The 109,812-nt window shown below is 59.6% G+C and carries 115 protein-coding genes (2 of these 115 cut by a window edge); 49 read left to right on the top strand and 66 right to left on the bottom strand.

Annotated features, from left to right (window positions below):
- Nucleotides 1–371: the 3' portion of a (R)-1-hydroxy-2-trimethylaminoethylphosphonate oxygenase gene (tmpB, locus tag AC2FJ6_RS10250; protein WP_170772794.1), read on the top strand. Its footprint begins 220 nt before the window's first position; only the last 371 of its 591 coding nucleotides appear in the window; its start codon lies beyond the left edge, outside the window; the stop codon is at nt 369–371.
- On the top strand, nt 368–1,036 hold the full coding sequence (locus tag AC2FJ6_RS10255; protein WP_170772796.1) for an ureidoglycolate lyase: 669 nt from the start codon (nt 368–370) through the stop codon (nt 1,034–1,036). Before tmpB ends, AC2FJ6_RS10255 begins: the two co-directional genes overlap by 4 nt.
- On the opposite strand, the gene AC2FJ6_RS10260 is transcribed toward AC2FJ6_RS10255, so the two are convergent.
- Both AC2FJ6_RS10260 and dapB read right to left on the bottom strand, forming a co-directional pair.
- Complete coding sequence (locus AC2FJ6_RS10260) at nt 1,023–1,706, bottom strand: DUF2306 domain-containing protein (protein WP_170772798.1); 684 nt, start codon at nt 1,704–1,706, stop codon at nt 1,023–1,025. The two genes, AC2FJ6_RS10255 and AC2FJ6_RS10260, sit on opposite strands and share 14 nt — an antisense overlap.
- Before the next feature lie 38 nt (nt 1,707–1,744).
- Nucleotides 1,745–2,554, bottom strand: a complete 810-nt coding sequence (gene dapB, locus AC2FJ6_RS10265; protein WP_170772800.1) for a 4-hydroxy-tetrahydrodipicolinate reductase — start codon at nt 2,552–2,554, stop codon at nt 1,745–1,747.
- 90 nt (nt 2,555–2,644) lie between these two features.
- Between dapB and rbfA the strand changes: the two genes are divergently transcribed.
- From rbfA to rpsO, 6 genes are all read left to right on the top strand, one after another.
- Nucleotides 2,645–3,040: a 30S ribosome-binding factor RbfA gene (gene rbfA, locus AC2FJ6_RS10270; RefSeq protein WP_170401134.1), complete on the top strand. Its 396-nt coding sequence runs from the start codon at nt 2,645–2,647 to the stop codon at nt 3,038–3,040.
- Nucleotides 3,037–3,780, top strand: coding sequence for a phosphodiester glycosidase family protein (locus AC2FJ6_RS10275; RefSeq protein ID WP_170772802.1), 744 nt, complete (start codon nt 3,037–3,039; stop codon nt 3,778–3,780). The genes rbfA and AC2FJ6_RS10275 overlap by 4 nt, the downstream gene beginning before the upstream one ends.
- Before the next feature lie 54 nt (nt 3,781–3,834).
- Nucleotides 3,835–4,740, top strand: coding sequence for a tRNA pseudouridine(55) synthase TruB (gene truB, locus AC2FJ6_RS10280; RefSeq protein WP_170772804.1), 906 nt, complete (start codon nt 3,835–3,837; stop codon nt 4,738–4,740).
- Between the two features lie 20 nt (nt 4,741–4,760).
- A complete protein-coding gene (locus tag AC2FJ6_RS10285) occupies nt 4,761–5,264 on the top strand; it encodes a DUF1643 domain-containing protein (protein ID WP_170772806.1) in 504 nt (167 codons plus the stop codon).
- 95 nt (nt 5,265–5,359) lie between these two features.
- Nucleotides 5,360–6,358, top strand: a complete 999-nt coding sequence (locus AC2FJ6_RS10290; RefSeq protein ID WP_170772808.1) for a calcium-binding protein — start codon at nt 5,360–5,362, stop codon at nt 6,356–6,358.
- Nucleotides 6,359–6,504: 146 nt separating this feature from the next.
- Nucleotides 6,505–6,774 carry a 30S ribosomal protein S15 gene (gene rpsO / locus AC2FJ6_RS10295; protein WP_008757925.1) on the top strand — a complete coding sequence of 90 codons (270 nt, stop codon included), beginning with the start codon at nt 6,505–6,507 and terminating at the stop codon, nt 6,772–6,774.
- 84 nt (nt 6,775–6,858) lie between these two features.
- Here the strand turns inward: rpsO and AC2FJ6_RS10300 are convergent, their stop codons facing one another.
- Entirely contained in the window at nt 6,859–7,236 is a 378-nt protein-coding gene (locus AC2FJ6_RS10300) for a winged helix-turn-helix transcriptional regulator (RefSeq protein ID WP_170772810.1), read from the bottom strand.
- 180 nt (nt 7,237–7,416) lie between these two features.
- Between AC2FJ6_RS10300 and AC2FJ6_RS10305 the strand changes: the two genes are divergently transcribed.
- Nucleotides 7,417–8,187 carry a nuclear transport factor 2 family protein gene (locus AC2FJ6_RS10305; RefSeq protein ID WP_480858119.1) on the top strand — a complete coding sequence of 257 codons (771 nt, stop codon included), beginning with the start codon at nt 7,417–7,419 and terminating at the stop codon, nt 8,185–8,187.
- A 69-nt stretch (nt 8,188–8,256) separates the two neighbouring features.
- On the opposite strand, the gene AC2FJ6_RS10310 is transcribed toward AC2FJ6_RS10305, so the two are convergent.
- Nucleotides 8,257–9,969, bottom strand: coding sequence for an adenylate/guanylate cyclase domain-containing protein (locus AC2FJ6_RS10310; protein WP_480503431.1), 1,713 nt, complete (start codon nt 9,967–9,969; stop codon nt 8,257–8,259).
- 346 nt (nt 9,970–10,315) lie between these two features.
- Here AC2FJ6_RS10310 and pnp point away from each other — a divergent pair, with 346 nt between their 5' ends.
- Nucleotides 10,316–12,463 carry a polyribonucleotide nucleotidyltransferase gene (gene pnp, locus AC2FJ6_RS10315; protein ID WP_170772816.1) on the top strand — a complete coding sequence of 716 codons (2,148 nt, stop codon included), beginning with the start codon at nt 10,316–10,318 and terminating at the stop codon, nt 12,461–12,463.
- 61 nt (nt 12,464–12,524) lie between these two features.
- Here the strand turns inward: pnp and AC2FJ6_RS10320 are convergent, their stop codons facing one another.
- Together AC2FJ6_RS10320 and AC2FJ6_RS10325 are read right to left on the bottom strand one after the other, a co-directional pair.
- The gene (locus tag AC2FJ6_RS10320; RefSeq protein WP_170772818.1) at nt 12,525–13,046 is read right to left on the bottom strand and encodes a GNAT family N-acetyltransferase; all 522 of its coding nucleotides are present in this window, start codon (nt 13,044–13,046) and stop codon (nt 12,525–12,527) included.
- Nucleotides 13,047–13,103: 57 nt separating this feature from the next.
- Entirely contained in the window at nt 13,104–13,739 is a 636-nt protein-coding gene (locus tag AC2FJ6_RS10325; RefSeq protein WP_170772820.1) for a DUF1326 domain-containing protein, read from the bottom strand.
- Nucleotides 13,740–13,982: 243 nt separating this feature from the next.
- On the opposite strand from AC2FJ6_RS10325, the gene AC2FJ6_RS10330 reads away from it, so the two are divergent.
- The 3 genes from AC2FJ6_RS10330 to AC2FJ6_RS10340 all read left to right on the top strand — a co-directional run bounded on the left by AC2FJ6_RS10330 (nt 13,983) and on the right by AC2FJ6_RS10340 (nt 16,082).
- A complete protein-coding gene (locus tag AC2FJ6_RS10330; protein ID WP_170785137.1) occupies nt 13,983–14,468 on the top strand; it encodes a PACE efflux transporter in 486 nt (161 codons plus the stop codon).
- Nucleotides 14,469–14,600: 132 nt separating this feature from the next.
- Nucleotides 14,601–15,290 carry an outer membrane protein gene (locus AC2FJ6_RS10335; RefSeq protein WP_170772824.1) on the top strand — a complete coding sequence of 230 codons (690 nt, stop codon included), beginning with the start codon at nt 14,601–14,603 and terminating at the stop codon, nt 15,288–15,290.
- A 69-nt stretch (nt 15,291–15,359) separates the two neighbouring features.
- Complete coding sequence (locus AC2FJ6_RS10340; protein ID WP_170772827.1) at nt 15,360–16,082, top strand: glycosyltransferase family 25 protein; 723 nt, start codon at nt 15,360–15,362, stop codon at nt 16,080–16,082.
- Between the two features lie 38 nt (nt 16,083–16,120).
- Here the strand turns inward: AC2FJ6_RS10340 and AC2FJ6_RS10345 are convergent, their stop codons facing one another.
- Both AC2FJ6_RS10345 and AC2FJ6_RS10350 read right to left on the bottom strand, forming a co-directional pair.
- Nucleotides 16,121–16,771 (bottom strand): peroxiredoxin, encoded by a 651-nt coding sequence (locus tag AC2FJ6_RS10345; RefSeq protein WP_170355987.1) that lies wholly within the window; start codon nt 16,769–16,771, stop codon nt 16,121–16,123.
- A gap of 163 nt (nt 16,772–16,934) precedes the next feature.
- Nucleotides 16,935–17,777, bottom strand: coding sequence for a bifunctional helix-turn-helix domain-containing protein/methylated-DNA--[protein]-cysteine S-methyltransferase (locus tag AC2FJ6_RS10350; protein ID WP_170772828.1), 843 nt, complete (start codon nt 17,775–17,777; stop codon nt 16,935–16,937).
- A gap of 116 nt (nt 17,778–17,893) precedes the next feature.
- Between AC2FJ6_RS10350 and nth the strand changes: the two genes are divergently transcribed.
- Complete coding sequence (nth, locus tag AC2FJ6_RS10355; RefSeq protein WP_170772829.1) at nt 17,894–18,538, top strand: endonuclease III; 645 nt, start codon at nt 17,894–17,896, stop codon at nt 18,536–18,538.
- Complete coding sequence (locus tag AC2FJ6_RS10360; protein WP_480550149.1) at nt 18,535–19,524, top strand: adenosine kinase; 990 nt, start codon at nt 18,535–18,537, stop codon at nt 19,522–19,524. Before nth ends, AC2FJ6_RS10360 begins: the two co-directional genes overlap by 4 nt.
- A gap of 48 nt (nt 19,525–19,572) precedes the next feature.
- Here the strand turns inward: AC2FJ6_RS10360 and AC2FJ6_RS10365 are convergent, their stop codons facing one another.
- Nucleotides 19,573–20,412: a DUF547 domain-containing protein gene (locus tag AC2FJ6_RS10365; protein WP_496668924.1), complete on the bottom strand. Its 840-nt coding sequence runs from the start codon at nt 20,410–20,412 to the stop codon at nt 19,573–19,575.
- Nucleotides 20,409–21,782, bottom strand: coding sequence for a radical SAM protein (locus AC2FJ6_RS10370; protein WP_496668926.1), 1,374 nt, complete (start codon nt 21,780–21,782; stop codon nt 20,409–20,411). Before AC2FJ6_RS10370 ends, AC2FJ6_RS10365 begins: the two co-directional genes overlap by 4 nt.
- Nucleotides 21,783–21,928: 146 nt before the next feature.
- Between AC2FJ6_RS10370 and AC2FJ6_RS10375 the strand changes: the two genes are divergently transcribed.
- A complete protein-coding gene (locus AC2FJ6_RS10375) occupies nt 21,929–22,591 on the top strand; it encodes an NYN domain-containing protein (RefSeq protein ID WP_170772837.1) in 663 nt (220 codons plus the stop codon).
- 2 nt (nt 22,592–22,593) lie between these two features.
- Here the strand turns inward: AC2FJ6_RS10375 and AC2FJ6_RS10380 are convergent, their stop codons facing one another.
- Nucleotides 22,594–23,079, bottom strand: coding sequence for an RNA pyrophosphohydrolase (locus tag AC2FJ6_RS10380; RefSeq protein WP_170772839.1), 486 nt, complete (start codon nt 23,077–23,079; stop codon nt 22,594–22,596).
- Nucleotides 23,080–23,217: 138 nt separating this feature from the next.
- On the opposite strand from AC2FJ6_RS10380, the gene AC2FJ6_RS10385 reads away from it, so the two are divergent.
- On the top strand, nt 23,218–25,245 hold the full coding sequence (locus tag AC2FJ6_RS10385) for an NADPH-dependent 2,4-dienoyl-CoA reductase (RefSeq protein WP_170772841.1): 2,028 nt from the start codon (nt 23,218–23,220) through the stop codon (nt 25,243–25,245).
- Nucleotides 25,246–25,528: 283 nt separating this feature from the next.
- The gene (locus AC2FJ6_RS10390) at nt 25,529–26,434 is read left to right on the top strand and encodes a LysR family transcriptional regulator (protein ID WP_170772843.1); all 906 of its coding nucleotides are present in this window, start codon (nt 25,529–25,531) and stop codon (nt 26,432–26,434) included.
- 52 nt (nt 26,435–26,486) lie between these two features.
- Here AC2FJ6_RS10390 and AC2FJ6_RS10395 read toward each other — a convergent pair whose 3' ends face one another.
- Nucleotides 26,487–27,404 carry a hydrogen peroxide-inducible genes activator gene (locus AC2FJ6_RS10395; RefSeq protein WP_170772845.1) on the bottom strand — a complete coding sequence of 306 codons (918 nt, stop codon included), beginning with the start codon at nt 27,402–27,404 and terminating at the stop codon, nt 26,487–26,489.
- Nucleotides 27,405–27,502: 98 nt separating this feature from the next.
- On the opposite strand from AC2FJ6_RS10395, the gene AC2FJ6_RS10400 reads away from it, so the two are divergent.
- The gene (locus tag AC2FJ6_RS10400) at nt 27,503–28,465 is read left to right on the top strand and encodes a sodium-dependent bicarbonate transport family permease (protein WP_496668928.1); all 963 of its coding nucleotides are present in this window, start codon (nt 27,503–27,505) and stop codon (nt 28,463–28,465) included.
- Between the two features lie 5 nt (nt 28,466–28,470).
- On the opposite strand, the gene AC2FJ6_RS10405 is transcribed toward AC2FJ6_RS10400, so the two are convergent.
- The 4 genes from AC2FJ6_RS10405 to AC2FJ6_RS10420 are packed head-to-tail and all read right to left on the bottom strand — an operon-like array spanning nt 28,471 to nt 31,384.
- Complete coding sequence (locus tag AC2FJ6_RS10405; protein WP_170772849.1) at nt 28,471–29,373, bottom strand: OmpA family protein; 903 nt, start codon at nt 29,371–29,373, stop codon at nt 28,471–28,473.
- The gene (locus AC2FJ6_RS10410) at nt 29,370–29,942 is read right to left on the bottom strand and encodes a peroxidase-related enzyme (protein ID WP_170772851.1); all 573 of its coding nucleotides are present in this window, start codon (nt 29,940–29,942) and stop codon (nt 29,370–29,372) included. Before AC2FJ6_RS10410 ends, AC2FJ6_RS10405 begins: the two co-directional genes overlap by 4 nt.
- Before the next feature lie 15 nt (nt 29,943–29,957).
- Entirely contained in the window at nt 29,958–30,665 is a 708-nt protein-coding gene (locus AC2FJ6_RS10415; protein ID WP_496668930.1) for a GNAT family N-acetyltransferase, read from the bottom strand.
- Nucleotides 30,662–31,384, bottom strand: a complete 723-nt coding sequence (locus tag AC2FJ6_RS10420) for a competence/damage-inducible protein A (protein WP_170772855.1) — start codon at nt 31,382–31,384, stop codon at nt 30,662–30,664. Before AC2FJ6_RS10420 ends, AC2FJ6_RS10415 begins: the two co-directional genes overlap by 4 nt.
- Before the next feature lie 51 nt (nt 31,385–31,435).
- Between AC2FJ6_RS10420 and sfsA the strand changes: the two genes are divergently transcribed.
- Nucleotides 31,436–32,146: a DNA/RNA nuclease SfsA gene (gene sfsA / locus AC2FJ6_RS10425; protein ID WP_170772857.1), complete on the top strand. Its 711-nt coding sequence runs from the start codon at nt 31,436–31,438 to the stop codon at nt 32,144–32,146.
- On the opposite strand, the gene AC2FJ6_RS10430 is transcribed toward sfsA, so the two are convergent.
- Nucleotides 32,143–32,505, bottom strand: coding sequence for a hypothetical protein (locus tag AC2FJ6_RS10430; RefSeq protein ID WP_170772859.1), 363 nt, complete (start codon nt 32,503–32,505; stop codon nt 32,143–32,145). The two genes, sfsA and AC2FJ6_RS10430, sit on opposite strands and share 4 nt — an antisense overlap.
- Before the next feature lie 247 nt (nt 32,506–32,752).
- On the opposite strand from AC2FJ6_RS10430, the gene map reads away from it, so the two are divergent.
- Entirely contained in the window at nt 32,753–33,565 is an 813-nt protein-coding gene (gene map / locus AC2FJ6_RS10435; RefSeq protein ID WP_170772862.1) for a type I methionyl aminopeptidase, read from the top strand.
- On the opposite strand, the gene AC2FJ6_RS10440 is transcribed toward map, so the two are convergent.
- From AC2FJ6_RS10440 to AC2FJ6_RS10455, 4 genes are read right to left on the bottom strand one after another with little or no spacing between them, the layout of a single operon-like run.
- Nucleotides 33,553–33,738, bottom strand: a complete 186-nt coding sequence (locus tag AC2FJ6_RS10440; protein WP_170772864.1) for a hypothetical protein — start codon at nt 33,736–33,738, stop codon at nt 33,553–33,555. The genes map and AC2FJ6_RS10440 overlap by 13 nt on opposite strands.
- A gap of 25 nt (nt 33,739–33,763) precedes the next feature.
- On the bottom strand, nt 33,764–34,399 hold the full coding sequence (locus AC2FJ6_RS10445) for an HAD family hydrolase (RefSeq protein ID WP_170772866.1): 636 nt from the start codon (nt 34,397–34,399) through the stop codon (nt 33,764–33,766).
- The gene (gene rsmD, locus AC2FJ6_RS10450) at nt 34,392–34,952 is read right to left on the bottom strand and encodes a 16S rRNA (guanine(966)-N(2))-methyltransferase RsmD (RefSeq protein WP_496668932.1); all 561 of its coding nucleotides are present in this window, start codon (nt 34,950–34,952) and stop codon (nt 34,392–34,394) included. Before rsmD ends, AC2FJ6_RS10445 begins: the two co-directional genes overlap by 8 nt.
- Nucleotides 34,949–36,160, bottom strand: a complete 1,212-nt coding sequence (locus AC2FJ6_RS10455) for an NAD(P)/FAD-dependent oxidoreductase (RefSeq protein ID WP_480876100.1) — start codon at nt 36,158–36,160, stop codon at nt 34,949–34,951. The genes rsmD and AC2FJ6_RS10455 overlap by 4 nt, the downstream gene beginning before the upstream one ends.
- Before the next feature lie 99 nt (nt 36,161–36,259).
- On the opposite strand from AC2FJ6_RS10455, the gene AC2FJ6_RS10460 reads away from it, so the two are divergent.
- The 4 genes from AC2FJ6_RS10460 (at nt 36,260) to AC2FJ6_RS10475 (ending at nt 37,789) form a co-directional block, all read left to right on the top strand.
- The gene (locus tag AC2FJ6_RS10460; RefSeq protein WP_170755218.1) at nt 36,260–36,745 is read left to right on the top strand and encodes a peroxiredoxin; all 486 of its coding nucleotides are present in this window, start codon (nt 36,260–36,262) and stop codon (nt 36,743–36,745) included.
- Between the two features lie 100 nt (nt 36,746–36,845).
- The gene (locus AC2FJ6_RS10465) at nt 36,846–37,091 is read left to right on the top strand and encodes a glycine zipper 2TM domain-containing protein (protein ID WP_496668934.1); all 246 of its coding nucleotides are present in this window, start codon (nt 36,846–36,848) and stop codon (nt 37,089–37,091) included.
- Between the two features lie 10 nt (nt 37,092–37,101).
- Complete coding sequence (locus AC2FJ6_RS10470) at nt 37,102–37,449, top strand: EF-hand domain-containing protein (protein ID WP_170772871.1); 348 nt, start codon at nt 37,102–37,104, stop codon at nt 37,447–37,449.
- A 28-nt stretch (nt 37,450–37,477) separates the two neighbouring features.
- On the top strand, nt 37,478–37,789 hold the full coding sequence (locus AC2FJ6_RS10475) for a hypothetical protein (RefSeq protein ID WP_170772872.1): 312 nt from the start codon (nt 37,478–37,480) through the stop codon (nt 37,787–37,789).
- Here AC2FJ6_RS10475 and AC2FJ6_RS10480 read toward each other — a convergent pair.
- From AC2FJ6_RS10480 to AC2FJ6_RS10495, 4 genes are read right to left on the bottom strand one after another with little or no spacing between them, the layout of a single operon-like run.
- Complete coding sequence (locus AC2FJ6_RS10480) at nt 37,786–38,079, bottom strand: 4a-hydroxytetrahydrobiopterin dehydratase (protein ID WP_170785182.1); 294 nt, start codon at nt 38,077–38,079, stop codon at nt 37,786–37,788. The two genes, AC2FJ6_RS10475 and AC2FJ6_RS10480, sit on opposite strands and share 4 nt — an antisense overlap.
- Nucleotides 38,076–39,263: a GNAT family N-acetyltransferase gene (locus AC2FJ6_RS10485; RefSeq protein WP_496668936.1), complete on the bottom strand. Its 1,188-nt coding sequence runs from the start codon at nt 39,261–39,263 to the stop codon at nt 38,076–38,078. Before AC2FJ6_RS10485 ends, AC2FJ6_RS10480 begins: the two co-directional genes overlap by 4 nt.
- 45 nt (nt 39,264–39,308) lie before the next feature.
- A complete protein-coding gene (locus AC2FJ6_RS10490) occupies nt 39,309–40,076 on the bottom strand; it encodes a glycerophosphodiester phosphodiesterase family protein (RefSeq protein WP_170772875.1) in 768 nt (255 codons plus the stop codon).
- Nucleotides 40,073–40,528: a RidA family protein gene (locus AC2FJ6_RS10495; RefSeq protein WP_170772876.1), complete on the bottom strand. Its 456-nt coding sequence runs from the start codon at nt 40,526–40,528 to the stop codon at nt 40,073–40,075. The genes AC2FJ6_RS10490 and AC2FJ6_RS10495 overlap by 4 nt, the downstream gene beginning before the upstream one ends.
- Nucleotides 40,529–40,828: 300 nt before the next feature.
- Between AC2FJ6_RS10495 and AC2FJ6_RS10500 the strand changes: the two genes are divergently transcribed.
- Together AC2FJ6_RS10500 and AC2FJ6_RS10505 are read left to right on the top strand one after the other, a co-directional pair.
- A complete protein-coding gene (locus AC2FJ6_RS10500; protein ID WP_237215815.1) occupies nt 40,829–41,641 on the top strand; it encodes an MlaA family lipoprotein in 813 nt (270 codons plus the stop codon).
- Entirely contained in the window at nt 41,631–42,233 is a 603-nt protein-coding gene (locus AC2FJ6_RS10505) for an MlaC/ttg2D family ABC transporter substrate-binding protein (RefSeq protein ID WP_170772878.1), read from the top strand. Before AC2FJ6_RS10500 ends, AC2FJ6_RS10505 begins: the two co-directional genes overlap by 11 nt.
- A 58-nt stretch (nt 42,234–42,291) precedes the next feature.
- On the opposite strand, the gene AC2FJ6_RS10510 is transcribed toward AC2FJ6_RS10505, so the two are convergent.
- Genes AC2FJ6_RS10510 through AC2FJ6_RS10525 form a run of 4 tightly spaced genes read right to left on the bottom strand, consistent with a single transcriptional unit; the run spans nt 42,292 to nt 46,468 of the window.
- Entirely contained in the window at nt 42,292–43,389 is a 1,098-nt protein-coding gene (locus AC2FJ6_RS10510; RefSeq protein WP_170772880.1) for an ABC transporter ATP-binding protein, read from the bottom strand.
- A gap of 5 nt (nt 43,390–43,394) precedes the next feature.
- Complete coding sequence (locus AC2FJ6_RS10515) at nt 43,395–44,300, bottom strand: carbohydrate ABC transporter permease (protein WP_170772882.1); 906 nt, start codon at nt 44,298–44,300, stop codon at nt 43,395–43,397.
- Nucleotides 44,293–45,165, bottom strand: coding sequence for a carbohydrate ABC transporter permease (locus tag AC2FJ6_RS10520; RefSeq protein ID WP_170387762.1), 873 nt, complete (start codon nt 45,163–45,165; stop codon nt 44,293–44,295). Before AC2FJ6_RS10520 ends, AC2FJ6_RS10515 begins: the two co-directional genes overlap by 8 nt.
- Before the next feature lie 58 nt (nt 45,166–45,223).
- Complete coding sequence (locus tag AC2FJ6_RS10525) at nt 45,224–46,468, bottom strand: ABC transporter substrate-binding protein (protein ID WP_170355923.1); 1,245 nt, start codon at nt 46,466–46,468, stop codon at nt 45,224–45,226.
- A gap of 220 nt (nt 46,469–46,688) precedes the next feature.
- Between AC2FJ6_RS10525 and AC2FJ6_RS10530 the strand changes: the two genes are divergently transcribed.
- Nucleotides 46,689–47,423 (top strand): response regulator transcription factor, encoded by a 735-nt coding sequence (locus AC2FJ6_RS10530; RefSeq protein ID WP_170772884.1) that lies wholly within the window; start codon nt 46,689–46,691, stop codon nt 47,421–47,423.
- Entirely contained in the window at nt 47,420–48,862 is a 1,443-nt protein-coding gene (locus AC2FJ6_RS10535; protein ID WP_170772886.1) for a sensor histidine kinase, read from the top strand. Before AC2FJ6_RS10530 ends, AC2FJ6_RS10535 begins: the two co-directional genes overlap by 4 nt.
- Before the next feature lie 4 nt (nt 48,863–48,866).
- On the opposite strand, the gene fliP is transcribed toward AC2FJ6_RS10535, so the two are convergent.
- The 4 genes from fliP to fliF are packed head-to-tail and all read right to left on the bottom strand — an operon-like array spanning nt 48,867 to nt 52,060.
- The gene (gene fliP / locus AC2FJ6_RS10540) at nt 48,867–49,595 is read right to left on the bottom strand and encodes a flagellar type III secretion system pore protein FliP (protein WP_170772888.1); all 729 of its coding nucleotides are present in this window, start codon (nt 49,593–49,595) and stop codon (nt 48,867–48,869) included.
- Nucleotides 49,595–49,882: a FliM/FliN family flagellar motor switch protein gene (locus tag AC2FJ6_RS10545; RefSeq protein ID WP_170772890.1), complete on the bottom strand. Its 288-nt coding sequence runs from the start codon at nt 49,880–49,882 to the stop codon at nt 49,595–49,597. The genes fliP and AC2FJ6_RS10545 overlap by 1 nt, the downstream gene beginning before the upstream one ends.
- Complete coding sequence (locus tag AC2FJ6_RS10550; RefSeq protein WP_170772892.1) at nt 49,875–50,471, bottom strand: FliH/SctL family protein; 597 nt, start codon at nt 50,469–50,471, stop codon at nt 49,875–49,877. Before AC2FJ6_RS10550 ends, AC2FJ6_RS10545 begins: the two co-directional genes overlap by 8 nt.
- The gene (fliF, locus tag AC2FJ6_RS10555; RefSeq protein ID WP_496668938.1) at nt 50,471–52,060 is read right to left on the bottom strand and encodes a flagellar basal-body MS-ring/collar protein FliF; all 1,590 of its coding nucleotides are present in this window, start codon (nt 52,058–52,060) and stop codon (nt 50,471–50,473) included. The genes AC2FJ6_RS10550 and fliF overlap by 1 nt, the downstream gene beginning before the upstream one ends.
- Before the next feature lie 119 nt (nt 52,061–52,179).
- Between fliF and AC2FJ6_RS10560 the strand changes: the two genes are divergently transcribed.
- Genes AC2FJ6_RS10560 through AC2FJ6_RS10580 form a run of 5 tightly spaced genes read left to right on the top strand, consistent with a single transcriptional unit; the run spans nt 52,180 to nt 56,786 of the window.
- A complete protein-coding gene (locus tag AC2FJ6_RS10560; RefSeq protein ID WP_237217408.1) occupies nt 52,180–52,677 on the top strand; it encodes a flagellar basal body-associated FliL family protein in 498 nt (165 codons plus the stop codon).
- Between the two features lie 9 nt (nt 52,678–52,686).
- Nucleotides 52,687–53,166, top strand: a complete 480-nt coding sequence (locus tag AC2FJ6_RS10565; protein WP_170772897.1) for a hypothetical protein — start codon at nt 52,687–52,689, stop codon at nt 53,164–53,166.
- Complete coding sequence (locus AC2FJ6_RS10570) at nt 53,163–53,735, top strand: MotE family protein (protein ID WP_170772898.1); 573 nt, start codon at nt 53,163–53,165, stop codon at nt 53,733–53,735. The genes AC2FJ6_RS10565 and AC2FJ6_RS10570 overlap by 4 nt, the downstream gene beginning before the upstream one ends.
- A 46-nt stretch (nt 53,736–53,781) precedes the next feature.
- Entirely contained in the window at nt 53,782–54,651 is an 870-nt protein-coding gene (gene motA, locus AC2FJ6_RS10575) for a flagellar motor stator protein MotA (protein ID WP_170772900.1), read from the top strand.
- Nucleotides 54,648–56,786 (top strand): tetratricopeptide repeat protein, encoded by a 2,139-nt coding sequence (locus tag AC2FJ6_RS10580; RefSeq protein ID WP_496668940.1) that lies wholly within the window; start codon nt 54,648–54,650, stop codon nt 56,784–56,786. Before motA ends, AC2FJ6_RS10580 begins: the two co-directional genes overlap by 4 nt.
- A gap of 36 nt (nt 56,787–56,822) precedes the next feature.
- On the opposite strand, the gene AC2FJ6_RS10585 is transcribed toward AC2FJ6_RS10580, so the two are convergent.
- Together AC2FJ6_RS10585 and AC2FJ6_RS10590 are read right to left on the bottom strand one after the other, a co-directional pair.
- On the bottom strand, nt 56,823–58,172 hold the full coding sequence (locus tag AC2FJ6_RS10585) for an MmgE/PrpD family protein (protein WP_170772903.1): 1,350 nt from the start codon (nt 58,170–58,172) through the stop codon (nt 56,823–56,825).
- Nucleotides 58,169–60,613: a GcvT family protein gene (locus AC2FJ6_RS10590; RefSeq protein WP_496668942.1), complete on the bottom strand. Its 2,445-nt coding sequence runs from the start codon at nt 60,611–60,613 to the stop codon at nt 58,169–58,171. Before AC2FJ6_RS10590 ends, AC2FJ6_RS10585 begins: the two co-directional genes overlap by 4 nt.
- A 371-nt stretch (nt 60,614–60,984) precedes the next feature.
- Between AC2FJ6_RS10590 and AC2FJ6_RS10595 the strand changes: the two genes are divergently transcribed.
- Nucleotides 60,985–61,314: a hypothetical protein gene (locus AC2FJ6_RS10595; RefSeq protein ID WP_170772907.1), complete on the top strand. Its 330-nt coding sequence runs from the start codon at nt 60,985–60,987 to the stop codon at nt 61,312–61,314.
- Between the two features lie 3 nt (nt 61,315–61,317).
- Here AC2FJ6_RS10595 and AC2FJ6_RS10600 read toward each other — a convergent pair whose 3' ends face one another.
- Both AC2FJ6_RS10600 and trhO read right to left on the bottom strand, forming a co-directional pair.
- Nucleotides 61,318–61,818, bottom strand: a complete 501-nt coding sequence (locus AC2FJ6_RS10600; protein ID WP_170772909.1) for a potassium channel family protein — start codon at nt 61,816–61,818, stop codon at nt 61,318–61,320.
- A gap of 63 nt (nt 61,819–61,881) precedes the next feature.
- Entirely contained in the window at nt 61,882–62,787 is a 906-nt protein-coding gene (gene trhO / locus AC2FJ6_RS10605) for an oxygen-dependent tRNA uridine(34) hydroxylase TrhO (RefSeq protein WP_170772911.1), read from the bottom strand.
- A 93-nt stretch (nt 62,788–62,880) separates the two neighbouring features.
- Between trhO and pncA the strand changes: the two genes are divergently transcribed.
- Nucleotides 62,881–63,474, top strand: a complete 594-nt coding sequence (pncA, locus tag AC2FJ6_RS10610) for a bifunctional nicotinamidase/pyrazinamidase (protein ID WP_170772913.1) — start codon at nt 62,881–62,883, stop codon at nt 63,472–63,474.
- On the opposite strand, the gene AC2FJ6_RS10615 is transcribed toward pncA, so the two are convergent.
- Nucleotides 63,471–64,004, bottom strand: coding sequence for a hypothetical protein (locus tag AC2FJ6_RS10615; RefSeq protein WP_170772915.1), 534 nt, complete (start codon nt 64,002–64,004; stop codon nt 63,471–63,473). The genes pncA and AC2FJ6_RS10615 overlap by 4 nt on opposite strands.
- 164 nt (nt 64,005–64,168) lie before the next feature.
- Here AC2FJ6_RS10615 and pncB point away from each other — a divergent pair, with 164 nt between their 5' ends.
- A complete protein-coding gene (gene pncB, locus AC2FJ6_RS10620) occupies nt 64,169–65,461 on the top strand; it encodes a nicotinate phosphoribosyltransferase (protein ID WP_170772917.1) in 1,293 nt (430 codons plus the stop codon).
- Between the two features lie 3 nt (nt 65,462–65,464).
- On the opposite strand, the gene AC2FJ6_RS10625 is transcribed toward pncB, so the two are convergent.
- Genes AC2FJ6_RS10625 through AC2FJ6_RS10650 form a run of 6 tightly spaced genes read right to left on the bottom strand, consistent with a single transcriptional unit; the run spans nt 65,465 to nt 72,952 of the window.
- The gene (locus AC2FJ6_RS10625; protein WP_170772919.1) at nt 65,465–66,916 is read right to left on the bottom strand and encodes an aldehyde dehydrogenase family protein; all 1,452 of its coding nucleotides are present in this window, start codon (nt 66,914–66,916) and stop codon (nt 65,465–65,467) included.
- A gap of 23 nt (nt 66,917–66,939) precedes the next feature.
- On the bottom strand, nt 66,940–68,547 hold the full coding sequence (locus tag AC2FJ6_RS10630) for an ABC transporter ATP-binding protein (protein WP_496668944.1): 1,608 nt from the start codon (nt 68,545–68,547) through the stop codon (nt 66,940–66,942).
- On the bottom strand, nt 68,544–69,359 hold the full coding sequence (locus AC2FJ6_RS10635; RefSeq protein WP_496668946.1) for an ABC transporter permease: 816 nt from the start codon (nt 69,357–69,359) through the stop codon (nt 68,544–68,546). The genes AC2FJ6_RS10630 and AC2FJ6_RS10635 overlap by 4 nt, the downstream gene beginning before the upstream one ends.
- Nucleotides 69,356–70,303 carry an ABC transporter permease gene (locus AC2FJ6_RS10640; RefSeq protein ID WP_496668948.1) on the bottom strand — a complete coding sequence of 316 codons (948 nt, stop codon included), beginning with the start codon at nt 70,301–70,303 and terminating at the stop codon, nt 69,356–69,358. The genes AC2FJ6_RS10635 and AC2FJ6_RS10640 overlap by 4 nt, the downstream gene beginning before the upstream one ends.
- A 40-nt stretch (nt 70,304–70,343) precedes the next feature.
- Nucleotides 70,344–71,450 carry a ligand-gated ion channel gene (locus tag AC2FJ6_RS10645; RefSeq protein WP_496668950.1) on the bottom strand — a complete coding sequence of 369 codons (1,107 nt, stop codon included), beginning with the start codon at nt 71,448–71,450 and terminating at the stop codon, nt 70,344–70,346.
- Nucleotides 71,451–71,464: 14 nt separating this feature from the next.
- Entirely contained in the window at nt 71,465–72,952 is a 1,488-nt protein-coding gene (locus tag AC2FJ6_RS10650; RefSeq protein ID WP_496668952.1) for an ABC transporter substrate-binding protein, read from the bottom strand.
- A gap of 171 nt (nt 72,953–73,123) precedes the next feature.
- On the opposite strand from AC2FJ6_RS10650, the gene panB reads away from it, so the two are divergent.
- The 3 genes from panB to glpK all read left to right on the top strand — a co-directional run bounded on the left by panB (nt 73,124) and on the right by glpK (nt 76,351).
- Nucleotides 73,124–73,963, top strand: coding sequence for a 3-methyl-2-oxobutanoate hydroxymethyltransferase (gene panB, locus AC2FJ6_RS10655; RefSeq protein WP_170772932.1), 840 nt, complete (start codon nt 73,124–73,126; stop codon nt 73,961–73,963).
- On the top strand, nt 73,960–74,802 hold the full coding sequence (gene panC, locus AC2FJ6_RS10660) for a pantoate--beta-alanine ligase (protein ID WP_496668954.1): 843 nt from the start codon (nt 73,960–73,962) through the stop codon (nt 74,800–74,802). Before panB ends, panC begins: the two co-directional genes overlap by 4 nt.
- Nucleotides 74,803–74,872: 70 nt before the next feature.
- Nucleotides 74,873–76,351 carry a glycerol kinase GlpK gene (glpK, locus tag AC2FJ6_RS10665; RefSeq protein WP_170772936.1) on the top strand — a complete coding sequence of 493 codons (1,479 nt, stop codon included), beginning with the start codon at nt 74,873–74,875 and terminating at the stop codon, nt 76,349–76,351.
- Nucleotides 76,352–76,364: 13 nt separating this feature from the next.
- On the opposite strand, the gene smpB is transcribed toward glpK, so the two are convergent.
- The 10 genes from smpB to AC2FJ6_RS10715 form a co-directional block, all read right to left on the bottom strand.
- Entirely contained in the window at nt 76,365–76,847 is a 483-nt protein-coding gene (gene smpB / locus AC2FJ6_RS10670) for an SsrA-binding protein SmpB (protein WP_170755184.1), read from the bottom strand.
- A gap of 41 nt (nt 76,848–76,888) precedes the next feature.
- Nucleotides 76,889–77,431 (bottom strand): isopentenyl-diphosphate Delta-isomerase, encoded by a 543-nt coding sequence (gene idi / locus AC2FJ6_RS10675; RefSeq protein WP_170355873.1) that lies wholly within the window; start codon nt 77,429–77,431, stop codon nt 76,889–76,891.
- 152 nt (nt 77,432–77,583) lie between these two features.
- Nucleotides 77,584–77,997 (bottom strand): c-type cytochrome, encoded by a 414-nt coding sequence (locus AC2FJ6_RS10680; protein WP_170772938.1) that lies wholly within the window; start codon nt 77,995–77,997, stop codon nt 77,584–77,586.
- 113 nt (nt 77,998–78,110) lie between these two features.
- Entirely contained in the window at nt 78,111–79,130 is a 1,020-nt protein-coding gene (locus tag AC2FJ6_RS10685; RefSeq protein ID WP_170772940.1) for a P1 family peptidase, read from the bottom strand.
- Nucleotides 79,131–79,211: 81 nt separating this feature from the next.
- Nucleotides 79,212–79,958, bottom strand: a complete 747-nt coding sequence (locus AC2FJ6_RS10690; RefSeq protein ID WP_496668957.1) for an SDR family oxidoreductase — start codon at nt 79,956–79,958, stop codon at nt 79,212–79,214.
- Between the two features lie 55 nt (nt 79,959–80,013).
- Complete coding sequence (arfB, locus tag AC2FJ6_RS10695; protein ID WP_170772944.1) at nt 80,014–80,433, bottom strand: alternative ribosome rescue aminoacyl-tRNA hydrolase ArfB; 420 nt, start codon at nt 80,431–80,433, stop codon at nt 80,014–80,016.
- Between the two features lie 263 nt (nt 80,434–80,696).
- Entirely contained in the window at nt 80,697–81,341 is a 645-nt protein-coding gene (locus AC2FJ6_RS10700; protein ID WP_496668960.1) for a queuosine precursor transporter, read from the bottom strand.
- 91 nt (nt 81,342–81,432) lie between these two features.
- Nucleotides 81,433–82,317: an esterase-like activity of phytase family protein gene (locus AC2FJ6_RS10705; protein WP_170772948.1), complete on the bottom strand. Its 885-nt coding sequence runs from the start codon at nt 82,315–82,317 to the stop codon at nt 81,433–81,435.
- Complete coding sequence (mepA, locus tag AC2FJ6_RS10710; protein ID WP_170772950.1) at nt 82,290–83,153, bottom strand: penicillin-insensitive murein endopeptidase; 864 nt, start codon at nt 83,151–83,153, stop codon at nt 82,290–82,292. Before mepA ends, AC2FJ6_RS10705 begins: the two co-directional genes overlap by 28 nt.
- Nucleotides 83,150–84,517, bottom strand: coding sequence for an MFS transporter (locus AC2FJ6_RS10715; protein WP_170772952.1), 1,368 nt, complete (start codon nt 84,515–84,517; stop codon nt 83,150–83,152). Before AC2FJ6_RS10715 ends, mepA begins: the two co-directional genes overlap by 4 nt.
- 131 nt (nt 84,518–84,648) lie before the next feature.
- Here AC2FJ6_RS10715 and AC2FJ6_RS10720 point away from each other — a divergent pair, with 131 nt between their 5' ends.
- From AC2FJ6_RS10720 to yaaA, 3 genes are all read left to right on the top strand, one after another.
- Nucleotides 84,649–84,936, top strand: coding sequence for a YggT family protein (locus tag AC2FJ6_RS10720; RefSeq protein ID WP_170772954.1), 288 nt, complete (start codon nt 84,649–84,651; stop codon nt 84,934–84,936).
- Between the two features lie 78 nt (nt 84,937–85,014).
- Nucleotides 85,015–87,054, top strand: coding sequence for a DNA helicase RecQ (gene recQ / locus AC2FJ6_RS10725; RefSeq protein WP_496668962.1), 2,040 nt, complete (start codon nt 85,015–85,017; stop codon nt 87,052–87,054).
- A 32-nt stretch (nt 87,055–87,086) separates the two neighbouring features.
- Nucleotides 87,087–87,857, top strand: a complete 771-nt coding sequence (yaaA, locus tag AC2FJ6_RS10730; RefSeq protein WP_480876158.1) for a peroxide stress protein YaaA — start codon at nt 87,087–87,089, stop codon at nt 87,855–87,857.
- On the opposite strand, the gene AC2FJ6_RS10735 is transcribed toward yaaA, so the two are convergent.
- On the bottom strand, nt 87,848–88,306 hold the full coding sequence (locus tag AC2FJ6_RS10735; RefSeq protein WP_496668965.1) for a VOC family protein: 459 nt from the start codon (nt 88,304–88,306) through the stop codon (nt 87,848–87,850). The genes yaaA and AC2FJ6_RS10735 overlap by 10 nt on opposite strands.
- 9 nt (nt 88,307–88,315) lie before the next feature.
- Entirely contained in the window at nt 88,316–90,520 is a 2,205-nt protein-coding gene (locus tag AC2FJ6_RS10740; RefSeq protein WP_496668967.1) for a response regulator, read from the bottom strand.
- Between the two features lie 117 nt (nt 90,521–90,637).
- Here AC2FJ6_RS10740 and AC2FJ6_RS10745 point away from each other — a divergent pair, with 117 nt between their 5' ends.
- A complete protein-coding gene (locus AC2FJ6_RS10745) occupies nt 90,638–91,489 on the top strand; it encodes a 2-keto-4-pentenoate hydratase (RefSeq protein ID WP_496668970.1) in 852 nt (283 codons plus the stop codon).
- On the opposite strand, the gene AC2FJ6_RS10750 is transcribed toward AC2FJ6_RS10745, so the two are convergent.
- Genes AC2FJ6_RS10750 through AC2FJ6_RS10765 form a run of 4 tightly spaced genes read right to left on the bottom strand, consistent with a single transcriptional unit; the run spans nt 91,490 to nt 98,167 of the window.
- The gene (locus AC2FJ6_RS10750; protein WP_170772963.1) at nt 91,490–93,532 is read right to left on the bottom strand and encodes a DUF7408 domain-containing protein; all 2,043 of its coding nucleotides are present in this window, start codon (nt 93,530–93,532) and stop codon (nt 91,490–91,492) included.
- On the bottom strand, nt 93,529–96,291 hold the full coding sequence (locus tag AC2FJ6_RS10755) for a DUF4159 domain-containing protein (protein WP_170772964.1): 2,763 nt from the start codon (nt 96,289–96,291) through the stop codon (nt 93,529–93,531). The genes AC2FJ6_RS10750 and AC2FJ6_RS10755 overlap by 4 nt, the downstream gene beginning before the upstream one ends.
- On the bottom strand, nt 96,288–97,163 hold the full coding sequence (locus AC2FJ6_RS10760; RefSeq protein WP_170772965.1) for a DUF58 domain-containing protein: 876 nt from the start codon (nt 97,161–97,163) through the stop codon (nt 96,288–96,290). Before AC2FJ6_RS10760 ends, AC2FJ6_RS10755 begins: the two co-directional genes overlap by 4 nt.
- Entirely contained in the window at nt 97,160–98,167 is a 1,008-nt protein-coding gene (locus AC2FJ6_RS10765; RefSeq protein WP_496668972.1) for an AAA family ATPase, read from the bottom strand. Before AC2FJ6_RS10765 ends, AC2FJ6_RS10760 begins: the two co-directional genes overlap by 4 nt.
- A gap of 64 nt (nt 98,168–98,231) precedes the next feature.
- Between AC2FJ6_RS10765 and AC2FJ6_RS10770 the strand changes: the two genes are divergently transcribed.
- A complete protein-coding gene (locus AC2FJ6_RS10770) occupies nt 98,232–98,810 on the top strand; it encodes a DUF1285 domain-containing protein (RefSeq protein WP_170772967.1) in 579 nt (192 codons plus the stop codon).
- On the opposite strand, the gene AC2FJ6_RS10775 is transcribed toward AC2FJ6_RS10770, so the two are convergent.
- Entirely contained in the window at nt 98,807–99,748 is a 942-nt protein-coding gene (locus AC2FJ6_RS10775; protein WP_496668974.1) for a DMT family transporter, read from the bottom strand. The two genes, AC2FJ6_RS10770 and AC2FJ6_RS10775, sit on opposite strands and share 4 nt — an antisense overlap.
- 172 nt (nt 99,749–99,920) lie before the next feature.
- Between AC2FJ6_RS10775 and AC2FJ6_RS10780 the strand changes: the two genes are divergently transcribed.
- A complete protein-coding gene (locus tag AC2FJ6_RS10780; protein ID WP_170772969.1) occupies nt 99,921–100,676 on the top strand; it encodes a hydroxypyruvate isomerase family protein in 756 nt (251 codons plus the stop codon).
- A gap of 60 nt (nt 100,677–100,736) precedes the next feature.
- Nucleotides 100,737–100,967: a DUF2798 domain-containing protein gene (locus tag AC2FJ6_RS10785; protein ID WP_170772971.1), complete on the top strand. Its 231-nt coding sequence runs from the start codon at nt 100,737–100,739 to the stop codon at nt 100,965–100,967.
- Nucleotides 100,968–101,010: 43 nt separating this feature from the next.
- On the opposite strand, the gene polA is transcribed toward AC2FJ6_RS10785, so the two are convergent.
- The 4 genes from polA to AC2FJ6_RS10805 all read right to left on the bottom strand — a co-directional run bounded on the left by polA (nt 101,011) and on the right by AC2FJ6_RS10805 (nt 105,412).
- Nucleotides 101,011–103,806, bottom strand: coding sequence for a DNA polymerase I (gene polA, locus AC2FJ6_RS10790; protein ID WP_480876177.1), 2,796 nt, complete (start codon nt 103,804–103,806; stop codon nt 101,011–101,013).
- Nucleotides 103,807–103,876: 70 nt separating this feature from the next.
- Nucleotides 103,877–104,347, bottom strand: a complete 471-nt coding sequence (yidI, locus tag AC2FJ6_RS10795) for an inner membrane protein YidI (protein ID WP_170772976.1) — start codon at nt 104,345–104,347, stop codon at nt 103,877–103,879.
- Nucleotides 104,348–104,485: 138 nt separating this feature from the next.
- Nucleotides 104,486–105,148, bottom strand: a complete 663-nt coding sequence (locus tag AC2FJ6_RS10800; protein WP_170772978.1) for a YrbL family protein — start codon at nt 105,146–105,148, stop codon at nt 104,486–104,488.
- A gap of 90 nt (nt 105,149–105,238) precedes the next feature.
- Nucleotides 105,239–105,412: a zinc-finger domain-containing protein gene (locus AC2FJ6_RS10805; RefSeq protein ID WP_170772979.1), complete on the bottom strand. Its 174-nt coding sequence runs from the start codon at nt 105,410–105,412 to the stop codon at nt 105,239–105,241.
- Between the two features lie 87 nt (nt 105,413–105,499).
- On the opposite strand from AC2FJ6_RS10805, the gene AC2FJ6_RS10810 reads away from it, so the two are divergent.
- The gene (locus AC2FJ6_RS10810) at nt 105,500–106,492 is read left to right on the top strand and encodes an ABC transporter ATP-binding protein (protein WP_496668992.1); all 993 of its coding nucleotides are present in this window, start codon (nt 105,500–105,502) and stop codon (nt 106,490–106,492) included.
- Here the strand turns inward: AC2FJ6_RS10810 and AC2FJ6_RS10815 are convergent.
- Nucleotides 106,489–106,953, bottom strand: a complete 465-nt coding sequence (locus AC2FJ6_RS10815; RefSeq protein WP_170772981.1) for a DUF1203 domain-containing protein — start codon at nt 106,951–106,953, stop codon at nt 106,489–106,491. The two genes, AC2FJ6_RS10810 and AC2FJ6_RS10815, sit on opposite strands and share 4 nt — an antisense overlap.
- A 110-nt stretch (nt 106,954–107,063) precedes the next feature.
- Here AC2FJ6_RS10815 and AC2FJ6_RS10820 point away from each other — a divergent pair, with 110 nt between their 5' ends.
- On the top strand, nt 107,064–109,812 hold the 5' portion of the coding sequence (locus AC2FJ6_RS10820; RefSeq protein ID WP_170772983.1) for an error-prone DNA polymerase. Its footprint extends 170 nt past the window's final position; the window shows 2,749 of its 2,919 coding nt (coding positions 1–2,749); its start codon is at nt 107,064–107,066; its stop codon lies off the right edge, out of view.

A 109,812-nucleotide genomic window follows, 5' to 3' on the forward strand; every position in this document is an offset into this window, starting at 1 on the left:
CCTATCACCCCGACGACACCGAAGACCGCCACCACGAGGATGCAGGTGCCGAAGTGCTGGAGCAGTTCTTCCCGTCCGTCATCACCGATTGCTGCCGGTATCACGTGGCGGCCAAGCGCTATCTCTGCGCCACCAAGCCCGAGTATTTCAACCGGCTGTCCACCGCCTCGGTCCACACATTGGAGTTGCAGGGCGGCCCGATGAACCCCGAAGAGGTGGCCGCGTTCGAGGCCAACCCGAACCTGAAAGAGATCATTCAGGTCCGCTATCTGGACGAGGCTGGCAAACGCGCGGGCATGGAAACCCCCGATTTCGCCCATTTCGCCCCGATGGTGCAGCGCATGGTCGATAAGCATATGGAGGCCGCATGACCGCGCCTGAGTACATCTTTGAAGCCAGCACCAAGCCGTCCCTGCCGTGGCACGAGGTGCCCCTGATCCGAGCCACCGATGCATCCGTCAAAGGCTACGGTTGTCTGGTCGATGACCCTCAAGGGTTCGAGATCGAGATCACCTGCTGGCCGCAGCAAGGCTGGCGGCCCATCGACGAGGGCACCGGTGACGAAGGCGGCTGGGTTGAAGGCACGTTCAAATGCGACTGGCAAGGCGACGTGCTCTATGGCGAGAACGAGGCGGTCAAAGGCCACTATGTTCTGGGCTGGTCCGCCGATCCGCAGCAGGCGCAAAAGGCACGCCAAACCGCGCCTCGTGATCAGGTCCTGCTGTGGCACATGAACTATCACCCGGATGGCGGTCAGATGTTCTGGCCCCTGGACAACAAGCCCTTCATCGTTCCTGCTGCCCTGCCCGGCGACAACCTGACGCCCGAGAAGGTCGTGGCCTTCTGGTGTGACGGCTCACGCGGGCTCTATATTCATCCCGGCATCTGGCACGAGGGAATTTTCCCGGTCGAAGACAGCCAGCGGTTTCTTGACCGTCAGGGCGCAGTTCATGCGCGCGTCAGCGCCGATATCGGGAAAGAGTTCGGCGTCTACCTGTCTTGCCCGTTGCGCGCGGACAAGATTAAGGACGTGTAGGCAAAGCCCCAGTATGCGCCCGTTGCTTGCGGGTGATCCATAGCTGAACGGCCATCAGATATGGCACGTAGAACGCAAAGTTTTGCACAAGGTCAAACGGGCCCGAGAAATCGGGCTCGGACCCCAGCCCACCGGTCAACAGATACCAGATCGTGTAGTGCACCCGATAAAGCCACGATCCCAGCGCCAGCCAGAACAGGCGCAGGCCCCAAGCCCAATGACCGGCACGGTCTTTGTTCAACGCCATACGCGCCACCATCAGCGCTGCCGTGAACAGGCAAAGCCCATAAAGGAAAAAGGCCGCCGACATGACCGACCCACCGATCGTGCCACGTAGGGGGATATAGGTCATTCCGGCCAAACCCGTGAACAACGCCAATGCGACCAGCACTCTGCCCAGCTGACGATGAAAGCCGGTGAACGTGCGCCGCACCCCTTTCAGCAGCTGCAAAGGAACAAGCGCGACCAAAACAGTTCCGGCGCAAATATGCAGCACCATCGCCAAATTGCCGACGGGCTGCCCATCTGCAAACAAATAGCTTTGCTGCGCAGCGGCTGCGGACAATCCGATACCGATCATACCTACGCCGTGTACAACGAAAGGCAGCAGAGTCAGATAGAACCCAATCAGCAACAGGCCCAAAAGTGCTCGAGATCTTACGGTCTGCATAAGCTGACCATAGGGCCGTCGGTCAGCACGTCCATAGCTCAGAGCCCCAGCACATCCACCATATCATACTGACCGGGGGCTTTGCCTTGCCCCCACAGCGCCGCTTTCAGCGCGCCGCGGGCGAAGATGACGCGGTCGGTGGCCAAATGGCGCAGCACGATACGTTCGCCCGGAGCTGCGAATAAAACATCGTGTTCGCCCACGATGTCTCCGCCGCGAATGGCGTGGAAACCGATATCGCCGCGTTTGCGCGCGCCCGTGATGCCGTCGCGGGCGCGATCGGACACGTCCGCCAGATTGACCCCGCGCCCTTCGGCTGCGGCCTCACCCAGCATCAAGGCAGTGCCCGAGGGCGCATCGACCTTGTGGTGGTGATGACCTTCGATCACTTCGATATCGAAATCCTCATCCAGCGCGGCGGCAACTTTCTTGGTCAGCTGCACAAGCAGATTGACGCCGAGGCTCATATTGCCCGCCCGCACGATCACTGCATGGCGCGCGGCAGGTTCCAGCGCGGCAATCTGCTCATCCGTCATACCGGTGGTGCCAATCACATGTACACAGCGCGCTTGTGCGGCCAGCGCGGCAAATTCCAGCGTCGCCTCGGGCGCGGTGAAGTCTATCACCGCCTGCGCCTGCGCGAACGCTTCCAGTGGGTCATCTGTGACAGTGACGCCCAACGCGGGGCCGCCCATCGCCGTGCCCACATCCTGACCGATCCAGTCATGGTCCGCGCGTTCAACAACGCCGACCAGACGCGCCTGATCACTCTCAGACACGGTCTTGATCAGCATCTGCCCCATACGGCCCGAAGCTCCTGTGATGACGATCCCCGGAATATGGGTCATGGCTTGCTTCCCTCATTGCAATCGGCTCAAAGCCTCCTACCCGGTTCGCGCCCGCTTGGCAAAGGTGGGATTTGGGCTTAGATCGAAGACATGGCAAAGAACAAATTCCACGATGGCCCCGGCCCGTCCCAACGGCAACTGCGTGTCGGCGAACTGATCCGCCGCACCCTGTCCGAGGTTCTGGCGCGCGGAGATGTCCACGACCCCGACCTGAACCGTATGTCAATCACCGTAGGTGAGGTGCGCACCTCGCCCGATCTGAAGATCGCCACCGCCTATGTGCTGCCCTTGGGTGGCAAGGGGCAGGAGGACGTGATCGACCTGTTGGCCCGCAACAAGGGCGAGCTGCGCCGCGTGATCGGCAAGAAGCTGAACCTGAAATTCTCGCCCGATCTGCGGTTCCGTCTGGATGACACGTTTGACCGTCTGGACGACACCCGCCGCATGTTCGAACAGGACGCGGTGCGCCGCGATCTGGACGAGTGATCCGCACGCTGGTCACATTGGGCACGTTCCTGTGGGCCGCGCAGGCTGGCGCGGTGAGCTGTGAAAAAGTCACCCACGACGCCAAGCGATACACTGTTTGCGAGGTGGACGCGGCCAATGAAGAGCTGCGTCTGTTTCTGAACGACGACAATGGCGATCTGCTGGGGCATTTCTCCTCGGTGAACGAGGCGCTGGCCCCCGGCGGTGAACGTCTGGCCTTTGCGATGAATGCGGGCATGTATCATGACGACCGCTCGCCCGTGGGTCACTATGTCGAGGACGGCCAAGAGCAGATGCGCGTCATCTCCAACCCCGGCCCCGGCAATTTCGGCCTTCTACCCAATGGGGTGTTCTGCATCCGCGAGGGCCGCGCCGATGTGTTCGAGACGCTTGACTATGTGGATCAGGCCCCCGAGTGCCGCTTTGCCACCCAATCCGGCCCCATGCTGGTGATCGACGGAGAGCTGCATCCGCGTTTTCTGCCCGACTCGACCTCTCTGTTCGTGCGCAACGGGGTGGGCACTAGTGCTGATGGCACCCGCGCGGTGTTTGCGATCTCGGACGATTACGTCACCTTCCACGAATTCGGCAGCCTGTTTCGGGACGTGCTGAAAACCCCCAACGCACTGTTCTTCGACGGGAATATTTCACGCATGTATGACCGGGCCGGGGGCCGCTCAGATATCGGCTTTTCACTGGGGCCCATCGTGGGTGTGGTCGAAATCGCACCTGTAAATTGACAGCGCCCATGTGATCCGCTACCCCGCGCGCCTCAGCATGAATCAAGGTGTAATATGGGACGCAAACGCAAGGGCCGCGACATTTCCGGTTGGCTGGTGGTGGACAAGCCTGCGGGCATGACCTCGACCGCCGTGGTCAACAAGGTGCGGTGGGCGATGGATGCGAAAAAGGCGGGCCACGCGGGTACGCTGGACCCCGAGGCGACCGGCGTTCTGGCCGTGGCGCTGGGTGAGGCGACCAAGACCGTTCCCTACATCACCGACGCCTTGAAAGCCTACACCTTCACCGTGCGTCTGGGTCAGGCCACCAATACCGACGATGCCGAGGGGGAGGTGATCGCCTCCAGCGATGCGCGCCCTTCGGATGACGACATCAAACAGGCGCTAACCCCGTTTCTGGGGGACATCATGCAGGTGCCGCCCAAGTTTTCAGCCGTGAAGATCGACGGACAGCGCGCCTATAAACTGGCCCGCGATGGCGAGGATGTGGAGCTGTCCGCCCGGCCACTATGGGTTGAGGAGCTGATCCTTGTCGACCGCCTGGATGACGATCATGTGGTGCTGGAAATGACCTGCGGAAAAGGTGGCTATGTGCGCTCCATCGCCCGCGATCTGGGTGCGGCGCTGGGATGTCACGGCCACGTCAAAGAACTACGCCGCATCTGGTCCGGTCCGTTCGAGGTCGAAGATGGACTGTCCGTCGACCAGATCGACGAAATGGCAAAGACCGAGGCTCTGGATGACTACCTCCACCCGCTGGAGACCGGCCTCGCCGACCTGCCCGAGTTGAAATGTACCCCCGAGGGCGCCACCCGTCTGCGCAATGGCAATCCGGGCATGGTGCTGGCCAGCGACGTGGAATATGGCGACGAGGCTTGGGCCTCACTTGATGGCAAAGCTGTGGCCGTGGGCATCTATAAATCCGGCGAATTGCATCCCAGCCGGGTGTTCGTCGCCTGAACGCCGTGCTAGGCGGGGGCATGATCACCCGAACGCACACCAAGGGCGATGCGCCCTCGACCGCCGTCTACTCCGATTGCGAGAAGTATCGCTATAGCCTGACCCGCATGTGGGATGCGGGCGGGCGCAAGGCGCTGTTTGTGATGCTCAACCCTTCGACCGCGACCGAGGTGCAGAACGATCCCACCGTCGAACGCTGTGAACGGCGGGCGCGGGCGCTGGGGTTTGGCGCGTTTCAAGTGACGAACATCTTTGCCTGGCGCGACACCGACCCCCGCAAGATGCGCGCCGCCACCGATCCGGTGGGCCCTGCGAATGACGCGGCCATTCTCGACGGTGTCGAATGGGCCGATCAGGTCATCGCCGCATGGGGCACGCATGGAGAACATCTGAACCGCGGCCCGGCGGTCGAGACCCTGCTGCGCGGCACCGGGCATCCTCTGTTCCATCTGGGACTTACCAAGGCGGGCCACCCGAAACACCCGCTCTACATCGCCTATACCCAGCAACCCGAGCTATGGTGACAAAGGGTTAACCACAACCCCAAGCAGTCTTTGACCAACCACCTGAACGCATGGGATAAATCATCCTCGGGGCAATGCGTTCGCGGAGGGGTTCCATGTTCATGATCGGGTTTCTCAGCATCGCAGCACTGGGTGGCGCGGCCTATGCGATCAGCGACATTTTTGAACCCGAGGACGAGCCCGAAGAAGACGAAGTCATTGAAGATGACGCCGAAGAGATCTCGGAAGGCAATCTGCTTGAGATTGACGATGTGCCAGACGCACCGTCAACCGGAACTGTCATTTTCGAACACGAAGGCAATCTGATCCTTGCTGGTACTGAAGAGCAGGACATTCTGACCGGTCAAGATGGCGACGACCAGATCAACGGCTATGCCGGGGATGACACCGTGATTGGCGGCGCGGGCGATGATACCCTGCATGGCGGGGACGGGGACGACACGGTCGTGGGTGGGTTGGACGATGACATTCTGCATGGCGAGGATGGCGATGACCTTCTGACCGGAGAGGACGGGGATGACACGCTCTACGGTTATTTCGGCGTGGATAGTTTGGAGGGCGGCGTCGGGGACGACGATCTTTATGGCGGTCAGGACGACGACAGGCTGAGCGGGGGTGACGGGGATGACGCACTGCATGGCGGCTATGGCAACGACACGCTGAACGGCGGCGCGGGTGAGGATGCGCTGTTCGGGGACGACGGCGACGATGTTCTAATCGGACAAGACGCCGAAGGCGAGGATGAGGTCGATTTCCTTAACGGTGGCGAAGGGGATGACACCATTCTGGCCGACGGGGGCGACATTGTGACTGGCGGCAATGGCACGGATGAAATCATCGTTACCCCGGAAGAAGGCGACGACCCGGTCACAGTGATGGATTTCCAGCCCGGTCAAGACAAGCTGCTGATCTCGTGGACCGGCGAGGAAGACCCCGACATTCAGGTTGAACCCGATGCCGAAGATGACAACCTGACAAATGTCGTGATCAACGGGCAGACCGCCGTGCAACTGCTGGCAGCCGAAGGATTGACCGCCGAGGATATCCAACTGATTGGCGAGGGCGCGCTGGCGCAATTGAACGCGCTGGGCTGATCGGGCAGAATCCCTTTGCTATCCACCGAAAATCCGCTTATACGCGCGCATCCGCATCGGAATCGGTGCGGTTTTCTCCATGGGCCTGTGCTGGACGACATCCCGGCCTGCGCCATTAACCTTAACCTTTTTACAAGGAGACCCCGATGTCGATTACTGCCGCTGAAAAAGCACGCGTCATGAAAGAATTCGCAACCAAGGACGGCGACACCGGTTCGCCTGAAGTCCAGGTTGCCATCCTGACCTCGCGCATCACCACCCTGACCGAGCACTTCAAGACCCACAAAAAAGACAACCACGGTCGCCGCGGTCTGCTGAAAATGGTCGCCCAGCGCCGTAAACTGCTGGACTACCTGAAGGGCAAGGAAGAAGCACGCTATCAGGACCTGATCAAAAAGCTGGGCATCCGCCGCTAAGCGCTTTTTCGTCCAATTCGAAACGCCCGCCAATTTGGTGGGCGTTTTTTTTGTTCGGGACGATCTATCGAAGCTATTGTGCTGTCAGTCCGAAGCGGCTCGATCATATTCCATGCGCGCGGTCTTAACCTGATCCATCTGTTCGTGCGACCAGTAGACGAGCGGCCTGAGCAGTTCCAATAAGCTGCGGCCCTGAGGTGTCAGTGCATAAGACACAGCGACAGGCGGACCGGGATCGACAGTACGCGTTAAATATCCATCCCGCTGTAGCCCCCGCAGATTTTCGGTCAGCACCCTTTGCGTAACGTCACCGATACATCGCTTGAGCTCTCCGAACCGCTTCGGCTCATCTTCCAGCGCCAGAATGATGATCATCCGCCACTTGCCTGTGACGTTGGACAAAACGGATCGGATCGAACAGTTCGACGCTTCGGCTTTATTGCTAACGCCAATGGGAAGCATGACACCCTCAAGTTCATTATGAATACCAGAAACGACTACAATACCTCATAGCACAAATGCAACATACTGTTTTTTCGCCAGTATCCTAAAAGTAACCCGGTGACTTTAAGGTGCGTAATTGCCCTTTGGTGCGTTTTTGATACCTACTATCAACGCAACACGAATCATCAGGAATTCACCATGACCCCCAAAGATCTTGTCCTCGCACTTTTTTCTGCCGCTTTCCTGGACCATGACCCCGAAGCTGCGCGTCAGATGGTAAGCACCGACTATGTTCAGCACAATCCGCAGGTACCGACCGGGGCCGAAGGACTGATGGGCCTGATCTCGTTGGTCGGTCAGGCTGGTATGACCGCGACCACCCATCGCGTGATCACCGAAGGTGATCTGGTCGTACTGCACAACACCTATGACAATGCCGACGCGTTCGGCGCGTCCTCGCTCGCTGCGTTTGACATCTTTCGCGTAGAAGACGGGAAAGTGGTTGAACATTGGGACAACTTGCAACCTATCCCCGAAACCACCGCGTCAGGGCGCGGCATGACGGATGGTGCGGTTGAGATCACCGATCTCGACAAGACCCAAGAAAACAAAGCCTTGGTTCTGGGTTTTGTACGCGACGTGTTGGGCGGGGCAGCACCAGAGAATGTCTCGAAATACATGGACCCCGAAGTTTACATGCAACACAACCCGTCAATCGAAGACGGCCTGTCGGGATTGATGGCCGCGATCGAAGCATTTGCTGCACAGGGAATGATAATTACCAAGTTTGAGCCTCAATTCGCCGTGGCCGAGGGCAATTTCGTCTTTGTCGCGACCGATGCTGTCATGGGCGGCGAACCCTGGGCCTTCTTCGATCTGTGGCGCGTGGAAGATGGCAAGATCGTAGAGCACTGGGACGTCGTCTCACCTATCCCGTCCGAAATGGCACATGGGAACGGCAAGTTCTGAGTAAGCTTGACCGCCCCTGAAGCGCCATGAGAAAGCGCCCGTCAAACCCGCGGGCGTTTTCCGCTTTCTTCAATCAGGAAGACCAGCATTCCGCCACCCGGCGCGCCAATTTTCCGAAGCATTTGTCATCGAAAACACAGGCAGTTTGGCTTGTTCGGTAGACGCGGTGATATCGGGCCGAAGCGCATTAAGGTCATTGACCGCAGACTTCGCCGCGGCTGTATCCGGCAGTTGCCCCAACGCGGCAATCAGCATCAAGTGGCTCATGACAAAACCGGACCGAACGGCCAGAGCCTCACGCGCGGCTGCGGCGGCTTCTTCGTACCGGGCAAGCTGGAACAAAGCGCTGCATCGGGCAATATGCGCGGCGTGTCGCATCGGGTCCTTGGGGCTGAGTTCAACGGATTGCGTCGCATGATCCAGTGCCTCGTCCGGTCGATTTAGCATGCACAGGTTGATCGAAGCCAGCATATGAACACTCGCGGCATTCGGATTCTCGGCCAGCGCCTGTTTGAAAGCAGACCGTGCGCGCGGTAAATCCCGCGCCAGCATCGAGATCGAGTGCGCCGCATAGGCCATTGCGATTCCGTCAGCCCGGTCGCTCATCAACACGCGTTCGGCGGCAGCTACGGCGGCCTTGGGGCCTTTGCCCACAGGTTCCAGACCCTGCACAAGGCGCTGGATGTGCAGCCATGCCAACAACCCGGCTGCGGCTGCGTAGTCAGCGTCGCGCTCCAGTGCCAGAGTGGTAAGCCGGATCGCTTCGCGATTGTCTTCATCGGTCAGCAAATGGAAATGCGACAGAGCCTGTAAATACAGCTCATACGCCTCCAGACTTTCGGTTGGCTTGGCGCGCGAGCGGGTGGTTTCAGCGTGACGCAGTGACGGCTCGATTGCTGTCACCACCTCTTGCGTGACCTTGTCCTGAAGATCGAAAATATCGTCCAACACACCATCAAACCGATCTGCCCAAAGGTGGCTGCCGTTTTCCGCGTCAATCAACTGCCCGGTAATCCGAACACGTTGGCCCGCCCGACGGACCGACCCTTCCAGCACATAGCGAACGCCCAGGCTACGCCCGACCTCGCGGATATCAGTGCTTTTTCCTTTGAAAATAAAAGATGAATTGCGCGCCACTACCATCAGCCACCGAAACCGCGACAGCTCGGTGATGATGTCCTCGGTCATGCCGTCGGCAAAAAACTCCTGCTCGGGGTCGCCGGACATATTGTCAAAGGGCAGCACGGCGATCCCGGGGCGCGTGTCGGCCGAGGTCGACAGATTGGCCGACGTCCCCTTGGGCCAGCACCAGACACCGATGCGGCGCGTGATGTTTTTCAACTCGGTCTGCTCGCCCCCGTCGAACTGGGCCGCATCACCCCGGTCCAGGCTGTTGTGCGACGTGTCCGAGATCAGGATCTGGTCGGGTTCAGCCAATGCCTCAAGCCGCGCGGCGATGTTGATCCCATCACCGAAGATATCGTCGCCATCCGAGATCACCTCGCCCGTGTGGATACCGATACGCAGCCGAATGGTGTCTGCCTTCGGTGCAGATTGGACCGCAATCGCGCAATCGGCGGCGTCAGATGTCGAGGGGAATTCGGCAATCCACCCGTCCCCCATGCTTTTGATCAGGCGCCCCTTATGCGCCTCAAGCAAGGACTTGAGCGTGTCTTCACGAAACGACCTGAGCGCGGCCAACGTGCCCTGCCGGTCCTGATCCATCAGCGCCGAGTATCCAACGACATCTGCCGCCAGCACCGTCGTAAGTCGTCTTTTCATTGACAGCCCCCCAACAAAGGCAACTTACCGCGCGGGAGACCGTCTGTCAGGTTATTTGCGCAGGACATCCGCGAAGTTTGTCCGTAGCCTTGGCACATTTCGCTTTCGTTCCAACCTGATTTCACGCGCGCGGTGTCAACTCCCAGTTTGACAAGCATGCAACTAAAGGTCGGTGCTTCGGTTTCGCTTCCCTTCCCCCTCAAACTCATGTATGCGCGCGGGTATCTGAGACGTTGTGCCCGGACCCTGGCACTCGAATGGAAGATAAATGGGGTCGGCGGCAATGGGGCCGCCATGCAAACCGGAGACCCGCAGGGGCGGGAGTGCTCCGTTCTAGGATACGCATATGTTTGATGTAACAAAGAAATCGATTCAGTGGGGCGAAGAGACGCTGACACTGGAAACCGGCAAGGTTGCCCGTCAGGCGGACGGCACCGTGATTGCCACGCTGGGCGAAACCAGCGTCATGGCCAACGTGACCTTTGCCAAAAGCCAAAAGCCCGGTCAGGACTTTTTCCCGCTGACCGTCCACTATCAAGAGAAATACTATGCTGCCGGTAAAGTTCCGGGTGGCTTTTTCAAGCGCGAGGCGCGCCCGACCGAAAAAGAGACGCTGACCGCGCGTCTGATCGACCGTCCGATCCGCCCGCTGTTCGTCGATGGCTTCAAAAACGAAGTTCTGGTGATGTGCACCGTGCTGAGCCACGATCTGGTCAACGATCCCGACATCGTTGCAATGATTGCTGCGTCGGCTGCTCTGACTATTTCCGGCGCGCCGTTCATGGGTCCGATCGCCGGTGCCCGCGTTGGTTTCGTGGATGGCGAATACGTCCTGAACCCGACCGTAGACGACATGCAGGACCTGCGCCTGAACCCTGAACAGCGTCTGGATCTGGTTGTCGCCGGCACCAAAGATGCCGTGATGATGGTGGAATCGGAAGCTTACGAGCTGTCAGAGGCCGAAATGCTGGGCGCCGTGACCTTCGCGCATGAACAAATTCAGCCGGTTATCGACCTGATCATCAGCTTGGCCGAAGAAGCTGCGAAAGAGCCGTTTGAATTCGCCGCCCCCGACTATGCGGACCTCTACGCTGCTGTGGCCGCAGCCGGTGAAGAGCAGATGCGCGCCGCCTTCGCGATCACCGACAAGCAAGAGCGCACCACCGCCGTTGCCGCGGCCCGCGAAGTAATCAAAGAAGCGTTGACCGAAGAACAGCTAGAAGACGGCAACCTCGGTTCCGCGATGAAAAAGCTGGAAGCCGGCATCCTGCGAGGCGACGTCGTCAAAGGCGGCAAGCGGATCGACGGCCGTTCGACCACCGACATCCGTTCGATCGTTGCTGAAACCTCGATGCTGCCGCGTACGCACGGTTCCGCCCTTTTCACCCGTGGTGAAACGCAGGCGCTGGCCGTGACCACCCTGGGCACCGGTGATGACGAGCAGTTCATCGACGCGCTGCACGGCAACTTCAAATCGAACTTCCTGCTGCACTACAACTTCCCCCCCTATTCGGTTGGTGAAGTTGGCCGCGTGGGTGGCCCCGGACGTCGTGAGATCGGCCACGGCAAGCTGGCATGGCGCGCCCTGCAGGCGGTTCTGCCTGCCGCGACCGACTTCCCCTACACGATCCGTATCGTGTCCGAGATCACCGAATCCAACGGATCGTCCTCGATGGCGTCGGTCTGCGGCGGCTCGCTGTCGATGATGGATGCGGGCGTTCCGCTGAAAGCACCGGTTGCCGGTGTGGCCATGGGTCTGATCCTGGAAGATGACGGCAACTATGCCATCCTGTCCGACATTTTGGGTGACGAAGACCACCTGGGCGACATGGACTTCAAGGTTGCGGGTACCGAAAACGGCATCACCTCGCTGCAGATGGACATCAAGGTTGCGGGCATCACGCCCGAGATCATGGAGAAAGCCCTGGCCCAGGCCAAGGACGGCCGGATGCACATCCTGGGCGAGATGGGCAAAGCCCTGTCCGAGACCAACGAATTCTCGGTCCACGCCCCGCGCATCGAGACCATGAACATCCCAACCGACAAGATCCGCGAAGTGATCGGCTCGGGCGGTAAGGTCATCCGCGAAATCGTCGAGGTTTCGGGTGCCAAGGTCGACATCAACGACGACGGCGTGATCAAGATTGCCTCGCCCGATGGGGAGTCGATCAAGAAAGCTTACGAGATGATCCACTCGATCGTCGCAGAGCCCGAAGAAGGTCAGATCTACACTGGTAAAGTGGTCAAGATCGTCGATTTCGGTGCCTTCGTGAACTTCTTTGGCAAGCGCGACGGTCTGGTGCACGTCTCGCAGATCGAAAACCGCCGCCTGAACCATCCCTCGGATGTTCTGAAGGAAGGTCAGGAAGTAAAGGTCAAACTGCTGGGCTTTGATGATCGCGGCAAGGTTCGCCTGTCGATGAAAGTGGTCGATCAGGAAACCGGCGAAGAGATCGTTCCCGAAAAGAAAGAAAAGAAAGAAGACGCCGAATAATCAGCGCCTCTTTTCGAATTACCAAAGACCCCGGTTCTGGCCGGGGTCTTTTTTTGTGACCCTACAAGTCCTTGGCAAAGTAATGCAGATGCGGTCGCAACATCGGTTGGTCCTTGTAGGTTGTTGTCTCGATCGGTGTGTCCAGTTCCACAAACCCAAGCTTCGGATACAGGCTGCGCATCTCAACATTCGGGGTCAACGTATCGGCCACCAGCCGTTTCAAACCCATCTGTCTTGCGGCATTCTCTCGCGCCACGATCAACGCGCGCCCGGTTCCGGTGCCACGGGCACTTTCGGTGACAAAGACGCGCTTTAACTCACCGGTCTCTTGATCCAGACGCTTCAGCATCCCGCACCCCACAATCGCGGACTGCCCATCCCGCGCCACGACCAGGCAACCATTGGGTGGCAGGTAATCCTCGGGGCGCGCCCAGAATTCGGCTAAGGCGCTTTCCGGGGCGGATGGATCAATCTCGAACCCCATGGCGCCCATGCGTTCGACAATCAGGTCGTAATATTGCGACAGGATGCCATTCAGCTGATCCTTGGGCGGCAACGCGGCGCAGTTTTCAATTTCAATCATCGGGTCACACCTCGCGGATCAGTTGACCCTGCTGCGGGTGTGACCACAAGCCATTGTTCAATGCGCAACACCGGACGGCCCATGTTTCATCACGTGCCACTGGCCATAGCTGTCGTTCAGATCAAGCTTGATCGCTGCATCCGCCTTGGTCGAAGCGCTACCGATCTCGGCCAGTGTGAATTCGATCCCGCCGGGAATGTCGATCCGAACGCGATGCTCGCCGCCGCCGTGCGGGGCCTGAATTGGACGCCCCGTGGATTGTAGCACATCGCCCACGGTGACCTTGGCCTTGCGCCCTTCGATGTCGATATCGAAATCAATCGGCAGATACAGTGTCTCGTGAACGGTCTTGCACATGGCACGGAAGACGAACCAATGGGTGGCCATCTCATCCGTTTCCTCACCGTGAAACACCTTTTCCAACGCATCGCGCTGCGCGTCCGAGGCGCTGGGATCAATAATCACCTGCATCTCGCCGCCGCCTTCAAAGATCGGGCCGGGCCACGCGTAGATCAGGGCCGCTTTGGTGCCTGCCAGATCAGTGTCGCCGAAATGCCCCTTGGAGACCTCCAGCACTTCGAAACCCCTGCAATTGCCATTGGTGGGTAATTCTTCGAACTGACAGGGGCAGGCGTAGCCGCAGTTGCAATTCCCGAAGGCTTCGCCCTCAACGTACCAATCTGTGAATGCCATCGTAACTCTCCTGATGTGAAAGCCCGATACCTGTCATCACCCGCCCCGATCGCGGCACCATAGCATATTTACGCCAAATCCCGAACCGCTGCGGAAAATCGAATGAGAAAGACGCGCGAATGTGTCGAACTTCACAGTCAGAAGGCTTTCGGCATGACAATTTGCGCCAGGGTCGAAAGACCCGCGACCGAGCATGCAGGGCCGACGTCGCACAACCAATAAGTGTGTGCGAAGGAATGGGCCATGACATTAAGATCGTTCAAAGAACGAGTCATCCAAACATGTAGTTTCGAGGTGGTGGGGATCGCGTTCGTCTCGCCGGTTTATGCATATATCGCGGGGGCGTCGATGGCGCATGGGTTTGCGCTGATTTCCCTGCTGTCCATCGTCATTTTGATCTGGTCGCCCATTTTCAACACGTTGTTCGACTGGATAGAACGGCACCGAACCCGCCGCCTGGCAAGCGCCCGCCCACACCGGTTGCGGATCGTCCACGCGGTGCTGCATGAGGTCACCGCGATTATTATTACATGCCCGTTGCTGATGTATTTTGGCGGCCATTCCCTGCAGGCCGCACTGGCTTTCAATCTTGGGCTGACGATCACCTATTCGATCTACACCTATGTTTTTCATATCATTTATGACCGGTTACGCCCCGTAAGACCTGTCTCTGCGGTCGAGGGCACACCGCAATGCGATCCCGGCGCGGCGGTCTGCAATAACATCTGAACAAACCCGCACTGCTTGTTCGATCACTCCACCCCAATAAGCTGTGAATCGAAGTGAAGCTCGCCTGTCTTTCATTTGCGGCGAGTTTGTCCACATGTGGGTTCATAACCATTTGGAACAAAGGACATGGACATGGTTAAGCGAATTATTCTCGCCTCGGCGGTGCTGGGCCTCAGCGCGTCAGCACCGGTTGCGCAAAGCCTCACAGATGACCTCTACGTCCACGGATTTGCTGGCTACAGCAATTTGCAGGACAGCGATTTCACCGGCACCGTCAATGGTGGCCCGGAATCCGTCGATACCGATTTTGACGGTGGGTTTGGACTGGGCATTGCCATCGGCAAAGAAATCCCACAGTGGAGCAATGACAGCATCGCCACTCGGGTCGAACTTGAACTCTCTTATCGGGACAATGACGTAGACGGAGTGAATTTTTCCGGCAACGGGCCCGCAAGCGAAGTCAACGTTTCGGGTGATGTGACCCAAACGTCCTTGTTTGCCAATGTTCTGGTCGATTTCAAAACCGCTAGCGCGCTCACGCCCTATGTCGGCTTGGGTCTGGGTGTCGCCTACACCGATCTGGATTTCTCATACGGACCGGGTGTGGAGTTGGATGACAGTGACACCAACTTTGCCGCTCAGATCATCGCAGGCGTTGCCTATGATGTCAGCGAAAACACGGCCCTGACACTGGATACGCGCTATTCGCGCGCCTTCGACGTTTCCTCGGACCGTCTGGCCCCGAACGGCGCGTTGACCGGCACCGTCGAAGATGACATCGACGCGTTCAGCATCAATTTCGGCGTGCGCCAAAGATTTTGATCGAATAGGGGAAGTGTTTCTCTCCGGTTTCCCTTCCCCCGCATGTCCGCGTGCTCTATGCACGAGGACATGCGATCTTTCGTCATCCATATGTCCTCTAGTGCCGCGCGGCGACCCAATGCCGAGAAACTTTGCAGCGACCTTCCGAACGCGGAATTATTCGAAGCGGTAAACGGTCGCGACCCGGCGCAGATCGCCGATGTTGCGCTGTTTCCCGGCAATTTGCACCATCCAGAATACCCGTTTAAATTGCGCCCTGCGGAGATCGGGGTGTTCGAAAGCCATCGTCGTCTTTGGCGCAAACTGGTGGACGAAAAGATCGATATGGCCATCATCACCGAAGATGACCTGCGCATTGACCCCATTCGCATGGCCAAAGCGCTAAAGATGTTGGCGGCCTTTGCTACGCCCGAGCACTATATCCGCATTCCCGTAAAACAACGCGAAGTTGCGGCGCAAGTGCTGGCCAAAACCAATGATCAGCGTCTGATCCTGCCAAAGGTGATCGGGTTGCAATGTGTGTGCCAGCTTGTCGGGCACCGCGCGGCAGAACGGCTTTTGGCCGCAACTGACAAGATCGACCGCCCTGTGGATACCTTCCTGCAAATGCACTGGCTAACCGGCCAACCAATCCTGTCGCTTCAGGGCAGTGGCAATCAGGAAGTGGCTCGCGAAATCGGCGGGTCCACAATCCAGACTCGTCCTCCGCTGGGCGACAAACTGACCCGCGAGTTCAAGCGCGCAGCTTATCGCGCCTATCTACACAGCCATCCGCAAAAGCCGGCTTGCTGAACGAAAAAGCGGGGCCTGATGCCCCGCTTTGTTGTTTCTTAGCTCGGCGCTTTGGTTTTGCGCAGATAAGGGAAGATCGTTTCGAACTCGCCAAATTTCTCCTTGGCCTCCTCGTTCGACACCGCAGGCGGGATGATCACGTCTTCGCCGGGCACCCAGTTGGCCGGGGTTGCGACGCCTTTGCTGCTCATTTGCAGACCGTCCAGCGCGCGTAGGATTTCCGCAAAATTGCGACCCACGGTCATCGGATAGGTCATTGACAGCTTCAACTGCTTGTCCGGGCCGATGATGAACACAGAACGCACGGTGGCACTGTCCGCCGGGGTGCGGCCATCGGGCAGATAAGCTTCGGCAGGCAACATGTCGAAGGCTTTCGAGACCGCAAGCCCATCGTCGGCAATGATCGGGAAACCAGGATTGGCATTGCCATAGGCCTCGATGTCTTTCTTCCACTTCTTGTGGTCTTCCACACCATCGACCGACACACCCAGAACCTTGGTGTTGCGTGCCGCCCATTCGTCATTCAGTTGCGCCACGGCAGAAAACTCGGTGGTGCAGACAGGAGTGAAGTCCTTGGGGTGCGAGAACAGAATAGCCCAGCTGTCACCGATCCAGTCGTGGAACTGAATGGTGCCCTGATCCGTTTCTGCGGTGAAATTTGGGACGGTGTCGTTGATGCGCAAGCCCATAATGCGTCTCCTTCTCCTGTTGGTCAGCCTGGCAGGCTGATGCGAATTTAATCACTTTGTGTGTAAGTTAAACCGTTCTTTGAGGGATCGCTCAAAATTCACGTATCACGATATTATCCTGAAATTCAGGAATTCGCCCCAACAAAAACGCGGCGCGCCTGTCTCAGGCCTCGGCCTGCGCGGCCTCATAAGCCAGCATGGCGCGCTTGACGGGCAGGCCCCAATGATAGCCCCCTAGCCCGCCAGACTTGCGCAACGCCCGGTGGCATGGGATCAACCAACTGACCGGGTTGCGCCCAACGGCCGTACCCACGGCCCGCACCGCCTGCGGGGACCCCACCCGCTGCGCGATCTCGGAATAGGTCGTGACTTGCCCCGAAGGAATGTGCATCAGCGCCTCCCACACTTTGATCTGCAGCGGGGAACCGATCAGGTGCAGCGGCGTCTCGGACCGTTTCGCGCCAAACGACGCCTCGACCCATGGGCGCAGCTTTTCGGCGTTCTCGATGTAGCTGGCTTTGGGCCAGCGCGAGGTCATATCCTCCATTGCCGCCGCTTCGCCGGTTTCTGCGCCAAAGGCCATACCGCAAATCCCTTTGTCAGTGCCCATCACCAACGTCGGGCCGAAGGGGCAATCGAACCAGCCCCAGTAAATCGTCAGGCCCGCGCCTTTGCGGGCGTATTCGCCGGGGCTCATGGATTCCCATTTCAGGAACAGGTCATGCAGACGGCCGCTTCCGGACAGCCCCACGTTATGCGCGGTCTCCAGCGTGGTGAACCGCTCGTGCAGCAAGGCCTTGGCGTGGCCCAGCGTCAGATATTGCTGATAGCGTTTCGGCGATACCCCAGTCCAGCGTGAGAACAGGCGTTGAAAATGCGCGGGGCTCATGTCCATCTGGCGGGCCAGTTCGTCCAGCGACAGGGATTCGCCGCCCTGATCAATCAGCTCGATCGCGCGGCGCATGACGTTGTAGTGGTATCCGCTTTCGGGGGTCTGGACGTTCATAACTCACCTCATCTGCTGCCCCGGACCATATCCCGCGCGCCACGCCACCGCGACCCGAAACATGCGCATTGGCTTTGGGCTTGTGTCATGCGCCTGCGGGCGGCATTAAGGCCCGGATGGCAAAGCAACTCGATTACCACACGATCCGCGAGATCTTTACGCGTTTTCAGGACGCCGACCCCGAACCCAAGGGCGAGCTGGATCATGTGAACGTCTATACTCTGGTCGTGGCCGTGGCGCTATCGGCGCAGGCCACCGATGCGGGCGTTAACAAAGCCACGCGCGAGCTGTTCAAAATCGCCGACACACCGCAAAAGATGCTGGATTTGGGCGAAGAGGGCCTGACCGAGCATATCAAGACCATTGGCCTGTTCCGCCAGAAGGCCAAGAACGTCATCAAACTCAGCCGCATTCTGGTCGAAGACTATGGCGGCGAAGTGCCCAATTCCCGTGCCGCGCTACAATCGCTGCCCGGTGTCGGGCGCAAGACGGCCAATGTGGTTCTGAACATGTGGTGGCGGCAACCGGCGCAGGCGGTCGACACCCATATCTTCCGCGTCGGCAACCGCACCGGCATTTGTCCCGGCAAGACCGTAGATGCCGTCGAGCGCGCCATCGAAGACAATATTCCCGCCGATTTCCAACTGCACGCGCATCACTGGCTGATCCTGCATGGTCGCTATCACTGCAAGGCGCGCAAACCCCAATGCGGAACCTGTATCATCCGCGATCTCTGCGAATTTGAGGACAAGACCCTATGAAAACCTACCAGCTCACCGGTATCGGAAATGCCGTTGTGGACGTGATCTCCCAGGCCGATGACAGCTTTCTGGAACTGATGGGCATCGAAAAGGGCATCATGCAACTGATCGAGCAGGAGCGCGGCGAAGTGCTGTATGCCTCGATGGAGGGGCGCGTGCAGACGCCCGGCGGCTCGGTCGCGAATACCATCGCGGGTGCCGGGGCACTGGGACTGGATGCGGCATTCATTGGCCGGGTGCATGACGACGCGCTGGGGCGGTTCTATGCGGATGCGATGAACGAGGACGGCGTCGATTTCGTCAACCCGCCGGTGCCGGGTGGCGAGCTGCCGACCTCACGCTCGATGATCTTTGTCTCGCCCGACGGCGAACGGTCAATGAACACCTATCTGGGCATTTCCTCGGAACTGTCATCACAGGACGTGTCCGAGGATGTGTCAGGCAACAGCCAAATCATGTTCCTTGAGGGGTATCTGTTCGACAAGGAAAAGGGCAAAGCCGCGTTTCTTGAGGCCGCGCGCACCTGTCACAAGGGCGGCGGCAAGGCGGGGATCGCCATTTCCGACCCGTTCTGCGTGGAACGTCACCGGGTCGATTTCCTGCTGCTGATCGAGAACGAGCTGGATTTCGTGATCGGCAACGAGGCCGAGATCAAATCGCTGTTCGAAACCGATGATCTCGAGGATGCTCTGGCCAAAACCGCCGCGATTTGCCCTCTGGTCGTATGCACCCGGTCGGGTGATGGCGTCTCGGTTTTGTTCGATGGTCAGCGGGTGGACGTGCCGGTGGAAAAGGTTGTGCCCGTGGACGCCACCGGCGCGGGCGATCAATTCGCCGCTGGGTTCCTGTTCGGTATGGCCACAGGGCGCGATTACGAGACCTGCGCCAAGATCGGCAATGTCTGCGCCCGCGAAGTGATCAGCCATATCGGCCCAAGGCCAGAAGCGAATATGCAGGAATTGCTGCGCGCCGAAGGCTTGCTGTAAGTCGCTGAGTAGCGCCGAGGGCGCCCAGATGACCTTGGCGCAGCTTTTTTACGACCCCGCCGCCGCGTCGTTCAGTGCCCAGTCATAACTATAGGCACTGACACGGGACACATCTTGCAGCCGCGCTTCCAGATCGGGGTCGGCGACCGTTCGGACATAGGTTAGAACCGCCTGTTCGTTCGGTCCGAAATCCTCTCGGAACCAGATGAAGATCTTGGACAGGATCAGCCCGCCATTGTCATTAAACCGCACGCCACGCGGGTCGTTGATATAGGCGTGTTCGGCGGCGGCAAAGTCACGCTCCAGCGTGTCGGCCTGCCAGGCGCGGTCCATCAGGTTGGGGCAGCCCACAGCGGCACAGTTCAGGGCATAGTGAATGCGCGGCTCGTTGAATTCAGGGCGAATGATGCGATGTTCAATCTCGTTCAGGGTTAAGCTCTGCCCGGCGACCGTCACTATGGGCCGGTTCCACGGCCCGATTGACAGCGGCCCGTCCTTGATGTCGCGGATCGAGGCGACGGGGTAGTTCTCAAGAATCACATCCACCGTCACCGCGTTATACATGTTGATCCAATAGGCCAGCTGTTGATCACGGGTCAGCGCCGCAGGGTCAACTGCTTGCAAATCTTCGATATACCCGTCCAAACGTGCTTTGTCGTCGGCCGAGACCTGCCCGTAAGCCATCCGGTTCACCCCCTGCGCATCAGGCGCGACATAGCGGTTCAGAAAGGTGGTCCAGTCGCGGTGATCAACACGCTCTCCGGGCGGTTGGGCGACGCGGGTCAGGGCGCTGTTCACCAAAGGTTCGGGCGCGGGAAGGGCCAGTCGTTCGACACTGGCACAAGCCGCAAGCAGGGGCAGCAACAGCAGGATCAGCAGACGTCTCATGAGGCATCCTTTCGGGACTGGCGCAGGGCGCGCATCTGCCCTTTCAGCCGTTTCATCGGAGCAAGCGCCGGATCGCTCAGTTCGGGCAGGTCCGGGCCATTGGACAGACGCGGAACGGCAGCGTTCCACCAGCTTGGACCAGTCGGGCCGTCAATCCGGTCAGGGCTGGCCAGATGCATGTCGCGCTGCGCGTTATGGACACACATCGAAAGCGGCCCGTTCGCCGTAGCCACCATGAACACGCACGAGGCGCAGCGGTCTTCGTCCAACTGATCTGCCGCCATGAAATTGTGAATGAACACCGCTTGCCGCCGCACCGGGCCACGTAGCACGCCAGTACCCAGACGAGCGACGCTCAGCCCAAGTTGCCCCAATGCGCGCAGGGCCAGCAGCGGATGTCGTCGGATCATGCGCCCAACCTTGGGGCGAATACGGATATGGGCGTCCTGATTGTCGTCCACCCCTTCCAGCGCTGTCATCACCCGATGCACCAAGCTTTGGTTAGACAATAGCGAGACCGCGCGCCCTCCGGCCGTCAGGACGCTGGCGTAACGGTTGCATTTGGAATGGCCCACAGCCGCCGTGCCGAAATGCAGCGGCGTCCCATAGCCTTCCTCGACCGCGCGCGCGACACTGTCCTGCGTGATCATCTCGGGCCGTTCGCGCAACACGCCGCGCCCGGTATCGGCCTGCATCTGGAACGAGACAAACGCCACTTCGGGTCGATCCCGCAGATACCGCGCCAGCATGGGCAGTTCGCCGAAATTACCGGCAAACACCGTGGTGTTGAACAGAATACGCAGCCCCAATCCCCGCGCCCGGCGGATATAGGCGCGGCGGACGGTGTTCAGCTCTTCTTCCGAGGTGAACCCCTTACGCTCTTGCGTCATGTCCACATGAAAGGCCACGTCGTTCAGCCCCGCCGCTGCCAACCGCATCAACTTGGCGCGGCTGGCGCGAATCCCGTTTGTCATCAGACAGGACCGCATACCCAAACGGCGGATTTCCCGGCACAGCGCCTCAAGATCCTCGATCTTGCGCAGGGTCGGATCACCGCCAGTCAACTGCACCGATACGCCGGTGCCGTAGTGGCTTTGAATTGTCTTCAACCGAGCAAACAGAACCGACAGAGGAGGGTCATAGGTAATCTCGGCCCGGTCCGAGAGGTAACACAGCGTGCAATCCAGATTGCACCTTTGCGTGACCTCCAGCGCAACGCAAGCGATGGGATAGAACCGCCCCGCCGTTTGCCCGGCATGGTATTCGCCACAGCCTTGCAAACCCTCGCGCAGAGGCGCGCGGCGGTCAGAACCGATGAACTTGCGACCTGCAGGGACGAAGGCGGGGGGGCTGTGCGCGGTATCTCTCATGCGGACCAAGCTAGAGATGCCGTGTGGCCCGAACTATGCCCCCTCACGGCAAGTTGTCGCAGGGTGAGGGGATACAAGATGCGCCCAAGTTTCGCCCCAATACGGTTCTATCAAAATCAGATTGAAACAAGGAATTTCAAGGAAAGATGACAAAGCGAGTTGCCGTATTGGTCGATGGCGACAACCTCAGCGCCGATCACAGAGACGCCATCCGAAAGATCGGGCTTCAGGCTGGTCGAGTCGACGTGGCACGGGTTTACATGAATGCAAGGCGCAACTCGTCCTGGCACGAGGCCAGCGCCTATCACCCTGTCCATAGCGGCAGCGGGAAGAACGCAACCGATCTGTTGATGGCCATCGACGCAATGGATTTGGCCCTAAGACAGGATATGGATGTCATCGTCATCGCCAGCTCTGACGGAGATTTCGTTCACCTGCACCGTAAATTGCGCGAGCTTGGCGTGACCACAATCGGTACAGGTGAGGCTAAAACCCCTGAAAGCACCCGCGCCTCCTCTGGTCAGTTCTTCGAATTGAAACCCCTGGAACCTGAAACACCTCCAGCCCCGCCCGACGAAGATATGGATTGCCAAATTCGCGGGATCATCGCTGCAAACAGCAAGAATGGGATAGGCATACGCCTGACCATTCTGGGGGCTAAAATGCACCGGCAACATGGGGTCCAAATTAGTACCCACCCCGAGAAAACCTGGCGCCGTTACCTGCAATCGAAACCTGACCTTTACGATCTGGACCCGGCCGGTCAGAACGCGCATGTGCGCTTCAAACCGCACGGGTTTGCCGAATAGTTTTAGCTCAGATAATCCGCAAATGCGTCTATCACCTGCTCATAGACCTCGCGCTTGAAGGGTACGATTTCTTCAACCAAGCGTGAGGGCTCCTGCCATTTCCAGCGGGTGAACTCAGGATGATCGGTTTCGATATTGATCTGGTCGTCGCGACCGGTGAAACGCAGCAGGAACCATTTCTGCTCTTGCCCGCGATAGCGGCCTTTCCAAATCTTGGGCACGATGTCATGGGGCAGATCATAGGGCAGCCAGCCGGGGGTTTCAGCCACGACCTCGACCAGATCAGCGGTCACACCCGTCTCTTCCCACAACTCGCGCAGGGCGGCGTCGCGCGGGTCTTCGCCTTTGTCTACCCCACCCTGCGGCATCTGCCAGGCATCGGCGTGTCGGTCATTGCGCTGGCCGACAAAGATATGACCCTCGGCATTCATCAGCATCAGCCCGACGCAGGGCCGATAGGGCAGTTTGGCGATTTCATCGGGGGTCATGTGCGGCCTCTTTTTCCTGTCACGCCTTGTCTGTATCAAGTGCCGTCAGGACAGCAAAGACCGTGACGCAAGGTTTCGCGTGACAATGTTGACGCAAACGTCAATCTAACGACAAAGAATTCGGGAGGGAGAGTTACCATGACTGCGTACCCAAACATGCTGGCCCCGCTGGATCTGGGCTTTACCACTCTGAAAAACCGGGTCCTGATGGGCTCGATGCATACCGGTCTGGAAGAGACCGGCGACTGGAACCGCGTGGCAGAATTCTATGCTGACCGTGCCCGCGGCGAAGTTGGGCTGATGGTGACGGGCGGGATTGGCCCGAACCTCGAAGGCTCGGTCCTGCCCGGCGCGTCGATGATGACCACCGAGAAGGACGTCGAAAACCACTCCATCGTGACCCAGCGCGTGCATGAGGCAGGCGGCAAGATCGCCATGCAGATCCTGCATGCGGGTCGCTATGCTTATGGCCCCAAATGCGTGGCGCCCAGCCCGGTGAAATCGCCAATCTCACCCTTCCCGCCCAATGAGCTGGACGAAGACGGGATCGAGAAACAGATCAGCGACATCGTCAACGCCGCCAAGCTGGCCCAAAAGGCGGGCTATGACGGGGTCGAAATCATGGGATCGGAAGGCTATTTCATTAACCAGTTCCTCGTAACCCACACCAACAAGCGCGAAGATCGCTGGGGCGGCTCGTATGAGAACCGGATGCGCCTGCCGATTGAGATCGTGCGCCGCACGCGTGAAGCCGTGGGCCGTGATTTCATCATCATCTACCGCCTGTCGATGATTGATCTGGTCCCCAACGGCTCGACCCATGATGAGGTGGTCGAACTGGCGAAACGGGTTGAAGAAGCGGGTGCCACGATCATCAACACCGGCATCGGCTGGCATGAGGCGCGGATTCCGACCATCGCCACATCCGTTCCGCGCGCGGCCTTTGCATGGGTGACAAAAAAGCTGATGGGCAAGGTGAGCATTCCGGTGATTACCTCGAACCGGATCAACACGCCCGAAGTCGCCGAAGAGGTTCTGTCCACCGGCTGCGCCGACATGGTGTCACTGGCGCGCCCGATGCTGGCGGATGCGGATTTCGTCGCCAAGGCGATGGACGGCAAATCGGCACAGATCGCGCCCTGTATTGCCTGTAACCAAGCCTGTCTGGACCACACATTCGGCGGCAAGCTGACCTCGTGTCTGGTGAACCCGCGCGCCTGCCACGAGACCGAGTTGGTGATTGGCAAGGCCGACACACCAAAAACCGTGGCCATCGTTGGCGCGGGCCCTGCGGGTCTGTCCACTGCCATGACCGCCGCCCAGCGCGGCCATGACGTGACTCTATTTGACCGCGCATCTGAGATCGGTGGCCAGCTGAACATGGCCAAACAGGTGCCCGGCAAGGAAGAGTTCTGGGGGCTGGTCGACTGGTTCCGCACCATGATAGCCGATCTGGGCGTGAAGGTTGAACTGAACCGCGAGGTAACGGCTGACGACCTGACCGGCTTTGACGAGGTGGTCATTGCCACAGGCGTCACCCCGCGCGATCCGCAGATTCCGGGGCAGGATCGGGAAAATGTCATCGACTATATCGACGTGCTGCGCCACAAGGCCGAGGTCGGCAAATCCGTCGCCGTGATTGGCGCGGGTGGTATCGGGTTCGACGTGTCCGAATTCCTGCTGGAGGACGGCCACAGCATTACCACTGACCTGCCTGCATGGATGAAGGAATGGGGCGTCACCGACCCGGCCGAGCATCGCTCGGGCCTTGCCCCCGAGGGCCCCCAACCGGCGGCACCCGCGCGCGACGTTACGCTGTTGCAGCGCAAGAAACAGGCGCATGGCAAGGGTCTGGGTAAAACAACCGGCTGGATTCACCGCGCCACGCTGAAGATGAAAGACGTCAATTTCGTCGGCGGTGTGAACTATGAACGCATCGACGATGACGGCCTACATGTCAGCTTTGGCGAAGAGCGCGCCGACCCAACCGTGATTGCAGCGGACACGATTGTTCTATGCTCGGGTCAGGTTTCCGAACGCAGCCTCGCGGATGCGCTGATCGAACGCGGTATAACTCCGCACGTGATCGGCGGGGCGGATGTGGCGGCAGAGTTGGACGCCAAACGCGCAATTAATCAAGGCACACGTCTGGCGGCGACTTTTTGAGGCATCGGGCCCGGTTCGCGCCGGGCCTGCGCCGCAACGAAAAAATGGCTTTGGTGACACGTTCAACGGTCACAAATTTGCCATCCTCAGATTAACATATGTGTAATGCTGCCGGTAAAACCCCATAGTTTTCGGGTTTGTGGCGAATTTAGAAACCACCGTTTCCACGTTTCCTATCCGCAAACGATCCAGATTAAATCCCTGATATTATCCCATGTCTGCCCAGTTTCCGCCCAGATTGAGCGCCAAGGTCAGTCAACGAACCAAGACTTGGGGTACGAGTATGGACAGACTGACCGAAATGGAAGCCTTTGCCAATGTGGTGGACCAAGGTGGCTTCACAGATGCGGCCAAGAAAATGGGCATCTCCAAATCGGCCGTGTCCAAGCACGTCTCGAGCCTCGAGGCGCGTCTGGGCGCCCGTCTTTTGAACCGCACAACGCGACGCGTGTCGCCTACGGAAATCGGTTTGGCCTACTATGACCGCGCGCGCCGTGTGCTGAATGACGCAGGTGAGGCTGATGCGCTGGTGACGTCGATGCAATCCGCGCCTTCGGGCCTGTTGCGCATCAGTGTGGCCACGGATTTTGGCGTGAATCATCTGTCTCCGGTCCTGTCAGAATTCCTGTCAGCCTATCCCGATATCACCGTGAACATGGTGCTGAACAACCGGTATGTTGAGCTGATCTCGGAAGGGTTCGACGTGGCCGTGCGTATTGGTGAGTTGGAAGACAGCACCCTGCGCGCCCGCAAACTGACCGAAACCGTGAAACGGATGGTCGCGGCCCCCAGTTACATCGACAAATATGGCCGCCCCCAAAAGATCGACGATCTGAACGAGCACAAGCTGCTGCATTACTCCAGCCAATCTTCCGGCAACGTGTGGAAACTGACCGCGCCATCGGGCGAAAAGCGTCAGGTCCGTACCGCCGGCTGGCTGAGCGTGAATGACGGGCAGTCCCTGCTGAACGCAGCGATCTCGGGCCTTGGGATCGCGCATCTGCCCAGCTATCTGTACGCTGACGCGCTGAAAAGCGGCAAGGTTCTGGACGCGATGCCGTCGCTGCCTGATGAGTTGCAGGGCGTCTATGCAGTGTACCCTCCGGGCCGTTTCACACAGCCCAAGGTGCGCGCATTCATTGATTTTCTGGTCGAGTCCTTCAACGACAAGGGCCCGATGGATTGGTAATTTCTCCCCGGTGAAGACTGAACGGCCCGCACACAATTGTGCGGGTCTTTTTTTATTCCATGAAGACCGACAGCCCCATGCCCTTGGCAACGGTGCGCAGGGATTGGATCAGGATGTTTTGTCCGGGCAGGGCGGCTTCCCCGCGCCGCGACAACAGCGCGATATCGCGGTTGGCGTTGGGGATCGTCAAAGGGCGCAGACGCACCTCGTCTCGGTAAATACCCTGCCGCCTTGCATAGAGATCGGGCAAAACCGCAGCCCCCACCCCCGAGGCTGCCATTAGCACGATCGAATCCAGTGTCGTGCCCTCATATTCATCGGATACCACCCCTCCGCATTCCGCCGCCAGCGCATAGACGATCCGAGAGAGGCGGTGGCTTTGGTCCAAGGTCAGGATCAGACGGTCGCGCAAATCCTCGGCTGTGACCCCATGCAGATCGCGCGCCAGTACGTCGTCCACGGCCACCCCGATCCAGAGCGTTTCGTTGAACAGGCGTTGTTGCAGCGTATTGGGGTGATCTTCGGGGGTTGAAATGATCATGTCGAACCGGCCGGATTTCAGCCCTTGCTCAAGATCTCGAGTGTTTTCTTCGCGCACGACGATGCGCAATCCGGGCCGTTCCTGGTGCACCGTCTTGATGACTTGCGGCAACAGGTAGGGCCCAATCGACGGCAGTACGCCCAACCGCAGTCGTCCACCGACAGGGGTGTCGTTGGTCATCGCGTGACGAAGGTCCTGCACCTCGGCCAGGATTTTCTGGGCGCGGGCAATGAACTCCTCGCCCCGCGCTGTGACCTGCACCCCGCCCCGATCTCGTTCAAATATGCGTAGGCCAAGCTCTTGTTCTACCGTCGCAATTTGCGCCGAGAGGCTGGGCTGACTGACGTTCAGAACGTCAGCAGCCAGCCCGAACCGCCCCAAGCGACTGACCGTGACGATATATTCCAGCTGGCGCAGGGTGGGACGCATTACATAGCCTCAAACTATTTATTTGTTAGAAAGATAATATTGGGATGACTCAATTCTGCAAGGCACTAGGCCCCGGACCGCCGGAAAAGGAGCCGTAAATGCCCAGCGTCCTAGAAACTCTGTCCAGCAATCTGCTGGTGCCTACCATTTTGTTTTTCGCTTTGGGACTCGTGGCCGCGTTTGTGCGCAGCGATCTGTCCATCCCGGCGGGCGCGGCCAAGTTCATGTCGCTCTACCTGCTTCTTGCCATCGGGTTCAAAGGCGGCAGCAACCTGGCCGAGCATGGAATCCACATGGACCTATTCCTGACGCTTCTGGGCGGGGTGGCGCTGTCCTTTGCCATCCCCTTCGTCGCTTTCGGGCTGTTGCGAGTGATGACACGGTTGGACAGCCTGAACGCAGCCGCGGTTGCAGGGCATTACGGCTCGATCTCGATCGTGACCTTCGTAACCGCGACCAGCCTGTTGGACCTTGTAGGACTTAGTCATGACGGGTTCATGGTGGCCGTCGCCGCCGCGATGGAGGTTCCGGCCATTCTGTCCGCGCTGTGGTTGGCGCACCGGTCCAATGGCAATGGCGTCAAGGATGACGGGTTGTGGCGTGACCTGCTGGCCAACGGCTCCATCGTTCTGCTGACCGGGGCGTTCCTGATCGGGGCTATCACCGGTGGTCAGGGGATGCAGATGATTGCGCCCTTCATCGTGACGCCATTTACCGGGATTTTGTGCCTGTTCCTGCTGGATATGGGTCTGTCGGCTGGGCGCAGCCTGCTGAGCAACCGCGACAAGCTGTCGGTCGGCCTGTTCGCCTTTGGGGTCCTGATGCCCCTGATTGGCGCGATGATGGCCTGGGTCGTGGGCGCGCTGATCGGTCTGTCCGAAGGCAGCCTGTTCCTGCTGATGGTTTTGTCCGCCTCGGCCTCATATATAGCGGTGCCTGCGGCCATGAAAATCGCCCTGCCCAAGGCGGAATCCGGGATTTACCTGACCCTGTCTCTGGGCGTGTCCTTCCCGTTCAACATCACCGTTGGCCTGCCGCTTTATCTTTGGTGGGTGATGTAGGCAGGTCAGTTCACCAGCAGAACCGCCTCAACCCGGCGGTTCTGGTCGCGGCCCTCGGGCGTGGCATTTGAGGTCATGGGGGCCAGATAGCCAATGCCGCGCGCCTCAAGACGGTTTCCGGCAACGCCGTGCTGTTCGATCAACCGCACGCGCACAGCCTGCGCACGCCCCGTACTGACCGAAATGTTCGCCTCGAGCGTACCCGTATCGTCGGTATTGCCCACCAGCGCCAATCGGACGTTGGGATTGTCGGCCATATAAGACGCGATCAGCGCCAGCGAAGGAAACGGGCCTTCGCCCAGCGTGATCTCACCGGTTCTGAAATGCAGGTCTTCAAGGATAACGTGGCCATTCTGTTCCAGTGCGTCCAGTAGCCCGTCTGTCTGCTTCACCGTTTCCTCAACGACCAGAGGCGGCGGTTCGGGCGCGTCCACGGGCGTGACACGGATCATCTGCACATATCCGTCGGGCGGATTGCGGCTGACCAGCAGGCTCAGCGCCTCATCCCCACGGGTGGCCGAGAGAAAGCGATAGTCCTGAATGGCCACGTACATATCCGGGGTGGGCACGACCTCGGTTCCAAAACGGAAGTCGAAACCGCCGCAGGTGATCGCGTCGCATTCGAAGATGATGTCAAAGCCCTGATCCATGATCTGTTGACGCAGTGGGGCCAATAGCTGCAACGTGGTGCTGGACCCTGATTGCAGGCGCCATGTCAGGCGCTCGACGCGGCCCTCGACTGTGAGGGCAGGGACTTTGCCAGTCGCGAATCCGCCGGTGGGCAAGTCATAGCTGTCCAGCGGACTGACTCGTTCGCTGACCAGTCGCGAACCCGACGGCAAGGCCACATCCTGCGCCAACGCAGAACCAGCCAGACATAGCGATATCAGGCCGGCGCGCAGGATCATCGGGCCTGCGCGAAATAGGCGTCGTTTGGCACCATCGCCGTGGCGCTGGCGACCCGGTTCGACATGTTGAAAAAGCCGGCCACATTGACAATGTCCCAGATATCACGGTCGCTGAAACCCGCATCACGCAGGTTTTGGCGGTCCGGTTCTTCAATCTCAGCGCTGGCATGGGTCATCTTGGCCGCGAAATCCAGCATCGCCCGTTGCCGCGCTTCCAGTGGAGCGATGCGATAGTTCATCGCCAACATCTCACCCAGTTGCGGATCACCCGACATCTGCCGCACCGCCGCTCCATGCGCCACAAGGCAATAAAAGCACTTGTTGATGGCCGAGACGACAACCGCAATCATCTCACGTTCCAGCTTGGTGACGCCGCTTTCGGCCAGCATCAGATCGTTGTACATGGTGGTAAAGGCGTTCAGCTTGTCGATGTCAAAGGCATAGGCCCGCAACACATTGGGCACAAAGCCCAGCTTCTCCACACAGATATCGAAATACCGCTGGGTTTCCGCTGGTAGGGGATCGACCATCGGCAGGTTCAATGCAGTCGGCAGAGAGGGATCGGTCACGTCAGGTTTTTCTCCTTAGATAAGCTGACGGTAATGGTATTCTCCGGCGATCTCCATCCCCAGCGCATGATAGAGACCATTGGCCCCATCATTGACCTTGGTGCAAATCACACTGAGCGTACGCGCCCCCTGTTCTTGCGCCCAGAAGGCCGCCGCTCGCATCGCCCATTGACCCAGCCCGTGACGGCGGTGTTCCGGCAGGATTTCCAGCGCGTGGACCATGGCGACACCGTCGTGGATAGCGACAAACGCCGTCCCGGCCGGTTTATCCACGCGGCGCATCAGCAGGCCAGTTTTCGGCCCCGGCGCGCGTTCCATGACCGCAAGCCGTTCTGGGCCGATGCCGCCATTGGCCCAGATCTCGACCATGATGGCCAGCGGGTCCCAAATGGCAAAGGCAGTCACCCGCGGAACAGGGATGTCGGTCAGATGCGACACGGGGCAGGTGTAGATGTTGACCGGGTCCAGCACGTCGTACCCTCGGTCCGAGAGCTGCTGATCCAGCGCCTCATCCCCCGGTCGCAGGCAAAAGATGCTTTTCTGCCCCATCGCCAGCATCGCGGCTTCGGCAGCGTCGATCTGTGCTTCGGTCGCGGGTCCTCGCGCGCTGGCCGCCGACACGCGTGATCCACCGCCCTGCCCTTGGCGCAATTGGAATGGGCCCTGCTTCGTGTACTGCGCGGCGGGCCATGTGCCATCGACGATGTTGGCCCAATCGGTCAAAGCTCGAACTCTTTCGCCAACCGTGTGACCGCTGCATCAACTTGCGCCCCGTCGGTACCGCGCACCACGATATTCGCGCCAAAGGCCCCGTTGATCTGAAACGGATAGCTGCCAATGGCCAGATCGGGAAAATCCGCAGCCAACGCTGCCAGCGGCCCCGCGATATCGCCCTCGCCCCGATGCACGCGCAGGGTCTGCGACAAAAGCGGGCTGCCGCCGGTCAGGCCGGGCAGCACACTGGCCACCATCGCCTGAAAGACCGAAGGGACCCCGGCCATGACATGCACATTCGCAATCGTGAACCCCGGTGCGGTCGAGACCGGGTTGTCGATCAGCGTGGCCCCATCCGGGATGCGCGCCATGCGCAGGCGGGCCGGGTTCAACTCCAACCCGGAATTCTTGTAGTGCGCTTCAAGCAAAGCGCGCGCGTCGGCACGGATATCAATGGCCGCGTCAAAGGCGCGCGCGATGCAATCGGCGGTGATGTCGTCATGGGTCGGCCCGATACCACCGCTGGTGAACACATGGTCATGCGCTTGGGACAGCGCCTTAACGGCGGCTTCAATCGCCGGGGCGTCATCGCTGACGATACGCACCTCTTTCAGGTCGATGCCCTGCTTGGTCAGCTCACCCGCTAGATAGTGCATATTGGCATCGCGCGTGCGGCCCGACAGGATTTCATCTCCGATCACCAGCATTGCAGCGGTTGGATTGGCCATGGCGCATACCCCCTCTTGATCGACCGTTGGGGCAGGTATAGGCCCTAGGCCATGCGATTTGAAACCCCTCTTGTCCCCGCCCGCCTGATCCGCCGCTACAAACGCTTTCTGGCCGATTGCAAGCTGGAGGACGGGCACGAAGTAACCGCCCATTGCGCCAATCCCGGCTCAATGATGGGTCTGGCCGAACCAGGCCAGAAAATCTGGTTGGAGCCCAATGACGACCCCAAGAAAAAGCTGAAATATGGCTGGCGGCTGGTCGACCACGAAAATGGGCATTTTACCGGGGTAGACACATCGCTACCAAACAAGGCCCTGCGCGCGGCGTTACTAGGGCGTGAAATCCCGGCGCTGGCCGCCTATGAAACCATCCGGCCCGAGGTCAAGTACGGCGAAAACAGCCGCATCGACTTTTTGCTGACCCAACCCGGCCTGCCCGATGCCTATGTCGAGGTCAAAAGTGTCACCCTGTCCCGCCAACCCGGTCTGGCCGAATTTCCCGACAGCGTGACCGCGCGCGGCACCAAACATCTGGGAGAGCTGGCTGCAACGGCAGCGCAAGGCCACCGGGCGATCATGCTGTATCTGGTGCAACGCACCGACTGCGACCGCTTTGCTCTGGCTGCCGATATCGACCCCGCCTATGCAGCCGCGTTCGAGGCCGCACAAGGGGTCGAGCGGCTGATCTGCGGTACCACGATCACGCCCGAAGGGGTCTGGGTCGACACCGACAAGATCTGGCACGTCGACGGTCGCCCTTAGTCAAGAATTTGGAAGTCGCCCAGATAAGACCCCGTGTCGGGGCTGAACGCCTGATAACCACCGCTTTCTGTCCGGCCCACCGTCGCGCACAGCTTTGCCCCCTGCCGGAACGCGGCCCATTGACTGCATATTGCATCGCCTTCCAGCCACCACGCGCCTGTGTCTTGCCCTAGCCGAGGCACCAGCACCGCGAACTGGCCATCGCGGCCAATCCGCGCCGAGCCCGAGATGTGAAACCGTTCGAATGTGATCCTACGATCCTGCGCCAAAAGCGCGGCCACATCGGTCGCGGACAGCGTCTGAACCTCTTCCCGACATCCCACAAGGGTCAAAACTGCAAGGATCAGACCCTTTTTCATATTCACCATCCTTTACGCGCCACACATGTCTGTACCGGCTTTCTGCACTTGCGCAGATCACAAGATCGCGCGCAAATTTACTTTTGACACGCCATGATTTAAGATCATAACCCATACTGAAGGTTGAATTTCCAGGCTTTGCGCCTCATCTGAACCATCGATCCCGCCGCGACCGGACGCCCTCTGGTACTTTCTGCACAAGCAGCGTAAAAGGAGCGCTGCGCGAAACATTTGGAGCCTCGCACCGATGAAAGAACATCGTGGCCGTCTGACCAAGGACGGTATCCGCATTTACGAACAGGGTGACTTTGCCGGGATGCACGCGGCAGGGGCCTTGGCTGCGCGGATATTGGATGACATCGCTCCGCATGTCTTTCCCGGCCAAACCACAGGCGCGATTGACGGGCTGATCACTCAGATGGTCGAAGACGCGGGCGCGACCTCGGCAACCATCGGCTACAAGGGCTATCAGCACGCCAGCTGTATCAGCGTCAATCACGTGGTCTGCCACGGCATTCCCGGTGACAAGCGGTTGAAAGAGGGCGATATCCTGAATATCGACGTCACGGTCATCGTGGATGGCTGGTTCGGCGACACCTCGCGCATGTATGTGGCCGGAAAACTGCCCCGCAAGGCTGAGCGTCTGATCCAAGTGACCCATGATGCCCTGTTCAAGGGGATCGAGATGGTTAAACCCGGCAACACTTTCGGTGATATCGGCCACGCTATTCAGGCCTATGTCGAGGCACACCGCATGAGCGTTGTACGCGATTTCTGTGGTCACGGTTTGGGACGTGTGTTCCACGCACCGCCCAACGTGCTGCATTACGGCCGCCCCGGCACCGGCGCTGTGCTGGAAGAAGGCATGTTTTTCACCATCGAACCCATGGTCAATCTGGGCCGCCCAGAGACCAAGACGCTGGCCGATGACTGGACAGCTGTGACCCGCGACAAGTCTCTGTCGGCGCAGTTCGAACATTCGGTTGGCGTGACGGCAAACGGGGTTGAGATTTTCACCCTGTCGCCGGGTGATATGTTCCACCCGACCTATTCGTCCTGATCTTTGGCCTGATCGCGCAGAAGCTTCAGCAACAGGGTCTCGTCCCGCCACGGGATGACGGCGTCATGGATGAAAACCGGCGCGCGCAGCGGTTTACGCTCGGGGCCGGTGGCTGAGTCTGTGGCAGCATCCTGCTTGGGTGCCCAGAACAATGGGAGTAATGCGCGATCCATGCGGCAAGCCTAGCATGTTTGGCGATCAGAGTCCCAAAAGCTCGGGCAGTTGTGACATCTGCGTGAACACCTCGGCGCCCAAGGCGGACAATCCCGCGCCGTCATCATGGGCGGCATAAGCCAGACAGCGCATCTCGGCCCGGATCGCAGCAGTGACGCCATTTTCGCTGTCTTCGATGACAACCGGGCGGACAGCACCAAAATGCTGCGCTGCGGTCAGAAACAGGGTCGGGTCCGGCTTCGCAGTCCCCATTACCTGGGCCGAGAACATGACGTCCTTGAATCGATCCCAAAGCCCGTTCTGACCCAGCGTGATCTGCATTTTCTCTGGGCGGCCATTCGAGGCCACGCAATAGGGAACACCGGCGGCATCCAAACGCTCCAACACGACCCGAACACCGGGCACCAGAGGCGTTCCGGCGCGCAAGGCGGCGTAGACCTCGGTATAGATTTGCTCCACCCAGTCGTCGGGCAGGTCCGCCCCAAGGCTGCGCGCCTGCTGGTGGACGCCGCTCATGGTGCCGCCTACGAACAGAGACATGCATTCCGACAACGACACATGCAGATCGTAACGTGCAAGGTTGTCGACCAGAACCTGATTGGTCAGCCTTTCGCTGTCCACCAGAACGCCGTCACAATCGAAGATGACCAGATCATGCATCGGCGCGGTCCTTCCACATCAGAGTGATATGCGTGTCGCCGTATTTGCGGGCGTCTTGCAGGGTGAACCCCTCGGGCGGTTGCATCGGCGCGTTCTCCTCCCACACAATCAGCGCGTCGTCCGCGATCCACCCTTGGGTCAGAGCCGCGATGGCCTTCTGGCCCATCGACTTGCCATAGGGCGGGTCGAGGAAGATCAAATCATAAGCCGCGTCGGTGTTTTCACCCAGCCGGGTCGCGTCGCGTCGGATTAAGTGAGTGCGGTCTGCGCTGCGGGTCAGCTCGATATTCTTTCGGATCAGACCCTGCGCCACGCGCCCGTCATCCACGAAGGTCACATGGGAAGCACCACGCGACAGTGCCTCAAGCCCCAGCGCACCAGTGCCAGCAAACACGTCCAGCACGCGCAGCCCGTCAAAATTAATCTGATGGCTGAGGACGTTGAACAGACTTTCGCGCACCCGGTCCGTGGTAGGCCGCAGATGCGCCCCCGAATCGCCTTTGCCGACCGAGGCCAGGGCTCGGCCTCGGAAATCTCCGGCGATAATCCTCACGCTTTGAGCAGCGGTTTCAGGTCCGCAGTCGGGTCGGCTACCACGGCGGGATCAGCGGTCTTGCCCGCGTCGATCAGGCGTTTGCCGACCATATAAGCACGAGGGTCGTTCATCGCGTCCACCGCAATCAGTTGATCGCCTTTGTAGTACCAGAAGGACACGGTTGCGCCCTCACCTTGCCGGGTCACGACGCGGTCATAGCCCGTGTTCAGACCCGCGATCTGCAGCTTGACGTCATACTGGTCGGACCAGAACCACGGTGTTGCAGTGTAATCCTTGGCCGCGCCCAGCATGTTCTGGGCCACGATCTCGGCCTGATCAATGGCGTTGGGCACGCTTTCCAAACGAATGCGCCCTTCGCCATGCGGGAAAGACGCACAATCGCCTGCCGCCCAAATCGACGGATTGGATGTGCGGCCATGGGCGTCGGTCTTGATACCGTTCTCCAGCTCCAGCCCAGCCATCTCTGCCAGTTGGGTCGCGGGCGCGATGCCCACACCAACCACAACGAAATCAACGGCAATCTCGGTGCCATCGGTCAGAACCGCGCCCACCACCTTGCCATCCTCGCCCAGCAGACGGTCCAGCCCGACGCCTTCACGGATATCGGCACCGTATCCGGAATGCAGCGCGCGGAAATAATCGCTGGTCTCAGGTGCAGCGACCCGTTGCAGGATTCGGTCTGCCATCTCGACCAAAGTCACATTGACGCCGCGCTTGGCGCAAACCGCAGCCGCCTCGAGCCCGATATAGCCACCGCCCACGATCAGCGCGCGGGCGCCGTCGGTCACGCGCGGCTCCATCTCGTCGATATGGGCCAAATCCCGCACCACATGCACGCCTGCCAGATCGCCACCAATCGAGGCAGGCAAGCGGCGGGGGTCAGACCCGGTGGTCAGGGCCAGTTCGTCATAGGAAATGACTTCATCACCCAGCCACACGGTCTTGGCTTGCGGATCAATCGCGGTCACACGCTGACCCAGACGCAGGGTGATGTTGTTCTCGGCATAAAAGCTCTCGGGGCGCAGGAACAGGCGCTCCAGCTCCATCTCGCCCAGCAAATAAGCCTTGGACAGGGGCGGGCGCTGATAAGGCAGATGCGGCTCGGCCCCGATCAGGGTGATGTCCCCGTCAAACCCGTCTTTGCGCAGCCGCGCCACCAGCGATGCACCCGCCTGCCCGGCACCGATCACGACAATATGGCTCATCTTCCCCTCACCCTGTCGAATTCCCGTGGTCTCCTCCACGCGACCACCTATATTGCGGCTAAGCCCGACTCTGCAAATCCAAACGACAGGAGCACAAAAATGATTTCAACAGGTGATACGCTGCCCGACGCCACACTGACCCAGATCGGTGCGGAAGGCCCCGAGGAGGTCCGGATTTCCGATAAAACAAACGGGCGCAAAGTGGTGATATTTGCCGTCCCCGGCGCGTTCACGCCCACCTGCCATTCGGCCCATGTGCCCAGCTTCATGCGCACCAAGGATCAGTTCGATGCCAAAGGCGTGGACGAAATCATCTGCCTGTCGGTCAACGACCCCTTCGTGATGAAAGCCTGGGGCGAGGCCACCGGCGCGTCAGATGCGGGCCTGACCATGCTGGCAGATGCCGCGTCCGAATTCACCAAGGCCATCGGCATGGATTTCGACGCTCCGCCGGCCGGGCTGATCGCGCGCTCGAAACGCTATGCGATGCTGGTCGAGGATGGCAAAGTCACCGCGCTGAACCTGGAAGAAAGCCCCGGCGCGTGCGAAATCTCGGCTGGTGAGGGTCTTTTGGACGTCATCTGATCCGGTTTGGCCCCGGTTCTGTCGGGGCCTTTGCCCTATTTAACTTGATAGATACCCCTGAACGGCAAATACTCGGCCTAGTTGTTCAGGGAGTCCTTTTATGAAGCTCAAGTCCATTACCCTATGTCTGGGCATAGCAGGCGCACTGGCCGCGTGCGGCCCGGCCCCCACACCACAACAACAAGCCGCCCGCCAACATGAGATCGCCTGCCTCAGCGGCACGGTCGGCGGCGCGCTATTGGGTGGCGTCATCGGCAATCAGTTTGGCGGCGGGTCCGGCAAGACGATCCTGACAGCAGCAGGGGCTGCCGTCGGCGGGATCGAAGGTCAGAAATTCGCGTGCTGAGGGGGACATCATGAAACTTGGGATTTTGACACTTGGCCTGACCCTTTTGGCTGGGACCGTTGCGGCCGAAACGGTAGCAGAGCTGCATGAGAATGAATTGAAAGCCATCGACGCCAACAACGATGGATTTCTGTCAAAGGATGAGTTCAACGCTTTTTCCGACTATGCGTTTCAGGCGATGGACGAAGACAAGAACGGCACTCTGGGGTTAGACGAAGCCAAGCCCTTTCTGGACATAAAGCAATTCCAAAGCGTTGACCGCAATCAGGATAACATTATCTCTCGGTCAGAGTTCGATGCGCAGATGAACGACGACTTCACGTCTGCCGACAAAGACGGGAACGGCCAGTTGGACTAGGGCCGCCCGAACCCGACAGGAGCGTATGATGAACAAATGGATATCGCTGGGTGTTCTGGGTCTGCTAGCGGCTTGCGACGTGCCGCAGGCGCCGATTGTGACAGGACCAGACGGCCAGCAACGGATTCAGATCAATACCAGCGGGATGACCTGCTATGATACGCGCTGTCTGTATATTGACCCGGCGGCGCGGTCGGTGCGGTCGAACGGCCTGCGCACGACGCGCATCCCCGGCAATATCGACGTCAGCAGCGGCACCGTCACGCCGGATGAGTTCCGTCAAATGGGCGTTGCCGCCTCGCTGGCGGGTGGCGTCGGCTCGGCAAGCGACCGGGGTTAAACCAGACTGTCCATCTTGCGGGCCAGTTTGGCGTCCAGCGCCGACAAGCCGCCCACATCATGGGTGGACAGTGTCACCTCGACCCTGTTGTAGACATTGAACCATTCGGGGTGATGGTTCCATTTCTCAGCAAAGATGGCCACTTGGGTCATCCAGCCGAAGGCCTGGACAAAATTCTTGAACGTGAAGGTCTTGGTGATCGCATCCCGGCCTTCAACCATGGTCCAACCGGTTTGAAACAACGGGTCCAGAAGGGGGCCGCGCGTTTCGGTCGACAAAAGTTCGGTCATTGCTGTTCCTCCGGGTTCGCTTTTCTGAACGGGCCGTAATCCGTCAGAATCTCGATCTCTTCTCCCACTGCGTGGGCCTCGGCGTCCAGATATTTTCGGATCGCGTCCGCAAAGCCAGGGTCGTTGACCCAGTGTAGGCTGTGCGTGCGCGTTGGCAGATAACCGCGGGCCAGCTTGTGTTCCCCCTGCGCCCCGGCCTCGACCCGAGACAAACCCTGCGCGATGGCGAAGTCGATCGCCCTATAATAGCACAGTTCGAAATGCAGGCACGCATGGTGCTCGACACAACCCCAATAGCGGCCATAAAGCGTTTCGCGTCCGATGAAGTTCAACGCGCCGGCAATCGGGTATCTGTCACGCTCGGCCAGAACCAGCGCCATGTCGTCGGCCATGGTTTCATGGGCAATGTCAAAGAATTGTCGTGTCAGGTATGGCATCCCCCATTTGCGCGAGCCGGTGTCCTGATAGAACCGCCAGAACGCGTCCCAATGTTCGGGCCGCAAGTCGTCACCGGTGAGCGTGCGGATTTCTCCACCAAACCCGCAGGCCTGCGCGCGCTCCTTGCGGATATTCTTGCGTTTGCGCGACGAGAGCGCCGCCAGAAACCCGTCGAATTCCGAGTAGCCATCATTCAGCCAGTGAAACTGCTGCGAATGGCGCACCATCAGACCCATTTCTTCACCCGCTTCGGCCTCGGCCTCGGTACAGAAGGTCGCGTGGATGGATGAGACCTGATTATCCGCCGCCAGTTGCACCGCACCCTGCACCAATGCCGACAGACCAACGCCCTCATAGCCGGGCCGTACCAGAAACCGGCGCCCCGTGGCGGGTGTGAACGGCACTGCGATTTGCAGCTTGGGGTAATAGCGCCCACCCGCATTTTCGTAGGCATGAGCCCAGTTGTGGTCAAAGATATACTCGCCCTGAGAATGCGACTTGGCGTACATCGGTGCCGCCCCGATCAGCATCCCGTCCAGATAAGCGGTCAGATATTGCGGCTGCCAACCCGTGCCCCGCCCGACCGAGCCGCTATTTTCCAGCGCCAACAAAAACCGATGCGTGGTAAACGGGTCCATTGGACGACCACCATCGCCCACCTCGGGGCAGGCACAGCTGTCCCACTCTGCCGCAGGGATTTGCGAGAGCGACCCCAGTACCCGAACCTCGATTTGCGCCTGATCCATGTGCCCTCCGCGTCTTGTCTTTATCTGTGACGGATGGGGTGGGGTTCAACCCGGGCGGGCGGCCAAATACCCTTCAAAGGTCACATTATCGGCAACCTTGCGGGCCTCTGCCTCTTGTTCGGGCGAGCGGATGGTCCAGCACAGGATCGGCACGCCCTGCGCCTTCAGCGCAGCCACGCGGGGGCGCGACAAGTCTGCGGCCTCATGGCTGATAAAGCCGGCCCCCACCCGATCGAAATCGGGGATGTCGCGCAGGTGGTCACAAACCGCATGCGGCAAATGCTCGACTTCGGGCTGGTAGGAACAGGTGGTGATCCCACGCGGCATATTCGGTGCCAGCCGTGCCAGTTCAGCGACCGAGTTGGGGTTGAACGACATCAGCGCCACAGGCCCGTCATAGCCTTGCAACGCGCGCACCGTATCTGCCTCGAGCGGGCCGACATTAGGGCCCATCGCCCCATCCTGATCCTTCAGCTCGATCAACAACGGAACCTTGCCCGAAACGATCTGCAACACCTCGTCGAAGGTCGGAATGCCGTCCTCGCCGTGCAAAAGCCGCGTGGCTTGCGCCTCATCCGCCGTGATCTGCTGGATCGGACCGGATCGGCCGGTCAGCCGTGTCATGTCGTAGTCATGAAATACCATGGCCCGGTTATCGCGGCTGCGTTGCAGGTCGATCTCGATCCCGTAACCGGCCTCGACTGCAGCGCGAATGGCCGCCCGGCTGTTTTCCGGGCGGTTGTCCGAGAGGTCATGCAGGGCTCGATGCGCAATCGGGGTCCGCAATAGCACATCAGGTAGGGCGGGTATCATGCGACCTCGAAGATGCCTTCGATCTCAACCGCTACACCCAGCGGCAACGCAGCGGCACTGACAGCCGAGCGCGAGTGACGGCCCGCTTCGCCCAGCGCCTCGACCAGAAAATCCGAGGCCCCGTTGATCACTTGCGGCTGCGCGGTGAAATCTGCGGTCGAGTTCACGAACCCGGTCAGCTTGATCACACGTACCAGCTTGTCGATATCGCCACCACAGGCCGCCTTGACCTGCGCCAGCAGGTTGATTGCACAGACCTTAGCCGCCGCGGCACCCGCTTCGACATCCATGTCGTCGCCCAGCTTGCCGGTGATCATCGTGCCGTCGTTCGAGATCTGGCCCGAGACATAGACGATATTGCCCACGCGCACGAAGGGCACATAGTTGGCGGCAGGCGCAGGTGCGTCCGGCAGGGTGACGCCTAGGCTGTCCAGTTTGGCTGCGATGCTCATGTGATACTCCTCACCTAAATTCGACTCGGACGGACGCTAACCGGGATAGCGCGGATCGAAAAGCATGAAACCGGCAGTTTTACGGTTGCCCGCGCAGTAAGCATAACTTCTCTTATTCGGGACTGTTGAAGTTGGGTCACTTTACGTTGACCACTTGTCCGGGTTACACGCTGAGTGTTTCAATCTATTTGAGAAACACCTATGTGACATTGAATTGCGCCGCTTGTTGCGGTCGAAGATAGTATTGATTGAACGTCCAGGCATATTCATTCCTGACGTGTTGGAGTGGCAAAGACCGTGTTGAGCAAAGTCAGCTTGAAGCCTCTGATCCTTGTGTCCCTGGTGGCAACTCTTGGTGCCTGCGCCACGCGCCCGCCTGCTGACGCCCCTCCCGGAGAGGTCTTTGACCCCTATGAAAAGACCAATCGGGGTATTCACGACTTTAACCTCGGCGTTGACCGCTTTCTGTTCCGACCCGCGTCAAAAGGCTATGTGAAAATCTTCCCCGATCCGGTCGTGACCAGCTTCAGCAATTTCGCCGAGAACCTGACCTTGCCGGGACAGGCGCTGGACTATCTGTTGCAGGGCAACCTGAAACAGTCGGGCAACGCATTGCTGCGCTTTGCCATCAACAGCACTGTAGGCGGGGCCGGGTTGTCCAAACCCGCAGACGAGCTGAACCTGCCGCCTGTCGATACTGATTTCGGCGAGACCCTGCATGTCTGGGGCGTGGGCGAAGGCGCCTACGTCGAATTGCCGTTCTATGGTCCCTCGACCCAGCGTGATGCGATTGGTGTTGTGTTCAACCTGTTCTCGAACCCGATCAACTTTTCCCCGGTGCGCCCGGTCGACAATATCGGTGTTTATGCCGAGGTGGTGCGCCGCATGGGCGATCGAGGCCGGTTCTCGGACACGGTGGACTCGATTCTGTATGAAAGTGCCGACAGCTATGCGCAGGCACAAACCATCTACCTGCAAAACCGCCGTTTTGAACTGGCGCGTGATGACGAAGACGCCTATCTGGGCCTGTATGACGACCCCTATTCCGTAACCGGGACCGACCCGGTCAGGGACCCCTATCTTGACCCTTACGAGGACCCCTATGCCGAGTAATCTGATGAACCGACGCGGTTTCGTCGCCACCGGCCTGGCCGGGGCGCTGATGACCGCCCTGCCCGCCTACGCCCAGACCGAGGCCAGCGCGAAGGCGCTGGTGGTCAGCGTGGTGGATGACATCAACCGCGTGATCGCTTCGGGCAAATCCGAAAACGCGATGATCCGCGATTTCGAGAAGATCTTTACCCAATATGCCGACGTGCCAATCATGGCGCGTTACGTACTGGGTGCCGATGGCCGCTCGGCCAGCCCGGCGCAGTTGCGACAATTCACCAAAGCCTTTCAGGGCTATATCTCGAACAAATATGGCCGCCGCTTCCGTGAATTCATTGGCGGCCAGGTTACAGTTCGCAACGCCCGCAAAATCAAGGCTGGGTACGAAGTACGCACCTCGGTCAAGCTGCAGGGCTCGTCCCCGTTTGAGGTGACTTTCCTTGTATCCGACAAATCGGGCCGAGACCGGTTCTTCAACATGTTCATCGAAGGGGTGAACATGCTGCTGACCGAACGGACCGAGATTGGTGCGATGCTGGATGCCCGTGGTGGCGATCTGAACCGGTTGATCAAGGACCTGAACAAAGTCGGTTGAGCGTCTTCAAAAATGCAAGCAGCGCCGCGCAACCTTTTGGTCGCGCGGCGCTGTGCGTTTAGTTCAGGCGTTCACCGGTTTCCTGAGCAAAGTAAGACACTTTGCTCATGTCGAAGGCCAGATTCAGCATCTTGCCCGCCTGCGCGCTGGTTTCAGCGTGCAAACGCGCCGTGACCTGCTTGCCGCCCAGCTCCGAGACCACATAGGTGTCGGCCCCTGCGGGTTCGACCATGTCGACCAGACATTCAGCCTCTTGCACCCCATCGCCGGCGCGGAACCCGGCTTCGGCGATGTCTTCGGGACGCAGGCCCAGGATGACATCCTTGGGAAGCGCCAGATCGCGGGCGTCGTTCAGCACCAGTGTCTCACCACTGTCGCGCGCGATGGCGATCTGGGTCCCCGCTCCGTTCTTATGCGCCTGCGCCGGAATCAGGTTCATCGCGGGCGAGCCCATGAAGTCAGCAACAAACAGGTTGGCCGGGTTGTTATAGATCTCGGCCGGTGTGCCGATCTGCTGAACGACTCCACCTTTCAGCACGACGATCTTGGTCGCCAGTGTCATCGCCTCGATCTGGTCATGGGTCACGTAAACGATCGAGGCATCCAGCGTTTGGTGCAGCTTCTTGATCTCGGTCCGCATCTCGACCCGCAGCTTGGCGTCGAGGTTGGATAGCGGTTCATCGAACAGGAACAGCTTGGGATCGCGCACCAGCGCCCGACCCATTGCCACACGCTGACGCTGACCGCCCGATAATTGGCTGGGGCGGCGGTTCAGCAGAGGTTCGATCTGCAACAGTTGGGCGACCTCTTTCAGCTTGGCATCCTGCGTCGCCTGATCGACCCCGCGCACTTTCATGCCAAAGGTGATGTTCTTGGCCACGGTCATGGTCGGGTACAAAGCGTAGGACTGGAACACCATCGCGATGTCGCGGTCCTTGGGGCTGACATGGGTCATGTCATTGCCCCCAATGGACAGGGTGCCGCCAGTGATCTCCTCCAACCCGGCAATGCAGTTCAGCAGGGTGGACTTGCCGCAGCCCGAGGGGCCGACGAGCACCAGGAAATCGCCCGGCTCGATCGAGATGTTGATGTCCTTCAGAATCTCGGTCGCACCGTAATTCTTATAGAGTTTGTTGATATCAAGGATGGGTGCCATGGGTCTTATCCCTTCACAGAACCAGCGGTCAGGCCGCGTATGAAATACTTACCGGCAACGACATAGACGAGCAGCGTCGGTAGCCCCGCGATGATCGCGGCGGCCATGTCGACGTTGTATTCTTTGACGCCGGTGGTGGAGTTTACGATGTTATTGAGCGCCACTGTCACGGGTTGCGTACCCGCCTGGCTGAACGACACGCCGAACAGGAAGTCGTTCCAGATCTGCGTGAACTGCCAGATCACGGTCACAACGATGATCGGCAGCGACAGCGGCAGGAAGATCGACCAGAAGATCCGCAGGAACCCGGCCCCATCAACGCGTGCGGCCTTGGTCAGCTCGGACGGGATGGTGACATAGTAGTTACGGAAAAACAGCGTGGTGAAGCCCAACCCGTAGATCACATGGACAAAGATCAGGCCCGGAATGGTCCCGGCGATCCCCATCATGCCCAACAGGCGCGCCATCGGCAGCAAAACCACCTGAAACGGGATGAAGCAGCCAAACAGCATCAGCGAGAAAATGATGTTCGCGCCTTTGAACCGCCACTGCGCCACGACATAGCCGTTCAGCGCACCTAGCAGGGTCGAGATCGCCACCGCAGGCACCGCGATGAGGACCGAGTTCCAGAAATAGGGGCGCAGGCCCTCGCACTGAATGCCGGTACAGGCACCGGACCATGCGGTTTTCCAGGCATCAAAGCTGACTTCGCGTGGTAAGGAAATCAGGCTGCCGGTGCGGATTTCCTCAAGGCTTTTCAACGATGTGGTCAACATCACAAACAGCGGCATCAGGTAGTACAGCGCAAAAAGGCCCAGCAGGACGTACAGCAACCAACGCAGGACAATCTTGCCAACGGCACTTTGGCTACGGGGTTCGGTTTGGGATTGGGGCATCGACAGATCAGTCATTTTTCGCCCTCAGCTCTGAGTAAAGATAGGGAACGACGATGGCAAAGACGACCAGCATCATGATCATCGCGGACGACGCCGCCTGACCAATATCGCCGCGCGAAAACGCCATTGCGTACATGTATGTGGCTGGCAGATCGGTTGCGTATCCGGGACCGCCACCTGTCAGGGCGATGACAAGGTCAAAGCTTTTAATCGCGAGGTGGGCCAGCACGATGAAGGCCGACAGGAAGATCGGGGCCATCGACGGGATGATGATCGCCGTGTAGATGCGCCATGTTGGGATACCATCGACTTGGGCTGCCTTGATGATCTCACCATCGACCGAGCGCAGGCCAGCGAGAAACAGCGCCATGACGAAGCCCGAGCTTTGCCAGATCGCGGCCATCACGATGGTGTAGATGGCGTAGTCCGGGTTTACCAGCCAGTCGAACTCGAAATTGGTAAAGCCCCAGCCCTGCACCATGGATTCGATCCCCAGACCGGGGTTCAGTATCCACTTCCACGCGGTACCGGTCACGATCATCGACAGCGCCATCGGGTACAGATAGATCGTGCGGATGGCCCCTTCGACGCGGATCTTCTGATCCAGCAGAATGGCCAGCAGCAGGCCCAGCACCATCGCGATCACGATGAACAGCGCACCAAAGATATAGAGGTTGTTGATCGCCGTATCCCAACGGGGCGAGTCAAACAGGCGTTCATATTGAATGAAGCCTTTGATCTCGTATTTCGGCAACAGTTTCGATCGGGTTAGCGACACCCAAGCCGTCCATCCGATAAAGCCGTAGACAAAGATCAATACGGCAATGAACGACGGTGCCAGCACCACCTTGGGCAGGTGGTTTTCCAGCCATTCGGACATGATTTCCTCCGGGGAAAGATGCTCTGCCCCGTCAGTATAGGGGGCAGAGCGATTTGGATCAGTAGCTGTTGGCCACTGCCGCCGCCAATTGCTGAACCGCGTCAGCCGACGACATATCCGAGTTGAAATGCGCAGTCACAACATCGGTAATTGCGCCAGACTGCGACCCGCGCAGCGCCATGCCGTGGGCATAAGACGGCAGCAGCGAGCCTGCGTCCGAGGTCGAACCCATATCTTCGGCCGACAAGTTGGCGCAGATGTCAAAGTCATCCAGTGCCACGTCAGTCCGTGCCGGGATCGAGCCTTTGTTCAGGTTGAACACTTTCTGGAAGTTCGGCGCAACGATCAGCTTGGCCAGCAGGTCCTGACCGGCTTTCTTGTCATCTCCGTCCACATCGAACATTGCAAAGCTGTCGACATTGTACAGATAGCCATCACCGGGGGTCGAGGCGCACAGGAAATCCTCGCCGGGTTTTTTGCCCGCCGCCAGGAACTCGCCCTTGGCCCAATCACCCATGATCTGGAACGCCGCCTCACCGTTCATGACCATCGCGGTGGCCAGGTTCCAGTCGCGGCCCGAGAAGTTCTCGTCCACGTAGCCGCGCATTGTGCGCATCTGGTCGAACACCTGCACCATCGTGTCCGAGGTCAGCGCCTCAGGGTCCAGATCAACCAGCGCTTTCTGGAAGAACTCGGGACCGCCAATGCCCAGTACCACGGTTTCAAAAACGGTCGCGTCCTGCCATGCCTGACCACCATGGGCCAGAGGGATCACACCTGCGGCTTGCAGCTTATCCGCGGCAGCGTTGAATTCGTCCCACGTGGTCGGCATCTCGATGCCATTTGCGGCCAGAACGTCGGCGTTTGCCCAGATCCAGTCAACGCGGTGTACGTTCACCGGCGCAGCGCACCACGTGCCCTCGCATTTCATATGGCCCGCGATCGAGGCGGGCAGAACGTCGGCCCAGCCTTCGGCCTCGGCCACAGATGAGATATCGGCCAGCACGCCCTCTTCATACCATTCCTGAATGGCGGGGCCTTTTAGCTGAACCGCCGTCGGCGCGTTGCCCGACAGAACACGGGCGCGCAGCGCGGTCATCGCGGCATCACCGCCACCGCCAGCAACGGGCATATCGGTCCAGCTGCCACCATTGGCCGCGAATTCCTCTTGCAGGACGGCAACTGACTTGGCCTCACCACCCGATGTCCACCAATGCAGAACTTCGGCCTGGGGGCCCGCCAACACCGACGATCCGGCCACAACAGCCAGCGTCGATACGGTGGCAAATGCAAAACGTTTCATTTCTTGTCTCCTCCCTGAGAACCTAAGAGGCTGCCGCAGCAGCGATGTCGGCCATACTGGGGCGCACGGGCCGTCTGGCAACTTGGAATCCGCGCCAAACCCGTGCGTCAGACCAATTTTTCACCGCTTCTGTTACAGCGTGTTACGTTGACATTGAATCTGTTTCCGTTCGTTACAATTGACGATGTCAGAGGGGCCACAACCGGGGAGGACAGACATCATGAGCATTCCGCGACTGTTGGTGGTGGATGACGACCCAGAGATGCGTTCGATGATGACTCAGTTCATGCAGCAAAACGGGTTCATCGCCTTGCCCGCCCGATCGGAATCCGAAATCCGTGGACATCTGGGGGCGGGCCGCATTGACCTGATCTTGCTGGACGTGATGCTGGGCGATGAAAATGGCGTCGAGATCTGCGCCCGCCTGCGCGCCGAACAGGATGTGCCGATCATTCTGGTCTCGGCCCTCTCAGCCGACCATCAGCGCATGGCGGGGTATGAGGTCGGGGCCGATGACTATATCGCCAAGCCTTTCAACCCGCAGCTTCTGCTCGCTCGCGTGCGGGCGGTGATGCAACGGGCGCGCCGGTCATCGTCGCTTGCCTACCGCCGTCGCATCCACAGCTTCCGCTTTGACGGCTGGCTCTATGACGGCAAGCGCGATGAGGTGCACTCGCCCGAAGGCTATTTGGTGGCGCTGTCACAACGTGAGACGGCGTTGCTCAAGGTTTTGCTGGCCAATCCGCATATCCCCCTGACAAGGGATGAGATCGTCGCCGCGCTGGATGTCACCGGCGGCACCGACAAGCCCGAGGCGCAGGGCCGCGCCATCGACATGCTGGTGGGGCGGCTGCGGTCAAAGATCGAAGTCAACCCGAAGGACCCGCAGATGCTGCGCACCGAACGCGGCGTCGGCTATGTTTTTGCCGCTGACGTGTCGGTGCAAGAGGAATGACACTGCGCCTGCGCAATCTAGGCTGGTTTTGGGTGATCTCAGCGTTCGCAACAGGGCTGGTATCGGCCAGCCTGTGGTTTGCTTCGGCCCGCGCCTGGAATCAGTTCCTGACGCAATCCTTCGTCGCAGGGTTTACCGTTTACGAAGACCTGCGCACAGGAATGGCCCCAGCAGCCCCGCTGTCCATTACGCCCTTGTCACCGGCGGATGCCGTCCTGGCCGACAAGGGAGAGTTCCAGCAATTGCCTGGGTCTTCGGGCCGTCGGTTCCTGACCAACCTTTCGATCCTGACCGACAGTTCAGCGCCGCTCAACGGGCGTGAATTGACGCTGGCGATCCTGTCCGATCGTCTGGTCTATCCGGTGTCAGATATCGTCTCGCGCAGTGATCAGACCGGGCCTGAAAAGATGGGTAACCTGACCCGGCTGCTGGCCACCTATTGCAGCGAACCGATCCTGATTGCGCAATTCGGACGCGGGCCGTGGTACCGCGTGGATGGCACCGGGATCTGGGGCTGTGGCGCGGCGCCAACCGATCTGCGCCTGCCTGCGATATTGCTGGGCATCGTGGCGCTGGCGGTCATTCTGACCTCGGTCGGCAACGTGTCCGATACATTCACCCGGTTTGCCCATGCCCTGCGCGACCGTCGGAGGCGCGGAGGCCCCGACAGCTATGACGCTGACGGGCCGACCGAGCTGCGTGATATCGTGTCTGCGGTGAACGCCCATCTAGACGCCGAACGCGCCTTGCTAGAACAACGGGCCACGGTCTTGTCGGGTGTCAGCCACGATCTTGGCACCCCCGCAACCCGCGTCCGGCTGCGCGCCGCGTTGATCGCCGATGACGAGCTGCGCGAAAAGCTGGAAGCGGATGTGGACCAGATGACCGGCATGATCGAAAGTGTTCTGACCTATACGCGTTCAGAACTGAGCGTCGAGGAACCGCGCCAGATTTCTCTGACATCCTTGGTCGAATCTGTCGTCGCCGATTATCAGGACATGGACCTGCCGGTGACGCTTCAGAATGTCGATCCGGTCGCGGTCGAGGGTGCTCCGTCCGTTTTCATGTCCCGCCGTGGGCACGGGACGTTGCTGGAAACCCGGCGCATGTTGGTAACGGGTCGGCCCATTTCGCTGAAACGAGCACTGACCAACTTAATCGACAATGCCCTGAAATATGGCCGCCACGCCGAGGTCCAGTTGGAAACCGACGCGCACACCGCAACGATCACGGTCGAGGACAAGGGCAATGACCTGTCCGTTCATGAGATCGAGGCCCTGATGGCCCCGTTTCAGCGCGGATCAAATACAGGCTCGTCAGACGGGTTTGGCCTGGGTCTGACAATTGCTGCCACAGTGGCTGACCAGCATGGTGGCGGGCTGCATTTCGAGGCCGGAGATCAGGGGCTGCGCGCCCGATTGACGATCACGCGGCAGTAATCTGTCAGCCCATGTAGCTTCGCACCAAAGCGCTCGCGATCAGGGACCACCCATCCGCAATGACAAAAAAAGCCAGTTTGAACGGCAGTGAAACCGTTGCAGGTGGCACCATCATCATCCCCATCGACATCAGCACCGCAGCTACCACGAGGTCGATGATCAGAAAGGGCAGGAAGATCAGAAAACCGATCTGAAAGGCCCGCGCAATCTCGGACAACATGAAAGAGGGCATCAGGATCGACAGCGGCGCATCCGGCGACACATCCACCGCATTGCCTTCGGGGCGCAGTGCAGCCATAGCGTAGAACGTGTCCGGGTCCAGCCGCGCGGCCATGAAGGCGCGAAACGGTTGAAGGGCGCGTTCCAAAGCGGGCTCGACCTCCATCGTTTCGTCGACCATGGGTTGGATGCCAGTGGTCCAGGCCTCGGTGAAAACAGGTTCCATGATGAAATAGGTCAGAAACAAAGCCAGGCTGACGATCAGCATGTTGGGCGGTGATTGCTGCAACCCGATCCCTTGCCGAAAGATGGCCAGCACGGTGATCAGAAAAGGAAAACAGGTGATCATGATCGCCAACCCCGGTGCGAGGCTGAGCACGGTAATCAACAGGATCAATTGGATCGTCCGCGCCGAGATGGAACCCCCGTCACCCAGCGACAAGGACACATCCTGCGCTTCTGCAAAAGACGGTGTCAGCAGCAGCGCCACGATGATCCAGGGCAGAACGCGCATCAACCGATCCCGTTTTGCAGATCGGCAATCTCGGTCAGGCGCACGGCCAGTTGTCCGGCCTGATCGCCTTCCATCTCTTCCAGCAAGCCGCGGGCCACCAGCTGGTCCCCTACATAAAGATCCACCGGATCCTCGATCCGTTTGTCCAAAGTCAGCACCGCATTTTCACCCATATTCAACAGATCGCGGATCAGTGGGCGGGCGCGGCCGACCGAGACCGTGACCTCGATCGGGACCGATTCAAACGGGTTGGATTTTTTGCTTTTGGGAGTTTGGGGATCACTCATTGCTCAATGCCTCTTTTGCCTCGAATACATACGCGTCGAACGCGGCGCGGATCGACGTCAGCAGGCCGCCGCAATCCACCTCGCGCCGCGAGATACCGACCTGCAATCTAGCCTGGCCGGTTTTGATCTGCGGGTCTGAGATGACTTGCGCCATCTCGGCCATCCCCTCGGGCAGCATCTCTTTCACCTCAGCCGCGAGGCCTTCGGGGACGAAAACCTGCATCGGCTCATTGATTTGTTCGCGAGCCATGTCGGTCAGTTGTTCGGCCAGCCGGATGGTATAACCCCGCTCCAAAGTTTCGGGCAGGACCGCGAGCATCAGGCTGTTGAACATCGGTTCCAGCGACAGTGTCATCCGTGTTACCGCCTCACGATAGGTGAAGGACATGTCCTCAAGCGACTTGGCCAACTCGGTCGAGATCCGGCCTCGGTTTTGCTCCTGTGCCTGAACGGCATCTTCCCAACCGGCGGCATAGCCCTGTTCGAACGCCGCCAGACGCTGTTCCTCCAACCCGTCCTCATCCAGCAAGTGCAGCTTTCCACCGCCAGCCTGCAACGTGAAATCTTCCAGCAAATGGGCGATCGACATCAGACCTTTTCCTCGCCTTCTTCAAGCCAGCTGCGCAGGATTTCGACCGTTTCCTCCTGCTTGTCGCCAATAATCGCCCGCAGCCGATCTACCGGGTCCGCCCCGGGCTGAGAAGCCAGCGCTGGAACATTCCCGCCCGCGACCTGACCCGCGATCGGTGCGAATTGCCCGCCTTCTTCGGTCGCAATCTCACCCGTCAAAACCGAGCCTGGTTCGGGTAGACTTCCAGTAGGTAGTAGTGCCGTGGTCACAACCGGCTTGGTCAAAATAGGCCGGATAACGAACAACCCAAGGATCAGAGACACAATCGCCAGAATTGCCATCTGGATCAGCGACATTGCGTCGAAATGCACCTTCTGCCAGATCGAAGCCGAGGCCAGCGTGCCCTGCGGTTCAACAACCGGCAGGTCCATAGATTTCAGCGTGATCACGTCGCCGCGTTCCGCATCAAACCCCACAGCCGAGGCGACCAATTCCTTCAAGGCCTCCATCTCTGTTTCGGGCATGGGGGCAAAACCTTCCGTGCCCGTCGCATCCACACTGCGCGTTCCATTCACCAGTACGGCCACAGTCAGACGTTTGATCGCGCCGGGGGCGTTGTGAACCTCAAGCTCCGTCTCGGACACCTCGTAGTTTACCCGCTCGCGCGTCTGGGTGGCGTTCGAGTTCGACTCGTCGCCCCCCGCGCCGTCACCATCCGGCAGGTTCGACGCAACGGTGACATCGGCGGATTGATTGCGCGCGCTGTCTGAACGTTCTTCGACATCGGTGCTGATCGCCACACGACCGTTGGGGTCAAAGCGACGCTCGCGAATGGATTCGGTTTTCGTCACCGTATCTACGCTGACTTCTACAACGGCATTGCCCGTACCTACGCGGGCTTCGACCAAACGCAGGACCTTTTCCCGCAATTGCCGCGACTTGTCATCCGCCGTATCGGCGGCAACGGCGTTTTTCTGCGCGCCAATCACAGCCCCGTTCGAATCGATGATCGCCACATTCTCGGGCGCAAGACCACTGACCGCGGATGAGACCAGAAACCGGATCGCCTTGGCCTGATCTGACGTGATATCCGCCCCCGAAGACACCAGATAAACCGAGGCAGTCGGTGCAACGCTGCGCTGAAATGGATTGGTTGAACCATTGGCGATGTGCACTCGCGCCTGGCTGATATGGGGTGCCCCTACAATCGTGCGGGCCAGTTCACCCTCTTTGGCGCGCCAATAAGCGGCGTCAAACATTTGCGAAGTGGTCCCGAACCCGCTGAGCGTATCCAGCAGTTCGTACCCCCGGTTTCCATTCGCAGGCAAACCCTCGCTCGCCAGAGTCATGCGCAACTCATCCCGCTGCGACCCCGGCACGTAGATCGAGCCGCCCCGAATCTCAAAGGGCACGCCGCGCTGATCCAGTGACCGAACGATATCGCCCGCCGCCCCACTTTCCAGCCCGGCATAAAGCAAGGTCATCGACGGTGCCGTTATCAGCCGCGACATCGCAAGGACCCCAAGAAATACCAGCATAACCGCACCGGCAACGATGATTTGTTTTCGCCTGTCCAAACTTGTCCAGACAGTTCCGATCTGCTGCACGCTCACCTCCGACTCGCCGACATTCTGCTTGGCGCATCCCTTGTTTGACCGATTGCCCTTAATAATCGGTTAGTCCCTACCGGGTTATGACGATTGCAGAACGGATGGATGAGGACGTCATGACTGACGCAACTGCAGAACAGGCAGAAGCCCCAGAAAAGTTTGGGAAAAAGGGATTGATACTAGGTGTGATTCTAGCCCTGTCCGGCGCGGGTGGAGGGTATTTTGTAACCACGTCCGGGCTGTTGCCAATAGGCGCCATGCCCAAGGCGCAAGAGGCGGTTGAAAAGGCGGAAAAAAAGCCTGCAAAAGCCTTGCCTGACGTTGGATTCGTCGATCTTCCGCCGCTGATCCTGTCGCTGAACTCGGGCGATTCGCGGCACCTGAAATTTCACGGTCAGCTTGAGGTGAACTCGAACTATCTGGGCGATGTCGAAAAGATGAAGCCGCGAATCATGGATGTGCTGAACGGGTATCTGCGGGCGGTTGAAATCTCGGATCTTGAGGATTCGTTGGCCCTGGTGCGCATTCGCGGGCATCTGCTGCGGCGCATCGGTATTGTAGTTGGCGAGGATCGCGTTCGCGATGTCCTCGTGATGGAATTCGTTTTGAATTAGGAGGCGAAGTTGGAACTGATCGCAGATATTTTCCTAGTCGCAGGCGCCTTGGGCGCAGGTCTCTATTGCTTTGTTCTGTCTCGACGCCTCAAGCGATTCACCGATCTTGAAAAGGGCGTTGGCGGGGCCGTTGCCGTTCTTTCGGCACAGTCGGATGAATTAAAGAAATCGCTGGAGTCCGCGCGTGCGGCGTCGGACCGCTCCGGGGACACCTTGAAGCAATTGACGCAACGGGCGGAGACGGTCGCGCAGCGGTTGGAGCTGATGATGGCGTCGATGCATGACATCGTGCCGGATCAGGAAGCCCCAAAGGATACAGCCTCGCCCGCGACCGAGCCTACGGTGCCACCAGAGCCTGAGGTTGCAAAGGTTGAAGCTGCGGAAGCGCCCGAGCAAAAGGAGGAACCCGTTCCTGAGCCTGCGGAAAAACGAACGGCTGGTCCGATGTTTATGCGGCATGGTCGCAAGAGGCGTGAGGCCACGGCATGAAAACAAGGCAGAGCAACAAACCCAAAGGCGGCGTGCTTGCTGTGATCTCTTTGCTGATGATCGGATCGGCTGCGATTCGCGTCGGGTTGGAGGCTGGTCCGGCACTGGCCAAGAACGCCGAACCGACGGTCAAGCAAGCCAAGCCAGAAGGTATGGAAAAGCTCGGCGCACAGGAATTGTTGACAGAACTTCTGCGACGCGAAGCGGCGTTGGAAAAGCGCGAAGCCGCCGCAATCGACAAGGAAAAGGCGTTGGAAATCGCCGAGCAAGCCATCGAAACCCGAATGGTCGCTATGCAAGCGGCCGAAGAGAACCTGCGCGAAACGCTGGCCTATGCGGAAAAAGCGGCCGAGACCGACCTGACCCGGCTGACGGATGTGTATCAAAGCATGAAACCCAAAGACGCAGCCGCCTTGTTCGAGACGATGGATCCAGGTTTTGCCGCCGGTTTCCTGTCACGGATGCCTGCGGATGCCGCTGCTGGCGTGCTGGCGGGGATAAGCCCTGAGACCGCCTATACAATCAGCGTCATCATGGCGGGGCGCAACGCTGCCGCGCCACAGGAATGACGTCCATGTTCACCAAAGCCGCGTTTGAGTTTGCTGGAGGCCCCTCATGATCGGACTAGTCGGAATTGTCGTCATCTTCGTCATGGTGTTCGGTGGCTATCTGGCCGCTGGCGGCAAGATGACCATCATCATGAAATCTCTGCCGTTCGAAATGATGATGATTGGGGGCGCAGCGGTCGGAGCGTTTTTGATCAGCAACGACATGAGCGCGGTGAAGCATACGCTCAAGGACATGGGAAAGGTGTTCAAAGGTCCGAAATGGAAACCCGATGACTACCGCGACCTGTTATGCCTTCTGTTTTCCCTGATCCGCATCGCCAAAGCCAACCCGGTCGAGGTCGAGCAACATATAGAAGACCCCGAAAATTCCGCGGTGTTTTCGGCCTATCCGAAGATTCAATCCGACAAAGAGGCCGTGGATCTGATCTGTGACACGATGCGGTCGGCTTCGATGAACTACGACGACCCCCATCAGGTCGAAGAAGTTCTGGAAAAGCGGATGGAGGCGAATTTTCACCACGCCATGCATTCCAGCCATGCATTGCAGACGGTTGCGGATGGCTTGCCAGCCCTGGGGATCGTGGCTGCGGTTTTAGGGGTGATCAAGACCATGGGATCGATCGACCAGCCACCCGAGGTGCTGGGTAAACTGATCGGGGGGGCTCTGGTTGGGACCTTTCTGGGCGTGTTCCTGGCCTATGGTCTGGTCGGGCCATTCGCAGGAAAACTGAAGGCCGTGGTTGAGGAAGACAACCATTTCTATCAACTGATCAAAGAGGTTCTGGTCGCCAATCTGCACAACCACAACCCCGCGATGTGCATTGAAGTCGGTCGCCAGAACACGCCGACCCATAACCGCCCTGGTTTTTCGGAACTGGAAGAGGCGTTGAAAGAGCTGAAACAGGCGGCGGCATGATCCGACTTGGTCTTTTTCTTGCAGTGTTGCTTGCAGCAAACGGTGCCACTGCGCGTGAAGCCACCGTGCGCTCGGGAGAGCATGAGGACTACACCAGGCTGGTCATTCAGGTGCCGCCTGGCACCGGCTGGGTCCTCACCCAAACCAAGCATGGTGCACGTCTGAACGTCACCCTGGAGGATGTTCATTTCGAAACCACTTCGGTCTTCCGCAGGCTGTCTCAAAACCGTTTGTCCGCCATTTCTCAGACCGAACCGGGCGGGCCATTGGAAATGCAATTCGGGTGTGACTGCGCGGCTTCGGCGTTTTTATACCAAGACACCATGATTGTGGTCGATATTGCCATTGCGCAGGCCCTGCCACCGATAGGTGCGGACATTCCTCCGCCCATCTTGCCGCAAGCAAACCGCGACACCGGGCTGCTGGCGGCGGCTCAGAACCGCAACGTCTTGTCAATGCCTGCGCTTCCGACGCCATTGCTTGGGTTTGAGGATCGCCTGTCAGAACGTCTATTGCAAGGTGCAGACCGGGGCATCGTTGACCTTGAGCTTGCCCAGGTTGGCCCGCGATCGTCGATCTTTGACGGTGCCACGGAAGGGCCAGCAGACCCGACAAGGAATATCAGCGTATCGACGGTGCTCGATGAATTGAACGGTCTACTGGGACCCGATTTGATCGGGTTTGAACAAAAACCTGCCTGCATATCCGATACAGAGTTGGGGTTCGAGACGTGGGGTGACTCAGCCGATTTCCCTCAGCAAATAGCCACCTTAAGATCAGGTTTGTTTCAGGAATTCGATCAGGTTGATCAGGACACAGCGTTGTCTCTGGCAAAGCTGTACGCATTCTATGGCTTCGGCGCCGAGGCGATGCAGGCTTTGGCATTGGTGGAAGATCCCGATGCTGACGTAAACCGGATTGCAGCAATTGCGCAGTTTTTGGACGCAGGGCATGTGGCAGACGACAATCCGTTTGGTGGCTTGCAACGATGCGGGGGTGACGTTGCACTTTGGGCTGTTCTGATGGCCGGGGAATTATCCGCTGAAGCAAACTTGGACAGGGTAGAGCAATCATTTTCACGGCTGCCAACGCATCTAAGACGGCAATTTGGACCTGATCTATCCGAAATTTTGGTCGATGCAGGTCGGTTAGAAGCCGCTCGACGCGTATTGCGGTCTGTTGACCGGGCGGGAATTCAAAACGCCTCGGACACAACACGGGCCAAAGCTAAGGTCGCAGCCGCCGAAGGTGACGCTCCAAAAGCTGAGGCGTTGCTAAACGACGTGGTTGCATCCTCCGGCCCCAATCTGGACGCTCCGCTCGCTTTGGCGCGGCTGATCGAAAACCGATGGGTTGATCGAGGCGCCGCTTCACCCAAAGAAGTCGCCCTTGCGGCGTCTTTTTCGAACGAGTTTCGTAAATCCGAGATCGAGCCACAGTTAAAACGGGCTCATGCTGTGGCCCTAAGTCTGACTCAGGAATTCGACCTAGCATTTGATGCTGCCTTGGAAATACCTGCAGGGCAAGAACGCTTGGCCACGTTGAACCGGATTTCTCACATTCTGGTGGAGAGGGCGGATGACATAACATTTCTACGTCGGGCGTTGGAATTTGCATCCGGTGATACGCAGGACCTGAGCACCGATACGGCTGTCGCGCTGGCAAACCGTCTGGTGAAGCTTGGGTTCCCTGGACCAGCACTGGCTTTGTCGAACAGACCCCAAGATACGGTACAACGGTCAGAGCGTGCACGGATCAGGGCACGCTCTGCCTTGCAAACGCAACGCCCTCACCAAGCTATGCTTGAACTGGAAGGGGACAGTTCGGAAGAAGCATTGCGTATCAGGCACCAAGCGATGCAAGCCCTTGGCGATTTCGATACAGCCGGAGAGCTATCGCGCACATTAGGGCAGGCGGAGCAGGCTGACCGCAATTTTTGGCTGGCCGACCGCCCCGAAGCCATTGATCAAGAGGAAGAAACGCAATTTGGTTTGGTTAGCAAGGCGACACAGGTCCTGATCACTCCTCCTGTTTCGCAACCTGACAAGCCTTTGGCCGAGGCGGCGGATTTACTTCAGGATAGTGTCGAAGCTAGGGAAAAAATCACCGAATTGCTTACTATTCTCGAGCAGTGAACCGTATCAATTGGGGCCCGATTCCCCGCGAGACTGCTATAGCGGAGGTGAAGAAACCAGCGACGCCAGATCGGCATATCTAGAATGCGGTTCAATCCAGGACAAGATCGCATCGCGGATCGCGTTAGCCCGATGCGCTCCGACAACTGGTTCTGCGAACTCGGAATATTTCGCCAAAACCTCATCGCGCGACATAGGCACCTCAGGGCCACCGCGGGCGTGGATATCGCCCGAATGCAAAATGCGCCCGTCCGTTGTCTCAATTGATACATCTGCCCAGCGCCCACCCGGGAACCGTTGCGAATGCCTCTCTTCCTCGCTCACGTGTATACGGGAAATCAGGCCCGCGATCCGGGGGTCGGACAGTCCGGGCCCTGAGATATGCTCGGCTCCGATACGGCCATACAGAACCTGAACTGCAACAGCGAAGGGCAGAGAGTACTGTGCTTGCGAAGTGGTCGCGGGCATTCCAGAAAACAGTCTCACGGCCTCACAAAAAGTGTTGATCTGGATCGAATGGATCTGGTCACCGACCAAACTGTGTTTCGACATCAGCGCGCGGACCCCATCTATCGCGGCGTGGGCCCAGCGGCAGATCGGGTACGGCTTCACATATTGATACTCAACCTGCCAAAACCTGCCCAAATCCGCCCAATGAGGGGCGGCAATCTCGGCCTCGATCGTGATGGCAGGCGCCCCGGTAAACCCCCGCTCGGCCAGAATCGCCGCAGACAGGCCGACCATCGCACCCCATCCCGAACCATCATGCAGCATCGTGGGATTGGCGATCTCGCGCATCATCTGGCTGCGCGGCCCATGATATTCGGCGATCCCCAGCGCCTGCCGCAACTGGTCTGGAGTGAGCCCGCGCAAACGGGCCGCCATTGCGACCACGCCCAGCGCATTCCAGGCCCCAGAGGTGTGATATTCGCTGACCGACGCGTGCAACGAAATCCCCGCGCGGCCCGCGATTTCATAGCCAGTGATCACAGCAGCCAAAGCCTGCGGGCCAGTCAAATTCGGGCAATGCGTGGCAAGCGCAACCAACGCAGGCAGCACAACCACGCCGATATGGCCTTTGGTCGGGTTATACCCGTCATGCCCGTCTAGATTGTCTGTCTGTGTCGCCGCCGCATAGGCAGCGCCAGCCATACTGACGGGTCGCCCGTCAAACATCAGCCGAGCGCTGAAGGAAGAATCCGTGCTGGCGTAGAGCAATGCCGCCGTATCCCGCGCGATCACGCCCGCTTCCATCGGGCCGGAGGCAATCAGGATGCCCATAGTGTCCACCATCATCAGCGCCGCTGCCTCTTTGGCGCTGTCTGGCATTTCCTCGGGTGGACGATTTAGGACGAAATTTGCAACGCGGGCGAACGTATCGGTCATTCGGCAGGCTCTATAGCGGGCTTAGAGACGTCACGCAGCCGATATCCCGCAGGATCAAAAGGAGGTTCAGCCAGAATAGTTGCGCGATGCGGTTTGCCGAGGATGAACACCTCAACCCTATCACCGGGTTTTGCGACTTGCGGGTTTGCGAACCCAAGGGCCAGCGATTTACCGACCGAATACCCGAAGCCGCCCGATGTCACGCGCCCGACCGAATGACCATCTGGTGTAAAGATCGGCTCACCGCCCGAGGCGTCGGCGGTGTCCACCTCAATTTCGAACATCGACAAAACCTCACGCACAGGGTTGTTCTTGATGGCCAGATAGGCCTGCTTGTGCAGGAAGTCCTTGTCCAGCTTGATGAGGCCGTCCAGCCCGACTTCTTGCGGCCAGTATTCCTGACTGTACTCACGCCCCCACGAGCCGTAGCCCTTTTCGATACGCAGACTACCCAGCGCGCGACCGCCAACTGGGCCGCCGCCTTGCTCTTTCGCGGCCTCCAGCAAGGCCGTGTAAAGCGCAACCTGATCGCTTTCAGCGCAGTGCAGCTCCCACCCAAGGTCGCCGGTAAAACTGACACGGATGGCGAGGCAGGAAACGCCCGCCACGTCGATCTGACGTGAACGCATGAAGCGGAACCCTTCGTTGGACAGATCCGCATTGGTCAGCCGTTGCAGCACATCGCGCGATTTCGGGCCGGCGACGTTGAACCCGGCGATACGGTTTGTGGCGACCTCGAAACGGGTACCTTCGGGCAGATCAACCATGTTGAAAAACCGCTGGTGATAGCGCTCGGCCATGCCCGAGCCGATCATCATGTATTCGTCATCGGCGACTTTGGTGATGGTAAAGTCCCCGGCAACGCCTCCGCGCACTGAAATCAACGGGGTCAAACACGACCGGCCAACCTCGGTCGGTACCCGGTTGGCAACAAGACGATCAAGCCAATCATGCGCCCCTGGCCCCTTGATCACATAGTTGGCGAAGTTCGAGATGTCGATCACACCCACAATGTCGCGCAACATCTGCACCTCTCGGCCAACCGGTTCCCACCAATTCTGGCGGGTGAAGCCGTTGGTTTCGACCACACCAGGTTGATCAGCGAACCAGAGGGGGTGTTCCCACCCGCAGTTCAGGCCAAAGACGCAGCCCATCTCCTTTTGCATCTGATAGGCCGGGCGCAGGCGCGCGGGGCGTCCGGCGCTGCGCTCTTCGTTCGGGAAATGGATGGCGAAGCGGTGCGTATAAACGTCCTGCACCCGCGCCTTTGTGAAGGCCTTGTCGGCCCAGTCGCCGAACCGCGCCAGATCCCAGGCAAACATGTCGTATTGCGGCTCGCCCTCGATCATCCATTGCGCCGACAACAGGCCAAGCCCGCCCGATTGCGAAAATCCGGGGATGATCCCGGTGCAGCAGAAATAGTTCTGCAACTCGGGCACAGGCCCCCAGATCGCATTGCTGTCCGGCGACCAGATCATCGGGCCATTGATCACCCGTTTCACACCGGCGGTCGCGGCCACTGGTACTCGGTCGGTTGCGCGGATGACGTTCTCCATGATGCGATCCAAATCGTCGGGGAACAGATCATGGGCGAAATCCAGCGGCGTGCCGTTTTCGGCCCAAAACCGCATGTCTTTTTCATAGGCACCGATCAGCAAACCGTTGCCTTCTTGCCGGAAGTAGTACTCGCCATCGCGGTCGGCGATGGACGGTAGGCGACGGCCCAACGCGGCGACTTCATCAATCGCTTCGGTGACGAAATACTGATGTTCAGTCGGTTGCAGGGGCAGTTCAATACCCGCCAATGCGGCCACTTCACGCCCCCACAGGCCGCCGGCATTCACCACCCATTGCGTGTGGATATCGCCCTTTGCGGTGCGCACGATCCACGATCCGTCTAGTTGCTGTTCAGTGCCTAACACAGGGCAAAACCGCTCAATACTGGCACCCATCGCGCGTGCTCCGGCGGCATAGGCATGGGTCACGCCCGAGGGGTCAACATTGCCGCCATCAGGTTCGAACATGATACAGCGGATATCATCGAATTGCGCCAGAGGGTGCAGTTCCATAGCCTGTTCGCGGCTGATCTCGTGGAAGTTAAGACCGTAGAAACGCGCCTTGGCTTCTTGTAGGCGCAGTTGGTGTTCGCGATCCTCGGACTGCGCCAAATAGAGCGAGCCGGATTGAAACACGCCGCAGCCCTGTCCGGTTTCCTTCTCTAACTCTTTGTACAGGTTCATCGTGTAGTGCTGAATGCGCGTGATGTTGTTGTTGTCATGCAGCCCGTGGATATTGGCCGCCGCGTGCCACGTGGACCCACTGGTCAACTCATCGCGTTCCAGCAGGACAACGTCAGTCCAGCCCAGCTTGGCCAGGTGATACAGGATCGAGCAGCCGACCAGCCCCCCTCCGATGACAACGGCCTGAGCATGGGTTTTCATTGGCGCACCTCCTACAGAGCTTGCAGGAAAGTCAGCCACAGGTCAGGGGCTACTGATGCTCTATTCCCGACGCAAAATGTCGGTAATGACGATCAAAGCGCCGGAAACAAACACCGCACCGGCGGATCATTGCTTGGTGACACCAAACGCGCGATGTCGTGAGCGTTTGTGTCTTGAAATGAGACGCACTGATTCTTTGATTAAATTAGGAAGCACGAAAATACGTGCCGAATAGGTCGAAACGCGACGGGACAGGCTGGTTTGAAACACGGTGAAGACCGCGTGGATCAGCGGAAATCTTGAAAAAGTTCCTAAAATGTTCTATATTTGTTCCACGTGAATGTCTGAGGTGGAACGGAGGTATTCGAGCTATGACTAACGCTGCCCGTCAAAGCTGGTACGACGCACCCAGCAACGACTATCACATGCTGCCCGTCACGGACCGGCAGATGCGCTATGCGCGCGCGATTGCCCAGCAATCGGCGCTTGAAATCCCGGTCGAGGCACAGCGTGACCGCAGGGCCATGTCCCAGTGGATTTCAGCGCATAAACAGGATGACCCGTCACCATTTGCCAATTACCCCACCGGCAAACAGGTCGCTTTTGCCGAACGGATCTCGCGTTCCAAACGCAGGCCGATACCGTCTGAGTGTTTCCGCGACAAGCACATGATGTCCCGGTGGATTGACACCAACAAATAGGCTCTAGTCCGAGTGGTTTCGGGCATAAAGTGCCACGGCAGCGGCGACGAAGAGGCCCAGCAGGATGTAGCCTGTCACCGCTTCTGACACAGCCAACGCGCGGCACAGGCCAGTCGGGGCCATGTCGCCATATCCAACGGTGGTGAAGGTGACATATGAGAAATACAGGATGTCCCCCGGTCCGCTGGCACCGACCACGCAGTTGTCTTTATAGCCGAACGCACCATAGACGGCGGCGAACAGGAAGGGGACGACCTGAATAAAGGATACGCCCATCAAGAACAGCACGCGGCGCGGGGATTTCACCTGTGTCATATAGTACCACGATTGCGAGACAATCCACAGGAACAGGCCCACGGATGCAAACGTGCCCAACGTATCGCCCGCCGTTGATTCACTAAGGCGGGAAAGGCCGAACCAGGCAAAGAAGCTGGCCAAAACCATACCGCCTGCGGCAAGCAGGGTCGATTTCCATTCTTCCAACGTTGTCGGCTCGCGGCGCATGTCGTCTCCGTCTTTAACGGGTGCGATGATCGGGGTTTCGCCCCGCCCATGCAACCGAGTGGTTTAGTCTGCGCCCAAATGTTCCTGCCCGCGTTGGAGCGCCAGCCCGATCTGCTTCTGCCGCTCGCGGAAGCGCATCTTGTCAGCTTCCGAGGTTTCATCGACGCATTGATGGCACGCAACGCCGTGTTCATATTCAGGGCGATTCATATCCTCGGGCAGGATCGGACGGCGGCAGCCATGGCACAGGTTGTGGGGCCCCTCGACCAGCCCGTGCCCCACGGACACGCGATTGTCGAAGACGAAACACTCACCCTGCCAAGTGCTGTCCTCGGCGGGCATTTCCTCAAGATATCGCAGGATACCGCCTTTCAGGTGATAGACATCCTCGACCCCCTGACCCAGCAGGAAGTTGGTGGATTTCTCGCACCGAATACCGCCGGTGCAGAACATGGCAACACGCTTGTTGTGAAAGCGGTCCTTGTTTTCCTCCCACCAGGCCGGAAATTCGCGGAAACTGGCTGTTTCAGGGTCTATTGCTCCTTCAAACGTACCAATCGCCACCTCATAATCGTTGCGGGTGTCGATCACCACCACATCGTCGGAACGGATCAGGTCGTTCCACTCCTCCGGCTCGACATAGTTGCCGACACGGGCGCGCGGATCGACATCCGGCTGGCCCATTGTCACGATCTCTTTCTTCAGGCGCACCTTCATCTTCCCGAAAGGCGGATGGTCGGCGGTGGCCTCTTTCCATTCCAGATCGGCGCAACCCGGCAGCGCTTTGATATGCGCCAGCACGGCGTCAATCCCGGCGCGCGGGCCCGCGATGGTGCCGTTGATCCCCTCTTGCGCAAGCAGCAGCGTGCCTTTGACCGATTGTGCACGGCACAGGTCCAGCAAGGGTTCGCGCAGGGCGGTGTGATCAGCGAAACGGGTGAAGTGATAGAGGGCAGCGATGGTATACATGCGCGCGGTCTAGCCCCACGCGCGCAGAGTCGCAAGGGATCGGATTGACGCCCCCCGCTCGCCCCCTTACCGATAGCTGAAAAGGAGAGCGCGATGACCCATGCCCTGATCGTAATCGACGTCCAAAACGATTTCAGCCCCGGCGGTGCGTTGGCCGTTCCCGGCGGCGATGAGATCGTCGCCCCGATCAACGCGATTATGGATGAGTTCGACGCGGTGATCCTGACGCAGGACTGGCATCCGGCAGGGCATTCCTCATTCGCCAGCTCTCATGCAGGAAAGAACCCTTTTGACGTGACCGAAATGCCCTATGGTCCACAGGTTCTGTGGCCGGATCATTGCGTGCAAGGAACGCAGGGCGCAGCGTTTCATCCCGATCTGCGCATCGAAGGCGATTTGATCATTCGCAAAGGGTTTCGCAGCGCGATTGACAGCTATTCAGCCTTTTTCGAGAACGATCAGACTACGCCAACCGGGTTGGAGGGCTATCTGAACACCCGAGGCATCCGCAAACTGACGATGGTGGGCCTGGCCACGGATTTCTGCGTTCATTTCTCAGCCGTGGACGCGGCGCGGCTGGGTTTTGAGGTGACGGTGAATATGGGACTGTGCCGCGCGATTGATCTGGACGGCTCGCTTACGGCGGCAGAAACAGCGATGAAGGCTGCCGGTGTGACCTTGGCTTAGGGCGCGGAGCCCGAATCCAACAGATATTTCAGGATCACAAAAATAATGACCGCCAGCCCAAGAGCCACACCAATGCGAGCGGGCAAGGTGCGGCGTTCCGGCGTTGCCGGGGATTTATAGCGCGGGTTCGGGGTCCAATCAGCGGTGTTACGACGCTGACCGTTGCGCGGGCGGGCCGATTTGACGTCCCGAAGGAATTTCCAAAAGTCAAATTCGCCGCAATATTCGCCCTGAACACCCATTTCCCGAATGTTGGCAAACAGCGCTTTCAGAATCCGTTCACGCTCGGCCTCGTCACGGGGTCGATAAAAGCCATGCATCAACTGGCTTCCGGTCGCGTCCAGACCGAAACCTGCATCCTGAAAGATCTTGCGGATTTTCGGAGAAGCCGCCCGCAGCGCGTCCGCCGTTTTCACATTGCGGAACATTGCGCGCAAAACGGGCTTTTTCGAAGCCCCCTCTGCGCCTTGTTCGCCTTCTCCGTCCCCCGGATCGACAACAACGATGTCAAAATCGTACTCGAGAACCATTCACTAACTTAACCTCGACTTCCAAACCCCTCTTCTCACTAACCGGTGAAAAGATCACACAATTTGCTCGCTTTGTGACCTGAGCTTGTCATTGTCACCAAACCAGCGACTCTTGCCATTCCACACACCGATTGATCTAACAACGGAAATCGCAGGAGTTCCTCATGGTCGATATTGCGGCACGTGTGTACAATCATAAATGGCAGATTGACCCAATTATACGGTCTTTAATCGACACAGATTTCTACAAACTGCTGATGTGCCAGTCAGTGTTTCGAAATCGGCCCCAAACGGAAGTGGTGTTTTCGCTGATCAATCGGTCGAATCACATCCCCCTCGCCAAGCTTATTGATGAGGGCGAACTGCGCGAACAGCTGGATCATATCCGCTCGCTCAGCCTTAGCCGCGGCGAAAGCACTTGGCTGCGGGGCAATATGTTCTACGGCAAGCGACAGATGTTCCGATCCGATTTCATGGAGTGGTTCGAGAACCTGCGCCTGCCGGCCTATCATCTGGAACGCAAGGGCGATCAGTACGAACTGACCTTCGAAGGCAAATGGCATGAGGTCATGTTGTGGGAAATCCCGGCCCTGGCCGTGTTGATGGAATTGCGATCCCGCGCGGTTCTGAACGACATGGGCCGGTTCGAGTTGCAGGTGCTCTATGCCCGCGCCATGACGCGCGTTTGGGAAAAAATTGAGCAACTGCGCGACATTGATGGGCTGGGCATTGCGGATTTCGGCACCCGGCGGCGTCATTCCTTTCTATGGCAGGACTGGTGCGTGCAGGCGATGATCGAAGGCTTGGGACCCGCATTTACAGGCACGTCAAACTGCCTGATCGCCATGCGGCGCGAGGTTGAGGCCATCGGCACCAACGCGCATGAGCTACCCATGGTCTATTCCGCGCTGGCCAACACGGACGCCGAATTGGCGCAAGCGCCCTATGATGTTCTCAGCGATTGGCATGATGAGCATGAGGGCAACCTGCGTATCATCCTGCCTGACACCTATGGCACTCAGGGCTTTTTGGATCGCGCGCCCGACTGGCTGGCAGGCTGGACTGGCATCCGCGTGGACAGTGGTGATCCGGCGACGGGGGCGGAAACCGCCATCAACTGGTGGAAATCACGCGGCGAGGATCCGCGCGAGAAGCGCGTGATCTTTTCCGACGGGCTGGATGTAGACAAGATCCGCGAGTTGCACGGCCAGTTTGCCGGACGGACCAATATTTCCTTTGGCTGGGGTACATTGCTGACCAACGATTTTCGCGGGTTGGTGCCGGATGACGCGCTTGCACCGTTTTCTCTGGTCTGCAAGGCGGTCTCGGCCAACGGGCGCCCGACGGTCAAATTGTCGGACAATCCCGAAAAGGCGATGGGTCCGGCGGATGAGATCGAACGTTACAAACGTGTCTTCGGGGTCGGTGCGCAAGAAGCGATCGAGGTCATCGTTTAGACCCTAACCATGGTAGTTCGCCACGGTTTTAAGCTGTGAGAAGCCATAGAGCGCCTCGAAACCCTTTTCGCGGCCATGGCCAGATTTACCGACGCCGCCAAATGGCAGTTCGACCCCGCCGCCGGCCCCGTAATTATTGACGAAAACCTGCCCCGCCTGCAGCCGTTTCGCCAACCTCATCTGCCGCGCGCCGTTGCGGGTCCAGATGCTGGCGACAAGCCCATAGTCGGTACTGTTGGCGATCTCTGCGGCTTCGTCCTCGGTGTCGAACGGGATCAGCACCTGCACCGGGCCGAAAATCTCATCCTGCGCCAACGCATGATCAGGCGGCACATCGGCGAATAATGTGGGCTGCACATACGCGCCTTGCGTCGGGGCGTCCTCCACGATCTGCCCAAGACCTGCGATATTCAGGTCCGTGCCCCTGGCCAGAAACCCCTCAACAATCTCTTTCTGACGGGCCGAGATCAACGGCCCCACCCGCAAATCCTGCACCGCAGGTCCAACGGTCAGATCAGCATAGGCCGCAACCATGCGCGCCTTGACTTGGCTATAAACCCCACGCTGCACCAAAATGCGGGACGAGGCCGAACAGGTCTGCCCCGCGTTCTGAATACCCGCATTCACCAGAAACGGAAGGGCCGCGTCCAGATCGGCATCATCAAACACCAGTTGCGGGGATTTTCCGCCCAATTCCAACGTTACTGGTACAACATTGCGCCCCGCCGCCTGCTGCACCAAGGCCCCTGTCGCGACCGACCCGGTGAACGAGATGTGGTGGACGCCGGGATGGGCCGACAGTGCTGCTCCGGCCTCGGCCCCTAAACCCGGCACCACGTTTAGCGCACCAGCGGGCAAACCCGCTTGTTGGGCCAGATGCGCAAAGGCCAGAGCGGTCAGACACGCCTCTTCCGCCGGTTTCAGCACGCAGGCATTGCCCATCGCCAGTGCCGCCCCGACCGAACGCCCGATGATCTGCATCGGGTAATTCCACGGCACGATATGGCCCGTCACCCCATGGGGTTCGCGCAGGGTATAAACGGTGTAGCCGTCCAGATAGGGAATCGTCTCGCCCATAACCTTATCCGCCGCGCCGCCGTAGAATTCGCAATACCGCGCTAAGGCCACCGCATCCGCGCGCGCCTGAGTCAGCGGTTTGCCCACATCCATCGCCTCCAACGCGGCCAGATCGTCCACGCGTTCAAGAACCAGTTGGCCCAATCGGGTCAGGATGCGCCCGCGTTCCAGTGCAGTTTTACGGCCCCAATCCCCATCCAGCGCCGCCTGCGCGGCTGCGACCGCGGCGTCGATATCAGACGCATCCCCCCGCGCAATGCGACAGACTTCTGTACCGTCCGAGGGATTGATCAAAGGCAGATCGACACCAGCAGAGGGCGCGATCCACTCACCACCGATCAAACAAAGTGCGGGGTTGAACCAAAGAGGATTGGGCATTTTTCTCTCCATTCAGGCTCTAATCAGACATTTTGGCCAGCAAGCACCCCGATGTCAGGCAGCACCGGCGCGGCGTCGATCAGGGTACGGGTATAGGCGTGCTGCGGATTGGCAAAGACCTGCTCAGTCTCGCCCTGTTCCACGATCTTGCCCGCCTGCATGACCATCACCCGATCAGTGATCGTGCGCACCACGCTCAGGTCATGGCTGATGAACAGATAGGTCAGGTCATAGGTCGCGCACAGTTCGGCCAGCAGATCCAAGATTTGCGCACGGACCGAGACATCAAGGGCCGAGACGGCCTCATCAAACAGGATCAATTCGGGGCGGATGATCAAGGCACGAGCAATGGCGATACGCTGACGCTGCCCGCCCGAGAATTCGTGGATGTATTTCCCCGCGTCATCGGGGCTGAGGCCCACGGCGGTCAGCATTTCTGCGATCCGGTCCTGCCGCTCGGTCCCTGTGGGCGGCGTGTCCAGCAAATGAAACGGTTCGGTGATCAAACGCGCGACTTTGTGGCGGGGGTTGAAGCTGCCATAGGGGTCCTGAAACACCACCTGCATTTTACGGCGCACCGCAGGGTTTGGTTTATGGCCCGTGAGAACGAGTGCACCATCCAGACGGATTTCCCCCGCTTGTACCTCTTCCAAGCCCAGAATAGCCCGCGTTAGGGTCGATTTTCCACATCCAGACTCACCTACCAAACCCAGCCGTTCACCTCGATTGAGCGTAAAGCTGACCTGATCCACCGCGCGGTGGTGGCCCGGCGTGTCGAACAGACCCTTGCGCGGCAAACGATAGTCGCGGACGACCTGAGTGACCTCTAACAACGGGCGATCACCCGCTGTGTCGGGCAAGGCCACCTGATGATCCGAGGCCTCAAACAGCATACGGGTGTAAGGGTGCTGCATGTTGTGCAGCAGATCGTCGGTGGGGCCCGCTTCCACGACCTCGCCGTGCCGCATCACGACGATCTGGTCTGCCATGTCAGCGACCACGGCCAAATCATGGGTGATCATCAGCAGGCCCATGCCATATTCGCGAACCAACCCTTTCAGCAGATCGAGGATTTGTGCCTGCGTGGTCACGTCCAGCGCCGTTGTCGGCTCATCCGCGATCAGCAGATTGGGCCGCAAGGCAATAGCCATGGCAATGACAACGCGTTGGCGTTGCCCGCCTGACAGCTCATGCGGATAGCGAGACAGGGGAAAGCGCTCCGGGGGAAGGCCCACGCGGCGCAATACTTCCTTCGCGTGGTCCAGAGCCTGCGTGGCAGGCATGGCCTTATGGATCAGGATTGTTTCCATAACCTGATCGCCGATGGACTTCACCGGGTTCAGGGCTGTCATCGGTTCTTGAAACACCATCCCGATTGCGGCCCCGCGCAGGGCACACATCTCGGCTTCGGGAGTGGTCAGCACGTCGCGCCCGTCCAGCCGGATCTCGCCCTGCGTTTGCGCCCCGTTGGGCAACAGCTGCATCACGGCCAAAGCGGTCATCGACTTGCCCGAGCCGCTTTCACCTGTCACGGCGACGATATGGCCGGAATCAATGGACAGGTTGACCTGTTTCAGGATCGGCACCCCGTGGATGGACAGCGACAGGTTTTCGACCTCAAGCAAACTCATGCGCGCGCCACCCTGATCCGAGGGTCCAGCCAATCGCGCAGCCCGTCGCCCAGCAGGTTCAGACCCAGCACCGTGACAATGATCGCCAGCCCTGGTATCAGAGCCAAATGCGGGGCAAAACTGACCATTGTCTGCGCATCGGCCAGCATGCGGCCCCAGCTAGGTGTGGGCGGTTGCGCACCAAGTCCGACGTAAGACAGCCCGGCTTCGGCCAGTATCCCCAGCGAGAACTGGATGGTGCCCTGTACGATCAGCAGATTGGCGACATTGGGCAGGATATGTTCCGCCGATATGCGCGCAGCACCCTTGCCCGAGACACGGGCGGCGAGGATGAACTCACGCTCCCACAGAGACAGCGCGGCACCTCGGGTGATGCGGGCGAAGACGGGGATGTTGAAGATGCCGATGGCAATGATAGCGTTGACCGCCCCTGCTCCGAACACCGCAGTGATCAGGATGGCAATGACCAGCGATGGGAAGGCAAAGACCAGATCATTGCCGCGCATGATCACCTCATCCAGCCAAGATCCTTTGCGCGCCGCCGCTGTCAGGCCAAGCGGCACGCCCAGCGCCATACCGATCCCCACGGCAACTAGGGCGACCGCAATCGACGTGCGCGCACCGACCATGATCATCGAGAACATGTCGCGCCCGAAATGATCCGTGCCAAACCAGTTCTGTGCGCTTGGCGTCTTTAGCTTGCCGGGAATATCCAACGCGGCGTGGTCGTAAGGTGTCCAGACAAAGGACACCAGCGCCGCCAGCAGAACCAGCGAGGACAGCAATGCGCCAAGGATCAGGTTGCGGCTCATGTCCGACTCCTGAGGCGGGGATCAACGGCGGCATAAGCGAGATCCACCAGGAAATTCACGGTGATGACGGCAAAGACCAGCAACATGACCACCGATTCCACCACGATCAGATCACGGGCCGAGATCGCCTGAAACACCAAACGCCCAAGGCCGGGCAGGTAGAACACTTGCTCGATAATGATCGACCCGGCCAGCAGGAACGAGAATTGCAAGCCGATTATGGTCAGCACCGGGATCAGCGCGTTGCGGACCCCGTGCCGCCACAGGGCCTGACGGCGCGACAGGCCCTTGGCGCGGGCAGTGCGCATGAAATCCTCGCCCAGAATGTCCAACAGAGACGACCGCATAACCCGCGCCAGAATCGCGGCTTGCGGCAAGGCCAGCGCGATGGCGGGCAGGGTCAGCGAATGCAGCCCGGTCCAAAGCCCCTGATCCCAGCCCGCGAACCCTCCGGCGTTGAACCAGCGCAGGTTGATGGCAAAGATCAGCACCAGCATCATGGCAAACCAGAAATTGGGCACCGCAATGCCCAGCTGCGTTGCGCCCATTACGGTCAGATCACCCGGCTTGCCCCGACGCGCGGCGGCGTAGATCCCGGCGGGGAAAGCGATCAGCGTCGACAAGGCCAATGCATAGAGCGCCAGCGGCAAAGACACCCAAAGCCGATCCGCGATCATCTGCGAAACTGGCGTGCGATAGGTATAAGACGTGCCGAAATCACCCACCAGCATTCCGCTAACCCAGTTGAAGTAACGCTCGGGCTTTGAGCCATCCAAACCCAGATCAGCCCGTAGCGCAGCCAGCGTGTCCTCTTGCGCGTTGACGCCCAGCATGAAAGACGCCGGATCGCCCGGCGCGACCTCGATCACTGCAAAGATCACTACCGAGGCAACGGCCAGGCTGATCATCAGCGATATCAGGCGTTTGAAAGCGTAGCGCAGCATAGATCGCACGTTAGGGTCACAGGCGGCGTTGGTCCAGCGTCTAAGGTATCAGCAAATAAGCAGAAACCGCGTAGCCGACGATCGCGGCATAGCCCAGCGGATAGATCCATTTAACGGCGTAGTTATCCAGCTTGCGCGCCGTGTCTTCGTGCCCTGCGACCTTGAGTCTGCGCAAGGCAACATTGAACACGATCAACGCCCCGGTCATCAGGAACATCCATTGCAGAACGAAATCTAGAAAAGTCAGATAGCCCAGCTTGGGCAGATCAGCGGAAATCGCCCAGTTGAAAGCAACGAAGACCAGCAGGTTGCCGCCCGCAATCTCGATCCGTTTGCGGTATTCGTCCAGAAAGAACAGCGCCCAGCCAACCGCAACGAGTACCAGCATCGGCATGAACACCCGGATCATGTAGTAGGTCTGATGCCTGCTGCCCTGAAAGGCCAGCGCCAGTTGATCGCTATCTTGCCCCGATAGACCCTGAACCTGGGTTTTCACCATTCGCGCGTTGCCCAGAACCCATTCTTCCTCGCCCAGCAGATCGCCCAGACCCGAAAAGTCTTCCAGCGGGTAATACGTCACGTAGTCCGAGGGAAAGACCGAAACGACCTCGAAATAGAAATCCTGCGTGTCGAACGGGTACTTGCGGAAATCGAAATGAGGGGCCTGCAAGGTCAGCGAGGATTTTTCGACGTAAACGACACGCCCATCGCTGCGCAGTGCTGCGGCAGATTCGTGAATCCATTTGTTGGACTGCTGGTTATGGATCACAAAAGCCGGCATGACGGACCCGATCTCGGCCGCGTGGTCCGCCAAATCCGGCGGGTTAAAAACCCGAACATCACGCCCCATCTGTTCTTCGTCAAAAGCCAGCAAAGGATCCGTCCATTCGAACCGAAGAACGACCACTGCCCCATAGTTCTCTGCTTTTTGATCCACGCTGGTGATCTGGTCGATCTTGATCCCGACACCCACGTTCAACGGGTTTTCAGGGGTTCCAACCAGTGCATCCAGCCGGCTGCTCAACGCATTCTGTGCAACCGTCGCTGAAGGCAGTCCCCACAGTGCCACCACACACAGCAGAAAAACTCGGAAAAACGTCATCGTATCGTTTGCCTTGACCTTACGAGAACCGGGGTCGCGCGACACGACCCCACCTTTGATCACTCGGACCAGCTGATCTGCGTCAGGTCGATGGCAGCCGTGGGCGCGTTCTCCCACAGGCCCTGCACACCAGCTTTGGCAACACCCAGCTTGGCCAACTGGAACAGGTAGCCATTGACGAAATCAGTGGCGATCAGGCGCTGCGCGTCTCCCATCAGTTTGGTCCGCTCATCGGGGTCGGTCGTTTCGTTCAACAGCTCCATCAGAGCCTGAAAATCGCTGCTGTCATACTGGAAGTAATAGTCAGGCCGCGCGTAGATGCCGATATCCATTGGCTCTGTATGGCTGACGATAGTCAGGCCGAAATCCTTACCCTTGAACACCGACTCCAACCATTGCGCCCACTCGACATTGATGATTTCAGCCTTGATCCCGACCTCGGCCAGTTGTGCGGCGATAATCTCACCGCCGCGACGGGCGTAAGAGGGTGGCGGCAGGTGCAACGTGGTTTCGAACCCGTCAGCATAGCCTGCATCTGCCAGAAGCTGTGCGGCTTTCTTGGGGTCATAGGCCGAATTTCCGGTCAGGTCGACATAGGCCGGATTGTGTGGTGCGAAATGAGTGCCGATGGGGGTGCCATAGCCGAACATCGCCCCGTCGATGATCGCCTGCCGGTCGATCGCATGGGCCAAAGCCTGCCGCACGCGGATATCGTCAAAGGGCGGCTTTTTGTTATTCGTGGACAGGATCGTCTCGCCCTCGGTCGAACCGACCAGCACCTGAAACCGCGAATCCGCCTCGAACTGAGGCAGGTTTTCGGGGGCCGGGAAATTGTCGAACACATCCACATCATCGGCCATCATCGCAGCAAATGCAGCGGTCGGATCCGAGATAAACTTGAACGTAGCGGTCTCCAACGCGGGTTGATCGCCCCAATAGTTCGGGTTGCGGTTCAGTGTGATGCTGTCGCCCTGCACCCAGTCGCCAAAGGTATAGGCCCCGGTACCAACCGGGTTGGTCTTGATGTTCTCGATGCTTTCAGGCGCGACAATCACCGCATCGCCCCACGCCATGTTGAACAGGAAGTTCCCGTTCGGTGCAGACAACGTGACCTTGACGGTCAGAGGATCGACTACTTCGACACTGTCGATCCCGGCAAACAGGGCTTTCTGCGCGTTGGCGCTGTCTTCGGCGCGGGCGCGGTCAAGGCTGAACTTGACGTCCTCGGCATCCATGGTCGAGCCATCGTGGAAGGTCACACCATCATGCAGCTTGAAAGTGTAGACAGTGCCGTCATCCGAAATCTCCCAGCTTTCCGCCAGCCCCGGCACGACCGAGCCATCGCCCATAAAACGGGTCAACCCTTCGAAGATATTAGTATAAACGACCGAATCGATGGCTTGCGCGGCGGCGCTTGTCGGGTCCAGATGCGGAGGCTCCAACTGCATCGCAATGGTAATATCGGATTTGGCCCAAGCCTGCCCGGCGAAGAGGCTGGCTGCCACGGCCAACACCGACGCAAAGGACCGAAACGTCTGCTTTGTCATGTAAATCACTCCCCACTGAAAATGTGTGACCCTTCGTTTCCGAGGGTCGTTCTGAGACCAATGTCCCCATAAACCCAAGGTCAATCAAGGAAATGTTCGCGCAACCGGGGTTTCTATGGCCCCTGTCGATCTGTTATGCCGCGCTGCAACATGAACCCCGGAGCAACGATCATGAGTGCCACCGCCCGCAAAAAAGCCCCAAACGCCCAGGATATCCGCGACCTCAAAGGCGGCGAGCCCATCGTCAGCTTGACCGCGTACACCACGCCGATGGCGCGGTTGATGGATGCCCATTGCGATTTCGTACTGGTGGGCGACAGCGTCGGCATGGTGCTGCACGGGCTGGAATCGACGCTGGGCGTGACGATGGAGATGATGGTGATGCACGGGCAAGCCGTCGCCCGGGGGCTGAGCAGCGCGATGATGGTCATCGACATGCCGTTCGGTAGCTATGAACACTCGCCGGCCGACGCCTTTCGCAATGCCGCGCGGCTGATGGCCGAGACCGGCGCGGGGGCCGTCAAACTGGAGGGTGGGGTCGAAATGGCCGAGACCATCCGCTTTCTGGTCCAACGCGGCATTCCGGTGATGGCCCATATCGGCCTGACCCCACAATCGATCAACACGCTGGGTGGCTACAAGGTACAGGGCCGCGATGATCAGGCCGGGGCGGTTCTGGCCGACGCCCACGCCGTCGCAAGCGCAGGCGCGTTTTCGGTCGTGTTAGAGAAAGTTCCGCAAGGCCTGGCCGATCGCATCACAGCAGAGGTTGCGATCCCCACCATTGGCATCGGTGCATCTGCGGGCTGTGACGGGCAAATTCTTGTGGTCGACGACATGGTGGGCTTTTTCACCGCCTTCAAACCGAAATTCGTCAAACGCTATGCCGAACTTGGCCCCTTGGCCGAGGCCGCCATCGCCGAATACGCCGCCGAAGTGCGCGCCCGCAGCTTTCCGGCGGACGAACATGTTTTTGCGGATCAGGCCCCGTCCAAAGGACCAAAGACATGACAGCCCCCATCCTGCGCCGCCTTACCGATCTGCGCGCGCTGACATCCCAATGGCACCGCAACGGCGAGGTCATCGGCGTGGTCCCCACCATGGGCGCGCTGCATCAGGGGCATCTGTCGCTGGTTGAGGCCGCCAAGGCCGGGGCCGACCGCGTCATTGTCACGATCTTTGTGAACCCCAAGCAGTTCAACAACCCCGAAGACTTGGCCAATTATCCGCGCACGGAACATGAGGACGCGCAGAAACTGGGCCCCTATGGCGTGGACGCGATCTATGTGCCCGATCCTGATGAGATCTATCCGCAGGGCTTTGCCTCCACCGTTTCCGTCACCGGCCTGACCAATGTGATGGAGGGTGAATTCCGCCCCGGTCATTTCGATGGCGTCGCCACTGTCGTCGCGAAGCTGTTCCTGCAGACGCAGGCAGACAGAGCCTATTTCGGGGAAAAAGACTATCAACAACTGATAGTCGTGCGCCGTATGGCCCGCGATCTGGATATCCCGATTGAGGTTGTTGGCTGTCCCACGGTGCGCGAACCCTCGGGGCTGGCGATGTCCTCGCGCAACCTGCGTCTGTCGCCAGAGGGGTTGGAGGTTGCTGCCCACAAGCACCGGGTCATGATCGAACTGGCCACCTCGCTGAAAGATGGCGCGGCATTCGACGCCTTGGCCGCGCGGGCACAGACCGATCTGCTGGCAGCGGGCTTTACGCAAGTCGAATATATCCAACTGCGCTGCGCCGAGACGCTGGATCCGCTGACCCATGCCGACCGCCCCGCCCGGCTGTTTGTGGCCGCTTGGGCGGACGGCGTGCGACTGATCGACAATATTCCGGTCTGATCGCTCTGGCCCCAGCCACGCTGTTTGCGCTAAAGTCCTGCAAAACCAATACCGGAGGGGGGCGCAGGGCATGACCTATATTCTCGCCATTGATCAGGGCACCACATCATCGCGGGCCATTCTGTTTGACGCTGAAATGCAGCGCGCTGGCACCGCACAGCACGAATTCACCCAGCATTTCCCGCAGGAAGGCTGGGTCGAACACGACCCCGAGGAAATCTGGGACAGCGTTTTGCGGGTCTGCCGCGAGGTGATGGAAACCAATGGCGTCACCCCCGACCAAATCGCCGGTATCGGCATCACCAACCAGCGTGAAACCACCGTGGTCTGGGATCGCGCCACCGGGAAACCGATCCACAACGCCATCGTCTGGCAGGACCGCCGCACCGCCGAGATTTGCGCCCGCTACAAACAAGCCGGTTGCGAGGATGATGTGACGGCCCAGACCGGCTTGCTGCTGGACCCATATTTCTCGGGCACCAAGGTGAAATGGCTGCTGGATACCGTCCCCGGCGCGCGCGAAAAGGCCGAACCCGGAGAGCTGCTGTTCGGCACCATCGACAGCTTCCTGATCTGGCGTCTAACCGAAGGCCGCAGCCACGCCACCGACGCCACAAACGCCGCCCGCACCCTGTTGTTCGACATCCACAAAGGCGAATGGAGCACGGAGATCTGTGATCTACTGGACGTGCCGATGAATATGCTGCCGCAGGTCCATGATTGTGCCTCGGACTTCGGAGAAACGACCCTGTTTGGGGGAAATATCCCCATTTTGGGCGTCGCCGGCGACCAACAGGCCGCCACCATTGGGCAGGCGTGTTTTCAGCCGGGGATGATGAAATCCACCTATGGCACGGGCTGTTTCGCGCTGCTGAACACGGGCGACAAGCCGGTCGAATCGAAAAACCGTCTGCTGACTACCATCGCCTACCAGCTGGACGGCAAACGGACCTATGCGTTGGAGGGCTCGATCTTTGTGGCCGGGGCTGCGGTGCAGTGGCTGCGTGATGCGTTGCAGATCATCGAAACGGCCCCCGAAAGCGGAGAATTGGCGCAACAAGCAGACCCTAATCAGCATGTCGTGCTGGTGCCCGCTTTTACCGGGCTGGGCGCGCCTTACTGGAAACCCGATTGCCGGGGCGCAGTGTTCGGTCTGACCCGCAACTCAGGTCGGGCCGAGTTCGCCAAAGCCACCTTGGAAAGCATCGCCTACCAGACCCGCGATCTGTGGCACGCCATGCAAGGCGACTGGGGCGCGGATACCGATGTGACGCTGCGCGTCGACGGTGGCGCCAGCGCCTCGGATTGGGCGATGCAGGGTTTGTCGGACTATCTGGGGGCCGAAGTTGACCGTCCGGTGATGCAGGAAACAACTGCTCTGGGTGCGGCGTGGCTGGCCGGAATGCGCGCGGGGGTCTATCCCGATCAGCAAGGATTCTCGGAGACCTGGGCGCTGGATCGCCGGTTTAAACCTGAAATGTCGCAGGAAGATCGTGATGCCGCCTATGACCGTTGGAAACGGGCTGTGTCGGCCGCGATGGCGTTCTGAACCCGGTGAAGGATCAGCTATGATCCTTCATCAACCGCTGCTTCTGGCGTGACCAGTCGCGTTTGGCCTGCGTCTCACGCTTATCGTGCAGTTTCTTACCCTTGGCGATTCCAATCTTCAGCTTGGCTCGGCCCTTGTGATTGAAATACAAAACCAGCGGCACCAGCGTCATACCCTTGCGCTGGGTCGCATTCCACAGACTCGACAATTCCTTGCGCGATACCAACAACTTGCGGCGGCGGCGTTCTTCATGCTTGAAGACCTTCGCCTGCTCGTAAGGCGCGATATAGCTGTTGATTAGCCACAGCTCTCCGTCATCGACCGAGGCATAGCTTTCAGCGATGTTCGAGCCACCCGCGCGCAGGGATTTGACCTCGGAGCCTTCCAGCATGATGCCGCACTCAATATCCTCTTCGATCGCGTAATCGAAGCGGGCCCGCCGGTTTTCGGCGATGACTTTGTAGTTCGGGTCGGTCTTCTGCTTTTGCTTGGCCATGACGCGTTGATTTAGGCGGCTTGGCGCGGCCTTGCAAGCCCTCAGGTCTTGGCCGAGATGATCAGGTCGGGGCCGAAAATCGTGTCGGCGTGGTTGTGCAGATAAATCTTGAGCCAGGGCGTGAAACGCGCGGGGTGGCGCTGCACCTCGGCCAGAAGGTCGTGATAGTCGATCCAGCGGATATCCATCACCTCGTCGGGGTTCGGTTCGATCTGCAATGGCCCACGCACATGAGCGAGGAACACGTCCACCACCTCATGCTCGATCATCGAATTGCCCACATCGGCGTGGTATTCCAGCCGGTGACGGTATTCGGGATAAAGTCCGGTAATCCCCAACTCTTCGCGCAGGCGGCGCACTGCGCATTCCGAGGGCGTCTCACCCCAGTCGGGATGGGTGCAGCAGGTATTCGCCCACAGGCCCGGCGTATGGTATTTGCCCATCGCCCGGCGTTGCAGCAAAATCTCGGTGCCGCGCACGACAAAGACCGACACCGCCTTGTGCCGCAAACCCTTTTCATGCGCTTCAAGCTTGTCCACGGGGGTCAACTCGCCATCGACCCAGGCCGGGATCATGATTCCCATCTTTCAACTCCTGCTGCCTGCCCGACGGACAGGTCGGGCTCGTTCGGCTGCGTATGTCCAAGGTGGCGATGTTGAGCACTCATATCAATCGCACGAAAGGCCGCAGGGGGACTGCGGCCTTTCGATGAATCTCAGGAGATCGGTGTCAGATATTATTCGCCCGAAACGCTGACGATATAGGCATAGACGTCTTCACCGCCGGATTTCAGCCGGAAGGTCATTTTCGACTTGGCCGCTGTGTCATCCAGATAGGTTTTCAGGAAGGCTTTGGGGTCCTGAACATATCCAACGAAAGTCGTTTCATCCCAGACCAGGCCATTTTCACCTGCAGCGACAAGGCTGTCGCCATATTTGAATCCATCAACGGTACCAGCGGTACGGCCTGCGATGGCGTAGAGGTTCGGACCGGTCTTGCCGCCTTTGACGATGGCTTCACCGGAGGCATCGGCGATCTGGTGGCAGGACTTGCATTTGTTGAACGCTTTCTTGCCCGCTTCGGCGTCACCTTCTGCATAGGCAGGAAGGGCCAGAAGACCGGCAACTGCGGTGGCGAGGATACGATTCATAGCTTTTGCTCCGATACGAATTGGCTGCACTGAATGGACCGTCAGTGTAGATGAGAGTCAACGCGCAGATTGCCGCGCGATGGCACTGTGTCACAGCCCGACTTTGGTCGTCCTTAACTTAAGTCATGTATCTGTGACCAACAGGGTAACAGATCCCCTGTCTGTGGCGTCGCCTCAAAGATGGCGCGACCTATGGCGCGGGCCAGACAGACGGCCGCTGCGTGTCCCAGCGCTCCTATCTGCATCGGGTCACCCCCAAGCGGGCGGGTCCCCGTGCTGACTGCAAAGACCAGGTCCCCGTCGCCCGGCGTATGGGCGGGAACGATGGCGCGGGCAACACCATCATGGGCGGCAACCGCCATTCGATGACATTGCGACTTGGACAGTTTGGCGTCGGTGGCGACAATCGCGATGGTGGTATTTGCTTTGTCCGGCGCCGCCGGGTGCATGGCCTGCGCCTTGCGGCTGGGGGCTGGTTGCCCCAGACCCGAATTCGGGTCGGGTCCCAGTCCTCCGAATTCACTATCCATTTCGAACGGCGCGGCCCAGAAATGGCGATCACCCGGCGTGGTGACACTGCCCAGTGGGTTCGCCGCCGCCAAAGCGCCGACCGTGATGCCATTGGGCAGAACGGCAGAAGCCGAGCCCAGCCCGCCCTTTTGCATCGCTGCCAATGCGCCGGTGCCGGCCCCAATGCTGCCGAGTTCAAATTGATCTGAGGCCGAGAGATACGCTTGATGACCCAAGCTGCGATACGGGTTTTCAACCCATGCCTTTTCACCGCCGTTCAGCAAGTCAAACAGGATGGCGCCCGGAACGATGGGGACCACAGCCGCGCCGACGGCGAAGCCCCGACCCTGCGCGCGCATGGCATCCGAGACGCCGGAGCAGGCATCTAACCCGAAGGCCGATCCCCCGGACAGCACGATGGCGTCGACTCGGTCCACGGATTTGTCCGGGGCGAGAAGGTCAGTCTCACGCGTGCCCGGAGCGCCGCCCATCACATGGACCGATGCGATGAACGGGTTGGCGGAGGTCAGGACCGTGGTGCCGGATTTCAGCGCTGCGTCCTGCGCGTTGCCGACCAGAAGGCCGGGGATATCGGTGATCAGGTTTTTGGGTCCGGGTGTCACGACTGACTGGTCCGTTTGGGGCGGAAAGCGCGCGGGCGCGCTGCCTCCGGCGGGGATATTTTTGGCCAGATGAAGGGCGGATCAGATACAGCGGCCACCATCGACCTCCAAAGCTGTGCCAGTGATCATGCTGGCCTCGTCCGAGCACAGGAATAGGGCGGCGTTTGCCATATCCTGCGGGGTTGAGAAACGGCCGAGCGGGATGGTTGAGAGGAATTTGGCGCGGATTTCCGGGGTGTCTTCGCCCATGAAGGATTTCAGCAGCGGGGTTTCACCGGCCACCGGGCAGATGGCGTTGACGCGCACGCCGGACGGGGCCAGTTCCACAGCCATGGTTTTGGTGGCCGTGATCATCCAGCCCTTGGACGCGTTGTACCAATTCAGGTTCGGGCGCGGCGACAGGCCCGCCGTGGAAGCCACGTTCAGGATCGCGCCTGCGCCGCGTGCCTTCATCGCCGGGACAAAGGCGCAGGCAGTCAGGTAGACAGATTTCATGTTCACGTTGAAGACGCGGTCGAAATCATCCTCAGTCACGTCCTCTAGCGGAGTTGGCAGGTGGGTAACGCCCGCATTGTTGACCAAAATATCGAGGGTTCCGAAGGTTGCGGCTGCGGCGTCGGCCATGGCCTGAACCGAAGCTCGATCAGCTACATCCACCTGTTGCGCGGTGGCTTGGTCGCCAAGGGACGTGGCCATGTCTTGTGCCGCGTCGCCGTTGATATCTGCAACCATCACGCGGGCACCTTCGGCTATGAATGTCTGCGCGATGCCTGCACCGAAACCGGATGCACCGCCGGTTACGATTGCCGTTTTACTCTTAAGCCTCATAGCCTTGCCCTCCCGTTTGGTGGTCAGACTAGCAAGGCGCGGGGAAACTGCCAGTTCAATCTTCGTTAACACGTCCGCGCAGTGCCTTGACGTCAGAGCGTGCCTTTTTCGCCGCCAGCCGCCGTTTCACCGACCCATAGGTGGGTTTGGTGGCGATGCGCCGTTTGGGTTTGACCAGCGCGCGGGAAATCAACTCGGCCAGGCGGGCGCGGGCCAATTCTCGGTTCCGGGCTTGTGAGCGCGTTTCCTCGCACTGGATGATGATCGCGCCGTCTTTGGTCCAGCGCCGTCCGGCCAACCGTTTCAGCCGCGCCTTGACCGGATCGGGCAGGGATGGTGAGCGCGCAGCCTCGAACCGCAACTCGACTGCGGTTGAAACCTTGTTCACATTCTGCCCACCAGGGCCGGAGGACCGAACAAAGGTTTCGGTCATTTCCCAGTCTTGCAGGATGATATCGTCGGTGATGCGCAACATGAGGCGGACCTTAGCGGGCGCGGGCGGAAACAAAAAGGGCCGCCCCGGTGGGACGGCCCTTCGAAAGTACAGGAGGTTGGGTCGGTTAGATCAATCGACCAGCCGGGGTGATTACCCCGCCAAGGGCTGCCCTAGCAGGCTTTCCCCCCGGTTGTTCCGACACCTCTCTCCAATCTCTTTCTCGACACTGGATCACCTCCTTTTCTATCTGTTGCGGTTGATAAGGATGGTGACACAAGATGCGCTATTCTCAAAGCACTTTTTTACGCGGGCTGTGCAATCAATCGGCCAACGATCACTTTGAACGGGATCAGGGCGATCAGGGCCAGCGACAATTTCACCAGCCAATCCGCAAAGGCCAGCGTCACCCACAAGGGCGCCATCGGGCCGGTCAGCATGAAGGGCACGGGCTCCCACGCCCAGTTGATCGCGGCGTCCGCATTGGCACCGAAGAATGTGACCGAGGCCGAGAAGGCCAGCGTAAAGAAGATCGCGGTATCCAGTGCAGACCCAACCAGCGTCGAGACCAACGGCGCGCGCCACCAGCGTCCGCCGCGCAGCGAATTGAATACGGTGACGTCGGTCAGTTGCGCGATCAGGAAAGCGGTGCCCGAGGCTACGGCGATGCGCAGCGGGACGGCGGCATAGGTGAACCCGTCACCTTGCAACATGATCTGACTGCCAATCAGCGAGCAGATGATGCCGGTGACAAACCCGGCGAACACGACCTTGCGGGCCGGGCCCACGCCGTAGACGCGGTTCATGATGTCCGTGACCAGAAAGGCCAGCGGGTAGGTGAAAGCACCCCAGGTCAACAGCCCGTCAAGGATCAGGAACTGGACCAGAAAGTTCGAGGCCACGACAATGGCGGCCATGGCAAAAATGCCGGGAATAAAGCTGCGTTGCATATTTTGATGCCCGTTTTGTCAAGGTAGCGGCGACTTGGCCAAGGGACCGTCCCAAGGCAAGCCGTGCGTTTAGACCCTTGGGTGTTCTGAGTCAATCGGGCAGAAGATACTCGACCAGCTCGGTACGTTGCAGCGCCAGAAAGTTGTCATCCGAGATCATGGTGGCGCGCAAACGGTCTTGGTCATCGCGCCAGATGGACAGCCCCTCGAGGTTGTCATGCGTGCCGGTGCCCGTTTCAAACAGGGTTTCTTCGCTGGTCACCTCCCCGTCGCCCAACTGCCAGCGTCGCAAACGCGAGCGGAAGCCGGTCCACCCGACTGCGCGCTCTAACAGGTAAAACCGCCCGTCAGGGCCGACATCCGCCGCAACAGGCAAAAACTTACCGCGTTGCGGCAAGACAAAGGGGGTCGCCCAACCCTGACCATCCCAACGGTAGACGGGAATATCACCCTGCGCGGTGCGGTTCTTTTCCGGCAAGGTATAGAGACGACCGCTGGAATCCATCGCCAGCGCCTCGAACGACCCGTTGCCATTCAATGCGTCGAACGCTTTGGGGCGCGGCAGAACACGGGCTTTGGCCTTTAATCCTGTGTAATGCGCGACACGGTGGATACCCTCGAAAGAGACGTAAAAGCTGCCATCCGGGGCAACGGCGATCCCTTCGGAATCGCCCGCTGTGCCAGACATGGCGCGCCCAGTGCTGGACAAAAGCCGCGCGTGGTCGGTCAGGGTGACGCCGGTGATCTGGCCCCTGTCGCGCTCGATCCGAGCCTCGATGACCGTGGACCGATCGCTAAGCGCGACTATGCGCTGCCCCTGATCATAGACATGAACGGCAGAAAATCCGCCGAACCACGCGGCGGGGTGTTTCCAGGTGTAGCTGCTCAGGTGCGAGGCCGTTTTTGCCTCAACTGCCCAAACAGCACCTGCGACCAGAGACGCGGCGATCAGTTGGATTGCAGAACGGCGGCGCATTGTTGGGGCAGATCGGCAAGTCGGTATTCTCGCCGGGGCTTCGGCGCAGGCGCATTCGGGTCCGGTGGCGGCGGGTTGAGGATGTTGTTCACCCATTCCTGCGCCTGTGCGCAGCCGTCACCCTTGGGGGGTGGGTCCTGATTGACACAGCCGCGCGACCCTCTCGGGCAAGCCAGGCGAACGTGGAAGTGATAGTGATGCCCCCACCAAGGCCGGATCTTACGCAGATAGGAACGGTTGCCTTTCTCATCCTTGCACATTTGCACTTTGGCACCGGGGAAGACAAAAATCCGAGCGACGCGCTTGTCCTTGGCAGCTTCGCGCAGCACCGCGTGGTGTTGCTTGGTCCAATTGCCGTTTACAAAGGCCCCGTTTTCACGGCGCAGGGAGATGGACGAGATATTCTCGCGCGCCTTGCGGGACAGGCGCATATTGTCACCGGGCAGCATCCAGATGTCGATATCCAGACCCAACTGGTGCGAGCGGTGCCCCGAAGTCATCGGCCCGCCCCTCGGCTGGCTGATATCCCCGATATAGAGACCATTCCACCCCGGCTGTTTCGCCGCAAACCGGCTGAGGTCCTGCGCGAAGTCGATCGCCTGCGGGTGCCCCCAATTGCGGTTGCGCGACAGGCGCATGGCCTGCCAAGTCGGACCGGTTTCGGGCAGCTGCACAGATCCGGCGGCGCATCCGCGCGAATAACTGCCGAAAGCGGCCGGTTTTTGAGCCGAGCTTTGCTTTTGCGCGCCAAATAGCTGCTTGGCCAGGGGTTGCGCCCCGGCCGTGCCTGCCAGTGTCAATGCGGCCAGAACGGCCAAAAAACGTAATAAAATCATCTGCTCTGATCCCCTTCCGGTTTCACCCAGCGCATCAGGACTAGACCCAGAATAAACAAAGCGATGATTGGTGACACCCCCAGACGCGCACTGCCCGTCGCAGTTGTTGCAATTCCGATCAGCATGGGCGCGGCAAAGGCGGTTGCGCGCCCTGACAGACCATATAGGCCAAAGCTTTCCACCGGAGCCGTAGGATCGGTATGACGCACCATCAGCGACCGGCTGGCCGATTGCAGAATACCCCCCATACCGCCGATCAGAACGCCACAGCCGAAGAACATCATGTCCGGCAAGCCTGACCCTTCGGGCAACGTGATCCCGTAAATCTGTGTCCGGTCCATCGACACCACCGTGACGCAGACAAAGATCAGTACCCAGATTGCGACCAAGATCACTGGTTTAGGGCCGTATTTCTTGTCTGCCTTGCCCCCAATCCACGCAAAGATGGCCGAGGCCAGAACGCTCACAATTCCAAACACGCCGATCTTGATAAGGCCCCATTCCAGCACCAGCCGCGCATAGACCCCGCCAAAGCTGTAAAGCCCGTTCAACGCGTCACGGTAGAACATGGACGAGCCCAGATAAGTCGCCAGACTGACCCGGTGGCGCAAGTCCGAGATAGATTTGCCCAGCAGTTTCAGCGCATCCCCGACCGAGCCCTGTTTTCCGCTGTCAGGATCGTCCTTTACCCACAGGAAATAGGGCACCATGAACAGGATGAACCAGATCGCGGTAAAGGGTCCGACGAACCGCGTGCCCTCCTGATTGGCCGCATCCAGCCCTAGGATCGGTGCAATCCCAATCAGCGTCTTGCCGTTGGGTTGTTCGACAAACAGCGTCAGCATGATCGCCAGCGAGATCAACCCGCCAAAATAGCCAAAGGCAAAGCCCGAGCCTGAAATCTCGCCCACTTCATTATCATCGCCCAGTTCGGGTAGTTGCGAGTTGATAAAGATCAGCGCGTATTCAGCGCCCACAAAGCCTAGACCAAAGGCCGACAGCATCAGCCACATGTTTGACCCATCAGGCAGCGTGTACCACAGCGCGGCGGACCCCACAGCATACATGACCGAGAAGGCAAAAACCCAAGGGATGCGCCGCCCCGACACATCGGCCATCGCTCCCAGCAACGGCGCACCAAACGCGATGATCAGCCCAGTGATCGTCAGGCAATTTGCCCAAACCGTCTGCGCCCGCGCTGCGGCGGCTTCGGCATCCAGCCCGGTGCCGCTGAAATACCCCGCCGCAATCCCTGCGAAATAGGGGCCAAAGACAAATGTCACCAGCAATGTATGAAAAGGTTGCGACGCCCAATCGAAAAACCACCAGCCCCAGATGCGCTTGCGCTTGGAAATCTCTGCCATGACCGCCCCTGTTTTTTTCTTGCGTCAATAAGACGGGGCTTTGGGTCAATTCGCAAGCGTTCTGTGGGCGCGGGCTTGCTCTTTGACGCAAGGGCGCTTAGGTCTCAGGCAATCGACCACCCGGAGGCCCCATGCTGTCGTTGATCCAAATTCTGCTGCTGATCCTGGACATTGTCTGGTTCATCATTCTGGCCCATGTGATCATGAGCTGGCTGATCAACTTTCAGGTGCTCAACCTGCATCAGCAACTGGTTGCACAAATCTGGTACGGCCTGAACCGGATACTCGAACCGATCTATGGCCCCATACGGCGTTTTTTGCCCAATATGGGCGGTCTGGATCTGACACCTCTGGTCGTGCTGGTCGGTGTCTATGCGCTGCGGATCATTCTGATCAACAACATGGTCTATTTCGTCTGACCTCTTGTTCACCGAATCTTAGTATGTGATTGTCCTGTCTTAAGAGCAGAAAAACCTTAAAACAGGGCAACCCCGCAGATGTTCGACTCCGCGCCTTTGCTGCGAGATGTCTTTGGATTCGACGACTTCCGACCCGGTCAGGAAGAGATCGTCGACGCCGTGACGGCAGGCGAGAACGTGCTGGCCATAATGCCCACGGGCGGTGGCAAATCCCTGTGTTTCCAACTACCTGCCCTGTTGCGCGACGGGGTGACGGTGGTGATTTCCCCCCTGATCGCCCTGATGCGCGATCAGGTGCGCGGGCTGCAAGAGGCCGGGGTTGAGGCTGGCGCGCTGACCTCGGGCAACACCCCCGAAGAAACCGATGCGGTGTGGGAGGCGCTGGAGGCCGGGCGGCTGAAGCTGCTCTACATGGCTCCCGAACGTCTGGCCGCCGGGTCAGCTCTGGGCATGCTGCGCCGGATCAATGTCGGCCTTATTGCGGTGGACGAGGCGCATTGCGTCAGCCAATGGGGCCATGATTTCCGCCCCGATTACCTGCGGATCGGAGAGCTGCGGCGCGCACTGAACGTCCCCTTGGCGGCCTTTACCGCCACAGCGGATGCGGAAACGCAGGATGAGATTGTCGAGAAACTGTTCGACGGCACCGCACCCCGCAAATTCCTGCGCGGCTTTGACCGACCCAACATCCATCTGGCCTTTGCTGCCAAAGACGGGCCACGCAAACAGGTGCTGGATTTCGCCGCCGCGCGCAAAGGGCAATCCGGCATCGTTTATTGCGGCACCCGCAACAAGACCGAGGTGCTGGCGCAGGCCCTACGTGCCGAGGGCCATTCGGCCTGTCACTATCACGGCGGTATGGACCCCGAAGATCGCCGCATTGTCGAAACCCGCTTTGCGCGCGAAGATGGACTGATCGTGGTCGCGACCGTCGCCTTTGGTATGGGCATCGACAAACCCGATATCCGCTGGGTCGCCCACGCGGACCTGCCGAAATCCATAGAAGCCTATTATCAGGAGATCGGGCGCGCCGGACGTGACGGCGACCCTGCGGAAACGCTGACCCTGTTTGGCCCCGATGACATCCGCCTGCGCCGCGCGCAAATTGACGAGGGGCTGGCCCCACCGGAACGCCGCATGGCCGATCATGCCCGTCTGAACGCCTTGCTTGGGTTGGCCGAGGCGCTGGTCTGCCGCCGTCAAACCCTGCTGGGTTACTTCGGTGAACAGGCTGAACCCTGTGGCAAATGCGATCTGTGCGATGCCCCGCCCGAGGTATTCGACGGCACCACGCCGGTTCGCATGGCCCTGTCTGCCATCTTGCGCACCGAGGAATGGTTCGGCGCAGGCCATCTGATCGACATCCTGCTGGCCAACGAAACCGACAAGGTCCGCGCGCGGCGGCATGATGCGCTGTCCACATGGGGCATTGGAAAAGACTGGTCCCGCCCGCAATGGCAGGCGATTTTCCGGCAGATGATGGGGCATGATCTGGTCCGCCCAGACCCCGACCGCCATGGCGCGCTGCGCATGACCGAAGCCGCCAAACCGATCCTGAAGGGCGAGGCGCAGATCAACCTGCGCAAGGACACGATCCGCAAAGCCACCCGCCGCCCCGCCGTCAAAGCGATGGTGGCCGAAGAAGACGCGCCGCTGCTCAGTGCCCTCAAGGCCAAACGCCGCGCGCTGGCGGAATCGCAGCGGGTGCCCGCGTATGTGATCTTCCCCGACCGCACCCTGATCGAAATGGCGGAAACCCGCCCCATGACGCTGGACGACATGGCCCGGATTGGCGGCGTCGGCGCGAAAAAGCTGGAACGCTATGGCGACACCTTCCTTGAGGTGATCGCAGGCGAGGCCGCCGCGCTGCACCCTGCTCGGCGCAAACTGGCCGGGCGCGATCAGGGGGACATCTACGACCAGCTTTTGGCCGTTCAGAACGATCTGGCGCGTGGGCCTGACGGGATCGACAAACCGCTGACCTGCTCTGCCTCGCAATTGGCCAAGGTCGCGCAATTGCGCCCCGGTGATCAGCGCGGGCTGGAACAAGTGCTGGGCGATCGTCGTCACGAAAGGTTTGGGGCCGCTTTTCTGGACGTCTTGCAACAAGCGGGCTAGATACCCCGAACAGGCAAGCGAAGAGGGCGGATATGCTGGTAGTGATTTCCCCGGCCAAGCGGCTGGACTGGGCCGAGCGCGATGTGACGGTCACGCAACCCGACTTTCAGGACGACGCGATCCGGCTGTCGAAAACCGCCCGAAACCTGACATTGGGCGATCTGAAAAAGCTGATGGACCTGAGCGACGATCTGGCCCGCCTGAACCGTGACCGATACCGCGCCTTTTCCGATGCGCCCGAGGCCGAATTGACCCGTCCCGCCGCGCTGGCCTTTGCCGGCGACACCTATCAGGGGCTTGAGGCCGCATCTTTGGATGCCGATGAAATGGCATGGGCGCAGGATCACCTGCGGATTCTGTCGGGGCTTTACGGCGTATTGCGCCCTCTGGATGCGATTCAAGCCTATCGGCTTGAAATGGGCAGCAAGCTGAAAACCCGGCGCGGCAAGAACCTGTATGAATACTGGCGCGATCAGCTGAGCAAGGCTTTGAACGCGCAGGGCGTGCAGATCGGATCGGACGTGCTGGTGAACTGCGCCAGTCAGGAATATTTCGGCGCGGTTGATCCCAAAGCGCTCAAACTGCGGGTGATCACTCCTGTGTTCATGGAGGACAAGGCGGGCACCCCCAAGATCGTCAGCTTTTTCGCCAAGAAAGCGCGCGGGGCCATGGCGCGCTATGTCATCCAGCACCGCCTGACCGATCCTGCGGGGCTGTTGGACTTTGACAGCGGTGGGTATGAATACCGCCCCGACCTGTCATCCGAGGACAAACCCGTCTTTGTGCGCCCCTATCAGGCCTGATCCTGCATCGAAGTGTCATAGGCCACCAGCTCGACCGTATTGCCTTCGGGGTCTTCGGTGAAAATACCGCGCCAACCGATCCAGCCGAACTGCTCGACGCGGTAAGGCTGGCCCAACTGGTCATACCAGCGCAGGACGGCCTCTTGCTCCTGAAACGGCAAAGACAAAGCAATGTGATGCAGCGATGACCCGGCTCCGGTCGTGGGGCGGCCTGCACCTGCGGGATGCAAACCGGGGCGCGGAGCGGCCGTGTGGTGGAACAGGGCCAATACCTGCGTGTGGCCGCCAAATCCTGGACCAATTCGAAAGAATGTGATGGCGCTGTTGTGATCGCCGCTCAGGCGCTCCAACCCGATGACATCCTGATAGAATGCCACCATTGCGCGCATGTCTGCGCACCGAATGGCAATCTCGCCCAATGCGCGCGGTTGAAATCCACGGTCCGACATGGGTACAACCTAGGTGGGTTCCATTGCGCTATCAATCACCGGCTGTGCGTCATCAGGCTCATGATCCAAGATCATCTGATGAATTTTCCGCTTTTGCAGCGGCTTGGTCAGGTAATGATCCAACCCCGCAGACAGGATACCCTGATCATCGCCCGCCATCGCATGCGCCGTCAGCGCAACGATTGGCACAGCGCGCCCGGTCTGGATCTCATGCCGCCGAATCTCACCCGTAGCCTGTTTTCCATCCATTCCGGGCATCGAGATATCCATGAAGATCAGGTCGGGGTTAAAATTCATATAAGCCTCAACCGCCTCGGCCCCGTTATTAGCAAAGCGCAGGTCAATGTTCAGCGTCTTGACCATCTTTTGCAGGATCAACTGGTTCGTCCTGTTATCCTCAGCCGCCAAGACGCGCATCAGGCGCTGATCCAAGGTGTCTGTGGCGGGCGCTGGCTCGGTTTCCTGTTGGGCGGGGGCATCCACCTTGTGTTGACCCAATGCAGTCAGGCGCGCGTAAAGCTCGGATCGCGGGATGGGTTTTTGCAAGACCCCTTCGATCAGGTGACGGGCGGGATTGGCATGTATAGTGCCGGGATTGGCAGACATGACCACAATCGGCAACTCACCCCAGCCCCGTTCCTTCAATGTGGTGGCAAGTTCCAACCCATCCATATCCGGCAGGTCGTGGTCGCACAGCACTAGATCGACCGATGAGTCGATAGCCGCCAACGCCTCACCCCCAGAGATGCAGACAGTGACCCGAGACCCCAGCCGCCCAAGTTGTTTGGACAAGATCGCGCGGTTGACCGCCAAATCCTCAACCACCAGCACATGGTTGAGCCTGCCTTCAAGATCAGGTGGTTCGGGCTGAGGACCTTCGGCCGTGGGCAGTGATATCCGAAACCCAAAGCACGAACCCTGCCCCGGATCGCTTTCCACCCAGATCGTTCCGCCCATCAACGTGATCAGACGCTTGGTGATAGCCAGACCCAGCCCGGTTCCTTCGAACTGGCGGTTTTTCTCATCTTCGACCTGATTAAACTCTCCAAAGATGTGGTCAATTTTCGCCTGCTCGATCCCGATGCCGGTATCTTCGATTGCCACGTGAATATCGCAGCTTTGCGCCTCGGCATTGGGGACGCCGGTGACGCGGATCAGCACATGGCCATTGGCAGTGAATTTGACAGCGTTGCCCACCAAATTGGTCAGAACTTGCCGCACCCGCCCCGGATCGCCAACAAACAGTGTGGGCAGGAACAAGTCATAGTCGACCAGCAAGGTCAGCCCCTTGTCCCGCACACCCGGTTGCAGCAACATCGCGACCTCAAGGATACAGCGTTCGAAATCGAACTGCTCGGGGTGCAGGACCAGCTTGTCAGCCTCGATCTTCGAATAGTCCAGAACATCGTTGATGATGACCAGCAACGCCTCGCCCGAATTGCGAATTGTATTGAGATAGAGCCTTTGTTCCTCATCCAAAGGTGTCTCGTCCAGCAATTCGGTCATGCCGACGATCCCGTTCATTGGGGTTCTGATCTCGTGGCTCATATTCGCCAGAAAGGCCGACTTTGCCCGATTGGCCGCTTCGGCCCGTTCTCGCGCTGATCGCAATTCAGCCTCATGCCGGACTGAAGCCGAAATATTCAGCGCTAGACTAACCACATCGCCGCCGTTGCCACGCTGATCGATGAGTTTGAAGTAGTGACCGTTCCATAGACGAATGACTTCGGGTTGCGGGTTGGCTTGCGTCCACCGTACCTTCATTCTTTCTATCCAGTCCGGGGCAGCCTCATCTCCAAGGTCGATCAGGCCCTCGGCTGTGAGAATTTCCAGAATACGGGGATAGGCAATGCCCGGCGCCACTTCTTCAATTCCGTCAAAGACGCTCAGATAGGCCGTATTGGCGCCGATCAGACGGTTATTACTGTCGAAAAACGCAAACCCGTCATGGAAGGTTTGAATCGAGTGCCACAGCCGCCGCTCGGCCACTTCAATCTTTGCATTGGCCAGTGTGAGGTCCGATTTGACCTTCTCATTCTCACCGCGGACGGTTTCAACCTCGGCCTGCGTCTCGCCAATTCGTTTGGTCAGAGCTATGGCGTGCAGGCCAAGCTTGCGGTTGGCCGCCGATAACTCGGCCTGTTTCATTTCAAGCAAGCGCTCAGCGGCAAGCCGCGCACGCCGTTCTTGTGCCAGTTTTGTTGCAAGACTCATCGTGGGCGATCCTCGGGCCATTCCGTCCCAGCATCCGGGCAGAGAGTGAAGAACTGCTTAAGCCGTTGCTTGGAAGCCAGGGCTTGTGTCAGACTTTTTGCAAACCGGAGGCTACCTATGACAAATGCACGCTATTTTTCTGCCGTCTGGCTGTTCTGCGCGGCAACGCGGCCCGCTTGGGCCGAATGCGCCACGGATGCGCAGGTTGACCGGTTTGTTCAGGATTATCTTTCCAACACGCCGACTGCGGTTCTGTCCGCCGATGGAACGATGCAAGACGCATTATGTACGCAGGCTAAAATTTCTGCTGCGTTAGAGCCTTATATGGGCCCAATCATCGGCTACAAAGCGGGTCTAACCAGCAAGCCCGCGCAGGACCGGTTTGGCGCGGATGAACCGGTGCAGGGTGTCTTGTACCGCGACATGATGGTCGCGGATGGCGCGACTGTTCAGCTGAACTGGGGCGCACGCCCGGTGTTCGAAGCCGATCTGGTTCTGGTCGTGGGAGATGCTGATATCAACATGGCCACGACGCCGCTGGAGGTGATGCAAAACATATCAGCCATTCGCCCATTTTTGGAACTACCGGACCTGACCCTCGCCGAAGGCGAACCGATCACGCCGATTACGTTGACTGCAATTGGGGTGGCGCCAAAATTGGGCGTTTTAGGGTCTGATATTCCTGTCTCCGACCCTGCCGCGATGTCCCAGGCCCTGCCAGATATGACCGTCACTTTGCGGGCGGCGGATGGGGAGGTGTTGGCAGAGGCTCCAGGCGCTGCAGTCATGGGGCACCCAGCCAATGCAGCGTTGTGGCTGATCTCGAAAGGAATCGAGTTTCAACCCGGCGATCTGATTTCGGTCGGCTCTTTCGGCCCGCTGGTCCCGCCTGCAAAGGGTAAAGGTGGCGCGTCGGTCAGCTATGACGGATTGCCCGGTGATCCCACAGTCAGCGTTGTGTTCGAATAGTCAGCGCCGCCCTTCGCGCAGCCACCCGCCGACAAGAAATCCACCGGCCAGCAAGAGCACCAACCACGGCGGCAACAGCCCAGCCTGCGTGACATCGCGCGTTTCATAAGCGTCGCGTGGTGTTAGGCCGATCCATCCTCGTCCCGAGGCCGGTCGTCCGGCCCGCACATTTCGGATCGACGGCAAACCCTCCTCGACCCGGATGGTGCCACCGCGCAATCCCGCCAGAATAGGGTCCAGTACTTCCGAGGTCGCGATCGTGCGCTCGAACTCTTTTGGCGCGGCGGGGCCAAGGCCGATCACCGCCGAGTGCTCACCCTCCTGCAAACGATAGAGGCCAATCTCGGGCCCGTAATACTGCGCTTCGAACCGACCGGGCGAGACCTCGTCCAATGTCACCTCAAGCGTTTCGCCGTTGGGAAGCGTGACGGTCACGGGGCCGACCTCATCTTCAAGGGTCTGGCGAATGATGCGCATGATTTGACCGTTGGCTTCGGCCCACAGCGCCTCTTCCTCTAGCTCGGGCTCTTTCATCATCCAATGCGCCAGACGGCGCAGCAGTTCCAATTGCGGTCCGCCGCCTTCGAACCCGCGGCTCCACAGCCACGCGTGATCCGAGGCCAACATCGCCACGCGCCCCTCACCCACACGGTCCAGCACCAGCAAGGGGCGGTCGTCCACGCCGGTCATCAGCATCTCACCCCGGCGCTGGTTCACGTCGATCTGCCGCAGCCACGCGCCCCAGTTTTCAGGATCACCCAGATCGGTCGTCACCGGATGGCGCTGACCCAGATCCGTCACCATAGGGACAAAGCGTTCTTCGATCACCCGTGCAGTTGGCTGCGCCGGAAGGATTGAGGCCAAAGGCGACCGGAAAATACTATCAGCGCTGGCAAAATCCGGCCCCGCCGCGATCAGAACTGCACCACCTTCATTGATGTAGTTACTGACATTGTCCAGATAGATGGCGGGCAGGATTCCGCGTCGTTTGTAGCGATCAAAGATGATCAAGTCGAAATCGTTGATCTTTTCCAAAAACAACTCACGCGTGGGGAAGGCGATCAGCGAAAGCTCATCCACCGGCACGCCGTCCTGTTTCTCGGGTGGACGCAGGATGGTGAAATGCACCAGATCGACCGAGCTGTCGGATTTCAGCAGGTTCCGCCATGTCCGCCCGCCGGGATGCGGCTCGCCCGAGACCAGCAGCACACGCAGGCGATCCCGCACGCCGTTCATCTGGATCAAGGCGGTGTTGTTGCGATCGGTCAGCTCACCTTCGGCCTGCGGAACGGTGAATTGCAGCACATTGCGCCCGCCATGAGGCAGCGTGACGGGCAATTCCACATCTGTGCCAATGGGAATGGTGAATTGCTCGGGCTCGGCCCCGTCGACCGAGATTTCAAGCGGCGCTGTAGTGGCACCGGCAGGGGCAGCGCCGCTATCCTCGACCCGCAGGGTCAGGGTCACGGGCTCGCCGATAATGGCAAAAGCCGGGGCGTTGCGGACAATCAGGCGGCGGTCCCAGTCGCTGGAGCGCCCGGTCTGCAACAGATGCGTCGGCGCTGGCAGGTCCGGGGCCTGATCCGCGTCATGCACGATCCCGTCCGAAACGACAACGATACCCGCGATCCGGGCGCGGGGTTCTTCGGCCAACGCCTCATTCAACGCGGCCATAACCTGGGTGCCCTCGTCGCCGTCGCCATCGCCGACCTTGATGCGGCGCAGCTCGGTGTTGTCGCGGGATTCGATCTCATCCGCCAGGGCATCCGCCGCTTGCGCCGTTTGTTCAGCCCGGTCCGACAAGGTCTGACTGGCGCTTTCGTCTTCGATCATCAGCACGATGTCGGTCAGAGGCGCACGGTCCTCGACCTGATAGACCGGCCCGGATAACGCCGCAATCACCACCAGGGCCGCCAGCCCACGCAATGCCCAGCCGGACAGACCACGCCACAGGGCAACAGCCACCCCGGCTATCGCAATCGCCGCCACCACTGCCAGAACAGGCCACGGGATCAGCGGATCAAAAAGTACGGTTCCCGTCATTGTCCCAACCTGTCCAGCAGAGCAGGCACATGCACCTGATCCGATTTGTAATTCCCGGTCAGCACATGCATCACCAGATTGACCCCGAAACGATTGGCCAATTCGCGCTGTCGCTCTCCGGCATATCCGCGCCCGACGGGCAGAAGTGCCTGACCATTGCGATCCACCGCCCAGGCTGCTGCCCAGTCATTGCCACCAATCACCACCGGCGTCACATTGTCATTGAGGTTGCGGAAGGGCATCCCCTCGATCTGTTCCGCATCCAGCGGCGCGGCTTCAACCCACACATCCGCTCCGGCATGGCGACCCGGAAAATCCTGCAACAGGTAGAATGTCCGCGTCAGCACATGGTCACGCGGGATCGGCTCTAACGAAGGGATATTCAGCGGCGCGGCCAGTTGCTGTAGCTTGCGTCCATTGGGGCTGGCAGCCCCGAACCGCGCCACGTTGGAATCGCGCGTGTCAAACAGGATCATGCCACCCGAGCGCAGATAGGCGTTCAGCTTGGAATACGCCTCGACCGAGGGTTGCGGTTGATCCGGCGTGATCGGCCAGTAGAGCAGCGGGAAAAACGCCAGTTCATCACGCTCCAGATCAACGCCCACAGGCCCGGCCGGTTCCACCGACGTGCGGTAGAACAGGGTCTGCGCCAACCCGCGCATCCCGGCCTCTGCGATCTCATCCACGTCGGCATTTCCGGTCAGCACATGGGCCAACACCAGTTCAGTCGTTGCGTTCAGGGCAAACTCGGTCTCGTCGGGCGTTTGCGCCTGCACCTCGGGTGCGATCAGCACTGCGCCCAGCGCAATCGCCGCCGCGCGCGCAAGACCAAGCCGCCCCGACAACGCCAACGAGGCGATCACGTCCACGGTCAACAACAGCAGCGCAAGACTGAGCAATATGCCTCCAATCGGGGTTTCAGTGCTGATTTCCTGCCCTTTGATCGGCACATCCGAAGGCCAAGAGACCGGCGTCAGAACGGTATCTTCAGCCAAGACGTTCAACGCCAGCTTCTGTTTGCCGCTTTCATAGAGACCGGGGCGCAAGTCAGGACCGATCGTGCCCGTCACCAGATCAACCCCGTCGACACCGGCAAGATTCCCTGCATCCATCAAACCGCCAAAACCGTCCATGACTTGCACTGGCGCCCAGGTGGTGCCCTGCAACTGAGACTCTTGCCGCGACTTAGCGGCCGAGGCGACAGCCAGACGATCCAACATTTCGACGAACAAACCGGACAGAGGCAAGCTGGACCATTCCGCATCTGCCGTTACGTGAAACAGCACCACCTGCCCCAGACCCAGCGCTTTGCGCGTGACCAGTGGCGTCCCATCCGACAGCGATGCAATCACTCGATCCGCCAGATTAGGGTCAGGTTGCGCCATCACCTGCGTCGTAACGGAAACGTCCGACGGCACCCGTAAGCCATAAAAGGGCGAGCCTTCGGGGAAGGGGGCAAGCCCCTTGGCCTCACCCCAGCTCATCGCACCACCGACCGAGCGGCCACCGCTGCGCAGCCGTACCGGCAACAGCGTATCCTCGGCATCGCGGCCCAGATCGCTGGCAGCCATACGCGGTCCGGCAAAGCGCAACAGCAACCCGCCTTGTTCCACCCATTCGACAACAGCTTCTTGCTCACCCGCAGAAAGTTTCGCCACATCGGCCAGCACGATCACATCTGGGTTCGCGGGCAGAACATTCATCAACCCGCCTTCGACAAAATCCGCCGTAGGGGTCAAAACCTGCGTCAAGTAATGCAGCGGCGACAACAGCTCCAGCCCTTCGCGGTTCAGGGTTCCCGCGATCAGCGCGACCTCGCGCCTGCGCAGGCTGTCATCAGTCAAGGTCATCGCGCCCGCCGAGCGCTGGCCCTGAATTTCAAACCGAGTGATCCGTGCGCGCAGCTCGGACGGCAAGGCCAGTTCGATCTGCGCCTGCGTTTCGCCGCTGGCAAATTCCATCGCCGCGGATTGCAGAACGCGCATCACTCCAGCCGGGTCACGGCCCTGCGCCAAAACAGTGATCTGCTGGGCTGGGCCAGGTTCGGTCCGCTGCGCTGTCAGTTGGATCAGCCCGTCCTGATATGTGGCAGGCAAAAGGGCAACAACCGCTGAGGCCGCCTGATAGACCGTGACCTCACCCCGCCCTTGCAGTGTCGCTAGGATCGTTTCCTGGCCATCAAAGTCGAGACGATCACTGAACCAATGCGTGTCGAAGCCCCCGTCCAACTGATCAAGCGCAGCCAGGGTCTGTTCTATCTGCACCTCGGTCGGTTGCCAGGGTGTCGGCGCCAGCCCCGGCAACCTGCCACGCCAGTCTTCGGCGGATTGGAACACCGGTGCTTCGGGTTCCGTCAGGCTCAGGATCGCAACGGTGCGCCCGGCGCGTCCGGCCTCGGCCAGTTGCGCGTCAATCTGATCCAGCGTTGCGGACCAGCGGGTGGCCCCGGCCCAACTGGCATCCAGCACCAGCATCAGCGGGCCGGACCCCGCTTGATCACGCGAGGGGTTCAAAACCGGCCCTGCAAGTCCGATGATGATCGCCGCCGCCGCCAGCATCCGCAGCAAAAGCAGCCACCACGGCGTGCGGTCCGAGACGCTCTCCTCATCCTTCAGCCCCAGCAACAGAGTCACCGCCGGAAACAGCCGCCGGATCGGCGCGGGCGGCACTGCGCGCAGGATCAGCCACAGGATCGGCAGGGTCAGCAGACCCAGCAACACCCATGGCGCGGTAAAACCGATGCCTGCCAAAATCGTCATACAGACCCCCGATCCAACGCACGATAGAGCCACAACAGAGCTGCCTGCGCGCTGTCACCCGTGTGATGCAGCCCAAGCTGCCAACCGGTCGCGCGGCACAACTGCATCAGCGCATCCTTGCGTTTGGCAAGCCGGTCCAGATAGCGAGCGCGCAGCTCTCCGGCCTTCAATGTCTCGTGGCGGGTCGTGCCGCCGACGCTTTCGAAAATGGTCCGGCCACGATAGGGAAAGCTCTCCTCGGTCGGGTCCAGAACCTGCAACAGAACCCCGCGCACGCCCCGGTCGGCAGCCTTGGTCAGGGCCAGTTCGACCTCGTCCATGGGCCCCAGAAAATCGGAAATGAAAACGGCCCGCGCATGCGGGATCATGGCGCGGTGTTCAGGTGGCGCATAATCGGCCTCGGCATCCTCGGACCAGGCTTGCGCCAGCCGCACGATCTGTGCGTTGCCGCGCCGGGGCGGCAGGGTGGTGCCGGTCAGGCCCACGCGTTCTCCGCCTCGCACCAGCAGGATGGCCGTGGCTAGGCCCAGCAAGCGCGACCGGTCGGCCTTGGTGGGATGGTTCTTGTCAGACGCAAACCGCATCGAGGCACCCTGATCGACCCACAGCATTACCGATTGCGCGATCTGCCATTCGCGTTCGCGCACAAATTGCTGATCCCCGCGCGCCGAGCGGCGATGGTCGATCATCCGGCGACTGTCCCCGATCTGGGCCGGGCGGTACTGCCAGAAATCATCACCCAGACCCGAACGCCTGCGTCCGTGATCGCCCAGCAGAACCGTTCCGGCCAGATGTTCGGCCCGCGCCAACAGGGGCGGCAGCCGGGACGCCTCGGCCTCAGATCTTTCACGAAGGGTCAGCGCGGCATTCACGCCGCAGCCTCGGTGCGGATCAACCCGGCAGCGGTGCTTTCGATCAGGTCAGCAAGGCTGTCCCCGCGCGCCCTTGCGGCAAAGTTCAATGCCATCCGGTGGCTGAGGACAGGGCGGGCCATATCCAAGACATCCTCGGCATTCGGGGCCAGACGCCCCTGCAGCATCGCCCGCGCCCGCACCGTCATCATCAACGCCTGCGCCGCCCGCGGACCGGGGCCCCATGCAACGGTTTCAACCACACGTTCAGACACGCCCGCCTCATCGGGACGGAAGGCGCGAACCAGATCGAGGATCAGTTCAACCACCGAGTCGCCCACCGGCATGCGTCGCAACAGAACTTGCGCTGCCAGCAGCTCTTCTTTGGTGAAAATCTCATGCGCGTCATCTTCTTCGACGCCTGTTGTGGCCAGCAGAATATCCCGCTCGGTCTGGCGATCGGGGTATTCCACGTCGATCTGCACAAGGAAGCGGTCCAACTGCGCCTCGGGCAGCGGATAGGTGCCTTCCTGTTCTATCGGGTTCTGCGTCGCCAATACATGAAACGGCGTCCCCAGCGAGCGATCCTCGCCCGCCACCGTCACAGTGCGTTCCTGCATCGCCTGCAGCAATGCCGATTGCGTTCGGGGGCTGGCGCGGTTGATCTCATCCGCCATCAGCAGCTGGCAAAAGATCGGGCCCGAAATAAAGCGGAAATGGCGGCTGCCATCTTCGGCGGTGTCCAGAACCTCGGACCCCAGAATATCGGCAGGCATCAGGTCCGGCGTGAACTGGATGCGGTTGCCGTGCAAGCCCATCACTGTCGACAGCGTCTCGACCAGTCGCGTCTTACCCAGACCGGGCAGACCGATCAGCAACGCATGCCCGCCGCACAGCAGAGCGGTCAGGGTCAGGTCCACGACCCTCTCCTGTCCGATAAAGCGACGGGTGATCGAGGACTTGGCCTCTTGCAGTTTGGTTTCCAGCGCTTCGATCTCGGACACGAGGTCGGCAGGTTCGGTCATGACTTTCCCTTCCGTGGACTAATATGGTTGAAGTGTATCGCGCGAAAAGGAAATGGCAAAAGTAATGAGCGGACAAAAACCTGTGACACCTTCCCCTGATGGTATTGCGGCATCAGTCAATGCCTCCAAAACCAGGGGTCTACCCCCGGTTCATCTGTGGAATCCTCCGTTTTGTGGCGATCTGGACATCCATATCGCCAAAGATGGCTCTTGGACTTATCTAGGGTCGCCGATCAACCGGTTCGAGCTTGTGAAGCTTTTTTCCTCAATTCTTAAGAAGGAAGACGGGAAATATTACCTCGTTACCCCGGTCGAGAAGGTGGGAATCACTGTCGAGGACGCGCCTTTCGTGGCGGTCGATTTCGATGCGACGGGCAAGGGCACGGCGCAGACGCTATGTTTCACCACCCATGTGGGGGATGAAGCCGTCGCAGGGCCCGACCATCCAATCCGCATTGTCATCGACCCCGAATCCGAGGAACCCGCGCCCTACATCCTGATCCGCGCAAATCTTGAGGCGCGGATCGACCGCAAAAGCTTCTACCGGTTGGTCGATATCGCCGAACATAGCGACGGGTGGTTCGGCGTCTGGTCGGGCGGGCAGTTTTTTCCCCTGATCCGGTCCGAGGAGTTGCCGGATTAGACCCGACGCGCCACGCGACGGTCCTGCGCCAACAGCACGGCGATTGCCACGATCCCCGCGCCCAGCGCGCGGGTCCAGTTCCAGTCCTCACCCAGAACCAGCATGATCAACATCACGTAAAACGGCGCAATGTTGATGTGGAACGCGGCCAGCGCCACGCCGATTTTGCCAACGGATGCGATGAAAAAGACCTGACTCAGCCCCATTGAGATCAGCGCATACATCACAAGCATACCCATCTGTTGCATATCGACCGGCGCTGTCGGTGCAACGCTGACACCCATTTGCGCGGCGCAGAAAAACAGAACCGAGGCCGTTACCAGCCCGCCGACAAAAGTGATCGTACTGCGCCCTGTCTGGCTAAGCGCCGGGAAGTCCCGCGCCGTCGCCATACTGGCCCAGCAAAACAGGGCCGTGGACGCAATGGCGCAGGCCGCACCCAAACCCAATTGCGCCGGGGCCAGCGCGCTGGTTGCAATCAGCCCGCCGATGATCGACACGACCACGCCCAGCGCAAAATTCCACCGCAAGCGCCGCGTACCTGTCGCCAGTTCCAGCAGAGTTGCAAACAAGGGCGCGCCGGACGCAATAATCGCAACCGTCACCGGGTCAGTCAGCTTTTGCGCCAGAATGATCAGGAACATCCCCGACCCCAGCGCAGCGCCGACAAACATCGCGTGCCCCCAACGCGCGCGCAACACCCGCGCGGGCCCATCCATCAACACCCAGACTGGCACCATCACCAGCACTGCCAACGCCAACCGCGCCACCAGCAACGCAATCGGAGGCCAAGTTTGCAGCAAAACCTCGGCCGCAGGAAACCCGGCTGCCCATGTCAGCATGGACGCCACTGCCAGGCCATTGCCGGATACAGCCGAGCGGCGCCCCGCAGACACAGAAAGAGTGTTCCCGCGCACGGGGTCAGGGCTCATCGCCATGGTGTCAGACCTTCTGTTGGAACGGTGGCCGAAAATGATCCACCGTGATGGCTGAAGGCTGGCTGATTCGGGCCGATGGTTCTGGCCGGTTTTCGACAAACTGTCGTTTTTAGTCTCTTTCGCTGAAATCGCCCCAGGGCTAAGGTCCGGCTAGCATCACGTGGGACCTCTTATGCCGAAATTCGCCGCCAACATCTCGCTGCTCTTTACCGAGCTGCCCTATCTCGACCGGTTTCAGGCCGCGGCGGAGGCCGGGTTTCAGGCAGTCGAGATCCTGTTTCCCTATGAGCTGGCTGCCAAGGAAACCCGCCGCGCCCTGCTGGCCAACGGGCTGGACCTGGTGCTGATCAACGCCCCTCCGCCCAACTACACCGGTGGCGAGCCAGGCTATGCTGCGGTCCCAGGTGGCGAAGCGCGGTTTCAGTCCGATATTCGCCGCGTCATGCGCTACGCCGATGTTTTGAAACCAGGGCTGATCCATATCATGTCGGGGTATTACGCGGGACCAGATGCACTAAAAACCATGGTTGAGAACCTGAAATGGGCCGCCGATTTCGCCCCCAAACAGCACTTTACGATCGAGCCGCTGAACCCTGTCTCACAACCCAACTACTTCCTGAACGATTATGATCTGGCTGCCGAAGTTCTGGCCTTGGTGGACCGCCCCAATATCGGCCTGCAATATGACAGCTTCCACGCTCATATGATCCACGGTGACGCGCTGGACGTCTGGCACCGCTTTCACCACATTGTCACCCATGCTCAGATCGGTGCCGCCCCAGACCGGTCCGAGCCCGGACGCGGGCCAACAGACTTTGCTGCGCTTTTCGAGACCTTTGACGAAATGGGCTATTCCGGCTGGGTCAGTGCCGAATATACCCCCTCAACGGCGCAAACTATCAACAGTCTGGACTGGGTAGAGTTCTGATATCTGGCCTTTTCAAAAAAAATCGCGCAGACATCACCACAATGACTTGAAGGAACTGTGATGATCCCTGCCCGCTTTTCGCGCATTGTGTTCTGTCTGATCATGTCGGGGCTGATGTCCTGCATCGTCACAGGCATTGCCACTGTCAAGGCCATAGGATTTGGGCCCACCACATTCGGCGATTGGATGTCTGCTTGGGGGTTTTGCTGGCCCATCGCCTTTACGGTCATCTTTATCCTGGGACCCACCGTACAACGGTTGGTGAACCGTCTGGTCAAGACGCAGGATTGACCCGCTGCGAAGAGGGCCCGCCGGGCCTGATGAGCAGCGCTTCTTAGTGCGCCTCGGCCCAATTCGCGCCTTGCCCTGCATCCACGCTTAGCTTCACGTCCAGCTTCACCGCGGGGTCCGATGCCCCCTCCATCACATCGCGCGCCACACGAATCACCTGATCCACTGCATCCTCAGCCACTTCGAACAGCAATTCGTCATGCACCTGCAATAGCATCTTGGCAGGCAGCCCGTTGATCGCATCCGGCATCCGCACCATCGCGCGCCGGATCACATCTGCTGCCGTGCCCTGAATCGGCGCGTTGATCGCCGCCCGACGCGAGAACCCGGCATGCGGCCCCTTGGCATTGATCTCAGGCGTATGGATTTTGCGGCCGAACAGCGTCTGCACGTATCCGTTCTCTTTCGCAAAAGCGATGGTGTCGTCCATATATGTCCGTATACCCGGAAAGCGTTCGAAATAGCGGTCAATGAACCCCTGCGCCTCGGACCGAGGAATGCGCAGATTGCGCGCCAGACCAAAGCCCGAAATCCCGTAAATCACACCAAAATTGATCGCCTTAGCCTGGCGGCGGATTTCAGGTGTCATCTCATCCAGCGGCACGTCAAACATCTCGGAGGCGGTCATGGCGTGAATGTCCAACCCATCCGAAAACGCCTGTTTCAGGGTCGAAATGTCAGCGATATGAGCCAAAATCCGCAATTCAATCTGGCTATAGTCGAGGCTAACCATCACATTGCCCGGCTCGGCAATAAACGCCTCACGAATGCGACGCCCTTCTTCGGTGCGCACCGGGATGTTCTGCAGGTTCGGATCGGTCGAGGCCAGACGCCCGGTATTCGCCCCCGTGATCGAATAAGATGTATGCACCCGGCCTGAATCCGGGTTGATATGGGTTTGCAGCGCGTCCGTATAGGTCGATTTCAGCTTGGAAAGCTGCCGCCAGTCCAACACCCGGCGGGGCAGTTCGTGTTCGGTGGCGAGGTCTTCCAGAATGTCCGCCCCGGTCGAATACTTCCCGGTCTTACCCTTCTTACCGCCCTCAAGTCCCATCTTGTCGAACAGAATCTCACCCAGTTGCGCGGGCGATCCCACATTGAAATTCTCACCGGCCAATTCGTGAATTTCAGCCTCTAACCCGGCCATTTTTTGCGCGAAGGCGTTGGACATGCGGCTCAGGACATCGCGGTCCACCTTGATACCGTGCATCTCCATTTCCTTGAGGACCGGTACCAGAGGGCGTTCGAGTGTCTCATACACCGTCGTCACCTGCACCTGATGCAGTTGCGGCTTGAACAGTTTCCAAAGGCGCAGCGTGATATCCGCATCCTCAGCGGCATAGGCAGTGGCCTCGTCAATCGGCACCTTGTCGAAAGTGATTGCGGATTTGCCGGACCCCAGCAGCGGTTTGATCGGAATGGGCGTGTGGTTCAGGTAACGCTCGGACAGCGTATCCATCCCATGCCCGTGTTCGCCGCCATGCATGGCGTAAGACATCAGCATCGTGTCGTCGATTGGCGCCACGTCCACGCCATAGCGCGCGAAAATCTTGGCGTCGTATTTCATGTTCTGGCCGATTTTCAGGATCGAGGCGTCCTGAAGCATCGGTTTGAGCAAAGTTAGAGCCTCATCCAGCTGCATCTGCCCCTCGGCCAGCGCGTCTGAGCCGAACAAGTCATCCGATGCCCCATCGCGGTGAGTCAGCGGGATGTAACAGGCCGAACCCGCCTCAACACTTAGCGAAATACCCACCAGATCGGCGATCATTTCGTTCAATCCGGTGGTCTCGGTATCGACGGCCACCCAGCCGGTCTGATAAGCGCGGTTGATCCACGCCTGCAGCGCGGTTGCATCGCGCACGCATTCGTATTTCGAGGCGTCGAAAGAGATATCCTCAGCCTCGGTCACAACTTCGGGCGCAGGTGCATCAGCAATCACCGGGGCCTCGGCCCCCAGCTTGTCGGCAATTCGCTTGGTGAGGGTGCGGAACTCCATATCCGCCAGGAACCCCAGCAAGGTCTCAGCGTCGGGGTCCTGAACCTCAAGATCATCCAGCGTGAAATCCAGCGGGGTGTTTTCGTCCAACTGCACCAGTTTTTTCGACAGCTCAATCTGGTCGCGCTTTTCGATCAGGGTCTGGCGGCGTTTGGGCTGTTTGATCTCTTCCGCGCGGTCCAGCAGGGTTTCCAGATCACCGTATTCATTGATCAACAGGGCCGCCGTTTTCACCCCAATCCCCGGCGCACCGGGCACGTTATCTACAGAATCCCCCGCAAGCGCCTGCACATCCACCACCCGTTCAGGCCCCACGCCGAACTTCTCAACCACGCCGTCGCGGTCGATACGCTTGTTCTTCATCGCGTCCAGCATTTCGACGCCGCCGCCCACCAGCTGCATCAGGTCTTTGTCCGAGCTGACAATGGTCACGCGCCCGCCTGCCTCACGCGCCTGGACGGCCAGCGTGGCGATGATATCGTCGGCTTCATAGCCTTCCAACTCCTTGCAGGCGATGTTGAAGGCGCGGGTCGCCTCGCGTGTCAGAGGCATCTGCGGACGCAGGTCTTCAGGCATGGCCTCGCGGTTGGCCTTGTAGAGGTCATAGAGGTCATTGCGGAACGTGTGCGAGCCTTTGTCAAAGATCACCGCCACGTGGGTCGGCGCATCCGGTCCCGCGTTCCCTTCGACATATTTCTGCAGCATGTTGCAGAAGCCCGATACAGCGCCGATGGGCAGCCCATCGGATTTGCGCGTCAGCGGGGGCAGCGCGTGATAGGCCCGAAAAATAAAGGCTGATCCGTCGATCAGATGCAGATGACACCCTTTTCCGAAATTGCTCATGCGCGCTCTCCCTGTCGGTCAGGGATCGTTCTGCCACAGGGGCAGACGGGTGACCAGTCAGGAACGTGCCCTAACCCCCAAAGAGGCCGCTGAAAAAGTCCGAAAAACTATGCACCAGAGCCATTATGACCAGCACACCGAGGAACGCAAAAAACGCAAAGGCGAAAAACTGAAACAGAATGGCGCCAACACCGATAACCATTCCGGCGATGGCCGGGCGACGCCTTTCGTGACGCAGAAGGCCAATGACCGAAACAACAATCGCCAGCCCGCCAAGCATCGCCACACCGATTTGCAAAAAATCATCCAGATCGCGGGTTCGGGCTACAGGCTCGGGTTGCTCTGCCCCCGTGGCGGCACGCAGGGTCGATTTCCCGATCTCGGCCGCCAGTTCGCCAAGCGTGACGCCTGTAGATTGCTGAGGCGCAAACGGTCCCGCCCAAAACACAAACAAGGCGGCGAACAACGCCAAAGCAGCGAAACAGAATCCGACCCAGCCAAAAACCGGGCTTGCGCTGTCCGTTTGAGTAATCTCAGTCATCACACTCACCTAAGACGAATGCGGCACAGCGTATCACGCAAATACGGGCGCTTTTTGGGAAAAAATGACTATTGGAGCAGTTGAAGCCGATCTGTGTTTAAAAAAACATAGATGCACAAGACACCCGCTCAGGATAAATCACGCGATACTGAAGGCGCGGTTCGTCTTGTCCCAGTTCATCCCGGATTGCTGCGCAATGTGCTGCATCTGCTTGTTCAATGACCGATCATTCAGCCTGCGACTTAACGAGCGTAACGGCACAAGGTTTCGTTCCCCGTACCCATCGATCAGAAAGAACATACGTATGTCGTCACGCAATCCATAGACGATGTTTTTCCCATGGATGTCCCGACCCACAATTTGGAACTCAAAAAGCTTTCGGACAAAGATGTTCAGATCATCCAATGTCTCAGCCGTCATTTCCTGCCGCGCGCACATCGACAGCAAGTCCTGCGCTAATGCGCCATCTTCGGTGCTGATCCTCTCGACCACGACGCCGGGCCCGACATCTGTCTGCACGACACCAAAGGACCGCGCCAGTGGCAGTCTGGAAATGTCCAGACCACTTTTCAGCGCCGCCTTCATCTCGCACTCCAGCTCTTTCAAGGCGTTTCGGAATGCTGAATCGGGCAGCAGACGACGCACAGCGCGTTTCATGATGGATCTGTTGCGGCGGATTCTGGGACGCGTCACTTTGACCAGCAACTCTGGCTGGTTGGGGCAGGCATAAACGTTCCGGTGGCCGCCCTTGGCCACAATATCCCGGTCTGAAAGGTGCATGACCTGCACGGAAAAGAGCATCTTCGCGCCCTGGAATCATAAAGCTATTTCGTCAGGATATAGAGTCTTCACTCGGGCGGAAATAGGACGCGTAACAGTTTTGTGACGGGCCTACTGATCCTGATCCGCCAGCACATATTTGCAATCGCAATAGGGGCACTCAACCCAGCCGGTATCCTCGGGGATCTGCAGCCAGACCCGCGGATGGCCCAACGCACCCTCGCCGCCGTCGCAGGCAACACGAGAGGTTTCGACGATCTTGGTTTCCGGCGCTTCGATGGTCACGGCTGGCGATCCTTCTTCGGTTGTCGGCCTCGCGGGCATGGTTTAGGTGCGTTTATGAGCGATGAGCAAACCGGGGGCAAGAGCCACATGAGCGATGCGGCAATCAGGATCGAAGGGCTGCGCAAGACCTATCGTGGCGGTAAGGGCCAGCCTGAAAAGCACGCGCTGAAGGGCATCGATCTGACCGTCCCGCGCGGCTCGGTCTTTGGGCTGTTGGGGCCGAACGGGGCCGGGAAATCGACTCTGATCAACATTCTGGCCGGTCTGGTGGTGAAATCGGCGGGTTCAGTGTCGATTTGGGGGTTTGATCAGGACCAACACCCCCGTCAGTCCCGCGCTGCCATTGGCGTGATGCCGCAAGAGCTGAACCTAGACCCGTTCTTCACCCCGCGCGGCGCATTGGAGGTGCAGGCCGGGCTTTATGGCGTACCCAAGTCGCAGCGTCGCAGCGATGAAATTCTCGAACTTGTGGGCCTCAGCGACAAGGCCGAGGCCTATGCCCGCACGCTATCGGGCGGCATGCGACGACGGCTTTTGCTGGCCAAGGCACTGGTGCACCACCCCAAGATTCTGGTTCTGGATGAACCCACGGCAGGCGTGGATATCGAACTGCGCCAGATGCTCTGGACCAATGTACGCAAGCTGAACGAACAGGGCATGACGATCATCTTGACCACGCATTATCTGGAAGAAGCGCAAGATATGTGTGACGAGATCGCCATCATCAACCACGGCGAAAAGATAGCGCAGGACAGTACCGCCAACCTGCTGGGTCGGATGGACAGCCGGACGATGGTGATCCTTCCCGACAGCCCGGTCGTGGATCTGCCAACAACCGATGGTGTCGAAGCCGCTTTGCGCGATGATGGCAGCCTTGTCCTGCAATATCGCAGCTCCCAGACCAGCGCTGAACAGGTGCTGGAGGCCGTGCGCGCCGCAGGCATCCGCATCCGCGACGTGCGCACCGAAGAGGCCGATCTCGAGGATGTGTTCCTCGCCCTGACCTCATCCCGTGCCGATGATGGCCCAGCGGATGATCTGGATCAGCCGCGCCGGGGGATGCACCGGGTCAAGCTTTAAGACCGGTCGATTCGCGCCTGATAGCAGTTGTTTCGGGCGGATCGCACGTGGACATAGGCGATGTCCGCACGGGCAAAGATGTCCTTTACCGCCGCACCAATCTGATCTGTCGGGGCGATCACCCCGGTGCCATAGACGATCCGGTCATCCAATCCATACCCCTTGATCAGATAGTCCGGAGAGGTGGTCAAAATCTCGGGCAGCTCCGTGCTCTCATATCGCTTACACGGGCTGGCACATAGAAAGATCGGACCCGTTTCCGCGTAAGGTTGTGCCTCTGGAAAAGGGCGATGCGCCAATATCAGCATTTCTTGGCCTTCTGGTATGTTTTGTAGGCAATGTCGGCAGGGATTGCCCGCACCTTTGGAAACGGCGTGCTCGGGTGAGGCGCCATATGCGTCCGGCCCTCCGGCCTGAAGCGCGCGGACTTGGGGGGTGGGAAGGGCAGTGATCTTGAACATCTCGGGTCTCCTTTTTCTGCCACCCTGCCCAGAGGGGAAACTGCAATCGACCCGTTTCCTGCGCAAAGGACTCGAAAAAGAACAAAAGGTGAATATAATGTGGAATCGCCATGTATGCCGAGCTGTCGATCACGTCGAATTTCACCTTTCTCACCGGGGCCTCGCACCCCGAGGAATACATGCAGCGTGCCGTCACCCTTGGCCTGCCCGCCATCGCGATTGCCGATCACAACTCGGTCGCCGGGATCGTGCGCGCCCATACCCAGGCGCGCGAGATCGCCCGAAAGGTGCGCGAACGTGTGGAATGGGAGGGGCAGAACACGCCTATCGGCCCGCCCTGCCCCGATCACATTCCCAAACCGCCCTCCTACCCAATCCACGCGGTGCCACGCCTGATCCCTGCGGCACGGCTGATCTTCACCGACGCGCCCACCGTCACCGCCCTGCCTCTCAACCGGCAGGGCTGGGGCAACCTGTGCCGTATCCTGTCGGCGGGTCGCCTACGGGCCGAGAAAGGTGACTGTATCCTGCACCTGTCCGACCTGATGGAATTCTCCGACGGTCTGCACCTGCTGCTCTGGCCACAAGCGACCCGGCCGCAGGGCGGCGCGAGTGCTTGGCGGACACAGGCGCAAAAGCTGACGCGCCGCTTTTCCGGGCGGATGCATCTGGTGATGCACCCCAGATATGATGGCGCAGACAGTGAGTATTTCTCTGTATTAGAGACTGAATCACAACAACTCAACCTCCCCACCCTCGCCAGCGCTGCGCCGATAATGCACCATGGTACCCGTCGCAAACTGGCCGATGTACTGACCGCCATCCGACTGCGCCGCAAGGTCGACGATCTGGGCCGCGACGCTCTGGCCAATGGAGAGCAGCGCCTGCGTTCGGAAACCGAGATGCTGCGCATTTTCAAAGGCCATGAAGGCGCTGTCACCCGCGCCCATATGGTCAGCGAGCAGCTACAATTCTCGCTGGATGAGCTACGCTATGAATACCCCAACGAAGGCAGCGACCAGGAAACCCCGACCCAGCGCCTGCACCGTCTGGCCCATGAGGGGTTGAACTGGCGTTATCCGGCGGGCGCGTCCGAGAAGGCCAAGAAAATGCTGGCGCATGAACTGACCCTGATCGGCAAGCTGAAATATGAACCCTATTTCCTGACCGTCCGTGACATCGTCACCTTCGCCCGATCCCGCGATATCCTGTGTCAGGGGCGCGGCTCGGCGGCCAATTCGGTGGTCTGCTACTGCCTTGGCATCACCGAGGTCAGTCCAGAACTGGGCACGATGGTCTTTGAACGCTTTGTGTCCGAGGCGCGGGACGAGCCGCCCGATATCGATGTCGATTTCGAACATGAACGCCGCGAAGAGGTGATCCAGCACATCTATGACCGCTATGGCCGGGAACGCGCGGGCCTCTGCGCCACGGTCGTACATTATCGCGGCAAACGCGCCATCCGCGAGGTGGGGCGAGCGATGGGGTTGACCGAGGATACGATCTCGGCGCTCTCGTCACAACTATGGGGGTTCTTCTCGGCCAAAGGTCTTGAAGCCGAACGCATGCGCGAGATTGGCCTTGATCCCGACGATAAACGCCTGAAACAGACTCTAATGCTGGTCTATGAGATTGACGGCTTCCCCCGTCATCTGTCTCAGCATGTGGGTGGGTTCATCATCACCGAAGGGCGGCTGGACGAACTTGTCCCCATCGAAAACGCCACGATGGAGGATCGTACGGTTATCTGCTGGGATAAGGATGACATCGATTCCTTAGGTATTCTGAAAGTCGATGTGCTCAGCCTCGGGATGCTGACCTGTATCCGCAAGGCGTTCGATCTGATCAGCCAGCACCACCAGACGGGCTATAGCCTCGCCACCCTGCCGCCCGAGGATCCGGCGGTGTATGACATGCTGTGCAAGGCGGACAGCGTCGGCGTGTTTCAGGTGGAATCGCGGGCTCAGATGAACTTTCTGCCCCGCATGCGACCGCGCAATTTCTATGATCTGGTGATCGAGGTCGCCATCATCCGCCCCGGCCCCATTCAGGGCGACATGGTTCACCCCTATATCCGCCGCCGGAACGGAGAGGAGGAGGTCAGCTTCCCCTCGGACGCGTTGGGCGAGGTGCTGGGCAAAACGCTGGGCGTGCCGCTGTTTCAGGAGCAAGCCATGCAGATTGCCATCGTGGGCGCGGGGTTCACCCCGGAACAGGCGGACCGGCTACGGCGCTCGCTGGCGACGTTCAAGAAACATGGTAATGTCAGCGAATTCCGGGCCCTGTTTCTGCGCGGGATGGAGCGGAACGGCTATGAACAGGATTTTGCCGAGCGCTGTTTTTCGCAGATCGAAGGCTTCGGCTCTTACGGTTTTCCCGAAAGTCACGCGGCCAGCTTTGCGCTACTGGTTTATGCCTCAGCCTGGATCAAATGCCACCATCCGGGGATTTTCGCCTGCGCGCTGCTGAATTCGCAGCCGATGGGCTTCTATGCCCCCGCCCAGATCGTGCGCGATGCGCGCGAACATGGTGTTCAGGTGCGCCCGGTCTGTATCAATGCCAGTTTCTGGGACAATGTGATGGAACCCGACGGTCACGGCGGGTTGGCCCTGCGGCTGGGGTTCCGTCAGATCAAAGGCCTGAGCGAGGAAGATGCCAGCTGGCTGACCGCCGCGCGGGGCAATGGCTACCATCAGGTGGATGACGTCTGGCGACGCGCCGGGCTTGGTCCCTCGGTGATCGAGCGGCTAGCTGAGGCCGATGCCTTCTCCGCCTGCGATCTGACAAGGCGCGAGGCGTTGTGGCAGGCCAAAGCGATTGCCACCGCCAAGCCCCTGCCCCTGTTCTCGCAGGATCTGG

Source organism: Ruegeria sp. CDSA089 (assembly GCF_059612205.1).

What these genes read in the sequence shown, in the direction of transcription:
- AC2FJ6_RS10625 (WP_170772919.1), bottom strand. Translation starts at nt 66,916, where the DNA reads ATGCCCAATCCTCTTTGGTTCAACCCCGCACTTTGTTTGATCGGTGGT.
- AC2FJ6_RS10255 (WP_170772796.1), top strand. Translation starts at nt 368, where the DNA reads ATGACCGCGCCTGAGTACATCTTTGAAGCCAGCACCAAGCCGTCCCTG.
- AC2FJ6_RS10480 (WP_170785182.1), bottom strand. Translation starts at nt 38,079, where the DNA reads ATGACCGAACTTTTGTCGACCGAAACGCGCGGCCCCCTTCTGGACCCG.
- polA (WP_480876177.1), bottom strand. Translation starts at nt 103,806, where the DNA reads ATGAGCAATTTCGGAAAAGGGTGTCATCTGCATCTGATCGACGGATCA.
- rpsO (WP_008757925.1), top strand. Translation starts at nt 6,505, where the DNA reads ATGTCGATTACTGCCGCTGAAAAAGCACGCGTCATGAAAGAATTCGCA.
- idi (WP_170355873.1), bottom strand. Translation starts at nt 77,431, where the DNA reads ATGGGAATCATGATCCCGGCCTGGGTCGATGGCGAGTTGACCCCCGTG.
- AC2FJ6_RS10420 (WP_170772855.1), bottom strand. Translation starts at nt 31,384, where the DNA reads ATGGCCAATCCAACCGCTGCAATGCTGGTGATCGGAGATGAAATCCTG.
- AC2FJ6_RS10345 (WP_170355987.1), bottom strand. Translation starts at nt 16,771, where the DNA reads ATGGGCTTGCGCATCAACGACACCGTCCCAAATTTCACCGCAGAAACG.
- AC2FJ6_RS10740 (WP_496668967.1), bottom strand. Translation starts at nt 90,520, where the DNA reads ATGAGTCTTGCAACAAAACTGGCACAAGAACGGCGTGCGCGGCTTGCC.
- rbfA (WP_170401134.1), top strand. Translation starts at nt 2,645, where the DNA reads ATGGCAAAGAACAAATTCCACGATGGCCCCGGCCCGTCCCAACGGCAA.
- AC2FJ6_RS10690 (WP_496668957.1), bottom strand. Translation starts at nt 79,958, where the DNA reads ATGAGGCTTAAGAGTAAAACGGCAATCGTAACCGGCGGTGCATCCGGT.
- AC2FJ6_RS10475 (WP_170772872.1), top strand. Translation starts at nt 37,478, where the DNA reads ATGAACAAATGGATATCGCTGGGTGTTCTGGGTCTGCTAGCGGCTTGC.
- AC2FJ6_RS10705 (WP_170772948.1), bottom strand. Translation starts at nt 82,317, where the DNA reads ATGCGCCGCCGTTCTGCAATCCAACTGATCGCCGCGTCTCTGGTCGCA.
- AC2FJ6_RS10400 (WP_496668928.1), top strand. Translation starts at nt 27,503, where the DNA reads ATGCCCAGCGTCCTAGAAACTCTGTCCAGCAATCTGCTGGTGCCTACC.
- AC2FJ6_RS10700 (WP_496668960.1), bottom strand. Translation starts at nt 81,341, where the DNA reads ATGCAACGCAGCTTTATTCCCGGCATTTTTGCCATGGCCGCCATTGTC.
- AC2FJ6_RS10785 (WP_170772971.1), top strand. Translation starts at nt 100,737, where the DNA reads ATGATCCCTGCCCGCTTTTCGCGCATTGTGTTCTGTCTGATCATGTCG.
- dapB (WP_170772800.1), bottom strand. Translation starts at nt 2,554, where the DNA reads ATGACCCATATTCCGGGGATCGTCATCACAGGAGCTTCGGGCCGTATG.
- AC2FJ6_RS10465 (WP_496668934.1), top strand. Translation starts at nt 36,846, where the DNA reads ATGAAGCTCAAGTCCATTACCCTATGTCTGGGCATAGCAGGCGCACTG.
- AC2FJ6_RS10600 (WP_170772909.1), bottom strand. Translation starts at nt 61,818, where the DNA reads ATGCGCCGCGAGCCGACAACGTTGGAAGAATGGAAATCGACCCTGCTT.
- AC2FJ6_RS10680 (WP_170772938.1), bottom strand. Translation starts at nt 77,997, where the DNA reads ATGAATCGTATCCTCGCCACCGCAGTTGCCGGTCTTCTGGCCCTTCCT.
- AC2FJ6_RS10775 (WP_496668974.1), bottom strand. Translation starts at nt 99,748, where the DNA reads ATGGCGATGAGCCCTGACCCCGTGCGCGGGAACACTCTTTCTGTGTCT.
- mepA (WP_170772950.1), bottom strand. Translation starts at nt 83,153, where the DNA reads ATGATTTTATTACGTTTTTTGGCCGTTCTGGCCGCATTGACACTGGCA.
- AC2FJ6_RS10470 (WP_170772871.1), top strand. Translation starts at nt 37,102, where the DNA reads ATGAAACTTGGGATTTTGACACTTGGCCTGACCCTTTTGGCTGGGACC.
- AC2FJ6_RS10455 (WP_480876100.1), bottom strand. Translation starts at nt 36,160, where the DNA reads ATGAGCCATATTGTCGTGATCGGTGCCGGGCAGGCGGGTGCATCGCTG.
- AC2FJ6_RS10330 (WP_170785137.1), top strand. Translation starts at nt 13,983, where the DNA reads ATGACATTAAGATCGTTCAAAGAACGAGTCATCCAAACATGTAGTTTC.
- AC2FJ6_RS10715 (WP_170772952.1), bottom strand. Translation starts at nt 84,517, where the DNA reads ATGGCAGAGATTTCCAAGCGCAAGCGCATCTGGGGCTGGTGGTTTTTC.
- AC2FJ6_RS10380 (WP_170772839.1), bottom strand. Translation starts at nt 23,079, where the DNA reads ATGACCCCCGATGAAATCGCCAAACTGCCCTATCGGCCCTGCGTCGGG.
- smpB (WP_170755184.1), bottom strand. Translation starts at nt 76,847, where the DNA reads ATGGCCAAGCAAAAGCAGAAGACCGACCCGAACTACAAAGTCATCGCC.
- AC2FJ6_RS10800 (WP_170772978.1), bottom strand. Translation starts at nt 105,148, where the DNA reads ATGCTCTTTTCCGTGCAGGTCATGCACCTTTCAGACCGGGATATTGTG.
- panC (WP_496668954.1), top strand. Translation starts at nt 73,960, where the DNA reads ATGACAGCCCCCATCCTGCGCCGCCTTACCGATCTGCGCGCGCTGACA.
- AC2FJ6_RS10290 (WP_170772808.1), top strand. Translation starts at nt 5,360, where the DNA reads ATGTTCATGATCGGGTTTCTCAGCATCGCAGCACTGGGTGGCGCGGCC.
- AC2FJ6_RS10525 (WP_170355923.1), bottom strand. Translation starts at nt 46,468, where the DNA reads ATGAAACGTTTTGCATTTGCCACCGTATCGACGCTGGCTGTTGTGGCC.
- AC2FJ6_RS10300 (WP_170772810.1), bottom strand. Translation starts at nt 7,236, where the DNA reads ATGCTTCCCATTGGCGTTAGCAATAAAGCCGAAGCGTCGAACTGTTCG.
- AC2FJ6_RS10350 (WP_170772828.1), bottom strand. Translation starts at nt 17,777, where the DNA reads ATGAACGTCCAGACCCCCGAAAGCGGATACCACTACAACGTCATGCGC.
- AC2FJ6_RS10590 (WP_496668942.1), bottom strand. Translation starts at nt 60,613, where the DNA reads ATGAAAACCCATGCTCAGGCCGTTGTCATCGGAGGGGGGCTGGTCGGC.
- AC2FJ6_RS10405 (WP_170772849.1), bottom strand. Translation starts at nt 29,373, where the DNA reads ATGATCCTGCGCGCCGGCCTGATATCGCTATGTCTGGCTGGTTCTGCG.
- AC2FJ6_RS10510 (WP_170772880.1), bottom strand. Translation starts at nt 43,389, where the DNA reads ATGGCACCCATCCTTGATATCAACAAACTCTATAAGAATTACGGTGCG.
- AC2FJ6_RS10735 (WP_496668965.1), bottom strand. Translation starts at nt 88,306, where the DNA reads ATGTCGGACCGTGGATTTCAACCGCGCGCATTGGGCGAGATTGCCATT.
- AC2FJ6_RS10325 (WP_170772820.1), bottom strand. Translation starts at nt 13,739, where the DNA reads ATGGCATTCACAGATTGGTACGTTGAGGGCGAAGCCTTCGGGAATTGC.
- yidI (WP_170772976.1), bottom strand. Translation starts at nt 104,347, where the DNA reads ATGACTGAGATTACTCAAACGGACAGCGCAAGCCCGGTTTTTGGCTGG.
- AC2FJ6_RS10745 (WP_496668970.1), top strand. Translation starts at nt 90,638, where the DNA reads ATGACAAATGCACGCTATTTTTCTGCCGTCTGGCTGTTCTGCGCGGCA.
- AC2FJ6_RS10780 (WP_170772969.1), top strand. Translation starts at nt 99,921, where the DNA reads ATGCCGAAATTCGCCGCCAACATCTCGCTGCTCTTTACCGAGCTGCCC.
- AC2FJ6_RS10580 (WP_496668940.1), top strand. Translation starts at nt 54,648, where the DNA reads ATGATCCGACTTGGTCTTTTTCTTGCAGTGTTGCTTGCAGCAAACGGT.
- AC2FJ6_RS10640 (WP_496668948.1), bottom strand. Translation starts at nt 70,303, where the DNA reads ATGCTGCGCTACGCTTTCAAACGCCTGATATCGCTGATGATCAGCCTG.
- AC2FJ6_RS10635 (WP_496668946.1), bottom strand. Translation starts at nt 69,359, where the DNA reads ATGAGCCGCAACCTGATCCTTGGCGCATTGCTGTCCTCGCTGGTTCTG.
- AC2FJ6_RS10395 (WP_170772845.1), bottom strand. Translation starts at nt 27,404, where the DNA reads ATGCGTCCCACCCTGCGCCAGCTGGAATATATCGTCACGGTCAGTCGC.
- AC2FJ6_RS10615 (WP_170772915.1), bottom strand. Translation starts at nt 64,004, where the DNA reads ATGGTTCTCGAGTACGATTTTGACATCGTTGTTGTCGATCCGGGGGAC.
- AC2FJ6_RS10460 (WP_170755218.1), top strand. Translation starts at nt 36,260, where the DNA reads ATGATTTCAACAGGTGATACGCTGCCCGACGCCACACTGACCCAGATC.
- AC2FJ6_RS10375 (WP_170772837.1), top strand. Translation starts at nt 21,929, where the DNA reads ATGACAAAGCGAGTTGCCGTATTGGTCGATGGCGACAACCTCAGCGCC.
- panB (WP_170772932.1), top strand. Translation starts at nt 73,124, where the DNA reads ATGAGTGCCACCGCCCGCAAAAAAGCCCCAAACGCCCAGGATATCCGC.
- fliP (WP_170772888.1), bottom strand. Translation starts at nt 49,595, where the DNA reads ATGCGCGTTCTGCCCTGGATCATCGTGGCGCTGCTGCTGACACCGTCT.
- AC2FJ6_RS10360 (WP_480550149.1), top strand. Translation starts at nt 18,535, where the DNA reads ATGAAAACCTACCAGCTCACCGGTATCGGAAATGCCGTTGTGGACGTG.
- pncA (WP_170772913.1), top strand. Translation starts at nt 62,881, where the DNA reads ATGACCCATGCCCTGATCGTAATCGACGTCCAAAACGATTTCAGCCCC.
- AC2FJ6_RS10285 (WP_170772806.1), top strand. Translation starts at nt 4,761, where the DNA reads ATGATCACCCGAACGCACACCAAGGGCGATGCGCCCTCGACCGCCGTC.
- AC2FJ6_RS10485 (WP_496668936.1), bottom strand. Translation starts at nt 39,263, where the DNA reads ATGGATCAGGCGCAAATCGAGGTTCGGGTACTGGGGTCGCTCTCGCAA.
- arfB (WP_170772944.1), bottom strand. Translation starts at nt 80,433, where the DNA reads ATGTTGCGCATCACCGACGATATCATCCTGCAAGACTGGGAAATGACC.
- truB (WP_170772804.1), top strand. Translation starts at nt 3,835, where the DNA reads ATGGGACGCAAACGCAAGGGCCGCGACATTTCCGGTTGGCTGGTGGTG.
- AC2FJ6_RS10720 (WP_170772954.1), top strand. Translation starts at nt 84,649, where the DNA reads ATGCTGTCGTTGATCCAAATTCTGCTGCTGATCCTGGACATTGTCTGG.
- sfsA (WP_170772857.1), top strand. Translation starts at nt 31,436, where the DNA reads ATGCGATTTGAAACCCCTCTTGTCCCCGCCCGCCTGATCCGCCGCTAC.
- pnp (WP_170772816.1), top strand. Translation starts at nt 10,316, where the DNA reads ATGTTTGATGTAACAAAGAAATCGATTCAGTGGGGCGAAGAGACGCTG.
- AC2FJ6_RS10305 (WP_480858119.1), top strand. Translation starts at nt 7,417, where the DNA reads ATGACCCCCAAAGATCTTGTCCTCGCACTTTTTTCTGCCGCTTTCCTG.
- AC2FJ6_RS10560 (WP_237217408.1), top strand. Translation starts at nt 52,180, where the DNA reads ATGACTGACGCAACTGCAGAACAGGCAGAAGCCCCAGAAAAGTTTGGG.
- AC2FJ6_RS10815 (WP_170772981.1), bottom strand. Translation starts at nt 106,953, where the DNA reads ATGTTCAAGATCACTGCCCTTCCCACCCCCCAAGTCCGCGCGCTTCAG.
- AC2FJ6_RS10385 (WP_170772841.1), top strand. Translation starts at nt 23,218, where the DNA reads ATGACTGCGTACCCAAACATGCTGGCCCCGCTGGATCTGGGCTTTACC.
- AC2FJ6_RS10430 (WP_170772859.1), bottom strand. Translation starts at nt 32,505, where the DNA reads ATGAAAAAGGGTCTGATCCTTGCAGTTTTGACCCTTGTGGGATGTCGG.
- AC2FJ6_RS10520 (WP_170387762.1), bottom strand. Translation starts at nt 45,165, where the DNA reads ATGTCCGAATGGCTGGAAAACCACCTGCCCAAGGTGGTGCTGGCACCG.
- AC2FJ6_RS10490 (WP_170772875.1), bottom strand. Translation starts at nt 40,076, where the DNA reads ATGATACCCGCCCTACCTGATGTGCTATTGCGGACCCCGATTGCGCAT.
- AC2FJ6_RS10505 (WP_170772878.1), top strand. Translation starts at nt 41,631, where the DNA reads ATGCCGAGTAATCTGATGAACCGACGCGGTTTCGTCGCCACCGGCCTG.
- AC2FJ6_RS10515 (WP_170772882.1), bottom strand. Translation starts at nt 44,300, where the DNA reads ATGACTGATCTGTCGATGCCCCAATCCCAAACCGAACCCCGTAGCCAA.
- AC2FJ6_RS10340 (WP_170772827.1), top strand. Translation starts at nt 15,360, where the DNA reads ATGCGATCTTTCGTCATCCATATGTCCTCTAGTGCCGCGCGGCGACCC.
- AC2FJ6_RS10810 (WP_496668992.1), top strand. Translation starts at nt 105,500, where the DNA reads ATGAGCGATGCGGCAATCAGGATCGAAGGGCTGCGCAAGACCTATCGT.
- AC2FJ6_RS10530 (WP_170772884.1), top strand. Translation starts at nt 46,689, where the DNA reads ATGAGCATTCCGCGACTGTTGGTGGTGGATGACGACCCAGAGATGCGT.
- recQ (WP_496668962.1), top strand. Translation starts at nt 85,015, where the DNA reads ATGTTCGACTCCGCGCCTTTGCTGCGAGATGTCTTTGGATTCGACGAC.
- AC2FJ6_RS10260 (WP_170772798.1), bottom strand. Translation starts at nt 1,706, where the DNA reads ATGCAGACCGTAAGATCTCGAGCACTTTTGGGCCTGTTGCTGATTGGG.
- AC2FJ6_RS10545 (WP_170772890.1), bottom strand. Translation starts at nt 49,882, where the DNA reads ATGAGTGATCCCCAAACTCCCAAAAGCAAAAAATCCAACCCGTTTGAA.
- glpK (WP_170772936.1), top strand. Translation starts at nt 74,873, where the DNA reads ATGACCTATATTCTCGCCATTGATCAGGGCACCACATCATCGCGGGCC.
- AC2FJ6_RS10310 (WP_480503431.1), bottom strand. Translation starts at nt 9,969, where the DNA reads ATGAAAAGACGACTTACGACGGTGCTGGCGGCAGATGTCGTTGGATAC.
- AC2FJ6_RS10335 (WP_170772824.1), top strand. Translation starts at nt 14,601, where the DNA reads ATGGTTAAGCGAATTATTCTCGCCTCGGCGGTGCTGGGCCTCAGCGCG.
- AC2FJ6_RS10765 (WP_496668972.1), bottom strand. Translation starts at nt 98,167, where the DNA reads ATGACCGAACCTGCCGACCTCGTGTCCGAGATCGAAGCGCTGGAAACC.
- AC2FJ6_RS10750 (WP_170772963.1), bottom strand. Translation starts at nt 93,532, where the DNA reads ATGACGGGAACCGTACTTTTTGATCCGCTGATCCCGTGGCCTGTTCTG.
- AC2FJ6_RS10595 (WP_170772907.1), top strand. Translation starts at nt 60,985, where the DNA reads ATGACTAACGCTGCCCGTCAAAGCTGGTACGACGCACCCAGCAACGAC.
- pncB (WP_170772917.1), top strand. Translation starts at nt 64,169, where the DNA reads ATGGTCGATATTGCGGCACGTGTGTACAATCATAAATGGCAGATTGAC.
- AC2FJ6_RS10440 (WP_170772864.1), bottom strand. Translation starts at nt 33,738, where the DNA reads ATGGATCGCGCATTACTCCCATTGTTCTGGGCACCCAAGCAGGATGCT.
- AC2FJ6_RS10650 (WP_496668952.1), bottom strand. Translation starts at nt 72,952, where the DNA reads ATGACAAAGCAGACGTTTCGGTCCTTTGCGTCGGTGTTGGCCGTGGCA.
- AC2FJ6_RS10445 (WP_170772866.1), bottom strand. Translation starts at nt 34,399, where the DNA reads ATGCATGATCTGGTCATCTTCGATTGTGACGGCGTTCTGGTGGACAGC.
- AC2FJ6_RS10535 (WP_170772886.1), top strand. Translation starts at nt 47,420, where the DNA reads ATGACACTGCGCCTGCGCAATCTAGGCTGGTTTTGGGTGATCTCAGCG.
- AC2FJ6_RS10630 (WP_496668944.1), bottom strand. Translation starts at nt 68,547, where the DNA reads ATGAGTTTGCTTGAGGTCGAAAACCTGTCGCTGTCCATCCACGGGGTG.
- nth (WP_170772829.1), top strand. Translation starts at nt 17,894, where the DNA reads ATGGCAAAGCAACTCGATTACCACACGATCCGCGAGATCTTTACGCGT.
- AC2FJ6_RS10755 (WP_170772964.1), bottom strand. Translation starts at nt 96,291, where the DNA reads ATGACGATTTTGGCAGGCATCGGTTTTACCGCGCCATGGGTGTTGCTG.
- motA (WP_170772900.1), top strand. Translation starts at nt 53,782, where the DNA reads ATGATCGGACTAGTCGGAATTGTCGTCATCTTCGTCATGGTGTTCGGT.
- AC2FJ6_RS10365 (WP_496668924.1), bottom strand. Translation starts at nt 20,412, where the DNA reads ATGAGACGTCTGCTGATCCTGCTGTTGCTGCCCCTGCTTGCGGCTTGT.
- AC2FJ6_RS10320 (WP_170772818.1), bottom strand. Translation starts at nt 13,046, where the DNA reads ATGATTGAAATTGAAAACTGCGCCGCGTTGCCGCCCAAGGATCAGCTG.
- AC2FJ6_RS10370 (WP_496668926.1), bottom strand. Translation starts at nt 21,782, where the DNA reads ATGAGAGATACCGCGCACAGCCCCCCCGCCTTCGTCCCTGCAGGTCGC.
- AC2FJ6_RS10770 (WP_170772967.1), top strand. Translation starts at nt 98,232, where the DNA reads ATGAGCGGACAAAAACCTGTGACACCTTCCCCTGATGGTATTGCGGCA.
- AC2FJ6_RS10390 (WP_170772843.1), top strand. Translation starts at nt 25,529, where the DNA reads ATGGACAGACTGACCGAAATGGAAGCCTTTGCCAATGTGGTGGACCAA.
- map (WP_170772862.1), top strand. Translation starts at nt 32,753, where the DNA reads ATGAAAGAACATCGTGGCCGTCTGACCAAGGACGGTATCCGCATTTAC.
- trhO (WP_170772911.1), bottom strand. Translation starts at nt 62,787, where the DNA reads ATGTATACCATCGCTGCCCTCTATCACTTCACCCGTTTCGCTGATCAC.
- yaaA (WP_480876158.1), top strand. Translation starts at nt 87,087, where the DNA reads ATGCTGGTAGTGATTTCCCCGGCCAAGCGGCTGGACTGGGCCGAGCGC.
- AC2FJ6_RS10570 (WP_170772898.1), top strand. Translation starts at nt 53,163, where the DNA reads ATGAAAACAAGGCAGAGCAACAAACCCAAAGGCGGCGTGCTTGCTGTG.
- AC2FJ6_RS10550 (WP_170772892.1), bottom strand. Translation starts at nt 50,471, where the DNA reads ATGTCGATCGCCCATTTGCTGGAAGATTTCACGTTGCAGGCTGGCGGT.
- AC2FJ6_RS10585 (WP_170772903.1), bottom strand. Translation starts at nt 58,172, where the DNA reads ATGACCGATACGTTCGCCCGCGTTGCAAATTTCGTCCTAAATCGTCCA.
- AC2FJ6_RS10495 (WP_170772876.1), bottom strand. Translation starts at nt 40,528, where the DNA reads ATGAGCATCGCAGCCAAACTGGACAGCCTAGGCGTCACCCTGCCGGAC.